This window comes from Streptomyces monticola (assembly GCF_042665355.1).
Lineage (GTDB): Bacteria > Actinomycetota > Actinomycetes > Streptomycetales > Streptomycetaceae > Streptomyces > Streptomyces monticola.
In genome coordinates, this window is record NZ_JBHTCF010000007.1 from 183753 (window position 1) to 298851 (window position 115099).

101 protein-coding genes (2 of these 101 only partly in view) are annotated in these 115099 nt (G+C 70.8%); 48 read left to right on the forward strand and 53 right to left on the reverse strand.

All coding sequences use genetic code 11. The features are described from left to right. The 3 genes in view from ACFQVC_RS18865 to ACFQVC_RS18875 are tightly spaced (each overlapping or abutting the next) and all read right to left on the reverse strand, a layout consistent with a single transcriptional unit that may run on beyond the window. Positions 1-209 carry the 5' end (the start) of a GNAT family N-acetyltransferase gene (locus ACFQVC_RS18865; RefSeq protein WP_381831625.1) on the reverse strand. The gene continues 691 nt to the left of window position 1, outside the view, so 209 of the gene's 900 nt are visible here — the first part of the coding sequence; its start codon is at positions 207-209; its stop codon lies off the left edge, out of view. Then, a complete protein-coding gene (locus ACFQVC_RS18870; RefSeq protein WP_381831626.1) occupies positions 206-793 on the reverse strand; it encodes a GNAT family N-acetyltransferase in 588 nt (195 codons plus the stop codon). The genes ACFQVC_RS18865 and ACFQVC_RS18870 overlap by 4 nt, the downstream gene beginning before the upstream one ends. Further along, positions 790-1260, reverse strand: coding sequence for a Zn-ribbon domain-containing OB-fold protein (locus tag ACFQVC_RS18875; protein WP_381831627.1), 471 nt, complete (start codon positions 1258-1260; stop codon positions 790-792). Before ACFQVC_RS18875 ends, ACFQVC_RS18870 begins: the two co-directional genes overlap by 4 nt. Positions 1261-1449: 189 nt before the next feature. Here ACFQVC_RS18875 and ACFQVC_RS18880 point away from each other — a divergent pair, with 189 nt between their 5' ends. The 4 genes from ACFQVC_RS18880 (at position 1450) to ACFQVC_RS18895 (ending at position 6749) form a co-directional block, all read left to right on the forward strand. Next, positions 1450-2622 carry a flavin-containing monooxygenase gene (locus tag ACFQVC_RS18880; protein WP_381831628.1) on the forward strand — a complete coding sequence of 391 codons (1173 nt, stop codon included), beginning with the start codon at positions 1450-1452 and terminating at the stop codon, positions 2620-2622. A gap of 267 nt (positions 2623-2889) precedes the next feature. Then, positions 2890-5127, forward strand: a complete 2238-nt coding sequence (locus tag ACFQVC_RS18885; protein ID WP_381831629.1) for an acetate--CoA ligase family protein — start codon at positions 2890-2892, stop codon at positions 5125-5127. A gap of 43 nt (positions 5128-5170) precedes the next feature. Then, complete coding sequence (locus ACFQVC_RS18890) at positions 5171-5965, forward strand: enoyl-CoA hydratase/isomerase family protein (protein WP_381831630.1); 795 nt, start codon at positions 5171-5173, stop codon at positions 5963-5965. A gap of 193 nt (positions 5966-6158) precedes the next feature. Continuing rightward, positions 6159-6749 (forward strand): flavin reductase family protein, encoded by a 591-nt coding sequence (locus ACFQVC_RS18895; RefSeq protein WP_381831782.1) that lies wholly within the window; start codon positions 6159-6161, stop codon positions 6747-6749. Between the two features lie 85 nt (positions 6750-6834). Here ACFQVC_RS18895 and ACFQVC_RS18900 read toward each other — a convergent pair whose 3' ends face one another. The 5 genes from ACFQVC_RS18900 to ACFQVC_RS18920 form a co-directional block, all read right to left on the reverse strand. Beyond that, positions 6835-7170 carry a hypothetical protein gene (locus ACFQVC_RS18900; RefSeq protein ID WP_381831631.1) on the reverse strand — a complete coding sequence of 112 codons (336 nt, stop codon included), beginning with the start codon at positions 7168-7170 and terminating at the stop codon, positions 6835-6837. Next, positions 7167-7307, reverse strand: a complete 141-nt coding sequence (locus ACFQVC_RS18905; RefSeq protein WP_381831632.1) for a hypothetical protein — start codon at positions 7305-7307, stop codon at positions 7167-7169. Before ACFQVC_RS18905 ends, ACFQVC_RS18900 begins: the two co-directional genes overlap by 4 nt. 354 nt (positions 7308-7661) lie before the next feature. Beyond that, positions 7662-8432 (reverse strand): GntR family transcriptional regulator, encoded by a 771-nt coding sequence (locus ACFQVC_RS18910; RefSeq protein WP_381831633.1) that lies wholly within the window; start codon positions 8430-8432, stop codon positions 7662-7664. Positions 8433-8486: 54 nt separating this feature from the next. Beyond that, entirely contained in the window at positions 8487-8906 is a 420-nt protein-coding gene (locus ACFQVC_RS18915) for a TIGR03668 family PPOX class F420-dependent oxidoreductase (protein WP_381831634.1), read from the reverse strand. A 56-nt stretch (positions 8907-8962) separates the two neighbouring features. Then, complete coding sequence (locus ACFQVC_RS18920) at positions 8963-10279, reverse strand: MFS transporter (RefSeq protein ID WP_381831635.1); 1317 nt, start codon at positions 10277-10279, stop codon at positions 8963-8965. A gap of 71 nt (positions 10280-10350) precedes the next feature. Here ACFQVC_RS18920 and ACFQVC_RS18925 point away from each other — a divergent pair, with 71 nt between their 5' ends. Continuing rightward, on the forward strand, positions 10351-11349 hold the full coding sequence (locus ACFQVC_RS18925) for a GlxA family transcriptional regulator (RefSeq protein ID WP_381831636.1): 999 nt from the start codon (positions 10351-10353) through the stop codon (positions 11347-11349). A 231-nt stretch (positions 11350-11580) separates the two neighbouring features. Here the strand turns inward: ACFQVC_RS18925 and ACFQVC_RS18930 are convergent, their stop codons facing one another. The 3 genes from ACFQVC_RS18930 to ACFQVC_RS18940 are packed head-to-tail and all read right to left on the reverse strand — an operon-like array spanning position 11581 to position 14879. After that, positions 11581-12648 carry a Zn-dependent alcohol dehydrogenase gene (locus ACFQVC_RS18930; protein ID WP_381831637.1) on the reverse strand — a complete coding sequence of 356 codons (1068 nt, stop codon included), beginning with the start codon at positions 12646-12648 and terminating at the stop codon, positions 11581-11583. A 42-nt stretch (positions 12649-12690) separates the two neighbouring features. Next, the gene (locus ACFQVC_RS18935; RefSeq protein ID WP_381831638.1) at positions 12691-13908 is read right to left on the reverse strand and encodes an acyl-CoA dehydrogenase family protein; all 1218 of its coding nucleotides are present in this window, start codon (positions 13906-13908) and stop codon (positions 12691-12693) included. 59 nt (positions 13909-13967) lie between these two features. Beyond that, positions 13968-14879, reverse strand: coding sequence for an SDR family NAD(P)-dependent oxidoreductase (locus tag ACFQVC_RS18940; protein ID WP_381831639.1), 912 nt, complete (start codon positions 14877-14879; stop codon positions 13968-13970). An 86-nt stretch (positions 14880-14965) separates the two neighbouring features. Between ACFQVC_RS18940 and ACFQVC_RS18945 the strand changes: the two genes are divergently transcribed. Next, positions 14966-15904: a cyclase family protein gene (locus tag ACFQVC_RS18945; protein WP_381831640.1), complete on the forward strand. Its 939-nt coding sequence runs from the start codon at positions 14966-14968 to the stop codon at positions 15902-15904. Positions 15905-16252: 348 nt separating this feature from the next. Here ACFQVC_RS18945 and ACFQVC_RS18950 read toward each other — a convergent pair whose 3' ends face one another. The 4 genes from ACFQVC_RS18950 to ACFQVC_RS18965 form a co-directional block, all read right to left on the reverse strand. Continuing rightward, a complete protein-coding gene (locus tag ACFQVC_RS18950) occupies positions 16253-16777 on the reverse strand; it encodes an ATP-binding protein (protein ID WP_381831641.1) in 525 nt (174 codons plus the stop codon). A gap of 456 nt (positions 16778-17233) precedes the next feature. Then, positions 17234-18094: an acyl-CoA dehydrogenase family protein gene (locus tag ACFQVC_RS18955; protein ID WP_381831642.1), complete on the reverse strand. Its 861-nt coding sequence runs from the start codon at positions 18092-18094 to the stop codon at positions 17234-17236. A gap of 8 nt (positions 18095-18102) precedes the next feature. Then, a complete protein-coding gene (locus tag ACFQVC_RS18960) occupies positions 18103-19266 on the reverse strand; it encodes an acyl-CoA dehydrogenase family protein (protein WP_381831643.1) in 1164 nt (387 codons plus the stop codon). 13 nt (positions 19267-19279) lie between these two features. Beyond that, positions 19280-20470, reverse strand: a complete 1191-nt coding sequence (locus ACFQVC_RS18965) for an amidohydrolase family protein (RefSeq protein ID WP_381831644.1) — start codon at positions 20468-20470, stop codon at positions 19280-19282. 192 nt (positions 20471-20662) lie between these two features. Here ACFQVC_RS18965 and ACFQVC_RS18970 point away from each other — a divergent pair, with 192 nt between their 5' ends. Further along, on the forward strand, positions 20663-22210 hold the full coding sequence (locus ACFQVC_RS18970; RefSeq protein ID WP_381831645.1) for a class I adenylate-forming enzyme family protein: 1548 nt from the start codon (positions 20663-20665) through the stop codon (positions 22208-22210). Between the two features lie 169 nt (positions 22211-22379). Here the strand turns inward: ACFQVC_RS18970 and ACFQVC_RS18975 are convergent, their stop codons facing one another. Continuing rightward, entirely contained in the window at positions 22380-22898 is a 519-nt protein-coding gene (locus ACFQVC_RS18975; protein WP_381831646.1) for an EF-hand domain-containing protein, read from the reverse strand. Between the two features lie 368 nt (positions 22899-23266). Between ACFQVC_RS18975 and ACFQVC_RS18980 the strand changes: the two genes are divergently transcribed. From ACFQVC_RS18980 to ACFQVC_RS19000, 5 genes are read left to right on the forward strand one after another with little or no spacing between them, the layout of a single operon-like run. After that, positions 23267-23707 carry an SseB family protein gene (locus ACFQVC_RS18980; protein WP_381831647.1) on the forward strand — a complete coding sequence of 147 codons (441 nt, stop codon included), beginning with the start codon at positions 23267-23269 and terminating at the stop codon, positions 23705-23707. Continuing rightward, a complete protein-coding gene (locus ACFQVC_RS18985; protein ID WP_381831648.1) occupies positions 23704-24336 on the forward strand; it encodes a hypothetical protein in 633 nt (210 codons plus the stop codon). Before ACFQVC_RS18980 ends, ACFQVC_RS18985 begins: the two co-directional genes overlap by 4 nt. Next, positions 24336-29114 carry a putative T7SS-secreted protein gene (locus ACFQVC_RS18990; protein WP_381831649.1) on the forward strand — a complete coding sequence of 1593 codons (4779 nt, stop codon included), beginning with the start codon at positions 24336-24338 and terminating at the stop codon, positions 29112-29114. Before ACFQVC_RS18985 ends, ACFQVC_RS18990 begins: the two co-directional genes overlap by 1 nt. Before the next feature lie 33 nt (positions 29115-29147). Then, entirely contained in the window at positions 29148-29582 is a 435-nt protein-coding gene (locus tag ACFQVC_RS18995; protein WP_381831650.1) for a hypothetical protein, read from the forward strand. Positions 29583-29618: 36 nt separating this feature from the next. Continuing rightward, positions 29619-30137 carry a hypothetical protein gene (locus ACFQVC_RS19000; RefSeq protein WP_381831651.1) on the forward strand — a complete coding sequence of 173 codons (519 nt, stop codon included), beginning with the start codon at positions 29619-29621 and terminating at the stop codon, positions 30135-30137. A 51-nt stretch (positions 30138-30188) separates the two neighbouring features. On the opposite strand, the gene ACFQVC_RS19005 is transcribed toward ACFQVC_RS19000, so the two are convergent. After that, a complete protein-coding gene (locus ACFQVC_RS19005) occupies positions 30189-30980 on the reverse strand; it encodes a helix-turn-helix domain-containing protein (RefSeq protein ID WP_381831652.1) in 792 nt (263 codons plus the stop codon). A 331-nt stretch (positions 30981-31311) separates the two neighbouring features. Continuing rightward, positions 31312-31458 carry a hypothetical protein gene (locus ACFQVC_RS19010; protein ID WP_381831653.1) on the reverse strand — a complete coding sequence of 49 codons (147 nt, stop codon included), beginning with the start codon at positions 31456-31458 and terminating at the stop codon, positions 31312-31314. A 20-nt stretch (positions 31459-31478) separates the two neighbouring features. Here ACFQVC_RS19010 and ACFQVC_RS19015 point away from each other — a divergent pair, with 20 nt between their 5' ends. From ACFQVC_RS19015 to ACFQVC_RS19025, 3 genes are all read left to right on the forward strand, one after another. After that, complete coding sequence (locus ACFQVC_RS19015) at positions 31479-31838, forward strand: hypothetical protein (RefSeq protein ID WP_381831654.1); 360 nt, start codon at positions 31479-31481, stop codon at positions 31836-31838. A 523-nt stretch (positions 31839-32361) separates the two neighbouring features. After that, the gene (locus ACFQVC_RS19020; RefSeq protein WP_381831655.1) at positions 32362-33024 is read left to right on the forward strand and encodes a hypothetical protein; all 663 of its coding nucleotides are present in this window, start codon (positions 32362-32364) and stop codon (positions 33022-33024) included. 57 nt (positions 33025-33081) lie between these two features. Next, positions 33082-33549: a hypothetical protein gene (locus ACFQVC_RS19025; RefSeq protein ID WP_381831656.1), complete on the forward strand. Its 468-nt coding sequence runs from the start codon at positions 33082-33084 to the stop codon at positions 33547-33549. Positions 33550-33618: 69 nt separating this feature from the next. On the opposite strand, the gene ACFQVC_RS19030 is transcribed toward ACFQVC_RS19025, so the two are convergent. Further along, positions 33619-34935 (reverse strand): DUF1266 domain-containing protein, encoded by a 1317-nt coding sequence (locus ACFQVC_RS19030; protein WP_381831657.1) that lies wholly within the window; start codon positions 34933-34935, stop codon positions 33619-33621. 92 nt (positions 34936-35027) lie between these two features. Between ACFQVC_RS19030 and ACFQVC_RS19035 the strand changes: the two genes are divergently transcribed. Next, positions 35028-35402: a type II toxin-antitoxin system RelE/ParE family toxin gene (locus ACFQVC_RS19035; RefSeq protein ID WP_381831658.1), complete on the forward strand. Its 375-nt coding sequence runs from the start codon at positions 35028-35030 to the stop codon at positions 35400-35402. Next, on the forward strand, positions 35399-35788 hold the full coding sequence (locus tag ACFQVC_RS19040; protein ID WP_381831659.1) for a helix-turn-helix domain-containing protein: 390 nt from the start codon (positions 35399-35401) through the stop codon (positions 35786-35788). The genes ACFQVC_RS19035 and ACFQVC_RS19040 overlap by 4 nt, the downstream gene beginning before the upstream one ends. Before the next feature lie 28 nt (positions 35789-35816). On the opposite strand, the gene ACFQVC_RS19045 is transcribed toward ACFQVC_RS19040, so the two are convergent. After that, entirely contained in the window at positions 35817-36191 is a 375-nt protein-coding gene (locus ACFQVC_RS19045) for an STAS domain-containing protein (protein ID WP_381831660.1), read from the reverse strand. Between the two features lie 487 nt (positions 36192-36678). On the opposite strand from ACFQVC_RS19045, the gene ACFQVC_RS19050 reads away from it, so the two are divergent. From ACFQVC_RS19050 to ACFQVC_RS19070, 5 genes are all read left to right on the forward strand, one after another. Beyond that, positions 36679-37260, forward strand: a complete 582-nt coding sequence (locus ACFQVC_RS19050) for a sigma-70 family RNA polymerase sigma factor (protein ID WP_381831661.1) — start codon at positions 36679-36681, stop codon at positions 37258-37260. Next, complete coding sequence (locus ACFQVC_RS19055) at positions 37257-38534, forward strand: zf-HC2 domain-containing protein (protein ID WP_381831662.1); 1278 nt, start codon at positions 37257-37259, stop codon at positions 38532-38534. Before ACFQVC_RS19050 ends, ACFQVC_RS19055 begins: the two co-directional genes overlap by 4 nt. Positions 38535-38762: 228 nt before the next feature. After that, positions 38763-42734 carry a tetratricopeptide repeat protein gene (locus ACFQVC_RS19060; RefSeq protein ID WP_381831663.1) on the forward strand — a complete coding sequence of 1324 codons (3972 nt, stop codon included), beginning with the start codon at positions 38763-38765 and terminating at the stop codon, positions 42732-42734. Continuing rightward, entirely contained in the window at positions 42731-43852 is a 1122-nt protein-coding gene (locus ACFQVC_RS19065) for a hypothetical protein (RefSeq protein ID WP_381831664.1), read from the forward strand. The genes ACFQVC_RS19060 and ACFQVC_RS19065 overlap by 4 nt, the downstream gene beginning before the upstream one ends. After that, positions 43849-45222 carry an extracellular solute-binding protein gene (locus ACFQVC_RS19070; protein WP_381831665.1) on the forward strand — a complete coding sequence of 458 codons (1374 nt, stop codon included), beginning with the start codon at positions 43849-43851 and terminating at the stop codon, positions 45220-45222. The genes ACFQVC_RS19065 and ACFQVC_RS19070 overlap by 4 nt, the downstream gene beginning before the upstream one ends. 38 nt (positions 45223-45260) lie before the next feature. On the opposite strand, the gene purU is transcribed toward ACFQVC_RS19070, so the two are convergent. Together purU and ACFQVC_RS19080 are read right to left on the reverse strand one after the other, a co-directional pair. Then, complete coding sequence (gene purU / locus ACFQVC_RS19075; protein WP_381831666.1) at positions 45261-46133, reverse strand: formyltetrahydrofolate deformylase; 873 nt, start codon at positions 46131-46133, stop codon at positions 45261-45263. A 24-nt stretch (positions 46134-46157) separates the two neighbouring features. Beyond that, on the reverse strand, positions 46158-46604 hold the full coding sequence (locus ACFQVC_RS19080; RefSeq protein ID WP_381831783.1) for an SCO4402 family protein: 447 nt from the start codon (positions 46602-46604) through the stop codon (positions 46158-46160). Between the two features lie 171 nt (positions 46605-46775). Between ACFQVC_RS19080 and ACFQVC_RS19085 the strand changes: the two genes are divergently transcribed. Next, positions 46776-48098, forward strand: coding sequence for an ABC transporter substrate-binding protein (locus tag ACFQVC_RS19085; protein WP_381831667.1), 1323 nt, complete (start codon positions 46776-46778; stop codon positions 48096-48098). Between the two features lie 88 nt (positions 48099-48186). Here ACFQVC_RS19085 and ACFQVC_RS19090 read toward each other — a convergent pair whose 3' ends face one another. Then, a complete protein-coding gene (locus ACFQVC_RS19090; protein WP_381831668.1) occupies positions 48187-49938 on the reverse strand; it encodes a hypothetical protein in 1752 nt (583 codons plus the stop codon). A 224-nt stretch (positions 49939-50162) separates the two neighbouring features. Further along, positions 50163-51542, reverse strand: a complete 1380-nt coding sequence (locus tag ACFQVC_RS19095; protein ID WP_381831669.1) for a transcriptional regulator — start codon at positions 51540-51542, stop codon at positions 50163-50165. A 331-nt stretch (positions 51543-51873) separates the two neighbouring features. Between ACFQVC_RS19095 and ACFQVC_RS19100 the strand changes: the two genes are divergently transcribed. From ACFQVC_RS19100 to ACFQVC_RS19110, 3 genes are read left to right on the forward strand one after another with little or no spacing between them, the layout of a single operon-like run. Further along, positions 51874-52533, forward strand: coding sequence for a bifunctional DNA primase/polymerase (locus tag ACFQVC_RS19100; protein ID WP_381831670.1), 660 nt, complete (start codon positions 51874-51876; stop codon positions 52531-52533). Between the two features lie 22 nt (positions 52534-52555). Next, positions 52556-53437, forward strand: coding sequence for an ABC transporter ATP-binding protein (locus tag ACFQVC_RS19105; RefSeq protein WP_381831671.1), 882 nt, complete (start codon positions 52556-52558; stop codon positions 53435-53437). Continuing rightward, on the forward strand, positions 53434-55053 hold the full coding sequence (locus ACFQVC_RS19110) for a transporter (protein WP_381831672.1): 1620 nt from the start codon (positions 53434-53436) through the stop codon (positions 55051-55053). Before ACFQVC_RS19105 ends, ACFQVC_RS19110 begins: the two co-directional genes overlap by 4 nt. Before the next feature lie 397 nt (positions 55054-55450). Here ACFQVC_RS19110 and ACFQVC_RS19115 read toward each other — a convergent pair whose 3' ends face one another. After that, positions 55451-56311 carry an alpha/beta fold hydrolase gene (locus tag ACFQVC_RS19115; protein WP_381831673.1) on the reverse strand — a complete coding sequence of 287 codons (861 nt, stop codon included), beginning with the start codon at positions 56309-56311 and terminating at the stop codon, positions 55451-55453. A gap of 554 nt (positions 56312-56865) precedes the next feature. Beyond that, positions 56866-57558: a metal-dependent transcriptional regulator gene (locus ACFQVC_RS19120; RefSeq protein ID WP_381831674.1), complete on the reverse strand. Its 693-nt coding sequence runs from the start codon at positions 57556-57558 to the stop codon at positions 56866-56868. 286 nt (positions 57559-57844) lie between these two features. On the opposite strand from ACFQVC_RS19120, the gene ACFQVC_RS19125 reads away from it, so the two are divergent. Beyond that, positions 57845-58642, forward strand: a complete 798-nt coding sequence (locus ACFQVC_RS19125) for an SIS domain-containing protein (RefSeq protein WP_381831675.1) — start codon at positions 57845-57847, stop codon at positions 58640-58642. Between the two features lie 105 nt (positions 58643-58747). On the opposite strand, the gene ACFQVC_RS19130 is transcribed toward ACFQVC_RS19125, so the two are convergent. After that, complete coding sequence (locus tag ACFQVC_RS19130) at positions 58748-60163, reverse strand: PAS domain-containing protein (RefSeq protein WP_381831676.1); 1416 nt, start codon at positions 60161-60163, stop codon at positions 58748-58750. A gap of 498 nt (positions 60164-60661) precedes the next feature. Then, the gene (locus ACFQVC_RS19135) at positions 60662-61771 is read right to left on the reverse strand and encodes a citrate synthase 2 (protein ID WP_381831677.1); all 1110 of its coding nucleotides are present in this window, start codon (positions 61769-61771) and stop codon (positions 60662-60664) included. Between the two features lie 290 nt (positions 61772-62061). On the opposite strand from ACFQVC_RS19135, the gene pdxH reads away from it, so the two are divergent. Further along, positions 62062-62760 carry a pyridoxamine 5'-phosphate oxidase gene (gene pdxH, locus ACFQVC_RS19140; protein WP_381831678.1) on the forward strand — a complete coding sequence of 233 codons (699 nt, stop codon included), beginning with the start codon at positions 62062-62064 and terminating at the stop codon, positions 62758-62760. A gap of 82 nt (positions 62761-62842) precedes the next feature. Here the strand turns inward: pdxH and ACFQVC_RS19145 are convergent, their stop codons facing one another. The 9 genes from ACFQVC_RS19145 to ACFQVC_RS19185 form a co-directional block, all read right to left on the reverse strand. Then, positions 62843-63502, reverse strand: coding sequence for a TetR/AcrR family transcriptional regulator (locus ACFQVC_RS19145; protein WP_381831679.1), 660 nt, complete (start codon positions 63500-63502; stop codon positions 62843-62845). Further along, positions 63490-64224 (reverse strand): enoyl-CoA hydratase family protein, encoded by a 735-nt coding sequence (locus ACFQVC_RS19150; RefSeq protein ID WP_381831680.1) that lies wholly within the window; start codon positions 64222-64224, stop codon positions 63490-63492. Before ACFQVC_RS19150 ends, ACFQVC_RS19145 begins: the two co-directional genes overlap by 13 nt. Then, positions 64221-65798, reverse strand: coding sequence for a 4-coumarate--CoA ligase family protein (locus ACFQVC_RS19155; protein ID WP_381831681.1), 1578 nt, complete (start codon positions 65796-65798; stop codon positions 64221-64223). The genes ACFQVC_RS19150 and ACFQVC_RS19155 overlap by 4 nt, the downstream gene beginning before the upstream one ends. 166 nt (positions 65799-65964) lie before the next feature. Continuing rightward, positions 65965-67131 (reverse strand): acyl-CoA dehydrogenase family protein, encoded by a 1167-nt coding sequence (locus ACFQVC_RS19160; RefSeq protein ID WP_381831682.1) that lies wholly within the window; start codon positions 67129-67131, stop codon positions 65965-65967. After that, the gene (locus ACFQVC_RS19165) at positions 67128-69017 is read right to left on the reverse strand and encodes an acetyl/propionyl/methylcrotonyl-CoA carboxylase subunit alpha (protein WP_381831683.1); all 1890 of its coding nucleotides are present in this window, start codon (positions 69015-69017) and stop codon (positions 67128-67130) included. Before ACFQVC_RS19165 ends, ACFQVC_RS19160 begins: the two co-directional genes overlap by 4 nt. 10 nt (positions 69018-69027) lie before the next feature. Further along, entirely contained in the window at positions 69028-70632 is a 1605-nt protein-coding gene (locus tag ACFQVC_RS19170) for an acyl-CoA carboxylase subunit beta (RefSeq protein WP_381831684.1), read from the reverse strand. 31 nt (positions 70633-70663) lie between these two features. Next, positions 70664-72412, reverse strand: a complete 1749-nt coding sequence (locus ACFQVC_RS19175) for an acyclic terpene utilization AtuA family protein (RefSeq protein ID WP_381831685.1) — start codon at positions 72410-72412, stop codon at positions 70664-70666. Further along, on the reverse strand, positions 72409-73218 hold the full coding sequence (locus ACFQVC_RS19180; RefSeq protein ID WP_381831686.1) for a TIGR03084 family metal-binding protein: 810 nt from the start codon (positions 73216-73218) through the stop codon (positions 72409-72411). Before ACFQVC_RS19180 ends, ACFQVC_RS19175 begins: the two co-directional genes overlap by 4 nt. A 262-nt stretch (positions 73219-73480) precedes the next feature. Beyond that, entirely contained in the window at positions 73481-73891 is a 411-nt protein-coding gene (locus tag ACFQVC_RS19185) for an ATP-binding protein (RefSeq protein WP_381831687.1), read from the reverse strand. 194 nt (positions 73892-74085) lie between these two features. Between ACFQVC_RS19185 and ACFQVC_RS19190 the strand changes: the two genes are divergently transcribed. Both ACFQVC_RS19190 and ACFQVC_RS19195 read left to right on the forward strand, forming a co-directional pair. Next, positions 74086-74625 (forward strand): GntR family transcriptional regulator, encoded by a 540-nt coding sequence (locus tag ACFQVC_RS19190; RefSeq protein ID WP_381831688.1) that lies wholly within the window; start codon positions 74086-74088, stop codon positions 74623-74625. Further along, on the forward strand, positions 74622-75401 hold the full coding sequence (locus tag ACFQVC_RS19195) for a GntR family transcriptional regulator (RefSeq protein ID WP_381831689.1): 780 nt from the start codon (positions 74622-74624) through the stop codon (positions 75399-75401). The genes ACFQVC_RS19190 and ACFQVC_RS19195 overlap by 4 nt, the downstream gene beginning before the upstream one ends. A gap of 289 nt (positions 75402-75690) precedes the next feature. Here ACFQVC_RS19195 and ACFQVC_RS19200 read toward each other — a convergent pair whose 3' ends face one another. The 3 genes from ACFQVC_RS19200 to ACFQVC_RS19210 all read right to left on the reverse strand — a co-directional run bounded on the left by ACFQVC_RS19200 (position 75691) and on the right by ACFQVC_RS19210 (position 82052). Further along, the gene (locus ACFQVC_RS19200; protein WP_381831690.1) at positions 75691-78882 is read right to left on the reverse strand and encodes a sacsin N-terminal ATP-binding-like domain-containing protein; all 3192 of its coding nucleotides are present in this window, start codon (positions 78880-78882) and stop codon (positions 75691-75693) included. Between the two features lie 210 nt (positions 78883-79092). Continuing rightward, entirely contained in the window at positions 79093-81591 is a 2499-nt protein-coding gene (locus tag ACFQVC_RS19205; RefSeq protein WP_381831691.1) for an HAD-IC family P-type ATPase, read from the reverse strand. 122 nt (positions 81592-81713) lie between these two features. Then, entirely contained in the window at positions 81714-82052 is a 339-nt protein-coding gene (locus tag ACFQVC_RS19210) for a DUF2530 domain-containing protein (protein WP_381831692.1), read from the reverse strand. Between the two features lie 218 nt (positions 82053-82270). On the opposite strand from ACFQVC_RS19210, the gene ACFQVC_RS19215 reads away from it, so the two are divergent. Further along, positions 82271-83722, forward strand: coding sequence for an NCS2 family permease (locus tag ACFQVC_RS19215; protein WP_381831693.1), 1452 nt, complete (start codon positions 82271-82273; stop codon positions 83720-83722). A gap of 117 nt (positions 83723-83839) precedes the next feature. On the opposite strand, the gene ACFQVC_RS19220 is transcribed toward ACFQVC_RS19215, so the two are convergent. Then, a complete protein-coding gene (locus ACFQVC_RS19220) occupies positions 83840-84022 on the reverse strand; it encodes a ribbon-helix-helix protein, CopG family (RefSeq protein ID WP_381831694.1) in 183 nt (60 codons plus the stop codon). 158 nt (positions 84023-84180) lie between these two features. Between ACFQVC_RS19220 and ACFQVC_RS19225 the strand changes: the two genes are divergently transcribed. The 3 genes from ACFQVC_RS19225 to thpR are packed head-to-tail and all read left to right on the forward strand — an operon-like array spanning position 84181 to position 86636. Beyond that, the gene (locus ACFQVC_RS19225) at positions 84181-84618 is read left to right on the forward strand and encodes a MarR family winged helix-turn-helix transcriptional regulator (RefSeq protein ID WP_381831695.1); all 438 of its coding nucleotides are present in this window, start codon (positions 84181-84183) and stop codon (positions 84616-84618) included. A 48-nt stretch (positions 84619-84666) separates the two neighbouring features. Beyond that, a complete protein-coding gene (locus tag ACFQVC_RS19230; protein ID WP_381831696.1) occupies positions 84667-86016 on the forward strand; it encodes an MFS transporter in 1350 nt (449 codons plus the stop codon). A gap of 47 nt (positions 86017-86063) precedes the next feature. Next, positions 86064-86636 (forward strand): RNA 2',3'-cyclic phosphodiesterase, encoded by a 573-nt coding sequence (gene thpR, locus ACFQVC_RS19235; protein ID WP_381831697.1) that lies wholly within the window; start codon positions 86064-86066, stop codon positions 86634-86636. A 175-nt stretch (positions 86637-86811) separates the two neighbouring features. Here thpR and ACFQVC_RS19240 read toward each other — a convergent pair whose 3' ends face one another. Both ACFQVC_RS19240 and ACFQVC_RS19245 read right to left on the reverse strand, forming a co-directional pair. Next, positions 86812-87801 (reverse strand): aldo/keto reductase, encoded by a 990-nt coding sequence (locus ACFQVC_RS19240; RefSeq protein ID WP_381831698.1) that lies wholly within the window; start codon positions 87799-87801, stop codon positions 86812-86814. Between the two features lie 60 nt (positions 87802-87861). Beyond that, positions 87862-88551, reverse strand: coding sequence for a GDSL-type esterase/lipase family protein (locus ACFQVC_RS19245; RefSeq protein WP_381831699.1), 690 nt, complete (start codon positions 88549-88551; stop codon positions 87862-87864). A gap of 85 nt (positions 88552-88636) precedes the next feature. Here ACFQVC_RS19245 and ACFQVC_RS19250 point away from each other — a divergent pair, with 85 nt between their 5' ends. Beyond that, complete coding sequence (locus tag ACFQVC_RS19250) at positions 88637-89617, forward strand: WD40 repeat domain-containing protein (RefSeq protein WP_381831700.1); 981 nt, start codon at positions 88637-88639, stop codon at positions 89615-89617. 33 nt (positions 89618-89650) lie between these two features. Here the strand turns inward: ACFQVC_RS19250 and ACFQVC_RS19255 are convergent, their stop codons facing one another. Continuing rightward, entirely contained in the window at positions 89651-90403 is a 753-nt protein-coding gene (locus tag ACFQVC_RS19255) for a TetR/AcrR family transcriptional regulator (protein WP_381831701.1), read from the reverse strand. A 97-nt stretch (positions 90404-90500) separates the two neighbouring features. Between ACFQVC_RS19255 and ACFQVC_RS19260 the strand changes: the two genes are divergently transcribed. Both ACFQVC_RS19260 and ACFQVC_RS19265 read left to right on the forward strand, forming a co-directional pair. Beyond that, positions 90501-91508 (forward strand): ATP-binding cassette domain-containing protein, encoded by a 1008-nt coding sequence (locus ACFQVC_RS19260; RefSeq protein ID WP_381831702.1) that lies wholly within the window; start codon positions 90501-90503, stop codon positions 91506-91508. Further along, a complete protein-coding gene (locus tag ACFQVC_RS19265) occupies positions 91505-92383 on the forward strand; it encodes an ABC transporter permease (protein WP_381831703.1) in 879 nt (292 codons plus the stop codon). The genes ACFQVC_RS19260 and ACFQVC_RS19265 overlap by 4 nt, the downstream gene beginning before the upstream one ends. Before the next feature lie 22 nt (positions 92384-92405). On the opposite strand, the gene ACFQVC_RS19270 is transcribed toward ACFQVC_RS19265, so the two are convergent. The 6 genes from ACFQVC_RS19270 to ACFQVC_RS19295 all read right to left on the reverse strand — a co-directional run bounded on the left by ACFQVC_RS19270 (position 92406) and on the right by ACFQVC_RS19295 (position 100671). Beyond that, complete coding sequence (locus ACFQVC_RS19270) at positions 92406-93029, reverse strand: class F sortase (protein ID WP_381831704.1); 624 nt, start codon at positions 93027-93029, stop codon at positions 92406-92408. After that, positions 93022-94158 (reverse strand): hypothetical protein, encoded by a 1137-nt coding sequence (locus ACFQVC_RS19275; RefSeq protein WP_381831705.1) that lies wholly within the window; start codon positions 94156-94158, stop codon positions 93022-93024. Before ACFQVC_RS19275 ends, ACFQVC_RS19270 begins: the two co-directional genes overlap by 8 nt. A 305-nt stretch (positions 94159-94463) precedes the next feature. Next, on the reverse strand, positions 94464-95582 hold the full coding sequence (gene serC, locus ACFQVC_RS19280) for a phosphoserine transaminase (RefSeq protein ID WP_381831706.1): 1119 nt from the start codon (positions 95580-95582) through the stop codon (positions 94464-94466). A gap of 93 nt (positions 95583-95675) precedes the next feature. Next, the gene (locus ACFQVC_RS19285) at positions 95676-96626 is read right to left on the reverse strand and encodes an EamA family transporter (protein WP_381831707.1); all 951 of its coding nucleotides are present in this window, start codon (positions 96624-96626) and stop codon (positions 95676-95678) included. 84 nt (positions 96627-96710) lie between these two features. Beyond that, entirely contained in the window at positions 96711-99560 is a 2850-nt protein-coding gene (locus tag ACFQVC_RS19290) for an FAD-binding and (Fe-S)-binding domain-containing protein (protein ID WP_381831708.1), read from the reverse strand. A gap of 184 nt (positions 99561-99744) precedes the next feature. After that, a complete protein-coding gene (locus tag ACFQVC_RS19295) occupies positions 99745-100671 on the reverse strand; it encodes a DUF3027 domain-containing protein (RefSeq protein WP_381831709.1) in 927 nt (308 codons plus the stop codon). A 291-nt stretch (positions 100672-100962) separates the two neighbouring features. Between ACFQVC_RS19295 and ACFQVC_RS19300 the strand changes: the two genes are divergently transcribed. The 4 genes from ACFQVC_RS19300 (at position 100963) to ACFQVC_RS19315 (ending at position 104441) form a co-directional block, all read left to right on the forward strand. After that, on the forward strand, positions 100963-102336 hold the full coding sequence (locus tag ACFQVC_RS19300) for an MFS transporter (RefSeq protein ID WP_381831710.1): 1374 nt from the start codon (positions 100963-100965) through the stop codon (positions 102334-102336). A 102-nt stretch (positions 102337-102438) separates the two neighbouring features. Beyond that, positions 102439-102930, forward strand: coding sequence for a DUF2771 domain-containing protein (locus ACFQVC_RS19305; RefSeq protein ID WP_381831711.1), 492 nt, complete (start codon positions 102439-102441; stop codon positions 102928-102930). A gap of 21 nt (positions 102931-102951) precedes the next feature. Beyond that, positions 102952-103605: a futalosine hydrolase gene (locus ACFQVC_RS19310; protein WP_381831784.1), complete on the forward strand. Its 654-nt coding sequence runs from the start codon at positions 102952-102954 to the stop codon at positions 103603-103605. After that, positions 103602-104441 (forward strand): 1,4-dihydroxy-6-naphthoate synthase, encoded by an 840-nt coding sequence (locus ACFQVC_RS19315; RefSeq protein WP_381831712.1) that lies wholly within the window; start codon positions 103602-103604, stop codon positions 104439-104441. The genes ACFQVC_RS19310 and ACFQVC_RS19315 overlap by 4 nt, the downstream gene beginning before the upstream one ends. 15 nt (positions 104442-104456) lie before the next feature. On the opposite strand, the gene ACFQVC_RS19320 is transcribed toward ACFQVC_RS19315, so the two are convergent. After that, positions 104457-104840 (reverse strand): cold-shock protein, encoded by a 384-nt coding sequence (locus ACFQVC_RS19320; RefSeq protein WP_381831713.1) that lies wholly within the window; start codon positions 104838-104840, stop codon positions 104457-104459. Positions 104841-105035: 195 nt separating this feature from the next. On the opposite strand from ACFQVC_RS19320, the gene ACFQVC_RS19325 reads away from it, so the two are divergent. Further along, on the forward strand, positions 105036-105272 hold the full coding sequence (locus ACFQVC_RS19325; RefSeq protein ID WP_381831714.1) for a hypothetical protein: 237 nt from the start codon (positions 105036-105038) through the stop codon (positions 105270-105272). A 28-nt stretch (positions 105273-105300) separates the two neighbouring features. Here ACFQVC_RS19325 and ACFQVC_RS19330 read toward each other — a convergent pair whose 3' ends face one another. Then, complete coding sequence (locus ACFQVC_RS19330) at positions 105301-105951, reverse strand: HAD family hydrolase (RefSeq protein ID WP_381831715.1); 651 nt, start codon at positions 105949-105951, stop codon at positions 105301-105303. A gap of 119 nt (positions 105952-106070) precedes the next feature. On the opposite strand from ACFQVC_RS19330, the gene ACFQVC_RS19335 reads away from it, so the two are divergent. From ACFQVC_RS19335 to ACFQVC_RS19350, 4 genes are all read left to right on the forward strand, one after another. After that, the gene (locus ACFQVC_RS19335; RefSeq protein ID WP_381831716.1) at positions 106071-107099 is read left to right on the forward strand and encodes a FecCD family ABC transporter permease; all 1029 of its coding nucleotides are present in this window, start codon (positions 106071-106073) and stop codon (positions 107097-107099) included. After that, positions 107096-108178, forward strand: coding sequence for a FecCD family ABC transporter permease (locus ACFQVC_RS19340; RefSeq protein WP_381831717.1), 1083 nt, complete (start codon positions 107096-107098; stop codon positions 108176-108178). The genes ACFQVC_RS19335 and ACFQVC_RS19340 overlap by 4 nt, the downstream gene beginning before the upstream one ends. Next, positions 108175-108966, forward strand: coding sequence for an ABC transporter ATP-binding protein (locus ACFQVC_RS19345; RefSeq protein ID WP_381831718.1), 792 nt, complete (start codon positions 108175-108177; stop codon positions 108964-108966). The genes ACFQVC_RS19340 and ACFQVC_RS19345 overlap by 4 nt, the downstream gene beginning before the upstream one ends. Positions 108967-109185: 219 nt before the next feature. Then, on the forward strand, positions 109186-110145 hold the full coding sequence (locus ACFQVC_RS19350) for an ABC transporter substrate-binding protein (protein WP_381831719.1): 960 nt from the start codon (positions 109186-109188) through the stop codon (positions 110143-110145). 33 nt (positions 110146-110178) lie between these two features. Here ACFQVC_RS19350 and ACFQVC_RS19355 read toward each other — a convergent pair whose 3' ends face one another. Beyond that, positions 110179-111363 (reverse strand): hypothetical protein, encoded by a 1185-nt coding sequence (locus ACFQVC_RS19355; protein WP_381831720.1) that lies wholly within the window; start codon positions 111361-111363, stop codon positions 110179-110181. A 122-nt stretch (positions 111364-111485) separates the two neighbouring features. Between ACFQVC_RS19355 and ACFQVC_RS19360 the strand changes: the two genes are divergently transcribed. Then, positions 111486-114041: a helicase-associated domain-containing protein gene (locus ACFQVC_RS19360; RefSeq protein ID WP_381831721.1), complete on the forward strand. Its 2556-nt coding sequence runs from the start codon at positions 111486-111488 to the stop codon at positions 114039-114041. A gap of 284 nt (positions 114042-114325) precedes the next feature. Further along, positions 114326-115099, forward strand: partial view of a DNA repair helicase XPB gene (locus ACFQVC_RS19365; protein ID WP_381831722.1) — the 5' end (the start) only. It continues 867 nt past the right edge of the window; 774 of the gene's 1641 nt are visible here — the first part of the coding sequence; its start codon is at positions 114326-114328; the stop codon falls past the right edge of the window.

The window sequence follows — 115099 nt, forward strand, 5'->3', positions numbered from 1 at the left end:
GCCCCGATGACCGTGCCGCCCGAGTCCGTGAAGTCACCGAACAGCGGCGCCCTGTCGCCGTACACGTGGAGCCCGCGGGTGCGCAGGGTGTCCGTGACGGTGAGGAGCGCGGTGTGCGTGACCGGATCGGAGTCCAGGAAGCCGGCGGCACGCCCGGTGAAGACCTCGGGGTCGCCGGTGAAGTGCCAGCCGGGGGCGGGGTTGTTCATGATCCTGGAGGGTACGTCAACGCCGGTCCGTCGGTGGCGAGTCGGGCGTGAAGATGGCCATCGCCCGAGGTCCCGTCGTTGTTGTAGTGCGCGCCGCGCAGCGTTCCCTCGTATACGAAGCCGCACCGCTCGGCGACCCGGCAGGAAGCCGCGTTCCCGACGGCGTGATCGAGGGCGAGGCGGTGCAGGCCGATGCCGAAGCTCCAGTCGGCGACCAGGGCCAGGCCGCGGCTCGCGACATGGCGGCCACGGGCCTCGGGCAGCACCCAGTAGCCCACTGTGGCCGAACGGTTGGGCCAGTAGGGCGAGTTGAGGGTCACATTGCCGAGCACCGCGCCCGTCGTGGCGTCGGTGACGCAGTACGCGGCGGAGTCGCCCTCGTACCAGAGGTGGGCGCGGTCGCGCAGCGCCTCCTGGGCCGCGGCGAGGTCGTCGAGCTGACGGAGCGGGTTGTTCCAGGCCCGGAACTCCGGGTCGGACACCCCCCGCAGAAAAGCCTGGGCATCGGTGACCGAGCCCTCGTCCCAGGGGCGCAGGAGCAGCCCGCCCCCGCGCAGTTCCGCTCTCGGCAGCCGGTTCGTCACCCGGCCATTGAACCCTGCGGCCGGAAGACCGGCACGTCGATTTCGCCCTCGTCGCCGCTCCCCTGCCCGCTCCCGTGCCCGCCTTCCCGCCGGAACGTGACGGTGAGCTCCATGCCGATCCGCAGCTCGTCCTCGGGGCACTCCACCACCTCGGTCATCATCCGGGGCCCCTCGGCGAGGTCGACGACGGCGGCGACATAGGGCGTCCGCGTCCCGAAGGGCGGCAGGTCGTTGCGGTGCACGACGGACCAGGTGTAGAGGCGCGCACGCCCCTCGGCCCGCTCCCAGGCCACGTCCTCGCTCCAGCAGTACGGGCAGAACTCTCGCGGGTAGTGGTGCGCGCGGGCACAGTCCCGGCAGCGGCGGATCAGCAGCAGGCCCTCGGCGGCGGCGTCCCAGTAGGGCCGGGTGAAGACGTCGACGTCGGGGAGGTCGAACCGTACGGAGGAGGAAGGGGTGGCCGGCACAGGAGGAGTCCCATCGCGTTGTCGGGCGACCAAATATCTGACGGTACGTCAGTTCAGCGGATGGGGTGGCCGTGCGCAAGGGGCGGGACTCGACCCACGGGCCCCCACGGAACGCTCTGTGATCGATTCGTAACCGGTTTCAGTCTTGACCGCGACCAATCAAGAACGGGGTTCATTACGCTCCCGACCATGGTTTCCGAGACGTCCCCCCACCCGCACCACCCCCAGGCGGACCGCCCCGTGTACGTCATCGGCGGCGGGCCCGGCGGACTCGCCGCCGCGGCCGCGCTGCGCGCACGGGGCGTACGGGCCGTCGTGCTGGAGAAGGCGGAGTCCGTCGGGGCGTCCTGGCACCACCACTACGACCGGCTGCGCCTGCACACCACCCGGCGGCTCTCCGCGCTGCCGGGCCTTGCGATGCCACGCTCCTTCGGGCGCTGGGTGTCACGTGACAACGTCGTGCGCTATCTGGAGAAGTACGCCGACCACCACGAGCTCGAGATCGTGACCGGGGTCGAGGTCACCCGGGTCGACCGCGCCCCCGACGGCCACGGCTGGCTCCTGCACGCCAGCGGCGGCCGCGAGCTGACCGGCTCGGCGGTGGTGATCGCCACCGGCTACAACCACACCCCGCACCTGCCCGACTGGCCGGGACGCGGGCGCTTTTCGGGCAAGTTGCTGCACGCGTCCGAGTATCGCGACGCGGCCCCCTTCGCCGGGCGTGACGTCCTCGTCGTGGGCGTCGGCAACACCGGGGCGGAGATCGCCGTCGACCTCGTCGAGGGCGGGGCGTCCCAGGTGCGGATCGCGGTGCGCACACCCCCGCACCTGGTGCGCCGCTCGACCGCGGGCTGGCCCGCCCAGCTCTCCGGCATCCTGTGCCGGCGCCTGCCCGTGGCGCTCGTCGACCGGCTCTCCCGGCCACTGGCCCGGATCAGCGTCCCCGACCTGTCGGAACACGGTCTGCCGCGCCCCGAGACCGGTCTCTACTCACGGGTCAAGGAAGGGGCGATCCCGGTGCAGGACGTGGGCCTGATCGACGCGGTCCAGAAGGGGCGGGTGACACCCGTGGCGGCGGTGGAGTCCTTCGAGGGCGACAAGGTGACCCTCGCCGACGGCACCCTGATCTCGCCCGAGGTGGTCATCGCGGCGACGGGATACGCACGAGGGCTCGAAGGTCTGCTCGGCCACCTGGACGTCCTCGACGACCGGGGCCACCCGTCCGCACGGGGCGCCCGCACCCCGGCGAACGCGCCCGGCCTCTTCTTCACCGGTTTCACGAATCCGATCAGCGGAATGCTGCGAGAGATGCGGATCGACGCGGAGCGGATAGCGAGGGTGCTGGCGAAGTCGCTCACGTAGCGGCGTATGAGTCGCTTGCGTGCGGTGCACGAGTCGCGTACGTGGCGGTGCACGAGTCGCGTACGTGGCGGTGCACGAGTCGCTGCTCGCAGCGGCGTATGAGTCACCGGCGCGACGGCGTACAAGTCGCCCAAGTGGTCCGGCGTTCCGGGTTTCCCGCCCTTTTCCTGCGCACAACGGTTCCTGACGCAGCGTCAGTTCAGTAATCTGACTATGCGTCAGTTCCGTTGACCGTTACACAGGCACTTCAGGAGGCGGGCGTCAGCGATGCTTGGATCCACCCACGGCACCCTCACCACCGACTCCCGCCCCGCCCGCGTGGTGGCCTGCGGCGAGCGCCCCGCACCGGCCGTGCACAGCAGCACGGCCGGGCCCGACAGCACGAGCGCCGACCTCGATGTGAGCGGCCGGCCGCTGCACGCCGACGTACCCGACCTGGACCGGTTCTTCCGTCCCGAGTCCGTGGCCGTCGTCGGCGCGTCCGACGCCGAAGGGCGTCCCAACACCGGTATCACCCGGCAGCTGATGGCCTGGGCCGAGCGGGTCGGCGCCCGGATCCACCCGGTGCACCCCACCCGCGAGTCCGTCTTCGGCCTGCCCTGCGTGCCGTCCGTCACGGACCTGCCCGAGCAGGTCGATCTGGCCGTGCTTCTCGTCGGCGATCCGCTGCCCGTGATCGAGGAACTCGCCGAGGCCAAGGTGAAGTTCGCGGTCGCCTTCGCCTCCGGGTTCGCCGAGACCGGGCAGGAGGGCGCCGCCGCGCAGGCCCGGCTCGCCGCCGCCGTGGAACGCTCCGGCATCCGGCTGCTCGGGCCCAATACCAACCTCAACGCCTTCGAGAAGTTCCGCGAGGACCTCGAAGGACCGGCGATCGCCCTGATCACCCAGTCGGGACACCAGGGCCGCCCCGTCTTCACGCTGCAGGAACTCGGCATCCGGCTCTCCCACTGGGCGCCGACCGGCAACGAGGCCGACCTGGAGACCGCCGACTTCCTCTCCTACTTCGCCGACCAGCCGGAGGTCGGCGCCATCGCCTGCTACGTGGAAGGGCTCAAGGACGGCCGTTCCTTCCTGCTCGCCGCCGACCACGCCGCCCGGCGCGGGGTGCCCGTCGTCGCCGTCAAGGTGGGCCGCACCGAGACCGGCGCCCGTATGGCCGCCTCGCACACCGGCAAGCTGACCGGCGCCGACGGCGTCGTGGACGCGGCGATGCGGCAGTTCGGGGTGATCCGGGTGGACGGCCTGGACGAACTCCAGGACACCGCCGCCCTGTTGGCACGGGCCCGCACCCCGCAGGCCGAAGGTGTCGTCGTCTACTCGATCTCCGGCGGCACGGGTGCGCACTTCTCGGACCTTGCCACCGAGGCGGGCCTGAGCCTGCCCACGCTCTCCGAGGCCAAGCAGGCCGAACTGCACCAGTGGATACCCGAGTACCTGAACGTCGCGAACCCCGTCGACAACGGCGGGCACCCGGTGGGCGACTGGCGCGGCCGGAAGATCATCGACGCGATCCTGGACGACCCGGACGTGGGCGTCCTCATCTGCCCCATCACCGGCCCGTTCCCGCCCATGAGCGACAAGCTGGCGCAGGACCTGGTGGACGCGGCGGAGCGCACGGACAAGCTGGTGTGCGTGGTGTGGGGCTCACCGGTGGGCACGGAGGACGCGTACCGCAGCACGCTCCTCGGCTCCTCGCGCGTCGCCACCTTCCGTACTTTCGCCAACTGCATCACCGCCGTCCGCGCCCACCTGGACCACCACCGCTTCACCTCCGGCTACCACTCCCCCTTCGCCGACGCGCCCCGCTCGCCCTCGCCGTCCTTCCGCAAGGCACAGGCCCTGATGCGGCCGGGGCAGCAGCTGAGCGAGCACGCGGCGAAGCAGCTCCTGCGCGCGTACGGCATCAGGGTGCCCAGGGAACAGCTGGTCACCAGCGCCGCGGCGGCCGTGCGGGCGGCGGGCCTGGTCGGCTATCCCGTGGTGATGAAGGCCTCCGGCGCACAGCTCGGCCACAAGACCGAACTCGGCCTGGTCAAGGTCGGGTTGACCTCGGCGAGCCAGGTACGTGACGCCTACCGCGAGCTGACCGACATCGCCCGCTACGAGGGCATCGACCTCGACGGCGTACTGGTCTGCCAGATGATCGAGCCCGGCGTCGAGATGGTCGTCGGCGTCACCCATGACTCCCTCTTCGGCCCGACGGTGACGGTCGGCCTCGGCGGGGTCCTGGTGGAAGTCCTCCAGGACGCGGCCGTACGCGTACCGCCCTTCGGCGAGGACCAGGCACGCGCGATGCTCACGGAACTGCGCGGCCGGGCACTCCTCGACGGCGTACGGGGGCGGCCGCCGGCGGATGTGGACGCGCTGGTGGAGGTGGTGCTCAGGATCCAGCGGATGGCACTCGAACTCGGCGACGACCTGGCGGAGTTGGACATCAACCCGCTGATGGTGCTGCCGAGGGGGCAGGGGGCGGTGGCACTGGACGCGCTGGCGGTGTGCCGCTGAGGCGTCGACCACTCTTCCCGTCCTCTCTCCCCCTGGAGCTCAAGTGGCTGTCACGGACGAAGTACTCCACACCCTCACCCACCAGGTCAGCTGGATCACCCTCAACCGTCCGGAGGCGATGAACGCCCTCACCTGGGACCAGCGGGAGCACATCATCTCGCTGCTCGCCGAGGCCTCCGCGGACCCGGACGTCCGCGCCGTCGTCATCACGGCGACCGGCAAGGGCTTCTGCGCGGGCGCGGACCTACGGGGCGGGCCGGCCGCGCGGGAACGAGTGCCCGGCGATGTGGCCCGCACCATCAGGCAGGGGGCGCAGCGTTTAGTCGCGGCGATCCTCGACTGCGAGAAGCCCGTGATCGCCGCGGTGAACGGCACGGCGGCCGGCATCGGCGCGCATCTGGCCTTCGCCTGCGACCTCGTACTCGCGGCCGAGGAGGCGAAGTTCATCGAGGTGTTCGTACGCCGTGGGCTCGTACCGGACGGAGGCGGCGCGTATCTGCTGCCGCGGCTCATCGGGCCGCAGCGCGCCAAGGAGCTGATGTTCTTCGGGGACGCGGTGCGGGCGGACGACGCGGAGCGCCTGGGTCTGGTCAACAGGGTCGTACCGGCGGGCGAGTTGGAGAAGACGGCACGGGAGTGGGCGGAGCGCCTGGCCCAGGGCCCGACGCGCGCCCTGGCCATGACCAAGCAGCTCGTCAACGCCTCTCTGGACGCGGACCGGGCGACGGCGTTCGCGGCGGAGGCGACGGCGCAGGAGATCAACATGACGACGGCGGACGCGAACGAGGGGGTGGCGAGCTTCGTGGAGCGCCGCACGCCGTCGTACAAGGGAAGGTGAAGGCCGTCGTACAAGGGAAGGTGAAGGCCGTCGTACAAGGGAAGGTGAAGGCCGTCGTACAAGGGAAGGTGAAGGCCGTCGTACAAGGGAAGGTGAAGGCCGTCGTACAAGGGAAGGGAAAGGCGAGCCCTCACGGCCCTTCCAATCTGACGGAGCGTCAGCTTCAATGAGTGGCGTGATGGGACACGCAGGGATGGCCGCGACAGCCGTCCGATACCTCAGGTCCGTCGGCGCCGCCACGGTCGCCGAACCCGCGCCCGCGCACCCCAGGCCGGATCTGCGCGCGGTCGGCGACGACGAGCGCGCACCGCTCGACCCGGGTGAATTCCGCCGCGTACTGGGCCACTTCGCCTCCGGCGTCACGGTCATCACGGCCGCGGACGAGGACGGCCCTGCCGGTTTCGCCTGCCAGTCCTTCGCCTCGCTCTCGCTCGACCCGCCTCTGATCGCTTTCATGGTCGCGCGTACGTCGACGACCTGGCCGCGGATCGCCCGCGCGGGCGCGTTCTGCGTGAACATCCTGGGCGCGGCCCAGGGCGAGCTGTGCCGTGGCTTCGCGGTCAGCGGCGCGGACAAGTTCGCGGGCGTCACCCACGAGCCCTCCCCCGTCTCCGGCGCCCCCCGTCTCACCGGCGTCCCCGCCTGGCTCGACTGCACGATCCACGCGGTCCACACCGGCGGCGACCACCTGATCGTGGTGGGCCGGGTGAACGCGCTTGACGCCACGGCGGAGGGGGAACCGCTGCTGTTCCATCAGGGACGGTTCGGCCGGTTCACGGGCTGAGCGCTCGCCCGGTCCACGGCAGCGCCCGCCCCCTCGGGCCGCAACGGGCAGGGAACGCCCCTCTCGCCCCTGCGGACGATGCCGCTCACAACACCGCCCCACCCCCGCCGTCCGGTTCATCCTCGTCAAGGTCGCTGTCGGGCACGGGTAGCCTCGCCCCTCTGCTCTCCGCGACACGGTGTACGTCGCGCAGTGCCTCGTTCGCGCGGGCCAGAGCAAAGCGCAGCTGTTCCGCAGTGGGATTCCGGTCGGTGAGCAAGTCGGCGATGTGGGCCATCAGTTCACCTGCCATACCGAGCTGAACGGCCTCGACGTTGTCCGCGAGCCGGGACAGATACCCCCTCCCGTCCCCGGACAGGAAACACGGCTTGCCCGCCGCGCTCGTCCACGGCAGAAGCCGCGCGCTGTCCGAAGGGCTCACGACGCCGCCACCTCCACCCCGTGGATGCGGCGCGGCCCGAGGTAGACCCCGTGCACCGCGAACCACAGGGCTCGCCGCCGCGCCCGCTGCCGCCGCGCTTCCTCGCGCCGCTCGTGTGCCGCCAGGTACGGACGCACGAGGGGGCTGTCCTCGCCACGCAGCGGGGCCTCCCAGGACAAGGGAACGCGCAGCCGTTCCGTGGCCGGTTCTGCACAACGCGGGCCGACCGCCCGGTGACGGCCTCTGGGGGGCAAGCACTTGCGGAGCAGCACTCCGAGGAACTGGGCGATACCGTGGTTCATGTCGTCAACCTCCTGGGGTTGCCGGCCACGCCCCCGGACCGTCGCCACGGTCGCGGGGGTCTCTTTCTGATCACAGCAACTTGCCTATGCAAGTTGGCTCCACGATACGGAGATAGACTTGTATATGCAAGTGACCGAAGCCAAAAAGAAGGGCCAACCCGGCGGGCCGGCCCTTGACGTGACAGGTCGTCAGGGAATGTCGATCGCATACTGGAAGACGTGCCGGTCGCACGGAATCCGCGAGTCGAGGACTTCAACGACCGTGCCACTGGACGTATAAGCCGTGCGCAGCACCCTGGCCACGGGGACGCCCGGCGGAATCGCCAGTGCCTCGGTCTCGTAGGGCACGGGCATCCGGATGTCGAGATCCTCCACGAACCGAGTGATCCGCTCACCGATCGGCCCACGGGGGTCCTCGATCAGCGCACTGACCCCGCCGCGGATGCGATGGACGCGCTCAAGGGCCGTGCCCGCGAAGACACTTGCCTCGTAGTAGCCGTCGACGAGTTGCATCGGTTCCTCGTCGACGCAGAAGACCCGGCGGCGAACGAGTACCGGGACACCCTCCTCCAGCCCCAGTCGGTCGGCCACCTCAGGAGGAGCGGGCACCGTCTCGACGGACAAGATCTTCTGTTGGGGCTTGAGGTCCTGCGCCGCCGCTTCGGCGTTGAAGTTGCTGACCCCACTGTCGCGACGTGCGCGGAAGTTGGCACCAGTCGTGAGCATACGGACGTTGGGGCGCGGCCGGACGATCGAGGGCTTGCCCTGCGAACTCAGCACCAGGCCCTCGGCCTTGAGGAGAGCGATGCCCTTGTTCACCGTCGCGCGGGTGGTCCCGTAACGGTCCTTGAGACTGTTCTCGGAGGGGAGCTTCGCTCCGGGCCGCAGTTCTCCCGCCAGAATCCCCTCGCGCAGATCGTCGGCGATCCGCTGATAGAGAGGGCGAGCGTCGTCCGTCATGAGGCCACCTCTACTTGTCTATGCAAGCAAGCATAGAGTGTGCCATCGACCGCATCATCCAGTGAACGACCACCCTGTCCACTGAACAACCTTGACCGCGACCACCGGGCCCTGGGGGGCCTGCTCGCGGTACTGGTGGTACTTGCGGCAGAGCGACTCGACAGGATCTTCGCGGCGAGCCGCGTCCTGCCAGATCTCAGCGTGGCCGTCCGCCCGGGCCCACCAGAGCTGTTCCCAGTCGTCGTCGTAGTGGTCGACCAGGAGAGCGACCCGCTCATTGTCCCGAATGTTTCGGAGCCTCCGCAGGTTCCAGGTGTTCTTGGGCTTGTGGTCGATGGCGAAGTAGAGCTCATCCGCACGGACCGCGAACGTGACGGGAACCAAATGAGGTGTCCCCTCAGCGCTCACCGTGGCCAATCGAGCAACCGACGCCCCCGCGAAGAGTTCACGAGCTTTCTCGGGGCCCATCTTCATTCCCCAGACGGTACCCACCCGTGGGCCCCTGCTGCAGGTCCCTTGCCTCGACCCGCCTACACCGCCCCAGCCCCCCGTTCCCGTACCCGCCGAATGACCAGCGCCATCAGCGCCGCCGCGGCGCACAGCGCGCCCGAGGCGTACCAGACCACGTCGTACGAGCCGAAGACATCGCGGGCGAGGCCGCCGAGGAAGGCGACCAGTGCCGCGCCCACCTGGTGCGAGGCGAGGACCCAGCCGAAGACGATGGCCGAGTCGTCGCCGTAGTGCTCACGGCACAGGGCGAGGGTGGGTGGGACCGTGGCGACCCAGTCGAGGCCGTAGAAGACGATGAAGAACAGCATCGGCGGGCGGACGTCGGGCGCGAGCAGCATCGGCAGGAAGAGGAGCGAGACACCGCGCAGGGCGTAGTACACGGCGAGCAGCCTGCGGGCGTCGAAGCGGTCGGTGAGCCAGCCGGAGAAGATCGTGCCGATGACGTCGAAGACACCGATGACGGCGAGCAGCGACGCGGCGGCCGTGATCGGCATGCCGTGGTCGTGCGCCGCGGGCACGAAGTGGGTCTGGATCAGGCCGTTCGTCGACGCTCCGCAGATCGCGAAGGTGCCCGCCAGGAGCCAGAAGGGCCCCGTCTTCGCGGCCGAGAAGAGGACCTTCACCGTGCGCCGGGCGGCACCCTGCACCGGCGGCGGCTTCGGGATGAACTCCGCCGCACCGTACGGCGCGAGACCCACATCCGCCGGGTGGTCACGGAGCAGCAGCCAGACGAACGGGACGACGGCGAGCGCGGTGAGGGCCACCGTGATCGCGGCCGGGCGCCAGCCATGGCCCTCGACCATCCAGGAGAGCAGCGGCAGGAAGATCAGCTGCCCCGACGCGCTCGCGGCGGTCAGGATGCCGGTGACCAGGCCGCGGCGCGCGGTGAACCAGCGGTTGGTGACCGTCGCGGCGAACGCGAGCGCCATCGAGCCCGAGCCGAGGCCGACCAGGAAGCCCCAGTAGAGGATCAGCTGCCAGGCGGCCGTCATGGTCACGGCGAGCCCGGAGCCGAGCGCGATCACCGTGAGGGCGACGGCCACGACCCGACGGATGCCGAAGCGGTCCATCAGCGCGGCGGCGAACGGCGCCGTCAGGCCGTACAGCGCGAGATTCACCGACACCGCGAAGCCGATCGTGCCGCGCGACCACTCGAACTCCTCGTGCAGCGGGTCGATCAGCAGACCCGGCAGGGAGCGGAAGGCGGCGGCGCCGATGATCGTCACAAAGGCGACGGCGGCGACGTACCAGGCACGGTGGATCCTTCGCCGTGAAGGGGCGGGGCGCGGGCCGGACGGGGATTCCGGGGAGGCGGCGGGCTGCGTTGTCTGCGTCACGCACCACAGCCTGCAGGCCGCGATCATGACAAACGAGTGGCCCGAAAGACAGTATTCGCTACGATCGGGCCATGGCCCGATCCAGCACACCGCCCCGCCGCCACCGCGTGCTCGTCCTCGCCCTCGACGGCCTGCTCCCCTTCGAACTCGGCATCCCGCACCGGATCTTCGACCGCGCCAAGGATTCCGAGGGATTCAAGCTGTACGAGACGGCCACCTGCTCGATCCGGCCACCGGGCCCGGTGCGCACCGACGCCGACTTCTCGATCCTCGTCGAGCACGGCCCCGAGGCCCTGGCCACGGCGGACACGGTGGTCGTGCCTGCCTCGTACGAACTCGGCCCGGTCTACGAAGAGGGCCGCCTCACCGACGAACTGGCCGCCGCCCTGGCCCATATCCGCCCCGGCACCCGGCTGGTCTCCATCTGCACGGGCGGCTACGTCCTGGCGGCGGCCGGGTACCTGGACGGGCGCCCCGCGACCACGCACTGGTCGTCGGCCGAGCACTTCCAGCGCCTCTTCCCCACCGTCAAGGTCGACGCGGACGTCCTCTTCATCGACGACGGCGACGTCCTGACCTCCGCCGGGGTCGCCGCAGGCATCGACCTGTGCGTGCACATCGTGCGCCGCGACCACGGCACGGCCGTCGCCAACGAGGTGGCCCGCCGCACCGTCGTCCCGCCGCACCGTGACGGAGGCCAGGCCCAGTTCATCCAACGCCCCGTCCCCGAGCCCCAGTTGGCCACCACGACGGCCGCGCGTGCCTGGGCGCTCGGCCGGCTGCACGAACCGCTGCAGCTGCGCGACATGGCCGAGCAGGAGGCGATGTCGGTACGCACCTTCACGCGCCGCTTCCGCGAGGAGGTCGGTGTCAGCCCCGGCCAGTGGCTCACCCAGCAGCGCATCGAGCGGGCCCGGCACCTCCTGGAGTCCACGGAACTGTCCATGGACCAGGTGGCGCGGGACGCCGGCTTCGGCACGGCGCAGTCCATGCGCCAGCATCTGCAGTCAGCTCTGGGTGTCACTCCGACCGCTTACCGGCGCACTTTCCGCGCGGGTGCGGAGGCTTGAAACGGACATAGCCCAACGCCCCTTCGGGGCCCAACGGACCCGCTCAGCACCGGCTAAGCGCTCCGCGGGAAGTCCGGTGCATCATCTGCGGGTGCGTCGTGGCCGGTCGCTCCCCCAAGCTCTCGGCTCCGCTCGAGCAGGGGGGACCCCCATCGCGGCGGAGCCGCATATCGACACAGCCCCGCGCCCCTTCGGGGCGCGACGGACCACACCGGACTTTCCCGAAGCCGGCTAGAACGTCAGCACCCCCCGCGCCACCTTCCCGCCCTCCAGATCCCGTACCGCCGAGGCGAACTCCTCCACCGGGTACGTCGCCGAGACCAGTTCGTCCAGCATCAGACGGCCGCCGAGATAGAGCTCGGCGTAGAGCGCCATGTCGCGCTGGGGACGGGTCGAGCCGTAGCGGCAGCCGAGGATCGACTTGTCCAGGAACATCGCGGCGGGCAGGAACGACGCCTCCGTCTTCGGTGAGGCCATGCCAAGCAGCACCGCCTGGCCGTGCCGGTCGAGGAGGTCCACCGCCTGCCGGATCAGCTCGGCGCGGCCCACGCACTCGAAGGCGTGGTCGACGCCGGTCGGCAGCAACTCCCGTACGGCGGACGGCACATCGTCCACCGCCGACGCGTCGATGAAGTGCGTGGCGCCGAACTGCCGCGCCGCCGCCTCCTTCACCGGGTTCGCGTCCACGGCCACGATCGTCGTGGCGCCCGCGAGCCGCGCCCCCTGCAGGACGTTGAGCCCGATGCCACCCGCGCCGATGACGAGCACGCTGTCGCCGCGCTCGACCCGGGCTCGGTTCAGGACGGCACCGACCCCGGTCACGACGCCGCACCCGATGAGCGCCGCCGACGTCAGCGGCACATCCTTGGGGATCTTCACGGCCTGAACGGCCTTCACGAGGGTCCGCTCGGCGAACGCGGAGTTGGAGGCGAACTGGAACACCGGCTCACCGCCCCGCGTGAACGGCTGCCCCGGCATCCCGATCGCCTTGCGGCACATCGTCGGACGGCCCCGGTCGCAGTCCGCGCAGGCCCCGCAACTGGCGAGCGTGGAAAGGGCCACATGGTCACCGGGCCCGACATGGGTGACCCCGGCGCCGACCGCCTCCACCACCCCCGCGCCCTCGTGCCCGAGCACCACGGGCACCGGGAACGGAATGGTCCCGTCGACCACCGACAGGTCGCTGTGGCAGAGCCCCGCGGCGGCGATGGCGACCTGGACCTCCCCAGGACCCGGCTCCCGTATCTCCAGATCGTCGACGACCAGCGGCTGCTTGCCGTCGAACAGGACACCCCTCATTGGACACCCACACCCCTCATAGGACCCGCCATAGGACATCTCTCACGACCGGGCGCCACCCTTGGGCTCCCTGGGGAGACCGAGCACCCGCTCGGCGATGATGTTGCGCTGCACTTCGTCGGAGCCGCCGTAGATGGTGTCGGCCCGGGTGAAGAGGAAAAGCCTCTGCATCGCGTCGAGTTCATACGCCCGCTCCTCGCTCCAGTCGTACGGCCCCACGGACGCCGGCACACCGCGCACCTGCACCGCCAGCTCCCCGAGCCGCCGGTGCCAGCCGCCCCACAGCAGCTTGGCCACACTCGGCGCACCCTCCGCCGGGCCCGAACTCCCCAGCGTGCGCAGGGCGTTCCAGCGCATGGTGCGCAGCTCGGCCCACTGGCGTACGAGGCGTTCGCGTACGACGGGATCGGTGACCGTGCCGCTGTCCACGGCCGTGCGCACCACGGACGCCAACTCCTCGGCGAAACCGATCTGCTGGACCAGAGTGGACACGCCACGCTCGAAGCCGAGCAGCCCCATGGCCACCCGCCAGCCGTCCCCCTCGGCGCCCACCCGGTGCTCGGTCCGGGCCACGGCCCCGTCGAAGAACACCTCGTTGAACTCGCTGGTCCCGGTGAGCTGCCGGATGGGCCGTACCTCGATCCGGCCCGGCTGGTCCATCGGCACCAGGAGAAAGGACAGCCCGTCGTGGCGGCGCGCGCCCGGGTCCGGGTCGGTGCGGGCGAGCACGAAGCACCAGTCGGCGTCCTGCGCGAGGGAGGTCCAGATCTTCTGGCCGGTGACGCGGTACGTACCGTCCCCCGCGTCCACCGCGACGGTCCGCAGCCCCGCGAGGTCCGAGCCCGCTTCGGGCTCGCTGTACCCCTGACACCACAGTTCCTCACCGCGTGCGATGGGCGGCAGGAACCGCTGCTTCTGCTCCTCGCTGCCGTACGCGAGCAGGGTCGGGGCGAGCAGGTTCTCACCGATGTGTCCGTAGCGGCCGGGGGCCTTGGCGCGCGCGTACTCCTCAGCCCAGACGACCTGCTGGGTGAGGGTGGCGGTGCGGTTTCCGTACCCTTCGGCGCCCCAGCCGAGCCCGATCCAGCCGCCGTGGCCGAGCTCCCGCTCCCAGGCCCTGCGCGCCTGCCCTCCTTCGTGCTCGCTGCCCGGACCGCCCTGCCCCCGCGCCCCGGCGAACGCGCCGCCGAGATGCTCGCCGAGCCATTGCCGGGCCTCGCGCCGGAAGCCCTCGTCCGCCTCCGCGAAACTGAAGTCCACGTCGCCTCCCTCGCCTTTCCCCAGGGAAGAACACCCCCTTCCCCAGGGAAGAGAACCCCCTAAGCGTTCGGCCGGTCCTTCTTCGCCGCCGCCTCCGCCATCGCCTTCAACTGCTCCAGGAGCGGCATCGGATCGACCCCCACCGTCCCCGGCAGGAAGTCCGCGATCCTCTCCGGTGTCCACGCTCCGTCCGCGTATCCCGCCCGCAGCTCCCGCGGCTGCGCCCACACCGCGATCTTCGGCCCGGCGATGGTGTACACCTGCCCGGTGATCTGCTCTTCCCTGGCCCGTTCGCTGAGCAGATAGACGACCAGGGCCGCCACGTCCTCCGGCTCCCCGATCTCCTTGAGCTCCATCGGCACATTGGCGGACATCCGGGTGCGCGCGACGGGGGCGACGGCGTTGGCGGTCACTCCGTACTTGTTCAGACCGAGCGCGGCACTGCGTACGAGCGAGATGATGCCGCCCTTCGCCGCCGAGTAGTTGGCCTGGGCGACCGAGCCCTGGTGGTTGCCCGAGGTGAAGCCGATCAGCGTGCCGCCGCCCTGCTTCCGCATCACCGCCGACGCGGCCCGGAAGACCGTGAAGGTGCCCTTCAGGTGGGTGGCGACGACGGGGTCCCACTCCTCCTCGGACATGTTGAACAGCATGCGCTCACGCAGAATTCCGGCGACGCACACGACTCCGTCGATCCGGCCGTACTCGGCGAGCGCGGTGTCGACTATCCGCTGGCCCCCGGCCATCGTCGAGATGTCGTCGGCCACGGCGACGGCCTCGCCGCCCGCTGCCACGATCTCCTTCACCACCGACTCGGCGACCTCGCTCGCGGGTTCACCTCCCTCGATGGAGACGCCGTAGTCGTTGACGACGACCTTCGCGCCCTCGGCGGCGGCCGCGAGGGCCACCGCCCGGCCGATGCCACGCCCGGCTCCGGTGACGGCGACGACCTTGCCTGCCAAGAAGTTCCCCACGTCCGGCCCCTTCCCGCGGTTTCTGACGGACCGTTAGATTCTACGGGTAGTCAGATGTGGGAACACAAGCCCTCAGGAGGCCCCGGATGCCATCACCGTCGTCACTGCCCCCGGAGTTCCATGACATCGCCAAGCGCGTGAACAACTGGGGCCGTTGGGGCGCCGACGACGAGATCGGCACCCTGAACCTGATCACGGACGAGGTGGTACGGGAGGCCGCGGCCGAGATCCGCACCGGCCACCGCATACCGCTCGCGCTGCCCCTCAAGGAGGACGGCGTGCAGTCCGGGATGATCCCGGGCCGGGTCAATCCGCTGCACACGATGGTGCAGATCAACCAGGAGATCTTCGGACCCGGCACGGTCGCGTGCAGCGACGACGCCGTGACGATGGGCCTGCAGGCGGCCACGCACTGGGACGCGCTCACCCATGTCTCGCACTCCGGCAAGGTCTACAACGGCCGCCTCGCGGACTCCATCACCGCCCACGGCGGCGCCGAGTTCAGCGGCATCGACAAGCCGCGGCACATCATCTCGCGCGGCGTCCTGCTCGACGTGGCCCGCGCCAAGGGCCTCGACCGACTGCCCGGCGATCACGCGGTGACACCCGAAGACCTGGACGAGGCCGAGGAGTTGGCGGGTACGAAGGTCGGGTCCGGCGACATCGTGCTCGTCCGCACGGGACAGATCCAGGTCTATCTCGCCGGTGACAAACACGGCTACGGCTATCCGTCACCGGGCCTCTCGGTGCGCACCCCGGAGTGGTTCCACGCCCGCGACGTGGCCGCGGTCGCCAATGACACCCTGACCTTCGAGATCTTCCCGCCGGAGATCGAGAACCTGTGGCTGCCGGTACACGCCCTGGACCTGGTCGAGATGGGGATGCTGCAGGGCCAGAACTGGTACCTCGAAGAGTTGTCCACAGTCTGTGCACAAGAAGGGCGCTACGCCTTCTTGCTGTCGGCGATGCCCGAGCCCTTCGTCGGCGCCACGGGCACTCCGGTGGCGCCGGTCGCTGTGCTCTAGCCCAGACTTGGCCCGCGTACGAACAAACCACCGGTGCGGGTGTTGACGTGCTCTGTCCGTTTGATCACGCTTGTGGTGAGCGATCCGCCGCGAGGGGACGCCGAGGCAGCAGTGACGGGGTCGAAGCCTTGGCGAGTGCGTTTCGTGTTCCGTTGGCGGCGCGCGATGTCGTGCTCGGGGTGGCATGAGCGCGCCGCCACACAGGCCCCGAGAGGCCGAGGGCCGACAACTACCGCAGCCAGAACCGCAGTTGAGGCCGTACACACCCGGCTGTACGGGACCGGCGACGGGCCCGGCTATACGGGACCGGCGACGGGCCCGGCTATACGGGACCGGCGACGGGCCCGGCTATACGGGATAGGCGACAGCCCCGCCGCCCCCGGCCACTCCCGCTGTCTCCACGCGCAGCACACCCGCGGACTCCACATGCCGGCCGCCCACGGTCTCCGCCGCCGGCTCGGTGACCGCCTCGCAGCGGTCCACCTCGCACCAGATGCGCTTGCCCGCGCCTTCCGACTGCCAGCCCCAGCGGTCGGCGAGGCCGTCGACGAGCGCGAGTCCGCGGCCGTCGGTGTCATCGCCCTCGGCCTGCCGGGGCCTCGGCGGCCGCGCACTGGTGTCGGCCACTTCGACGCGCACGGTGCCGGGACAGGACTCGGGGGCCCGGGGCAGCAGCATGCGCAGAACGGCGGGACAGCCGGTGTGCACGACGGCATTGGTGACCAGCTCGGAGATCAACAGCACCAACGTCTCGGCCAACGGCTCGTCCGCCCCTATACCCGATCCGGCCAGGCGCGACCGCGCCCACCTCCGGGCACGCCCCACCTCTGCGGGGTCGGGCCTGACCTCCGTCTGAACTTGAAGCACCTGCACCGCTCACACCATCCGAACCGGCGGACACATCGCCTCGTGTCTCCTCGGGGTCACGGAACGTGATTCCCGTACGAGACAGCATGGTTGACGTACAGTCACCCCAACAAGCGCTTCGGGCATATTCCAGCGCGAAGGAGTACGCGTGCGGCATACTGTGCGACGCGCGCTGCGGGGAGTCGAACAAGGAGGCGTTTGTCGCCCCCAAGCCCTGCGAGCGGCAGGCATCGCCGGTTGCGGAGGCACCGCAGGGGCCCCACCGGCAAGGTTCGGCTTCCGTACCACTCGCATCCCACGGAGCGTACCCGAGCGATGGCCCGACTCCATGACGTGACGAGTCACGCCTAGGACACAACCCGATATCGACGTTCCGTAGTCACTCTGTGCAGCGCTTCAGGGCAAACCCTGTGCCCATACGGACACTGGTTGTCCGTATAGGCACAGGCCGCGGGAACGCGACTACAACGCCGCGGCGAGCGCTTCCTCGCTCTCCCCCGCCGACGGCCCCAGCTCGGCGCGCAGCCAGGCGCGTTTGAGGTGCAGATGGACATCCGCCTCCCAGGTGAAGCCCATCCCGCCGTGCACCTGGAGACAGTCACGCGCATTGCGCACGGCGGCCTCGTCGGCGAGGAGCTTCGCCCCGGCGATCTCCAGGGAGTCGGCGGTGACGGCCGCCGCGTACACGGCGGCACGCGCCACTTCCGCCCGTACCAACATCTGCGCGCACAGCTGCTTCACGGCCTGGAAGGCGCCGATGGGCTGCCCGAACTGCGTCCGCTCGCGGGCGTGTTGAACCGCCATCTCGGTGGTGCGTGCGGCGCTGCCCAGCTGCTCGGCGGCGGCGAGCAGCACGCCGTGCGGCGATGGCGGCGGTCCCTGGGGGACGCGGTGGAGGGGTGTGAGCGGGTCGGTGGAAGTGATCGGTTCGGCCTCCCGCACATCGCCGCGTACGACGTCCGACGCGTCGAGCCAGGGCACAAGGGTCCCGGTCACGGCCGTGACGACGGCCTCGCCTGTGGCCGCTCCCGGCACGTCGCCCGCCGCCAGATGGGTCGCGACGAGCGGTCCGGGCAGCAGGACGCGCCCCGCCTCCTCGAACGCCAACACGGCTTCCGCAAGCCCGAGTCCGACACCGCCGTGCGACTCGGGCAGCCGCAGCGAGAAGAACCCGGCCTCGCCGAGCTCCCGCCACAGGTCCCGGTCGAGGTGTCCGGGCGAGTCCACGGCCGCACGCAGCGCGTCCCGCCCGAACCGCCCTTCGAGCAGCTCGCGCACCCCGGACCGCAACGCCCGCTGATCGTCGGTGAGTTGGAAGTCCACGGGAAACCTCACCGCCCCTTCGGCAGGCCGAGGATGCGCTCGGCCACGATGTTCTGCTGGATCTGCGAGGTGCCGGCGGCGATGGTGTACGAGAGCGAGGAGAGCCGGTCGAGGTTCCACTCGCGGCCGAGGTCGAGGCTGTCGGGCCCGAGCACCTCGGCGGCCGTGTCGTACAGCTCCTGGCGTGCGTGCGAGTAGCGGAGCTTGAAGACCGAGCCGCCGACGCCGGGGACGCCTCCGGTGCGCTGCGCCTCGCCGACATTCCACTGGGTGAGCCGCCACAGGGCGCTGAACTCGGCGTTCAGACGGCCGAGCCTGCGCCTGAGTACCGGATCGTCCCAGCGGCCGTTCTTGCGTGCCTCGGCGGCGAGTTGGCCGAGGGTGCGGCGGCAGGCGACGACCTCCCCCACGAAGGCCGTGCCGCGTTCGAAGGACAGGGTGACCATGGTGACGCGCCAGCCGTCGTTCTCGTCGCCCACCCGGTTGCCCACCGGCACCCGCACCTCGTCGAGGAACATCTCCGCGAACTCGGTGGAGCCCGCGAGGGTGCGCAGCGGCCGGATGGTGACCCCGGGCGCGTCCATGGGCAGCGCGAGCCAGGTGATGCCGCGGTGCTTGGGCACGGTCTCGCTCACCGGCGTGGTGCGGACGAGCAGTTCGCACCAGTCGGCGACCTCGGCGTGCGAGGTCCAGATCTTCGAGCCGCTGATGACGTAGTCGTCGCCGTCGCGCACGGCCCGCGTGCGCAGCGAGGCCAGATCGGAGCCCGCGTCGGGCTCGCTGAAGCCCTGGCACCACACCTCGTCGCCGCGCAGCACGGGCGGCAGCCAGCGGGCCCGCTGTGCGGCGGTGCCCTCGGCGGCGATCGTGGGCCCGGCGTGCAGCAGGCCCACGAAGTTGGCGCCGACGTACGGTGCGCCCGCACGCTCGGTCTCCTCCAGATAGATCAGGTGCTGGGTGGGGGTGGCCCCCTGCCCGCCCGCGTCGACGGGCCAGTGCAGGCCCGCGTACCCGGCGTCGTACAACCGCCGCTGCCAGCCCAGGTCATAGGCCCTGCGCCCTGGCCAGTCGGCCGGGTCCGGCCTGGGCGGCAGCTGCGGCAGGGTGGCGGCGAGCCACTCGCGCAGCCGCGCCCGGAACGCTTCCTCTTCCTCGCTGTAGGTGAGGTCCATGCCCGTGGCCCGGCTACTTGTCGAAGTCCAGGTCCAGCATGCGGATGGCGTTGCCCCGCATGAGCTTGTACACGGTCTCGTCGTCGAGCCCCTTCACATGGTCGAGGGCGACCTCCTTGGTGTGCGGGAAGGTCGAGTCGACATGCGGGTAGTCGGTCTCGAACGTGGCGTTGTCGACCCCCACGGTCTCGATCGACTCGACGCCGTGCTTGTCGCGGAAGAAGCAGCAGAAGATCTGCCGGTAGTAGTACGAGGACGGCGGCTCGGGGATGAGATCCTTGACGCCGCCCCAGGCCCGGTGCTCCTCCCACACGTCGTCGGCGCGCTCCAGGGCGTACGGAATCCAGCCCATCTGCCCCTCGCTGTAGGCGAGTTTGAGCCGCGGGAACTTCACCAGCACCCCACTGAACAGGAAGTCCATCATCGAGGCCATGGCGTTGTTGAAGCTGAGCGAGGCCTGCACGGCCGGAGGCGCGTCCGGTGACGCGGCCGGCATCTGACTGCTGCTGCCGATGTGCATATTGACGACGGTCCCCGTCTCCTCGCACGCCGCGAAGAACGGATCCCAGTAGCCGGAGTGGATGGACGGCAGTCCGAGATGGGTCGGGATCTCGGAGAAGGTGACGGCCCTGACGCCGCGCGCCGCGTTCCGCTTGATCTCCGCGACGGCCAGGTCGATATCCCACAGCGGGATCAGGCAGAGCGGGATGAGCCGGCCCCCGCTGTCCCCGCACCACTCCTCCACCATCCAGTCGTTGTACGCCCGCACGCAGGCGAGCCCGACCTCCTTGTCCTTGGCCTCGGCGAAGGTCTGGCCGCAGAACCGCGGGAAGGTCGGAAAGCAGAGCGAGGCCTCGACATGGTTGATGTCCATGTCCGCCAGGCGCGCCTTCGGGTCCCAGCACCCCCGCCGCATCTGGTCACGTGTGATCCCCTCAAGGGTCATCTCGTCACGGGAGAAGCCGACGGCGGCGATATTCCGCTTGTACGGGGACTTGAGGTCTTCGTAGATCCACCAGTCGGTGGGCGGACCGTCCGGGTCCATGGTGATGACGTACTTGCCGCCGATGTACTCCAGCTCCCCGATCCCGGCGGTGAGGTGCTTGGGCCCACGGTCCTGGTACTTCTTCGGCAGCCAGGTCTCGAAGAGGTGCGCGGGTTCGATCACATGGTCGTCGACACTGATGATCCGAGGCAGTTCCATGGGGGTCCCCTCACCTGAGCCTGAAGCGGTCGTCCTGTCCTAGTAGGAGTGACCGCCCGGCACCCGTTTCTGATGGGTCGTCAGATAGAGGCTAGCCCTCGCACCTCTGGACCGACAAGCCATGGAGCCCTACGCTCTGCGACAATCTGACAGCCCGTCAGACATCGAGGCAGGACCGCGGAGGGCTGGGGAATGGGCGGGACAGCACACGAGTTGAGCGACTCGACCACCTTCTGGAACCTGATACGCCGCCGGGCCGAACTGACCCCCGACCGCCCGGTCCTGATCCAGGCGGAGGCGGACGCGGCCGATGACCGCACCCTCACCTTCGCCGGGCTGCGCGACCGGGCCGAGCGGGTGGCGGCGGGCCTGTACGAACGGGGCGTACGCCCCGGCACGGTAGTGGCCTGGCAGCTCCCCACCCGCCTGGAAACCATCCTGCTCTCCGCCGCCCTGGCCCGCCTGGGCGCAGTCCAGACCCCCGTCATCCCCTTCTACCGGGACAAGGAGGTCGGCTTCGCACTGCGCGAGTCCAAGGCCGAGTTCTTCGCGACGCCGGGCGTATGGCGGGGCTTCGACTACCCGGAGATGGCGCGCAGGCTCGATGCCCGCGGCACCTTCGACGCGTACGCCACACTCCCCGAGGCCGACCCCTCCGCGCTGCCGGCCCCGCCCGCCGACGGCACGGACGTCCGCTGGATCTACTGGACGTCGGGCACCACATCGGACCCCAAGGGCGTCCTGCACACGGACCGCTCACTGATCGCCGGCGGCTCCTGCCTGGCCCACGCCCTGCACCTGTCGTCCTCGGACGTCGGCTCGATAGCCTTCCCGTTCGCACACATCGGGGGCCCGGACTATCTCGTCATGCTGCTCCTGTACGGCTTCCCGGCGGTGCTCTTCGAGAAGTTCGCGCTGCCGGACGCCCTGGACGGCTACCGGCGCCACGGAGTGACGACGGCGGGCGGTTCGACGGCCTTCTACTCGATGTTCCTGACGGAGCAACGCAAGGCGCCGGAAGGGAAGTTGATCCCTTCCCTCCGGCTCCTGGCCGGCGGCGGCGCCCCGAAGCCGCCGGAGGTCTACCACGCGGTCGTACGCGAAATGGGCTGCCAGCTCACCCATGGCTACGGCATGACCGAGGTCCCCATGATCACGATGGGCGCCCCCGACGACACCCCGGAGAACCTGGCCGCGACGGAGGGCCGCCCGCCCGCCGGGATGGAGATCCGCATCACGGACCCCGAGGGCAAGCCGCTGCCGCCGGACACGGACGGGGAGGTACGGCTGCGCGGAGAGGCGGTCTGCAAGGGCTACCTCAACCCGGCCCAGACGGCGGAGGCCTTCGACTCGGACGGCTTCCTGATCACGGGCGACCTGGGCCATGTGAAGGCTTCCGGCCATCTGGTCCTCACCGGCCGCTCCAAGGACGTCATCATCCGCAAGGGCGAGAACATCTCGGCGAAGGAGATAGAGGACCTGCTGCACCGGCACCCGGCGGTGGGCGACGCGGCGGTGATCGGACTGCCGGACGCGGAGCGCGGGGAACGGGTCTGTGCGGTGATCGAACAGCCCACGGGGGCGCAGGAGTTGACTCTCTCCTCGATCACGGCCTATCTCCGCGGGGAGGGCCTCTCGACCCACAAGCTGCCGGAGCAGCTGGAGGTGGTGGAGGCCCTGCCGCGCAATGAGACGTTGCGGAAGGTGCTCAAGTACAAGCTGCGGGAGCGGTACGCGTAGGGGTGCTTGGTACTTGGCGCAGGTCGGCCGTGACTTACGCGCCGGGCGTGAGGGTGGTGACCTACGCGTCGGGCGTGAGGGTGGTGACCTACGCGTCGGGCGTGAGGGTGGTGACCTACGCGCCGGGCGTGAGGGTGGTGACCTAGGCGTCGGGCGTGAGGGTGGTGACCTACGCGTCGGGCGCGGGAGTGGTGAAGTACGCGGCGAAGGCGGTGAGGATCTCGTCCTCGGAGATCCGCCCGTCACCGTCGGTGTCGAGGGCGGCGGCAGCGGCCGCGGCGATCTCGGCGTCGGCGCCGAGCACCTTGAGCACCCGCTCGGCGGCCTGCGGGGTCGCTCCCCTGCCGTCCTGGTCGGCGACTGCGACGACGGCCTTCAGGAACGGCCGGGCGATCTCGGCGAACCGCTGCGGGCTGTCACGCAGCCGCTTCACCGCGCCCGTGACGAACTCCTCACGGGTCACGCGCTGGTCCCCGTCGACATCGGCGATCCCCGCCATGCCCTGCCAGAACGCCTCAGCCCCGATGTAGAGCGCCTGCCCCTTGTCACAACGGGCCGTCGTACCGAACTCGGCAAGCACGGCCTTCGCCGCGGAGCTGAAGTCCTCGCGGTCGATATAGCCGTTGCCGTCCTGGTCGAAGCTCGCGAAGCGGGCGGCAATCTTGCGCTCGTACTGTGCGCTGTCCATCTCTCGGCCTCACTGATCAGGTGGGTTGCAGTGCGTTCAGGACGGAGCGTACGTCGCGGGGCGAGTCCAGGGCCCTGAAAGTCACGGGTTCGTCCCGGGTTGTATCAAGACCGCAGAGAAACCGCGACAGTCCCCTCGACAGTCCGCTTCCGGCCAGCGTCCCTCCCCGCCGATCTCCGCCCGAAACGCGAAGCCCCTCACGGGAGAGGGGGGTCACAAGGGCCGGGTGAGCCATTTCACGCCACGCAGGCCGACCCCCCACGGGCACCCCTGTCCGGTTCTCGGACCCTTCGGTTACGGTGCTTGGTCGCGTCTGCAATGAGTCTTTGCGTACGCACTGAACGGATGAGCTACGGGGGTGGCCGGGGGTGGCCGGTGTGCGGGCTGAGGTGTTGGCACGTCAGCTGACGGACCTTGCAAGAAGCGGGGAGGGGGATCTCCGTTCCCTGGTCGGCGAGTTCCGGCGCAGCGAGGTGCTGGTGCCGGTGGCGGACGGGGCCGTGCTGTCCGTCGCGATCGGTCCTGTGCGCTGGCTGTTCGCCTTCACGGGGATGGAGACGCTCGACCGCTTCGCCGCGCAGCGTCCCGAGAAGGTCGACGAGTGGCTGCCGGTGTTCGGCGCGCGCCTCCTGGACCAGGTGATTCCCGCCATCGACGGCCCGGTCGGTATCGCGGTGGACGCGGGCAGCGAAGCACCGATGGTGCTGCCGCCGGTGCAGGGGATCGTCCCGGACGCGGTGGCGGTGGATACGCCGGCAGCGGATACGACGGCAGTGGATACGGCTACGGCCGACGGGGGTGCGGCGTGAGCTCGGGTGACGGCTTCCGGGCCGATACGGACGCGATGGCCCAGATCACCAAGGGCATCAATCTGGCGATGGACGAGCTGAAGGAGCTCGGCTTCGACGTCGAGGCGAATCTGGGCCGCGGCTTCGACGAACTGGAGCTCGCGGGCCTGGAGGTGGGCGACAAGGGCCTGCAGGAGACGTTCGGGGACTTCTGCGAGCGATGGGGCTGGGGCATACGGACCCTGATGCAGAACGCCAACAAGTTCGCCGTGGGCCTCGACCTCTCGGCAGGCATGTACCACGAGCAGGAGCAGTACCTGGGAAACACGTTCAAGGGCGTTCTGAACCAGGTCGGCGGCAATCCGTACGCGACGGAGGAGGAGATCCGGGACCAGTCCTATACGGACGCGATCGTGGGGGCCACGCCGTACGGCCACATCAAGGACGCGGACTACAGCGCGGAGTCGATCGTCGAAGGTCAGCGGCAGGCTGACGAGGCCTGGTCGCAGGTCGGCCAGGACTTCCAATCCTCCCCGTGGACGCCCTGGCAGGACAACACGGAGTGGCAGTGGGACGGCCCGCCCGGAGCGGAAGCGGCCCCCGAAGGGACGCCCGAAGAGGACGCCACCCTGATTGAAGGTGAGCGCTGATGGGCTTCGGTGACGCGCTCAACAGCATCGGTGACGCAGCCGATGGCGCCATCGACACGGTCAAGGAGAAGACCGGAGAGGCGGTCGGCTGGGCCGCCGACAAGACCGCGGACGGCCTCGGCGCGGTGGGCGCGGACTCGGCCGCGGAGGGCGTACGCGACGTCGGTGAGGGCGTCAACAACCGCCTCGGCGGCGATGTGGCGGAACGCGGCCTCGGCGAGAGCGAGGACCCGAAGGAGCTCATCCACGGCAGTGCCCCGGCGATCGAGAAGCGGGCGGGGCAGCTGAAGGACTTCGCCGCGGCGTTCGAGAAGGTCGGCCGCGGACTGGCCGCCCTCGACTCCGGTGCCTGGCAGGGCAAGGCGGGTGACGCCTTCCGCGAAGCGTGGGACATGCAGCCCATGGAGTGGCTGAAGGCCGCCGACGCCTGCGAGGACGCGTCCAGCGCCCTGCGCAGGTACGCCGAGACGGTGGAGTGGTCGCAGGCGCAGGCGGTCGCGGCGATCGAGACGTTCAAGAGCGCGCAGAAGACGACCCAGTCGGCGGCGCAGGCGCACGACGCGCGAGTGGCCGAGTACGAGACGGCGGCGACCGACTACACCCGGCTGGCGATGACGGGTGCCGACCCGGGCCCCGAGCCGACCGCGCCCGGCGACTTCAAGGACCCGGGTGCGGCGGGCCGCAAGGAGGCCCAGGAGATCCTCGACGAGGCGCGCCGTCAGCGCACCGAGGCGGCCGGCGACGCACGCCGCCGCGTCCAGAGGGCCCTCGAAGCGGCTCCGCCGAAGCCGGAGTTCATCGACCGCGTGGGCGCCAACTTCACGGACGGCGTCCAGTCCCACGCCATGAACCTCGCCCACTTCGGGGCCGGCGCGCTCAAGGGTCTGGGCGAGACGGTGGCCCTGGCCCGCACGGTCAACCCCATCGACCCGTACAACCTGACGCACCCCGGCCAGTGGATGAGCCAGATGCAGCTCCTGGGCGCCGGACTCGCCGGGACGGTGGCGCATCCGGAGCGGCTGCCGAAGGCGTTCATCGGGGCGGGCTGGACCAGCGATCCCGGAGAGGCGCTCGGCAAGTTCGCGGCGAACCTGATCGGCGGCAAGGGCGCGGGCGGCCTGGCCAAGACCGCGGGCAAGAGCGCCGTTTCGGGGGCGGCCCGGAGCACGGTCCGGGAGTCACTCGCACAGGCGGCGAAAAGGCTGAAGTGCCGCATCTTCGGTGACCCGATCGACATCGCCACGGGCCGCATGCTGCTCCCACAGACGGATGTGTCGCTCCCGGGCCGCCTTCCGCTGCTCTTCACCCGCCGCTTCGAATCCGCGTACAGATCGGGCCGCTGGTTCGGCCCGTCGTGGTCCTCAACGGCCGACGAGCGCCTGGAAATCGATGCCGAGGGCGTCATCTTCGTCCGCGAGGGCGGCTCGCTGCTGGCCTATCCGCACCCTGCGCCGGGCGTCCCGGTCCTCCCCTTCGAGGGCGACCGCTACCCCCTGGTCGTGGACCCGTACGGCGACTACTCGGTCATCGACGAGGAGCACGGCCGCGCCTGGCACTTCGCGGGCCCTGGCGGCGACGGCAACGGCATCGCCCTGCTCGCCCAGATCACGGACCGCTCGGGCCAGTACCTGACCTTCGACTACGACGCGGAGGGCGCCCCCACGGGGATCACGCATTCGGCGGGCCACCGGCTCCTAATCACCACCGAGGGCGCCCGTATCACGGCCCTGCACTTGGCGGGCGGGGCTCCGGACGGCGGCGACCAGGAACTGGTCCGCTTCGGCTACGACACGGACGGCCATCTCGCGTCGGTGACCAACTCCTCCGGCCTGCCGACACGTTTCGCGAACGACGCCCTGGGCCGCATCACCTCCTGGACGGACACGAACGACTCGACGTACAGCTACGTCTACGACGAAAGGCACCGCTGCACCTCTCAGTCCGGCCAGGAAGGCCACCTGGCGAGCACGTACACGTACGACACGACGGACCCGGAAACGGGCCACCAGGTCGTCACGGCAACGGACTCGCTCGGCCATACGACGCGCTTCCTGGTCAACAGCCAGTACCACGTGGTCGCGGAGACCGGCCCGGACGGCGCCACGACGTACAAGACATACGACGAGCAGGACCACGAACTCACGGCGACCGACGCGCTCGGCCGCACGGTGAGTCAGGCGTACGACGCCGCGGGCCGCCCGACGATGGTGGTCCGCCCTGACGGCTCGTACACGAGCGTCGCGTACGACGACTTCGGCCTGCCGACGGTGATCGCACAGTCGGACGGGCGCTGCACGTACCAGGAGTTCGACGAGTACGGGAACCACCTCTCGGTCACGGATGCCGCTTCGGGCACAAGGACACGCTTCACGTACGACGCCCACGGCAACCTGTCGGGCATCACGGACGCCCTGGGCGCGACGACGGCTGTCCGCTGCGATCCCGCGGGCCTGCCCCTGGAGATAACGGACCCGATGGGCGCTGTCACGCGCTATGAGAGGGATGCCTTCGGCCGTCCGGTGACGATCACGGACTCGCTGGGCGCGGTGACGCACCTGGAGTGGACGGTCGAGGGTCGGCTCTCCCGCCGCACGGGCCCCGACGGCTCGACGGAGTCCTGGACGTACGACGGCGAGGGCAACTGCCTGACCCACACGGACGCGATGGGCGCGGTATCGCGTTTCGAATACACCCACTTCGACCTGCTGTCGGCCCGGACGGGCCCGGACGGCGTGCGCTACGCATTCGAGCACGACACCCAGCTACAGCTCCGCAAGGTCACCAACCCGCAGGGTCTGACGTGGACTTACGACTACGACCCGGCCGGCCGCCTGATCGCGGAGACGGATTTCGACGACCGCACGCTGACGTACGCGCACGACGCGGCGGGCCGGCTGACTTCACGTACGACGGCGATGGGCGACGTGATCCGCTTCGAACGAGACATCCTGGGCCGCACGGTCCGCAAGGACGCCGCGGGCGCGATCACGACGTACGACTACGACACGACGGGCGCCCTCGCGCGGGCCGTGAACCAGGACGCGGTCCTGGAACTGGAACGTGACGCGGCGGGCCGGGTGCTGTCGGAGACGGTCAACGGCCGGACGCTGACGTACACGTACGACGAGCTGGGCCGCCGGGTGGACCGCAGGACCCCGGCGGGCGCGGTGAGTTCATGGACATACGACGCGGGTGGGCGCCGGACCTCCCTGCACACTTCCGGCCGCACGATCTCGTTCACGCACGACGCGGCGGGCCGGGAACTGTCCCGCACGCTGGGCGAGTCCCTGACCCTCACGAACGCATACGACCCGGCGGGCCGCCTGACAAAACAGGACCTGTTCGGCCCCTCCAACGACCCTGTGCAGAGCCGCAGTTACACCTACCGAGCGGACGGCAACCTCACCGCCATCGACGACGCGCTGAACGGCTCCCGCAGCTTCGACCTGGACGCGGCGGGCCGGGTGACGGCGGTGCGCGCGGAGGGCTGGACGGAGACGTACGCCTACGACGAGGCCGGCAACCAGACGGAGGCGTCATGGCCATCACGGATGCCGAGCCAGGAGGCGACGGGCCCGCGTTCCTATGTGGGAACCCGCATCCGCACGGCAGGCGGAGTCCGCTACGAGCACGACGCGGCGGGCCGAACCATCCTGCGCCAGAAGCCCCGCCTGTCGCGGAAGCCGGACACGTGGCACTTCTCGTGGGACGCGGAGGACCGGCTTACGTCGGTGGTGACGCCGGATGGGGTTCGGTGGCGGTATCTGTATGACGCGCTGGGGCGGCGAATAGCTAAGCAACGGCTCGCTGATTCCGAAGTGGTCGCGGAACAGGTCGACTTCACTTGGGACGGGACGACGCTTTGCGAGCAGACGAGCCGCGCTTCCGGTGCCCCGGAGTCGGTATCGCTTACGTGGGACCACGACGGGCTCCGCCCGCTGACGCAGAGCGAACGCAAGATAACCACGCATCACGCTGATGCTCAGCAGTCAGAAATCGACGAACGTTTCTACGCCATCGTCACGGACCTCGTCGGGGCGCCCACGGAACTCCTGGGCGAGCAGGGTGAGGTCACTTGGCGCGCCCGCACGACCCTCTGGGGCGCAACGGTATGGAATCGGCGGGCAACCTCCTACACGCCCCTCCGGTTTCCAGGTCAATATTTTGATCAGGAAACCGGGCTGCACTACAACTACTTTCGTAGCTACGATCCCGAATGCGCCCGCTATCTCACCCAAGACCCGCTTGGACTCGACGCGGCGCCCAATCCTGTTACATACGTCAGCAACCCCCACGCCTGGATCGACCCACTCGGACTTAGCCCGTGCCCTCCCAGGGGAGAAGCATCAAACCCCTTCCAGTACAGGCAAGACGCAGAACGGGCAGTCTTCGAAGCCGCGGGCGTCCCGCACGGATCAACTCCCGACGCAGAGTGGACAGTTACTGGAAATAGGGACCTCAAGCATGCACCGGGCTACACATATTCAAGCAACCCCACACACTGGGGCCACTTCAGACAGTTCGAAACACCCTCGGGGTCTCGAGTCGTAGTGGAGCACACCTTCGACAAAGCGGGCCCGCACTTCCATGCCGGATCTCCCAAGGGGATGACCCTGGAAGAGCAAATGAGGTCCTTTGTTAATTTTGGATGGGATAACGCCAGGACGATTCGGCCGGACGGCACGGTAGGATACCCCGAGAACATGGAGAGGTACGCAAAGATTAACAAACAAGGAGGGGACCACCACTTCTTTTACCAGGAAGGTTGGGGATCTTAGACTCCTCGACATAAATAGCTTCCAGGAGCAACTGTGACTCAGGCAGAACAGGCCCTCAAGGAAAAGATCCGATCGGGAAACCTTGAAGTGGTGGAGATTTACCGGAACCAAACCGGACCAACAATCGAACAGGCCTGGATGAAGATGGCCAACATTGATGTGGAGCCCGTTGACACCGTCCCGCTGAGTAGCTCCGATCTTGCTCAAATCACTCAGCTCTGGCTGAACCGCGCTCAGGCCGGCGGAATCATCGAAGATGACGGCACCTTCCTGCTCACCGCCGTCACTACCGGCAGCTCTGGTGTGGGATGGGTCCGAGTGCGTCTCACTCCCGACACCGACATGTCTCGCCTCACCGATGACCGAGGCAACATCGAGTTCATCGCTCGCTCAAGTGATGGCAAGAGCATTTGCGGAGTCACATCCGAGGAGTACGACTACTGGGTTGTCCTCATCTCGAACCCATAAGCACCTCAACAGAACCCCTGATGGACTATTTCCAGAATGCTGCACGAGATCGAAGACATAGAGCATGAACGTTTGCGGCTCCACCGCAAGCCGACAGTGCAGGATGCGCCGCCAGTGCTCTGCGCGTTTGACGTGCGAACCAACGATCCGGTCGAGGAATTCAGTGGCCGCTTGCGGTCTGTACTTGACATCGCCCTGCAGTTGGCAGTGTCACAGCCCTTCGATGGCGAGGACCTGCCCATCGACTCCATTCCCGAGTGGTTCAGATCCGCCAGCCGCGGTGCAGACACAGCGATTCCAGGCTTTGCCGAGCAGGGAATGCGCGGTTACGCCTCGACCGTGTCCGAGCAGCGATGGGACTTGCAGGAGTGGCTGTACCAGTTCGACCCGGAGTCCGAGTTCCGCGGCTGGTCGTGGTGGGATCTCACGGTCTCTGGTGACCGGGAGGCGCGCATTTGGGTGGACAGTTGGGGTGAGTCGTTCTTTGCCTGCAATGAGCTCGGTGGGCTGCGTTCGTCTCGGGTGCCGAGGAGGTCACCGGGCCCAGCATTGTGAGGGCTGATGAGTGGGTTTCTGCCACTGGCCGATGAGAGGCGCGAACCGCCCCTAATCCGGAACCCGACTGAACCGCTCCAACGCCGCCTTACTCGTAGACGTCTCCACGAGCAGCAACTCCCAAGGCCCCGAGTTCACGTCGAAGTCCTTGCCGAAGCCGATCCACTTGCCCGCCATGCGGCGGCCTGTCGGTTCGATCAGCATCTGGATCGCTCCGTGGTAGCGGGCGCCCTGGTAGTAGCCCTCGCGGGCCGTTTGTTCGGTCCAGGTGCCCGTGACCACGTTGCGGTCCAGGGTCAGGTCGAGGGACAGCGGGCTGTCGGGGTTGGCGGAAGCGCCGGGCAGGCTCTGGCCGGTCAGCCGGGAGCCGTGCTGGAGCACCACGACGTAGTGCTTGCCCTCGTACGTCTCGTCACGGCCTGAGCTGTAGTACTCGTAGCGCGACAGCCAGATACCGGAGTAGTTCTCCGTGGCCGCAACTGCGGCCGCCTGCACGGCAGTTTGCGAGGTGCCGCCCGCTGCGGCGACGCCCTCCGGATCGGCATCCACGTCATGACCTCCCTTTCCATCCGCGTGCACCCGCGCCACGGGTACCGGCAGTGTGAAGCCGAGGGACTCCACCGGGCGTCCCGTGACGCGTTCAAGTGCTCGGGCGTAGACGGGTCGCGGCGCCCGGCTGACGCCCGCCTCCCAACGCTGCACGAGCCGCTTGCTTGCGTCATTGGGCTCCCCCAGCTCATCACCGGCCCGACGCAGGGCCTTGGCCAGGTCGTCCTGGCTCAGGCGCAGGCCGATTCGGACAGCCCGCAGTACGTCGTTCGGCGCGTGCACCTCAGTCGTCATGCCATCGACCGTAGCGCCGGACGGCCCCCAATGACACCGGTTTGACGCCTTCGAGTGACGCCCGAATGACGCCTTCCGTGCCGTCGCAGCGGTCACCACGGCTCCGGACCATGGTTCACACATCCCAGGGCCCATCCGACGGAAGCAGGCACACATGCGCGGCACCCTCGCCCAGCTCACCAACCGGGTCTTCCGGCTTCTCGCCCCTCACCAGGGCCGCCATCGGAGCGGTCAGGTCGGGGCGGCATGCGTCCTACGCGGGCCGACGCTCTACGAGCCCGCCGGAACCCAACTTCCGCTATCACCCGACGTGTTGGAACTCAACCGTCCTCTACGTGGAGAGGACACTCGGCCCGTACGTCCATACGTCATCGAGTACGAGGCGAGGCAGGAAGCTCAGCGTCAGCGTGCCCAGAGGAGAGAGCTGTGGCTCGCCGTACACGGCATCAGCACCGACATCGGGGCCCGGCTGATTCATGGAATTGAGGTGCCTGTCCGATGAACCCGCCGGACACCATGCGGCTCCTGCCCTGGTCCACACCGGACGGCAAAGCGTGCTTTCTGCTGGGTGATGGGTATGGCTACCTGTCCCGTATTGCCGACAGTACCGAAGCCATTCAACTCGCCATAGGCCACGATCTGTTGGACCACGTCGCCAGCTTGCTCGACTGTCCCACGGCGTCCCCGGGTGAACTGCGCTTTGCGGTCCGTCGCTTGACCGAGGCGTTGGGTGACGTTCTGCGGGTGGCGGAGAGCCGGGGTGCGCGTCTGCCCTATTCGGATGCGGAATCAGTGTCGGAGTCTGAGGCGGATTCGGAGTCTGATGACTTCAGTCGCGTCGACTCGGCGGATGACTGAATGCCGTGCCCGGCCGACCGGCCGGCCGCAGGTCCTTCGGCATACGGACCCATGAGCCGTCGCGTATCCACGCGACGTCTGGCAACAGACCGATCTGATACAGCCATTCAGCAGGCTCTGGAGCAAAGGTGCGATGACATCTCGTGGGGTGACGCGGAGTATCAGGCCTGGAAAGGGCGAAGTGGGCGTAGCCGTATGAGGAAAGCCTGCACCTGCCTTTCGGCCATAACTCGCCCCCGCCACCCTCACTTTCGTGGCCTGTCATACGGTGATGCGACTCGGCAGCACGCAGTACTCATGACTCACGGGGGAGTAAATCCGCATGTCAGTGCCTCCACCGCCGCAAGGCGGGCATCAGCCATACGGAATGCAGGGCCCTGCGCCGTATGGCCAGCCGCCTCAGGCGGGATACCCGGGGCAGGCCATGCCTCCGGGCCAGCCCGGGTATTACGGTCAGCCGCCGTATCCGGGGCAACCGGGCCAGCCCGGTGGGTGGGGTGGTCCTCCCCCCATGGGGGCGCCCATGGGGCCGCCGCCAAAGAAGTCCCGCACCGGGCTGATCGTGACGTTGAGCATCGTCGGCTTCCTCATACTCGGCGCCATCGGGACGATCGCGGTCACCGCCGCCTCCCGCGGGGAAGGCCCCTCCGACTCCTACCCCGAGGCGAAGTACCGCCTCACGCTCCCGCAGGGTCTCCTCGGCGGGGATTACACCCTGGCCAAGGACCTGTCCGGCTCCGCCCGCGGGGACGACGGCACCTTCGACCGGAGCGACGCCAAGAACTGGAAGGGCGTCGCCGCCATGTACAGCGCGAAGGGCGGCGCGCAGGCAGGAGGCCTCACCGTCTCCGGCATGTACGGGCAGATCCGGAATCCCGAAGGGATGCGGAACGGGATGATGCGAGGCGGCGGGCAGGGCCAGAACGCCACCGTCGCCGTCCCTGCCGAGGAGATCACACCGGCCGGGTCGGACGGCCTGACGGTGAGCTGCCAGGTCCTGACCATGGATCAGGGCGGGAACACGACCACCGTCCCCATGTGCGCCTGGGCCGACGAGAACACGGCCGCTGTCGTCTCCGAGATGACCTCCGCCACCGTGACCAAGGCCCCCGAGGACATCGACCTCGAGCAGGCCGCCGCCCGGGCCCTGGAAGTACGCGAGCAACTGCGCCGCCCGATCGGCTGACCGCAGCTCCCGCACAACCCCGCGCCCCGCCCGCCCCGTCCATGGTCCACTGCTCCCATGGAGGCCATAGCCAGCGTCATTGCGGTCCTCGGCACCCTCCTCGGTGTCGCCATCACGCAGAGGTTCCAGCGGCGCGCACTTCAGCGCACCGAGGAGTTCGCGCGGCGGGAGAAGATGCGGCAGGAGCGGCTCGATGCGTACAGCGCGTATGCGGGATCTCTCGTCAACTACCGGCGGAGCCTCGTGCATCGGTGGTTCTTCGAGCATGAGCAGCGGACCGACGAGGAAGAGGTGGACGTCCGGAGACGGGCGTACGACTTCAGGTCGCAGGCGCAAGACGCCTTGTTCCGGGTCGAGATGCTCACCGACGACGAGGGACTGATCGCGCAGGCGCGGGGCGCGTTCGAGCGGATCAGCCTCGTACACAAGGCCCAGGGGCGGGACGAGATGGACGCACGACGGGACGAGACCCGTCGGGAGATCGACGACTTCGTGAAGGCCGCCAAGGCATACGTCGCCGGGTAATCAGCGGGCGTGGAGTGCTGCGTACTGAGTGCTGCGTGCTGCGTGCTGCGTGCTGCTCGTGTGCCAGGCCTACTTCCACGGGATCGTCAGCCACGGACTCTCCGGTGACTCCATCAGCAGCCGGTACGCCGTCAGCATGTCCGTGTACCAGTCGCCGAACTGTTCCTCGTCGAAGTGCAGGCAGCGGCCCAGGACGTAGCCCGCGGCGAAGTCCTGCCAGGAGTTGTAGTCCGTCTTGGCCACGCGGGAGGCGCGGCGGACTGCTGCTTCCGCTTCCGGGAGGTCGCAGTAGCGGGAGGCGAGGGCCCAGCGGGCCATGTTGGCGGCGCGGCCGTAGTCCCAGGCCAGGACCGAGCGGACCTGGCCCCTCTCCGTGAGGATGCCATCCGCGCGGAAGCGGGCCTCGTAGCGGGTGATGCGGCCGATGAGTTGCTTCACGCCGGCGATCTGGGGCTCGGGGGCGTCCTCTCCACGTTCCGCCGCGTTGCCCCGCATCACGCGCTCAGCCGTCTCCCGCCACAGCGTCGGATCGACCCAGCCGCCGTACTGGCGGGACAGCGCTCTGCGTATTTCGAGTACGAACTCCCAGACCCGGCTGGCCATTTCGCCGGAGAGCAGGTCGTTCTGGTACTCGTGCCACTTTTCACGGCTCGTGACGCCCCACCACTCCTTCAGGGTGCGGCGCTCCCGGAAGAAGCCGTGGCCGTGCCAGGCCATCGCGTTCCACAGGTAGCCGTTGTTGACCGAGAGCAGCGCGCCGCAGGCCAGGCCGTGGGCCACTTCTCCCTGGAGTGGGGAACCGACCTTCAGGGTGCGCAGGGATGTTGTGCAGCAGGGGACGTCGCGGGCGCGGTCGGCGTGGAACGTCCACAGGGGCGGGTTGGGCGGGAAATAGGCCTCGCACGGGGTGCCCGGGTTGACGGCCACCCAGCGGGAGTCCGTGCCCCACTGGTCCGCGATGGTGCCCAGGTCCGTGGTGAAGAAGACCGGGTCCGGTACGGGGGCGGGCAGGACTCCCTCGGTCACGAAGGCGAAGCAGTGGCGGCCGACGGCCGGGCTCCAGAAGGGGGTCCAGGTGACTCCGTCGCCGTTGCCCCTGGCTTCGGCCAGGCCGCGCGGCATCGCGTGGTAGAGGTGCGACTCGGCCAGTACGTCGAAGTACGCCACCCAGTCGCCGCGCGTCTTCGCCTCGAACAGCCGCTGCTCGACCGGCGTCGGCGCCTGCCAGGCCGGTGCCGGCGGCGTCATCGGCAGCGGCGGCCCGAACTCCCCCGCCGGGCCCCGCCCGCCCTGCGCCTGCTGTCCGCCCTGCACCTGCGGTACCTGCGGTACCTGCGATATCGGCCCCGGCGTCGCCCCCGGAGTCGCCCCGTTCCCCAGCTCCATGCCGTGCAGCCTACAAACGCGCCGTCACCGGCCCCTGCCCGGCTTCCCGCTCTCCAGAGAACGGCTATACAGATTTCTGTATACTCCGCTGGGTGGATGTGCCTTGGAGCATCGAGATCGAGCCCGAGGTCCGACAGTGGCTGGCACTGCTGACGGATGCTCACTACGACAAGGTGGAGCGCGCGGCCGACATGCTGGCAGAGCGGCCCATGACCCTGGGCGAGCCCTACTCCCGCCACCTCGGCGGAAAAGTACGCGAGTTGAGGTTCACCATGGCGGGAAGCACCGTACGCATCACCTACTGGCTCGCCCCTCAGCAACGGATCGTGCTGCTGACGGTGTTCCGGAAGACCCGCATGCGGGAGGACGCGGAGGTGCACCGCGCTCAGCAGGCCCAGGAGGTGTGCGAGGCGCTGCACACGAAGGCCGAGCACACCTACGACCGGAACAAGGAGGAACGCTCATGAACCACTCCCAGTGGAAGACCCGGCGCACCAAGAAGCTCCTTGGCGAGCGGGTCGAGGAGACGCAGGCCTACTTGGACGCCGGGTACGCCTTCGCGCTCGGCCAAGCCGTTCATGACCGCCGGGCCGCCCTCGGCTTGTCCCAGAGCGAGTTGGCGCGGCGGGCCTCGATGACTCAGCCGCAGATCTCCAACATCGAGGGCGGGGACTCCGTGCCGACCTTGCCCCTGCTCACTCGACTCGCCGCGGCGCTGGATGCGGGGCTCACCATCGATCTGGACGGCGATGTCTCGTCGTTCGTCTTCAGGCCGCACAACGACGAATACGAGGGCAACGAGGACAGCGAGGGCAACGAGGGCCTCGGTCCCGGGAACGTCGCGAGCGCCTGAGCCTCGGCCCGCCCACGCAACCCTGTCCCTACGCCGACAGTGGCCGGGCCGAGTCCACCACCGCGGCTCCCGCGTCCGGGTACACCTCGAAGAGGCGGCGGACGCCAAGCGCCGCGAGGACGCGGTTCACGTGCGAGCCGTCCTCCGCGCCCTGGGCCGGGAGGATCAGGCGCAGGCGGCCCTGGCAGGAGCGGATGAGGCGGCGGGTGGCGATCAGCACTCCTACGCCCGAGGAGTCGCAGAAGAGGACTTCGGAGAGATCGAGGACCAGGCTGCGGCGGCCGTCGGCCACGGCGTCGTGGACACGCTGGCGCAGGATCGGGGAGGTCACCAGGTCCATCTCACCGCTGACCTGGATGACGGCCCAGCCGCCCTGCTCGCCCTCGGTCACTTGGAGCGCCATCCGCCACGCCGCCTCTCGTTCGCCTCGTACGCCGCGTACGGTTCGGGTCGTTCAGCCTTCGGAAGGGCCGGCGCCGTCGCCGTACGAACCGCATCCGGAAGCCTGCCTTACGCTTCCTTCCCTCGCGGCTGCCCCCACTGCCGCGAGGTAAAACACCCCGCCCACCATCGCCCCTGCCTATCACGCCTATCACATATGGACTGATTCGATCTAGGTCGGTCGGGTTTCGGTCGGGTCCCGCGCCCTGAGGCGGGACCGGGGGCAGCCCTGAGACGGCCCTGAAGGGCCCATTTCGTCCGTCGTACGTGAGCAGCGTCACTACCATCCACAGCCGCTCCCGCGACGCACATTGCCGTAATGCGGGAAAGACAAGGTGCGTTGTCGGTGGCTCGCACTACATTCGATGGAGGGTTCACGGGTACGTTCCGAGCGGGTGCGTACGCGGGCAAGTACGCACGTACGCGGTCGCGCGGCAGGAGGGGGCCACATGGCGAAGGACGCACCGCCTCGCTGGGACCGCAGAATGCAGCAGCGTCTGGCGCGGGGCGAGGCCGCCGCCCTGGGTGAGCTGTACGACCGTTTCGCTTCCCTCGTGCACAGCCTCGCCCACCGCGTGCTCGGAGATGACGACGCCGCCGACCGCGTCACCCGCGATGTCTTCGCACAGGTCTGGGAGAACCCCGAGGCGTACGACCCCAAGCAGGGCTCCCTGCGCTCCTGGGTCGCCGGGCTCACCCACCGGCAGGCCGTGCAGCGGCTGCGGCAGGCCGAGACCGCCGCGCTCGCCGAAGGCGGGGACGGCACCACCGAGGACATGGAGCAGAAGGTGCGCCGCGCCTCCGTCGCCGCCCGCGCCGACTACATCGTGACGTCCATGCCCGCCCCGCTCCGCGCCGCACTCGAGCTCGCCTACTTCCAGCGGCGTGACTACCGCCAGACCGCCGCCGACCTCGGTGTGACCGAGGACGAGGCGCGGCGCCGGCTGCGGCTCGGGCTTCAGCTGCTCTCCACAGCCAATGAACAGCGGCCCGCCGCGGCACCGCCGCCCGGCTACGGGAGGGCGCTGTGAACGCCGACCCGTTCGAGCCGCACGACGGGCACGAGGAGGAGGGCGGACCACAGGCCAACAGCCCCCGCATACCGCCTCCCCGCGCCTCGATAGAGGACACCGGACACCCGCTGCCCGAGCTGCCCGCACAGCCCATGAACCAGGCGCCATCGCCGCCCGTCCTCGAGCACAAGGTCCTCAAGTCCCTGCTCGGGGCCTGGGCGCTGTCCGCCTGCTCGGCCGACGAGGCCGCGGCCGTCGAGCTGCACCTCGGCACCTGCGGCACCTGCGCCGAGGAAGCCCTGCGGCTGCGGGACGCGGTCGGCCTCCTTCACCCCGAGGAGAGCCTCGACCTCGACCCCGGTCTGCGCTCGCGCGTGCTCGCGGGCTGCCTCGACCGGCGGCCGCCGCGTATACCCGTACCCGACTGGGCCTCTCCGTACGACGCCGAGACCGCGCGGCTCGACGCGCTCCTGCAGGACTTCGGCGAGGGCGAGTGGCACGCTCCGGTGCGGCTCAAGTGGTACGAGGACGAGCGCGCCGTCAACCGCCGCACCACCGTCGCCGGGGTCATCGCGCACCTCCTGACCGTCGACGGCCTGGTGGCGGTGGCACTCGGCCTCGACGATCCGCTGCCGGCCGCCGCCCGAGCTGTCATGACCGGCGCGGAGACACCCACCTCGCGCACCGAGGCGTACTGGACCGCGTCCCGGTTCCCGCCCACCCGGGGCGTCCGCATGCCCTGGCGGGAGCAGAGCCACACCATCATCAGGACCGTGTCCTTCGCGGGCGGCGGCGCCGCCGAACTCGCCGTGCCCTACGGCGAGTTCAGCCTGCCCCTGCGGGACTCGCTGCTCGACCGCGCCTTCGAGTGCTGGGTGCACGCGGGCGATATCGCGGAGGCCGTGGACTATCCGTACGAGCCGCCCGCGCCCAGACATCTGAACCGGATGATCGACCTCGCCGCCCGTATGCTGCCGTCCGCGATCGCCGAGCGGCGCCGCTCCGGGCTCGCCAACCCGGCCAAGCGCCTGGTCGCCGCCGGTGCTCCGGGGCGCAGCCTGCGGCTCGAAGTCGAAGGGCACGGCGGGGGCGAGTGGCTGATCTCGCTCGACTCGCCGGGTGCTGTCGGCTCCTCCGAGCACGAAGTGGCCCATGTCGCCCTGGACGGCGTGGAGTTCTGCAAGCTCGCCGCCGGACACGTACCCCCCGAAGAGGCGGCCGCAGGGCAGGACGGCGACCGTGAGGCGATCCGGGACGTGCTGTCGGCCGCGGCCTCCCTCAGCCGGATGTAGGGGACGCAAGGACGAAGGGCGTAGGGACACACGGGTCCACGGGTCCACGGGTCCACGGGTCCACGGGCCCACGGGCCCACGGGCCCACGGGCCCACGGGCACACGGGCACACGGGCACACGGGCACACGGGCACACGGGTACATAGGCCACCCCTCTCGCCCACGGGACCCTCGTCAGCCCTGCACGCAAGGGTCACCTGTCCCCTTTCGTGGCTATCGTGAGAAACCATGGACGGAGCCGTGGACGGAGCCATGGAGGGAGCCGTGGAGGAGCCCCGCCGTTCCGCCGACGACGCCAACCACCCGAGGGCCGACGAGAGTTGGCGGGTACGTCTGTTCGCGAAGCCCGCTCCCGACGAACCCCCGCTCGGCGCCGGAGTGCTGCTCACCGACGAGCTGATCCTCACCTGCGCCCATGTCGTGACCGAGCCCGGGACCCAAGAGCCGCTTGCCGCCGTGTACGCCAACTTCCCGCTCGCCGGGGAGAAGCGCGGCCTCTTCCATCTCGCCAAGGTCGTGCCCCAGTACTGGCAGCGCACCGCCGGTGGCTCCGGCTCGCCGCAGGACGAGGTGGAGATCAACGGCGATGTGGCGCTGCTCAGGCTCGACCAGCCGGTCCCCGGCGCCCAGGCCAGGCCGACCGCGCTGCACCGTGGCAACCACTCCCGGCCGCTCGCCTCCGACCTCGTGGTCTTCACCGGCTACACCCCGACCGAACCCGGCGGCAAGATCGCCCGCACCCATCTGCTCGGCTACGGCGGCCATCACTTCGACGCCGACTGGGTGCAGCTCGACCGGCATCTCGAATCCCGGGTGTGGCACGGCTGCAGCGGCGCCGGCGTCGTCCGCGTCAGGAACGGGCAGGTGCTCGGCGTCATCACGGCCGGGGACCCACGGGCGCGGTCCGGCAGCGGGTACAGGCGCTGCTGGATGATTCCGACGGAGACCGTCCTGGAGCGGCTGCCGGGCCTGCCGGACCGGGGTGTCACGGTCACCGGGATTCCCGCCGTGCCCACGGACATGGCGCCCCGGCCGCCCAGGCCCGAGCCGCCCGACGCGCCGGGCCTGCGCAGCCTGGTCACCGGCTGGCTCAAGGGCCGCCCCGACACGGCACCGGTCGAGGTCGTCTTCGTACGCGACGAGACCCTGCCCGTGCTGCGGGACACCCTGGGGCGGGCCGGGCGGGCGCTCGGCTTCGCCGTCGGCGCCACCCGCCTGACCGCACAGGACCTGGCGACCCGGATGGCCGGACGGGCCGAACTCCTCGATCCGCTCGGGCCCGAGGAAGCGCTCGCCCACGACCGGCTGCTCGCCGAGATAGCCGCAGGACCCGGGCTCGCCTCCGCGCTGCTGCTCCTGGACGAGGCCGCGTCACCGCCCGAGGAGATCGTGCCCCTGCTGCGCCGGATGCAGCAGCCCGCCGACGCACGGCTGTTGCTCGCTTTCCGGGACCCGGAGTCGGCGATGTACCGGTACGTGGCCGAGCACTTCCTCGGGCCCGAGTGGACGGCGGGACTCGCGGACCGCATCGGGCAGCGCATCGACGAACTCGCCGCCCTCGAAACCCGCCTGGCCCGGCACGGTTCCGCACGCCACGGCTCCACCCGGCACGGTTCCGCCGAGCACGACTCCGCCCGGCACGGTTCCGCCCGTCGCGCGCAGGCCACCGCACAGAGCGCGAGCGGCTCCACCCTCAGCGGCTCACCACCCGAACCTCACGCCGGTCAACTCCGCACCCGGCTCGCGGAGTTACGCGGAGAGGGAGGGCCGGAAGGGCCGGACGGACCGCGCCCGGACCCCCGCGCCCTGTTCCAGTTCTCCGTCGACACCGAAGGATTCCTCCGCACCGCCGAGACCCTGGGCAAGCGCCTCGACAATCCCTTCACGCTCGCCGTCACCCCGCCCGCCGAGCGCGGCACCGAGCTGCCCGCCATCATGGTCAGCAACGCGGACTCGCTGGTCGCCCTCGCCACCCGCACCTCGGAGCAGGGGCCGCGTCCCGGCGAGATCCTGCACGAGCAGTACCAGATCATCGGGCCCCTCGGCAGCGGCCGGCACGGACGGGTCTATCTCGCCCGTGACCTGGAGCTGGGCAACCTGGTGGCGCTCAAGCTGCACAACCCGGAGGACCCGGCGGCGGTGTGGCAGGCGGACGTGGAGCGCCGGCGCCTGGTCAACCTCAAGCACCCGGCGATCGTACGTGTCATCAACTACGCGACGTACCAGCCGAATTCATCCAAGTTCCTGGTCCTTGAATTCGCCGAAGGGGCGCAGCTGGAGTGGGTCAAGGGGCGGTTCGAGGCCGGTGACCCGCGCTTCCCGGCCGACCGTATCCATGAGTTCGTCGCACGCTACGGCCTGCTCGTGCTCGATCCGCTGCGCTATCTGCATACGCAGGAGAAGCTGGTCTACGGCGATCTCTCACTGGCGAACATCCTGCACTGCAGGGACGGCATCAAGCTGATCGACGTCGCGAGCGTCAGGGAGTTCGGGGCCCGTGGCCCGGTGAGCTACCGCCGCCCCGAGCTGCCACCGGACGAGAAGGACGACGGCCGGATGGGGCCGTCGGGCGATCTGTACTGCCTGGGCCGGGTCCTGAAGGATCTCCTGCCCACGGCACTCTCGACGCCCTCGACGGCCTCTACGCACGTGGGCGCCGAGTCCCTGCAGCGCGTCCTGGACCGTGCCACCGCCCCCGAACCCGAGGCCCGGTTCGCCGACGCGCAGGAAATGGCCGACCAACTCCACGGCGTACTGAGGGAGTTGAGGTCCCTGCGGCTTCGCGAGGAGACCTTCGAGCCGTCCCGCCACTTCGACCAGGCGTCCTCCGCGCTCGACGGGGGCCTCGGTGACGCGCCGCCGCTGCACCAGTGGGCGCACGGCGACGAACGCAAACGCCCCCTCAAAGCCAGGCCGCCCGAGCCGCGCGAGGCAGCCGCCGCGCTGCCCGCGCCCAAAGCGGCCCGTGACGACGCCAACTGGAAGCATCTGCAGCGCACTTCGTACCGCGACCCGGAGTCCCTGCTGCAGCTCAGCGAGAAGTGGGCCGCCTCGCCCGAGCGGTCCCTGCTGCGCTGCCGGCTGTACATACAGCTCGCCCACGAGTTCACGCCCGACCCGGCGCCCGGAAAGCAGCGCCGCCCGAAGGACACCGCCTGGCGCACCCCGGAGGCCTCCCTGGAGCAGGCCAGGGCCCAACTCGCCGCCGCCCGGCGGGAGATCGATGTGCACGGCAACTCCGCGCACGACTGGCGCGTGCCCTGGCACGAGGCGCTGATCGAGCTCTCCTGCGGCCGGGTGGCGGCCGCGCTCGCCCGTTTCACGAAGGTGTACGAGGACATCCCCGGCGAGTACGCCCCCAAGCTGGCCCTCGGCTACTGCCACGAGAAGCTCGGCCACCACCGGCAGGCCGCGAAGTACTACCACGCGGTGTGGTGCCGTAACCACGCACAGGGCGGCGCGGCCTTCGGTCTCGCCCGCATCCTGCTCGCGTACGGGATACGCCGGCTCGCCCTGGAGTCCCTGGAAGCCGTGCCCGCCGACTCCGGGCACCGCACGGCCGCCCGGATCGCGATGGTGCGCATCCAGGCCGGGCGGCCGCCCGAACCCGGCGCCACCGAGGGAGAGTTCACCCAGGCCGTGGCGGACTTCGCCCGTGCCTGGCAGTCCCTGCACTGGCTCGCCAAGCACGAGGGGCTCACCGACGCCCGCGCCCGTGAACGTATCCGCACCGACCTGCTCGAACTGCTCCTCGCCCTGGCCGAGCACGAGCCGGGCCGGGAACGGCGGGCGGGGCGAAGGGCCGGGCGACGGGCCCGGCGGCGTGGGCGCACCGGCCCGTCCGACAGCCTGCTGTGGGCCGGACTCGACCAGCGCGTACGGCACACCCCCGACGCCGCCACTGACTCCCCCACCGGCATCGCACCCGGCATCACCACCGGCCTCGCCCCCGACATGGCCTTCGACAGGGCCTTCGAGCAGCCGTCCGCCGGGGACCTCGCGGTGCCGCGCGACGAGGACGAGCTGCGCCGGCTGCTCTCCGACACCTACCGCACACTCGCCGAGCAGGCCCCGCACGCCACCCGCACCCCGGCCGAGGCCGCGGCGCTCGCCGAGTCCCTCCTCGACAACGCCAACCGGGTCAGGCCTCCGGGCTGGTTCCACCACTTCGGGCGCACCGTCGACCGGGGGACGGCATGAAGGGCCCCGGAACGGCGCGAGCGTGGTCGTATCACCGGCTGCACCGGTTGCGTCAACTGCACCAGCTGCACCGGCTGCACCCGAAGTGGTTTCTGCCCGCCTTCTGGCGCTGGTGCGACGGCCGGACGACGACGGCCACGACGGGGCGGAAGACCACGCCCGCCTTCCTGCGCGGCCGCAGGCTGCTGCTGCCCGCGCTCGCCCTGGCGACCCTCGCTCTGGCCGCCGCGGCCTACTTCGACGTGCACGCCCGTACCGAGCACATCCGTGACCGCCTCTCCCCCGCGCTCACCCAACTCGCTTCCACGCGTGAGTCGTTGGTGAGCGCGCAGCGTGAGGCCGTGCGGCGGTTCGGGAAGGCGGCCGGGAACACCCCGGTGGCCAGCGGTGACAAGTTCCAGGGGCGGATCGGCGACGCCAAGCGGGGCCTGGAACGGACGGCGCAGAGCGGTGCGCTCGACGCGGGCGAACGGCAGGAGCTGCAGGTCGTCTCCGGCCTCCTGCGCTCGTACGAGGAGAAGATCGGCCTCGCCGAGCGGCACAGCGCGTCCCGGCCGCTGCGTCTGGCGAGGCTCGACTACGCGGCCCGCATCCTGTGTTCCGGGGTCGACGAGGGCAGCCTGCGCTGCCGGGGCAGGGCGGCCAAGGACGTGCCCGTGACCCTCCTTGAGCGGGTGGAGAAGCTGGAGTCCGATCTGCGCGCGCGGACGCACGAGCAGGCACAGGGCAGCACTCCGGCCGCCCTGGGAGGCGCGGCCTACGCCCTCGCCGTGCTCCTAGCCGCCGTGCTGCTCGGCACCCACTTCTTCCTGCGCGGGCAACTGCGCCTGCGCAGCCTGCCGTTGCTGCTCCTGGCGCCGGCGCTCGTGCTCACGCTCGCCGTCCTGACGGCGCGCGCCGTCACTGAGCACACCGCACAGCGCGCCGTGGACCGCGCCGTCGCGGAGCGCCGGGACGATCCGGGCCACGCCCTCGACTCGCTGGCCGACGCCTGGACCCAGGTGGCCCGGGTCACCGTCGGCCTCGGCGCCGCGGCGGCCGTGGGCTGCGGGCTCGCGCTGCACGGCTACGTACGCGACTATCCGAGCCGCTCCCCGAGGAGGCGCACCGCCCCATGAGCCCCGCGCGCCGCTCCCGTACCCCGCTCCGGCTGACGCTCGCCGCCTGCCTGCTCGCCACCGCGGCGCTGAGCACGGGCGGCTGCGCCGACGACGCCCGGCGCACGCTCGTGGTGCTCGGCCCCTGGACGGACGCGGAGGAGGTGCCCTTCGAGGCGGCGCTCGCGCAGGTCAGCGAGGAGACCGGCGTGACGTACACGTACAAGGGGACGCGCTCGCTGCGCGAGACGCTCGTCTCGCAGATACAGGCGGACGCCCCGCCGGACGTGGCGATTCTCAACAGCATCGGCGAACTCACCGAGTACGCCTACGAAGGCGCCGCCGAGCCGCTGCCCCCGCAGCGCCGGGCCCTGCACCGCGCGGATGTGCTGCCCTGGGCCCCGCAGGTCAGGCAGGAGACGTACTGGATCCCCGTCAGGATCGACCTGAAGTCCCTGGTGTGGACCCGGCCGACCCGGCCCGGTGCCGCCCGCGGCGCCGCGTCGACGTCCTCCGCACCGCCGCGGGAGCCCGCGCGCCCCACCTGGTGCCTGGGCATGAGCTCGGGCGCCACCTCCGGCTGGCCGGGCACCGACTGGATCGAGGATCTGCTGCTCCAGCGGCGGGGCGCCGCACGGTACGAGGCGTGGGCGACGGGTACGACCCCGTGGACCCACCCGGATGTCCGCCGCGCCTGGGAGGACTTCGGCGCCGTGCTCGGCGGACTCGGCAGGGACCGTACGCGCGCCTCGCTCACCACGCCGTACAACGCGGGCGGTCTCCTCAACCCCGCGGAGGGACGCGCCGAGTGCACGCACGAGCACCAGGGCTCGTTCATCGGCCTGCACTACGCGGGCGACCCGGAGATCAGGCCCGTACCCTCGTCCGGCTATCTGCCGGAGCCCGCCGAGCGGCCCGACGAGGCACGGCCCGGTGAGTTCGAGGTGTCCGGGGACATGGCCGCGGTGTTCAAGGAGAGCGACGCGGCCTGGGACCTCCTGGAGCACCTCACCACCGAGAAGGTACGGGCGGCATGGGTGGCCAAGGCGGAGGAGAGGAAGCAGCAGCGGCCGTTCTTCCCGGGCAACGCGCCACGGGGCAAGGGCGCCGGGACGGCCGCCGACGTGGTGCGGCAGCTGCTGCACGGGGCCCGGCAGATCTGCTACGACGCCTCGGACGCCATGCCGCCGACTCTGCGTACGGCCTTCTACAACGCCGTGCTCGACTTCATCGAGGGCCCACGGGACAAGCCCCATCTGGACCGGCTGCTCAAGGGCCTGGAGCGGGAGCGACGGCTGCAGGACGAGGACCGGCGGGCGGGCGAGCCGGTGTTCGTGGCGAGCCATCTGTGCGAGAACCCGCCCAACGCGGCGGCGGAACCCGGCAGTTGAGGTCCGGGCCACCCAGGTCCGGGCCGCCCCTCAGCGGCTCAGGTGAAGACGACCGTACGCCGCCCGTTGAGCAGCACCCGGTGCTCGCTGTGCCACTTCACGGCCCGCGCGAGCGCCTGGCACTCCACGTCACGGCCGATGGCGACCAGCTGCTGCGGGGTGACCTCGTGGCCGACCCGCTCGACCTCCTGCTCGATGATCGGGCCCTCGTCGAGGTCGGCCGTCACATAGTGCGCGGTGGCACCGATCAGCTTCACACCGCGGGCGTGCGCCTGGTGGTAGGGCTTGGCGCCCTTGAAGCTCGGCAGGAAGGAGTGGTGGATGTTGATGATCCGGCCGCTGAGTTCCTTGCACAGGTCGTCCGAGAGCACCTGCATATAGCGGGCGAGCACGACGAGCTCGACGTTCTCGTCCCGCACAAGGCGCAGCACCTGCGCCTCGGCCTCGGCCTTGTTCTCCTTCGTCACCGGAATGTGATGGAAGGGGATGTCGTACGAGGAGACGAGCTCGGCGAAATCGGTGTGGTTCGAGACCACCGCGGCGATCTCCACGGGCAGCGCGCCGGTCCTGGCCCGGAACAGCAGGTCGTTCAGGCAGTGCCCGAACTTGCTGACCATCAGGATGATCCGCATCTTCTCTTCGGGCCGGTGAATCTGCCAGTCCATGTGGAAGGAGTCGCCGACGGCGGCGAAGCTGGCGCGCAGCTTCTCGACGGTGACCGGCTCGTCGGCGGAGAAGTGCACCCGCATGAAGAACAGCCCGGTGTCGTGGTCGCCGAACTGCTGGCTGTCCTCGATGTTGCACCCGGTCATGAAGAGATAGCTCGACACGGCGTGCACGATGCCCTGCTTGTCGGGGCAGGACAGCGTGAGGACGTACTGATCGGGGGCGGGGGCGGGCTGCGCGGTCATGCCCTGCAGGCTACCTGCCCGCGCTCATGCGGACCGCGTCAGGATCCGCAGCACCTCGAGCGTGCGGGGCGGGGCGTCGGGGTCCTCGCCGTCACTGGTGGCGAGGTGCACATGCGCGTCGCGGGCCGCGCGCACGGCTTCGGGCCAGGCGTGGTGGTCGAGATAGGCGGAGACGGGGGCATCGGGCCCGACCTGGTGCATGATCCGCAGCACCCGCAGTACGGCGACGTCCACGAGGGAGGCCTCCTGCGCGTCACGGAAGATCGTGCCCACGTACTTCTCGGCGGACCAGTTGTCGAGCCAGGTGTCCTCGACGAGGCGGTACACGGCATCGGTGACGTCCCCGTACCCGTCGACGCCGGCCAGCCAGCAGCTTTGCTGGAACTCCGGGTCGGAGAGCATGTGCAGCGCCGAGCGCACATTGCTGCGCCAGCGCCACCACGGCATGTCGTTCAGAGGCATGCCGTCCATGGTGGAGGAGCGGCGGCCGCGACGGGAAGACTTCTCCGAGCTTTGCACGGTTGCCGATCGTACGTTCCCGTCGCGGCCCGTCGCACCGGCCCCCGTAATTCACCTTCGCGTCACCGTCCGTTGAGGCGAGATCACTCAAAGGTTAGGGACCAACCGGAATGGTGCATGTTCATGACCGTCCGGCGACGTCCTCTGCTTCCCCGCCCCCTCAAGACCGCCGCACTCACAGTGACCGCCCTGGCGGTGGTCGCGTCGTCCGCGGTCGGCTGCGGTGCGCTCCCTGGGACCACGGGGGGATCCAGGGAGCCCGTGACCGTCATGACCTGGGCCCCCGACGGGACCGAAGCGACGAACGTGCCCGGAATGCCCGCCATGGCCCAGGCGTACGCACGCTGGGTCAACGCCAGCGGCGGCCTGAACGGCCACAAGCTCAGGGTCCTCACCTGCAACGACCACAACGACTCGGTGGACGCGGCGGACTGCGCACGGCGCGCGGTCAAGGAGAACGTGGCCGCCGTCGTCGGCTCCTACAGCCAGCACGGCCAGGCCTTCCTGTCCCCGCTGGAAGCCGCGGGCATCCCGTACATCGGCGGCTACGGCCTCACCGAGGAGGAGTTCGTCAGCCCGCTGTCGTACCCCGTCAACGGCGGCCAGGTGGCGCTGCTCGCGGGCAATGGCCGGCAGCTGGCCCGTGACTGCGCCCGGGTGTCCCTGGTGCGCCCGGACACGCGCGCGGGCGACGCTCTGCTGCCGCTGCTCAACTCCGGCCTCGCGCAAGGCGGTCGGCGGCCCGCGACGGACATCCTGGCGGCCGAGGACGGGGGCGACTACACGGTCCAGGCGCAACAGGCCCTGGCGAAGGCGGGCGCCCACCACTCGGTCGCGACGGCGCTCGGCCGCGCGGGCGCCGCCGAGCAGGCCCGGCAGGGCTGTGTCACGGCCGCGCTCGGCGACCGCACGGACAGCTTCTTCGACTCGTTCCGGCGGACGCAGGAGGACTACCAGAAGGTACGGATCTCCTCGGTGCTCGGCAGCGTCGACCAGACGTCGGTGGACCGCACAGGGGGCGCATCGGGCCCTTACGAGGGCGCATACGTCACCGGCTGGTACCCGGCGGCGGGCGACGCGCGCTGGGACCCGATGCGCAAGGTGATCCGCGAACACGCCTTCGGCGACAACCGGATCGACCCCGCGAACGCCGGGGTGCAGACCACCTGGATCGCGTACACCGTGCTCAAGCAGGTCGTGGAGTCCCTCGGCGACGGCGAGGTGGACGCCCTCAAGGTGACCCGCGCCCTCAACGACGGCGTCCGTATCGACACCGGCGGCCTCACGCCCACGCTCAGCTGGCGCTTCGAGGACACCATCGCGGCCCGCGACTTCCCGCGCCTGGTCAACGCGGACGTCACCTACCAGGTCGTCCGCGACGGCCGTCTGGTGGCGGCCCGCAAGGGCGCGGTGGACGTGTCGCGCACCCTTGAGCAGTCGCCGTAACTGCACGTGGCCCAGGGGCAGTTGAACACCCGGGGCCGTTGAACATCTGCCCCTGGACGGCTCGTACGGCTCGTACGTCCCTCGCGGCTCAGAGCTCGATCGGCTTACGGGTCGTCAGGCCGTACTTCTGGGCGATCCCGTTCCACAGGTTCGCCGCCTGCTCCTTGGCCTGGGTGGCCTGGCCGCTCGCGTCGACCGCGGCGGCGTGCTGCGGGAACTTGCGGGCCTTCTTCTTCGGGCAGGCGTTCTTCGTGGCGACGATCTTGTCGGCCCAGGCGGCGAAGTGGTTGTCGGCCGCGGCGGACGACTTCCAGGCCTTGTTGAGGGCGCTCGTCAGCTGCGCGTTGCTCGGCAGCTGGTCGACCTCCAGCTGCCCGAGCCTGGTCACCAGGTCGTTGCGCTGCTTCGCGGCTTCCCGCAGGTCCTTGGCGGCGGTGCCGAGGGCGTGGCACCGCTCGATGTTGGCGACGGAACGGATCACCGCGGCCCGGCTGTCATTGCTCTCGGCGAGCAACTTGTCGAGGGCGACGGCCTGTTCCTTCGCCGGGTCGGTGCTCGGTGACGGCTTCTCCACGGGCGCCGAGTCCGAGACGTTCTTCGGCTCGTCCTGCTTCTCGTCCCCGCCACCGCTGCTGAGCAGATAGCCCGCACCGAGACCGAGTACGACGATGCCGACGCCGAGCGCGGCCAGGACGGGCGTCTTGGACCTGCCGGAGCCGCCGCGACGGCCGCCGTCGTCGGCACCGCCGCCGTATCCGCCGTGGCCATGACCGTACGGCTGCGGCCCCGGGCCACCGGGACCGCCGGGGCCCTGCGCGGGCGGCTGGTCGAACCGCGGCATCTGCTGGGTGGAGTCGGCACCGCCGGCCGGCTCGCTGCGGAAGAGACTGTCGAACTCGGCGGGCGGCTGCCGGTCGCCGGGCGCACCCGGCCGGATGCCGTAGGGGGCGTTGCCGGGCGCGGGCGGCACCGGCGCGATGTACTGCGTCGCCTCCGCGTCGGGGTTGCCGCCGGGGGCCGGGGCCTGCGGCTGCTGCTGCGGGAGCGGCATCTGCTGCCGCCCGAGGAACTGCGTGGCATCGGCCGCGGGCGCCTCCGGCGGAAGCGCACCCGGGAGCGGAGAGCTCTGCGAACCATGTCCCGTTTGCGGTATCTGCTCCGGCGGCAGCTGTGCACCCTGCGGCTGCTGCGGCTGCTGCGGCGCCTGCTCGGGCGGCAGTTCGGCGCCCGCACCCGGCACCGGCGCGATGTACTGCGTCGCCTCCGCGTCCGGCCCGGCGGGCGGCAGCGCGCCCCCCGGCCCCTGCTGAGGCGGCAACGCGGGAGCACCCTGCGGCGGCTGCGGCTGCTGCTGCGGCTGCGCGTGGGGCGGCTGAGGCTGCTGAGGAGCCTCCGGGTACGACTGCTGCGGCTGCTGCGGCTGCTGCGGCTGCCCCGCGCCGTACGACTGCTGCTGCGGCGCCGGCGCCGACGCGTAAGGCTGCTCGGGCTGCGCGGGCTGCTGCTGCGCGTAAGGGTCCTGCTGGTACCGGCCCTGCTGATGCGGGTCCTGCTCGTACCGGCCCTGCTGATGCGGGTCCTGCTGGTACTGGCCCTGCTGATGCGGGTCCTGTGCCCAGGCCTGTCCCGACGCGTACGTCTCCCCCTGCGGGGGCGTGCCCGGAGCCGCGGATTCCGGGCCCCACGGCTGTCCCCACGGCGAGCCGCCCGCGGGCACCGTCCGGTCGCCGTAGGTGCCCGGCATCAGGGGCTCGCCGCCGTCGGCGGGCAGCACGACACCTTCGTGCGCGGGCCGCGCCGCGGGAAGCTGCGGCTCCTCGCCCTGTCCGCTCTGCGTCACCGGGACTCCTACATATGGGGGACCTACGGAATCGTCGGTTCACGCTACCGGGTCCCCCAGTAGGGGTGCTACGCAGCCAGGTTCCCTTGTCCGTTCAGTGATCCGGCCCGTCACACGAGGTGACCCGGACCTCACTTCTCGCAGCGTCCGCGGGGGTTCTCACGGCCTCCGCGACGCATCTCACACCGCCCGCACCACGGCTTCACACCGCCCGCGCGGAGCCCTCACGCGGCCTGCATCTCGAGCCGGGCGCCGAACTCCCGCACCACCGGCTCGTCCCGGTACGGCTCAAGGCGGTCCCTGAAGTCCTCCAGATACTCGGCGCCGCGGTTGGAGCGCAGGCTGCTGAGCAGCTCCACCGCCTTCGTGCCGGTGTGGCAGGCCTGCTCCACATCGCGCTGCTGCACCTGCGCCGTGGCGAGCAGCACCAGGCCGATGGCGCGGCGCCGGGCGCGCGTCGTGGGGTGGCCGTCGAGGGACTCCTGCGCGGTGCGTGCCGCCGCTGCCGCCTGCCCCAGGTCACGGTGGCAGTGCGCCAACTCGTCGGCCAGATAGGCCTGGTCGAAGTGGGCGATCCACACCGGGTCCTCGGTCGCGGAGTCCGCGCGGTCCATCGCCGTCTGCGCGCGGCCCGCCACGACCTGCGCCGCCCGCGAGTCGCCCATCAGGGCGTGGCCGCGCGCCTCCGCGGCGTAGAACATCGCCTCGGCCCGCGGTGTGACCCGTCCGCGTGCGCCCTCCTGCGCGGCCCGCGCCAGCTGGGCGATCTCCCGCGGGTTGCCGAGCTGCGCGGCCAGATGACTCATGGACGCGGCCAGGACGTACCCGCCGTAGCCCCGGTCCCCCGCGGCCTGCGCGAGGCGGAGCGCCTGGATGTAGTAGCGCTGGGCGAGTCCGGGCTGGCCGGTGTCGACGGCCATATAGCCGGCGAGTTCCGTCAACCGCGCGACGGCGGCGAACAGTTCACGCCCCACGGCCTCGCGGTACGACCCGGCGAGCAGCCCGGAGACCACGCTGTTCAGGTAGTGCACGACCACCGGCCGCACATGCCCGCTGCCGAACTGATGGTCGAGCTGCACGAGCGCCTCGGTCATCGCGCGCACCGCCGCCGCGTCCGCACGGCCGACCCGCGGCCCCGCGGACCTGGCCACCTGGTTGTCCATGGCGGTGATCAGCCAGTCGCGGCTCGGCTCGACGAGCGCGGACGCGGCGACGGTGGAGCCGGACAGGAAGTCACGGCGTCCCACGTCGCTGCGCCACAGCTCACAGACCTGCTCGATGGCGCCGAGCACGGTCGGCGAGAACTGCAGGCCCACACCCGAGGCGAGGTTCTTGCCGTTGGCCATGCCGATTTCGTCGATGGTGACCGTGCGCCCCAGCTTCCTGCCCAGGGCCTCGGCGATGATGGCCGGCGCCCGGCCGCGCGGCTGCTGACCACGCAGCCAGCGGGCCACGGATGTCTTGTCGTAGCGGAGATCGAGACCGTGCTCGGCCCCGCACATGTTCACGCGGCGTGCCAGTCCGGCGTTGGAACAGCCGGCTTCCTGGATGAGCGCCTGCAGCCGTTCGTTCGGCTGCCGTGCGACGAGCGGCCTGGCGGCCATGGCGTACCCCCTGTGTGCGCCGGAAAAAGTCCCCGATGATCAATGCCCATCGGGCAAAGCGAAAATGCAGGACATAGCGTGATGTAACAGGAATTCCATCAGTTCCCATGAATTGTCATGGAACCCATGAATTCCACGGAGGGACGGTCTAGGTCACGGCCGCTGCCCCGGCCGGCCGTCGAATCCCCGAAAGCTGGCTACCCAGCGCCCGCTGCCGATCCGCATGCGCGCCCCCACCCATGCACCCATGCGCCCCACATGCAGGATCGATGCGCCGGACCGGCGCGCGGAACAGCCGTAACCCAAGGTGACGGCGGGAGTTGAGTTCTTCGTGGAAGAGACCATCGGAGTCACCGGAGCCGCGCAGATCCCCAAGCAGCGCGGAGAGCAGCTGCTGGACACCGCGGTGCGTTACGCGGAAGAACGTCATTGGGATGTGTTCCCCGGCACCTGGCTGGAGGCGGCGGACGGCGTCGAGCTCTGCTCCTGCAACGACCGCTCCTGTGTCCTGCCCGGCGCGCACCCGGCGCGCGAGGACTGGGCGACCCAGTCGACCGGCAGCGCCACGGCGGCCCGCCGACTGTGGTCCAAGCAGCCGAAGGCGTCCATCCTGCTGCCGACGGGCCGCACCTTCGACGCCATCGACGTCCCCGAGACCGCCGGCTTCCTGGCCCTGGCCCGTCTGGAGCGGATGGAGCTGACGCTCGGCCCGGTGACCCTCACCCCGAACCGCCGGATGCAGTTCTTCGTCCTTCCCGGCGCCACGGTCAAGGTCCCGGACCTCGTCCGCAAGCTGGGCTGGCCGCCCGCCACGCTCGATCTGCGCTCCCTCGGCGAGGGCGACTGGGTGGCGGCGCCGCCCACCCGCTTCGGCGGCCACGGCGCGGTCCAGTGGGCCCGCCGCCCCACCCCCGCGAACCGCTGGCTGCCGGACGCGGAGGAGCTGATCAGCTCTCTGGCGTACGCCTGCGGCAGGGAACGGCGTCGGTAGTTCAAGGCCGCCCTCAAGGGCGATGCGTCGCTGGTTCAAGGCCGCCTGCAAGGGCGATCGACGGCGCCCGGCAACCACCGCTACGTATCGTTGGCCCGACACACGCAGTGACGGGGAAGGCGGGCCATCGGTGGCAGCGGACGCGGTGCGCGTACAAGGACTCTGGAAAAGGTTCGGCGAGCAAGTGGCGGTCGCCGGCATCGACCTGACCTTGCCTGCAGGCAAGTTCATCGGCCTGGTCGGCCCGAACGGCGCGGGCAAGACCACCACCCTCTCGATGGTCACCGGTCTGCTCCGCCCCGACCAGGGCAGCGTCGAGGTGGTCGGGCACGACGTGTGGCGCGACCCGGTCGAGGTCAAGGCCAGGATCGGGGTGCTCCCCGAGGGACTGCGGCTCTTCGAGCGGCTCTCGGGGCGCGAACTCCTGTCGTACACCGGACGGTTGCGCGGCCTGCCTCCCACGGAGGTGGAGAAGCGGGCGGGCCAGCTCCTCGACGTACTCGACCTGAGCGGTGCGCAGCACAAGCTGGTGGTGGACTACTCGACCGGTATGCGCAAGAAGATCGGGCTCGCCGCCGCGCTGCTCCACAATCCCGAAGTGCTCTTCCTCGACGAGCCGTTCGAGGGCGTCGACCCGGTCTCCGCGCAGACCATCCGCGGGGTCCTGGAGCGCTACACCGCCTCCGGCGCGACCGTGGTGTTCTCCTCCCACGTCATGGAACTCGTGGAGTCCCTGTGCGACTGGGTCGCGGTGATGGCCGCGGGGCGCATCAGGGCGCACGGCCCGCTCGACTCGGTACGCGGGGACGCGCCGTCGCTGCAGAGCGCGTTCCTCGAACTGGTCGGCGCCAACGGCCGGGACGCGGGAGAGACCCTGGACTGGCTGGGCGGCGGTCCCCGATGAGCACCGCCACCGCCGCCGTCACGGCGTCCCCGCGAGCGCTCACCTCCACCTTCGTACGGCTGAAGCTGTCGCTGCTGCGCAACGGACTGCGCCAGTCCGCGGGCCGCAGGGCCGCCTATATCGCCTCGGTCGTCGTGACGCTGCTCGTCGCGGCGCTGCAGCTGCTCGCCCTGATCGCGCTGCGCGGCAGTACGCATGCTCCGAGCGTCACGGTCATCGCGATTGCCGTCCTGGCGCTCGGCTGGGCGGTGATGCCGCTGTTCTTCCCCAGCGGTGACGAAACCCTCGACCCGACGCGCCTCGTGATGCTGCCGCTGCGACCGCGGCCCCTGGTGCGGGCGCTGCTCGCGGCCTCGCTCGTCGGTATCGGCCCGCTGTTCACGCTCTGCCTGGTGGCCGGTTCGGTGATCGCGGTGGCGCGGGGCGGGGCGGCCTGGGTCACCGGGCTTGTCGCGATCCCGCTGACGCTGCTGCTCTGTGTCGCCTTCGCACGGGCCATGGCGGCCGCGAACATCCGCCTCCTCAGCAGCCGCAAGGGCCGTGACCTGGCGGTCCTGAGCGGTCTGCTGATCGCGGTGGGCGCGCAGCTGGTCAACTTCGGGGCGCAGCGGCTCGGTACGCCCGGCGGGCTCTCGAAGCTCGATCCCGTGGCGGATGTCCTCCGCTGGATCCCGCCGTCGGCGTCGCTCGGCGCGGTCGACTCCATGGGCAGCGGCGCCTACGGCACGGGACTGGCCCAACTCGCCCTGTCCGTCGTGGCGTTGCTGCTCGTCCTGGCGTTCTGGCGGCGCAGTCTGACCCGCCTCATGACCACCCCGGACGGTTCGACGCTGCAGGCGGCGGAGCCGTCACGGGACAAGGCGCGCGGCGGCGGTCTCGCCCGCTTTCTGCCGCCGGGGCGCACCGGCACGGTGATGGAGCGCAGTCTGCGCTACATCTGGCGCGACCCGAAGACCAAGGCGGCCTGGGTCACTTCGCTCGCGATCGGTCTGATCGTGCCGTTGTTCAACGCGCTCCAGGGCACGGGCTCGGTCTATTTCGCCTGCTTCGCCTCGGGCATGCTCGGCGTCCTCATGTACAACCAGTTCGGCCAGGACACCTCGGCGTTCTGGATGGTGGCCCTGACGATCTCCTCGCGCCGGGACGCGTATACGGAACTGCGGGCCCGCGCTCTGGCGCTCGCCGTGGTCACCCTGCCGTACGCGACGTTCGTGGCGGTCCTGACGACGGCCGTGCTCGGCGACTGGGACCGGCTCCTGGAGGTGCTCGGCCTGTCACTCGCGCTGCTCGGCGCGATGATCGCCACGGGCGCCTGGTCCTCGGCCCGCTTCCCGTACTCGATCCCGCAGGAGGGCTACAAGAACGTGGCGCCCGGCCAGGCGGGCCTTGCGTGGATCTCCATCTTCGGCGGGATGGTCGCGGCGGCCCTCCTCTGCGCACCGTTCCTCGCGCTCACGATCTGGCTCCATGTCTCCGGCCAGGAGGGCGCCCTCTGGCTGCTCTTCCCGGCCGGCGCCCTCTACGGCTACGCAATCACGCTGGCGGGCCTGAAACTGGCGGCCCCCAGCGTCGCGACCCGCCTCCCGGAGATCCTCACCGCGGTGAGCAAGGGGTAGACGACGAGGGGGGCGCCCGGCGAGCAGGGGGCCCCGGCGAGCAGGGGGCCCCGGCGAGCAGGGCTCGGGCGGCGAACGAGGGCTCGGCGGCACGCAGGAGTTGGGCGGGCGAGCAGGGCTCGGCGGCACGCAGGAGCTGGACGGCACGCACAGGCGGGGCGGCGAGCAGGGGCTCGGCGGCACGCAGGGGTCGGGCGGGCGAGCAGGGGCTCGGCGGCGAGCAGGGCTCGGCGGCATGCACAGGCGGGGCAGCGAGCGGGGCTCGGCGGTGCGCAGGGGCAGGGCGACGAGCGAGGCTCGGCGGCACGCAGGAGCTGGACGACACGCAGGGGCGGGGCGGCGAGCAGGGCTCGGCGGTGCGCAGGGGCGGGGGGATCGGGTCCGGTCGGGCCCGGTCTCAGCCGATCAGAACACCGTCCAGAAATGGCTCGATTGCTTCGCGCCAGGCTTCCGGCTGGTCGTAGTGGACGAGGTGGCCGGCGTCGGGGACTTCGGCGTACGCACCTCTCGGGAGGACGCGGACCATCTCCTGGGCCTCCGCCCGGCCGAGTTCGCCGTCCAGGCCGCGGACCACGAGGGCGGGGCACTGGACTTGGGCGAGCTCTTCCCAGTGCGCGTCATAGACCCAGGTCGCGCGGGAGGTCAGCATCTGGTCGCGGTCGAAGACGGGGCGCCAGCCGTCCTCCGACTCGGTCATCACCTCGGCGTAGAACTCGCCGCGGGCGGGGTTGGGGCGCTCGACCCAGGGGTCGTCCTCACCGAACCACTTGCGTACGTCGGCGAGGGTCGCGAAGGGGACGGGCCAGGCCTTGAACCAGTCGGCCCACTCGCGCTGGGACGCGGCGCCGAGCGCGGAGGCCCGCATATCGCAGATCACCAGGCCACGGACGAGGTCGGGGCGGCGCGCGGCCAGCTGCCAGGCCGTGAGGGCGCCCATCGAGTGGCCGATCAACACCGCGGGGGCGAGGCCGAGTTGGACGAGGGCGGCCTCCGCGTCGTCCACATAGGCCTCGCGGGTGTACGGGCCTTCCGCTGGTTTCTCGCTCTGGCCGTGGCCGCGCTGGTCGAGTGCGACCGCGCGATGGCGCTCGGCGAGCCAGCGGGCCGTGCCGGCCCAGTGCGAGGCACGGCCCATTAAGCCATGCAGCAACAGCACCCCGGGCGCCCCGTCCACCTCCTTCGTCTTCGGAGGGTCCGCGAACTCCCAGGCGGCGAGGCGTGCGCCTCCCGCCCCGGTCACGTCGATGCGCCGCACCATTTGTCTGGCACCCCCCTTACTACGGGCCACGTCCCTGCATCACGCCGTACGTCTAACGTACGGGCACGCTATCGAACCCCCATTCGAAAGCGGCGTTTCTGGCGAGAACACCCCTCATTCGAGTGACCACACTCAAGGATTGACCGGCGCGGCCGAGGGGAGATCTTCAACGGGAGGCGGACCGCTCGGGGAAAACGGTCCGAGGGGATTGACCCTGGGAGCTCGGGGCTCCGGGTCAGCACAGGGGAGGACAGGCCTCGGCGCCGCAGGGCGCCGGGGCCCTCCCCATTTTCACGGCACATCCGCACCCACCCCCCATCCGACCCGGCGGGTCATATGCCTCACGCGACAGCCTTGCACGCAAACCGCTCGGCTGCTGCGATTCCGCACAGTGAATCTTGGAATCGTACTCCCAAGTGCCGTTGCACGTGGGGCAGTTGAGCCGAAGCGGCAAAGACCCTGGTGACCGGCCCGAGGTCAGGCCGAGGCCGGCCCGGAGTCAGGCCAAGGCCGGCCCGGAGTCAGGCCGAGGCCGAGCCGAGATCGGCCCGAAGTCAGCGCTTGGCCACGAAGACATGCGAGGCGATGTCCGCCTCCAGCTCCGCCGCCTCACCGCTGCTGCCGACCAGGACCCCGCCCGCGGACTGCGTCACGCTCACCACCGCACCCGGCTGCACACCGGCACGCCGCAGCGTGTACATCAGCTGGGCGTCGGTCTGGATCGGCTCGCCGATCCGGCGCACCACGACCGTCTTGCCGTCACCGCCCGCGTCCAGGTCGGCCAGGCTGACCATGCCCTCGTCGAGGAACGGGTCGGCCTCGGCCTTCTCGCCGAGCTCTTCGAGCCCGGGGATCGGGTTGCCGTACGGCGACTCGGTGGGGTGGCGGAGCAGCTCGAGGACGCGGCGCTCCACGGCCTCGCTCATCACGTGCTCCCAGCGGCAGGCCTCCGCGTGCACCTGCTCCCACTCCAGGCCGATCACGTCGACGAGCAGGCACTCGGCGAGCCGGTGCTTGCGCATCACGCGGGTGGCCAGACGGCGGCCCTCCTCGGTGAGCTCCAGATGACGGTCGCTGGCGACGGACACCAGTCCGTCCCGCTCCATGCGCGCCACCGTCTGGCTGACCGTCGGGCCGCTCTGGTCGAGCCGCTCGGCGATCCGGGCACGCATGGGGACCACACCTTCCTCTTCGAGTTCGAGGATGGTGCGGAGATACATCTCCGTCGTATCGATCAGTCCGGACATACGTGCCCCTCATGCTGTGACAGATAGATCTAGATCGTCCTGCGCTGGCCCTGACTCAATTCTGACGCATACCGCCGACAACCGTGCCGCGCCAGGGAAGACGGCCTCGGCAGCACTTCGGCCGGAGCCTCCGTGCCCGCCCGGGCCGCCCTCGTGAGCCGTATTGACAGGGCACTGGTCCAGACCGCAACGTGATCCGCGGCACGCACGCCCTGCCTCTGTGCGCACGCCTCACGCACCTCAACACATGTCTCCGTACGTACCTTCCCGGGAAAGGCCCTCGGCGATGAGCCCCAAGAGCGGCACCAGCGAGAGCGGCAGCAGCGAGAGCGGCGAGAGCAAGCTGGCCGGACAGTACTTCGACGCCGCGATCGGCCTGCTCGAGCGGGTGCGTGACGAGGAAGCGGGGGCCGTCACCGCAGCGGCCCGTGCCATCGCCGACACCGTCGAGTCCGGCGGCCGGCTCTTCGCCTTCGGCGCCGGGCACTCCTCGCTGTCCGCGCAGGACATCGTCTACCGCGCGGGCGGTCTCGCCCTGATGAACCTGCTCGCCGTGCCCGGGGTCGTCGGCGTGGACGTCATGCCCGCCACGCTCGGCTCCGCCCTTGAGCGGGTCGACGGCCTCGCGGGCGCCGTGCTCGACACCAGCCCCGCCAAGCCGGGCGACGTCCTCGTGATCATCTCCCTGTCGGGGCGTAACGCCCTGCCCGTCGAGATGGCCATGAACGCCCGCGCGCTCGGCCTGAAGGTGATCGGTGTGACGTCGGTGGCGTACGCGTCCGAGACCAAGTCACGCCATGTGTCCGGGACCTACCTCAAGGACCACTGCGACATCGTGCTCGACAGCAAGATCGCGGTCGGGGACGCGGAGCTCACCGCGGAGGGCGTGGCCGCGCCGTTCGGGCCCGCGTCGAGTGTCGTCACCAATGCCCTGCTGCAGGCCATGATGGCCGCCGCCGCGGGTGAGCTGGCCTCCCGCGGGATCGATCCGCCGATGCTGCGCTCGGGCAATGTCGACGGCGGGCACGAGTGGAACGGGCGGGTGTTCACGGAGTTCGGGGACCGGATCTTCTACCGGCGGTAGCGCTCTGCGGGGTTTTCGGTACACCACCTGCGGGTGCGTCGTGGCTGGTCGCGCAGTTCCCCGCGCCCCTTCGGGGCACGAACAAGTCACACCGAACTTCCTTGATCAGCCGCCCGTCACCGCCTGTGCCAGATCCAGAGCCGCCGCCACGCGCGTGGCCACGCTTTCCGCGTACACCGCGTCCGTGCGCTCGAAGGCCGTTCTGCTCGCGCCCCGCAGGAACGTCACCACCCCGAGCGTCACGCCCCGGCTGCGCAGCACCACACACAGGGCGTGGTTCGCGTCCCGTGGCCACCGCCTCGTCGTGGCCCACTCCTCGGCCGCCGTCGCGGAGGCCACGCCCGCGCTGGCCCGCACCGAGCCGGTCCTGGCCGCGCACTGGAGCGCCGGGTGGCCTTCCGCGTACCGCACCGGGAGGCCCGCCTTGTCCATCTGGACCACGGGGCCCGGCGCCTCGGCGGGACTGGCCGCGACGCGCACCAGGCGCGGTGTCTCGGGCGCCGCCGCCGGGTCGAGGACATCGATCAGGGCGTGGTCGGCGAACCCGGCGAGCGCGAAGTCCAGGTGGACCGTGGCCGCCTCCATCGGGGACTCGCACTCGGCGGCGGCGCGCGCCGCACGGTGCAGCTGATTGCCGCGGAAGCGCAGCTGTGCCGCCTCCTGCTCGGCGAGCTTGGCCTCGGTGATGTCCTGGAACAGCCAGCCCACTCCGAGCGGCACCGGCTCCTCGGCGAGCGGCGAGGCGAGCCGCAGGAAGCCGCTGCGCCAGCACCGCCGCTGGTCGGCGGACGGGCTCTCGTCCCCGCGCACCGACACCCACAGCTCGGCGGGCGCGGGCGGCGCGCCTTCCGCCAGTACGTGGGCGAAGGCGCTCTCCAGCTCCTCGACGCCGTGCCCGAGCAGTTCCCCGAGCGGACGGCCGAGCAGGGTCGTACGCCCGGTGCCCAACAGGCGGGCCGCGTGCGCGTTGACGACGGCGGGCCGCAGGTCGGCGTCGACCAGGACCACGCCCCAGGAGGCGTCCTCGAAGAGGGCCTCGCTCAGGGCGATGGACCGTTCCAGGTCGATCTGTGTGTGGACCTCGCTGAACGCGCAGTAGACCCCCGCGGGTTTGCCGTCGGGGCCGCGCACCGCCGCGGACTGGGTGCGCACGAGGACCCGGCCGCCGTCCTTGGTGAGCAGCGCGAACTCGTGCACCTGGCGCCCCGGCGCGGTCATCGCGGAGAGCAGCCGCTCCTCGACCCCGGCGGCGTCGGCGGTTCTGACCGCCCAGCCGGCGAAGCCCTGCCGCCCCACGGCCTCGGCCGCGGTCCAGCCGAGGATCCGCTCGGCCTCGCGGTTCCAGTGTGTGACGACCCCGTCGGCGTCGAACGCGCACAGGGCGGCGTCCATGCCGTCGAGAAGCGCGGCGAGAAGGTCGTCGGAGGCAGGGCCGTCGCGCCCCGTGCCGTCGTCGGGTCCGGGGTCGTGGTCGCCCGGTCCCATGGAGTCGGTCGTTCCCTTGTGCCGGGAAGCACTCACCTGGCCACCCCCTGCAGGACGAGTACGCCTGTCGGCATGTACTGCACGGGATCATTGAACTCGAACGTGACGCAGCCCACACCGAGTTCGCGGAAAAAGTTGCTTCCCGAAAATTCGGTTGTGGGGCTCCGCGGTGGTTCCTAGGGTGGGATCACTTCGGAAAGGAGGTGGTTCGGCAGATGTATGCAAACCGGACAGGAGAGGTGACTGCGGGCTAGCGGCCCTCCCCCTAGCTCTCGACTTCGCTCGAGCAGGGGGAACCCCCATCGCACTCACCTGCGGTGCCGGACCAGCGCGCGAGCGAAGCGCGCAGCCGGCCAATCCAACGCAGTCACCCGATCCGCGGGCCGCCGGTAAGTCCGGCCGGCTTCCCGCCGCTTCACGCGGCGGGAACCATGGCCCGCGGATCGTCTGCGTTCCGGGGGTCTCGGTGTGCCGGCGTACGTGACGTGCCGCCTTGTCGCAGTGACGTCAGTGCTCGATGGCGCCGAAGCGACTTCAGTGCTCGATGGCGCCGATGTCCTCGTACCCCTCGATCGCCCGCGGGTTGCGGAAGCCGGGCCCCACATAGCGGGCGGACGGCCGCACGAGCCGGCTCGTGCGCTTCTGCTCCAGGATGTGCGCGCTCCAGCCCGCGGTGCGGGCGCAGGTGAACATCGAGGTGAACATGTGCGCGGGCACCTCGGCGAAGTCCAGGACGATCGCGGCCCAGAACTCCACGTTCGTGGCGAGGACCCGGTCGGGGCGGCGGGCGTGCAGCTCTTCCAGAGCGGCGGTCTCCAGGGCCTCGGCGACCTCGAAGCGCGGCGCGGCGAGCTCCTTGGCGGTACGGCGCAGAACGCGGGCACGCGGGTCCTCGGCGCGGTAGACACGGTGCCCGAAGCCCATCAGGCGCTCGCCCTTGTCGAGGGCCTGCTTGACGTACGCCTTGGCGTCGCCGGTGCGCTCGATCTCCTCGATCATGCCGAGGACACGGGACGGGGCGCCGCCGTGCAGCGGACCCGACATCGCGCCGACCGCCCCGGAGAGCGCCGCCGCGACGTCCGCGCCGGTCGAGGCGATGACCCGGGCGGTGAACGTGGAGGCGTTCATGCCGTGCTCGGCGGCCGAGGTCCAGTAGGCGTCAACTGCCTTGACGTGCTTGGGGTCCGGCTCGCCGCGCCAGCGGATCATAAAGCGCTCGACGACGGACGAGGCCTTGTCGATCTCACGCTGCGGCACCATCGGCAGACCCTGGCCGCGCGCCGACTGGGCGACGAAGGACAGGGCCATGACGGCGGCACGGGCCAGGTCGTCGCGGGCGGTCGCCTCGTCGATGTCGAGCAGCGGCTTCAGACCCCACACCGGGGCGAGCATGGAGAGCGCTGACTGCACATCGACACGGATGTCGCCGGAGTGCACGGGGATCGGGAACGGCTCCGCGGGCGGCAGACCGGGGTTGAACGCGCCGTCGACGAGCAGGCCCCACACATTGCCGAAGGAGACATGTCCGACCAGGTCTTCGATGTCCACTCCGCGGTAGCGGAGCGCGCCTCCTTCCTTGTCGGGTTCGGCGATCTCCGTCTCGAACGCGACGACTCCTTCGAGTCCGGGTACGAAGTCGGACATCAGGCGGCTCCTCTTGATGTGTACAGATACGTACAGATACGTGCAGGTGCGGCAGACAGTCACGGTCAGATGTGGTCGGGCCTAGCCGGTTCCGCGGTCCGTCTCGAAGACTCGCGGTCCGGGTCGGTCATCGCGGTGATTCCCCGTACGCCTTGTGGTCACCCGGCCTTGTGGTCACCAACCGGCTCAGGGGGTGTCAGGGGACGATATCTCTTAGTGCCACCTTTGGGGAGTCCCGACGGCACTCAGTGCCACGGGAGGGGCATGAACCCTCCGCCGAGTGCGGCAAGATGAGCCCTGTGAACGATCGCGACCTTGACGCTCTCGACGGACTCGACCCGGCGGCCATGCGCCGTCAGTACCGCGCCGACGGCATCGATGTGACGGCCATCGCCGCCGACCCGATGGAGCAGTTCGCGCGCTGGTTCAAGGAGGCCGCGTACGCGGAGCGCCAGGGTGCGCTCTACGAGCCGAACGCCATGGTCGTGTCCACCGCGGACGCCGAAGGCCGGCCCAGCTCACGCACGGTGCTCCTGAAGGGGTACGACGAGCGGGGCTTTGTCTTCTTCACCAACTACGGCTCCCGCAAGGCACAGGACATCGCCGCGAACGCCCATGTCTCGCTGCTCTTCCCCTGGCATCCGATGGCCCGTCAGGTCATCGTGGGCGGTGCCGCGTTGCGCACCGGGCGGGACGAGACGGCGGCGTACTTCCGCACCCGGCCGCATGGCTCACAGCTCGGCGCGTGGGCAAGCTCACAGTCGTCGCCGATCTCCGCACGCGATGAACTCGAGCGTTCCTACGCCGAGTTGGAAGCGCGCTACCCGGAGGGCGAGCAGGTGCCGGTGCCGCCGCACTGGGGCGGTTTCCGGGTGGTGCCGCAGAGCGTGGAGTTCTGGCAGGGGCGGGAGAACCGGCTGCACGACCGGCTGCGGTACGTGCGGGCGACCGGGTCGGACGAGTGGCGTGTGGAACGTCTGGCTCCGTAACGGCCGCCGTCGGCCCGGCCGAGCGGAGTGCCTCGTCAGCCCAACAGCGTGCCCCGTCGACTCAGCCGAGCGCCTCGTCGAGTCAGCCGAGCGCCTCGTCGAGCAGCTCGGCCCACTGCGCCACCACCCGCTCGCGCCGCCCCCGGTCGTCCGTCAGCAGATTGGCGAGGCCCAGGCCGCGGGCCATGTCGAGGAGGCCCTGCACGCTCTCGCGCACCCCGGGCCGTGACTCGTCGGCGCCGAGAAGCTCGACGGCCATCCGGTGTGTCTCGCGCCCCACGCGGGCCTCGAGCTCCGTCACGCGCGCGTGCAGCTGCTCCTCGTTGGACGCGGCGACCCACAGGTGCAGGGCGGCCCGGAACAGCGGCCCGGTGTAGAGATCCACGAGCGCGGCCACGACGGCCCGGCGGCCCTGGGCGGCGAGTCCCCGCAGCGCGGTCGAGCGCTCCTCGGCGACGTACTCGACCGCGGCCGTGAACAGGTCCTCACGGGTCGGGAAGTGATGCTGCGCGGCGCCGCGCGAGACGCCCGCGCGCTCGGCGACGACGGTGACGGTGGAACCGGTCCAGCCGTGCTCGGCGAGACAGGCGACGGCAGCTTCGAGCAGCCGCTGCCGGGTGGCACGGCTGCGGTCCTGCTTGGGGTAGCGCTCGCCCTGAGCGGACTGGCCGCCCTGAGCGGACTGAGCGGACTGAGCGGACTGGCCGCCCTGAGCGGACTGAGCCTGGGTCACAGCACCCATGCGGGGTCCCGTCGTTCGAAGAATGCGGTCATGCCTTCGCGCGCTTCCTTGGTGGCGAACAGGGAGGCCGAACGCTGCACCAGATCCTCCGCGTCACGGTCGAAGGTCTCCAGGACTGTAGCCGTGACCAGGCGCTTCGCCTCGGCCAGGCCCTGTGGAGAGGCCTTGCGCAGCGCACCGGTCACCTCGTCCACCGCCTGGTCGAGATCATCCACGGCCTCCGTGAGCAGCCCGCAGGCCGCCGCACGCTCGGCGTCGAACCGCTCCCCTGTCAGGTAGTAGCGGGCGGCCGCACGCGGCTCCATGCGGGGCAGCAGCGGCAGCGAGATCACGGCGGGGGCGACCCCGATCCGTACCTCCGTGAAGGCGAAGTCCGACTCCCTGGTGGCGAGCGCGATATCGCAGGCGCCGAGCAGGCCGAGCCCGCCGGCCCGCACATGCCCGGCCACCCGCGCCACCACCGGCTTGGGCAGCTCGACGAGCTGCCGCATCAGGGCCACGAACGAGTACGGGCTCGGCGGCTCCTTCAGGTCGGCGCCCGCACTGAACGTCGAGCCGCTGTGGGCGAGGACGACCCCCCGTACGTCCGGGTCCTTGCCGCAGTCCGCGAGAGCCCCGGCGAGTGCGGTGACGAGCGCGGCCGAGAGCGCGTTGCGGTTCTCCGGGGCGTCCAGGGTGAGGGTGGTGATGCCGTGGTCGTGCGTCACCCGCAGGTGCGTCATACATGTTTCCCTTCGCGGTCGCGCAGTTCCCTGCGCAGGATCTTTCCGCTCAGTGCCCGCGGCACGGCGTCGGTGAACTCGACCCGGCGGACCTTCTTGTACGGGGCGACGCGCTCGGCGACATAGGCCATCACCTCGTCCCCGGTGAGCCCGGCGCCCGGCTGCGCGACCACATACGCCTTGGGCACCTCGGTGCCGTCCTCGTCGTACACCCCGATGACCGCGGCGTCCGCGATGCCCTCGTGGGTGAGCAGCAGGGCCTCCAGCTCGGCCGGGGCGACCTGGAAGCCCTTGTACTTGATGAGCTCCTTGACCCGGTCGACGACGAACAGCCAGCCCTCGTCGTCGACTTGGCCGATATCGCCGGTGTACAGCCAGCCGTCCGTGTCGATCATGTCGGCGGTGGCCTCGGGCAGCCCCAGATAGCCCTTCATGACCTGTGGCCCGCGGATGGCGATCTCACCGCGCTCGCCCGGGCCCGCGTCCTTGGCCGGGTCGTCGAGCGACACGAGCCGCATCTCGGTGCCGGGGATCAGCTTGCCGACGGTGCCGGGCGGAGGATTGTCCACGTCGAGCGGGACGAGGTGGGTGCACGGCGACAGCTCCGTCATGCCGTACCCCTGGATCACCGCGGGCAGGCCGAGACGCCGGGCGCAGGCGTCCGCGAGGTCCGCGTCGAGCGGGGCGGCGGCGCTGAGCACGAACCGCACCGACGACAGGTCGTACCCGTCGACCGCCGGATGCTTGGCCAGGGCCAGGACGATCGGCGGGGCGACATACAGGCCGGTGATGCGGTGCTTCTCGATGGCGCCCAGGAACGTGTCGAGTTCGAAGCGGGGCAGGACGACGACGGTGGCGCCGTTCCGCAGTGGGGCGTTGACCAGCGCGGTGAGGCCGTAGATATGGAAGAACGGCAGCACCGCGAGGACCCGTTCACCGGGCCCGAGCGGCATCACCGGGTGCAGCTGCGCCAGGTTGGTGGCGATGGAGCGATGCGTCAGCATCACGCCTTTGGGGATGCCGGTGGTGCCCGAGGAGTACGGCAGCGCGGCGAGGTCCTCACCGGGGTCGATGGCGATCTGCGGCTCGGGGGCGGTGGAGGTGGTCAGATCGAGGACGGACCGGTGCCCTTCGGCCTGGTCGCAGACGAATATCTCCCTTATCCCGCCGACCAGTTCGGCCGCCTGCCGTGCGGTGTCCAGGAGCGGTGACACGGTGACGATCCAGCTCGCCCCCGAGTCGCGCAGCTGCTTGGCGAGCTCCTCGGGGGTGGCCAGCGGGTGCACGGTCGTCACGGCGGCGCCGGCGCGGGTCGCGGCGTAGAACACCGCGGGGAACACGATGGTGTTGGGGCTGTGCAGGGCGAGGACGTCGCCCTTGCGCAGACCGGCCTCCGCGAGGGCGGCGGCGATGCGGCGGTGGCCGGTGTCGAGTTGGGCGTACGTGAGGGTGGTGCCGGTGACTCCGTCGATGAGGGCGGGGGTGTCGCCGTAGTTCCCGGCGTGCCCCAGGACCACGTCGTGGATGGCCTCGTTCAAGGGCTGTACGTCGGCGTACTCGCTGCGCAAGACCATGGGTCTGCCCTCCTGGGAAGGTGTACTCCGGCTGCCGCTGGGTGGATGGATTCTTCCCCTACCCCGCCCCTTCCCGGAAGTCCTGAGCGGACGGCTGTCCTCAATCGCCGGACGGGCTCAATTTTGAGCCCGTCCGGCGATTGAGGACACGGGGCCTGGCGGCGCATCAGTAGGACTTCGGCAGCCCGAGCGTCTGGTGGGACACATAGTTCAGGATCATGTCGCGGCTCACCGGAGCGATCCGGGCCACCCTCGACGCCGTGATCAGCGAAGCCAGGCCGTACTCGCGCGTCAGCCCGTTGCCCCCAAGGGTGTGGACCGACTGGTCCACGGCCTTCACGCACGCGTCGCCCGCCGCGAACTTCGCCATGTTCGCCGCTTCCCCGGCCGCCACGTCATCCCCCGCGTCGTACAGGTAGGCCGCCTTCTGCATCATCAACCGGGCCAGTTCCAGGTCGATATGGGCCTGCGCGAGCGGGTGGGCGATGGCCTGGTGGGCGCCGATGGGGGCCTTCCAGACGCTGCGCTCCTTCGCGTACGACACCGCGCGGCCGAGCGCGTAGCGCCCCATGCCGACCGCGAACGCCGCCGTCATGATGCGCTCGGGGTTGAGCCCGGCGAACAGCTGGAGCAGACCCGCGTCCTCGTCCCCGACGAGCGCGTCCGCGGGCAGCCGTACGTCGTCGAGGACCAGCTCGAACTGCTTCTCCGGGGCCTGGAGTTCCATGTCGATACGGTTCCGCTGGAAGCCCTCCGCGTCGCGCGGGACGATGAAGAGGCAGGGCTTGAGGCGGCCGGACTTCGCGTCCTCGGTGCGGCCGACGATCAGGGTGGCGTCGGCGATGTCGACGCCGGAGATGAACACCTTGCGGCCGGTCAGGAACCAGCCGCCGGTCTCGGGGTCGCGGCGGGCCGTCGTCGTGATGCGGTGCGAGTTGGAGCCCGCGTCGGGTTCCGTGATGCCGAACGCCATGGTGAGGCTGCCGTCGGCGAGGCCTGGCAGCCACTGCCGCTTCTGCTCCTCGGTGCCGAAGCGCGCGATGACGGTGCCGCAGATGGCGGGCGATACGACCATCATGAGGAGCGGACAGCCCGCGGCACCCAACTCCTCCAGGACGATGGCGAGTTCGGCTATGCCGCCGCCTCCGCCGCCGTACTCCTCCGGCAGGTTCACGCCCAGGTAGCCGAGCTTGGCGGCCTCCGCCCACAGTTCGTCGGGGTGGGCGTCACCGCGTACGACCTTGGTCATGTAGTCGCGTCCGTAACGGTTGCCGAGGGCCGCGACGGCGGCGCGCAGGGCCTGGTGCTCTTCGGTCTCGATGACAGGGCTCACGGGGTGTCCTCCTGGGTCTCCTGTACGACGGCGAGCAGCGCGCCGACCTCGACCTGGCGGCCGGGGGCGGCGTGGAGTGCGGTGAGGGTGCCGGAGACCGGAGCGGTGACGCGGTGCTCCATCTTCATGGCCTCCAGCCAGAGCAGCGGGGTTCCGGCGCGTACGGCGACGCCTTCGGCGATCCCCTCGGCGACCCGGACGACCGTGCCGGGCATGGGTGCGAGCAGGGAGCCCGGCTCCCGGTGTGCGGTGGGGTCGGGGAAGCGGGGCAGGGCGGTGAGCGCGGTGCCGCCGACGTACACGCGATGGCCTTCGCGGTCCCCTGCTCCGTACGCACGAACGGTGAACTCCCGCTGTACGCCGCCCACTTCGAGTACGACGGCATCGGCCGCGACCCGTACGACCCGGACGCCCTCGGCGCTGTATCCGGTGCGGGTGTGCCGGTAGCGCACCTCGTGCTCGGTGCCGTCCGGCTCGGTGCGGTACCGCTTGACCTGCGGCTGCGAGGGCAGATTGCGGAAGCCGCCGAACCGGGAGCGGCCGTGGGCGTCGGCGAGCGCGGCGGCGAGGGGCGCGTACGGGTCGGGCGCGGGTTCGGTGAGGTCCGCCAGATGCCGTTCGTAGAAGCCGGTGTCCATCCGGGCGGAGGTGAACTCCGGGTGCCGCAGTGAGCGTACGAGCAGCTCACGGTTGGTGACCGGTCCGTGCACCTCGGCCCGCTCCAGGGCTCCGGCGAGCTTGCGCACCGCTTCGGCGCGTGTGGGTGCGTACGCGACGGCCTTGGCCAGCATCGCGTCGTAGTGCACGCCGATGGTGTCGCCGTCGGTGTACCCGGTGTCGAGCCGGACGCCCGGCACGGCAAGGCGGTGCAGGGCGCCGGTCTGCGGGGCCCAGCCGGCGGCCGGGTCCTCGGCGTAGAGGCGGGCCTCCACCGCGTGCCCGCGCGGCGTCGGCGGCCCGTCTTCGAGGGCGGCGCCCTCCGCCACCTGGATCTGCAGCGCCACCAGGTCGACCCCGAACACGGCTTCCGTCACGGGGTGTTCCACTTGGAGGCGGGTGTTCATCTCCAGGAACAGGGGCTCCTGCGCACCGTCCGCGACGAGGAACTCGACGGTGCCCGCGCCGACGTACCCGGTCGCGCGTGCGGCCCGTACCGCCAACTCATGCAGTGAAGAGGTCAGTTCGGGGCCGAGGCCGGGCGCCGGTGCCTCCTCGATGACTTTCTGGTGGCGGCGCTGGAGGGAGCAGTCGCGGGTGCCGAGCGGCCATACGGTGCCGTGCGCGTCGGCGAGTATCTGCACCTCGACATGGCGTCCGCCCTCGACATACGGCTCGACGAAGACCTCACCGTCCCCGAAGGCACTGGCCGCCTCGGCACGGGCGGCCTCCAACGCCCCTCGCAACAGGCTGAGTTCACGTACGACACGCATACCGCGGCCGCCGCCGCCCGACGCCGCCTTCACGAGCACCGGCAGATCGTCCTCGGTGACCCGGTCCGCGGCCAGGGGCGCGATGCCCATCAGCTCCTTGGCGCGGGTCTTGGACGCCATCGCCTCGATCGCCTCGGGCGGCGGGCCGATCCAGCGCAGGCCCGCGTCGGTGACGGCGCGCGCGAAGTCGGCGTTCTCGGAGAGGAAGCCGTAGCCGGGGTGCACGGCGTCGGCGCCGGCCGCCTGCGCGGCCTTCACCACGAGGTCCCCGCGCAGATAGGTCTCGCCGGGCGCCGCCCCCGGCAGACGTACGGCGGCATCGGCCTCGCGTACGTGCAGCGCGTCCGCGTCGGCGTCCGAGTACACGGCGACGGTACGGATGCCCAGATCGCGGCAGGTACGGAAGATCCGGCAGGCGATTTCGCCACGGTTGGCCACCAACAGGCAAGTGATCACGGTGAGTTCCTCACATCCGGAAGACGCCGAACCCACCGCGCGCGCCCTCCACGGGCGCCGTGTGGATCGCGGACAGGCACAGGCCGAGCACGGTCCGGGTGTCGCGCGGGTCGATCACCCCGTCGTCGTAGAGCCGCCCGGACAGGAACATCGGCAGGGACTCGGACTCGATCTGCTGCTCCACCATGGCGCGCAGCGCGGCGTCGGCCTCGTCGTCGTAGGGCTTGCCCTTCGCGGCGGCGGACTGCCGGGCGACGATGGAGAGGACCCCGGCGAGCTGCTGCGGCCCCATCACCGCCGACTTGGCGCTGGGCCAGGCGAACAGGAAGCGCGGGTCGTAGGCGCGCCCGCACATGCCGTAGTGCCCGGCGCCGTACGACGCCCCCATGAGGACGGAGAGGTGCGGCACCTTGCTGTTGCTGACCGCGTTGATCATCATCGCGCCGTGCTTGATGATGCCGCCCTGCTCGTACTCCTTGCCGACCATGTATCCGGTCGTGTTGTGGAGGAAGAGCAGGGGGATGTCGCGCTGGTTGGCAAGCTGGATGAACTGTGCGGCCTTCTGCGACTCCTCGCTGAACAGCACCCCCTGGGCGTTGGCGAGGATGCCGACCGGATAGCCGTGCAGCGCCGCCCACCCGGTGGCGAGGCTGCTCCCGTACAGCGGCTTGAACTCGTCGAAGTCGGAGCCGTCGACGATCCGGGCGATGACCTCGCGCGGATCGAAGGGGACCTTCAGGTCGCCCGGCACGATGCCGAGCAGTTCGTCCGGGTCGTACTTGGGCGGCTGGACGGAGACGGGGTCCGGATCGGTGTGCGTCTTGCGCCAGTTGAGGCGGGCGACGACACGGCGGGCCTGGTGCAGGGCGTCGGGTTCGTCGGCGGCGAGGTAGTCGGCGAGGCCCGAGGTGCGGGCGTGCATCTCGGCGCCGCCGAGCGACTCGTCGTCGCTCTCCTCGCCGGTGGCCATCTTCACCAGCGGCGGCCCGCCGAGAAAGACCTTCGCCCGCTCCTTCACCATGATCACGTGGTCGCACATACCGGGGACGTACGCGCCTCCGGCCGTGGAGTTGCCGAAGACCACGGCGACCGTGGGTATCCCGGCCGCCGACGACTGGGTGAGGTGCTTGAACAGCGCACCCCCGGGGATGAAGATCTCCTTCTGCGACGGCAGATCGGCGCCGCCCGACTCCACGAGATGAATCGAGGGCAGCCGGTTGGCATGCCCGATCTCATGCGCCCTGAAGGCCTTCTTCAGCGTCCACGGGTTGCTCGCTCCGCCGCGTACGGTCGGGTCGTTGGCCGTGATCAGACACTCCACGCCGGACACGGTGCCGATACCGCAGACCATGGCGGCGCCCACGTGATAGTCGCTGCCCCAGGCGGCGAGCGGCGACAGTTCGAGGAAGGGGGTGTCCGGGTCGATGAGCAGCTCGATCCGCTCCCGGGCCAGCAACTTGCCCCGCTTCTTGTGCCGTTCGACATACTTCTCACCGCCCCCGGCGAGCGCCTTGCCGTGCTCGGTCTCCAGCTCGGTGAGCTTGTCGAGCATGGCGGCGCGGTGGGTGGCGTAGTCGGGATCCGCGGGATCGAGCGAGGACGGCAGGACCGTCACAGCAGTACCTCCGATACATGGCCAGCGGCCGTCACAGCAGTACCTCCGGAATGTTCAGGTGGCGGGAGCGCAGCCACTCCCCCAGGCCCTTGGCCTGCGGATCGAACCGTGCCTGCGCGGCCACGCCGTCGCCGAGCAGCCCTTCGACGACGAAGTTCAGGGCACGCAGATTCGGCAGTACGTGCCGACTGACCGTCAATTCCCTCGCCTCAGGCAGGAGTTCACGGAAGCGCTCGACAGTCAGCTCATGGCACAGCCACCGCCAGGCGTCGTCGGACCGCACCCATACGCCGACGTTGGCGTCCCCGCCCTTGTCGCCGCTGCGGGCCCCGGCGACCCTGCCGAGGGGCGCGAGCCGTGCGGGCCCCGGCGGCAGCGGCTCGGGCGCCTGCGGCTCCGGCACGTCCGCGAGCGTTCGCGTCGTCGCGGGCGGCGCAACGCTCTCCCTCGCCCCGTCCGGCAGCACGGCCACATGCGGTACGTCGCCCTGCGCGGTGTACTCGGCCCGGAAGACGCCGTAGGGCGCGCCCTTGCCGGGCGGCGCGGTGACGTGGAAGCCCGGGTAGCTGCCGAGGGCCAGCTCGATGGCGGCGCCGCTGACCACCCGCCCGACGGCGTCGGCGTCGGGGTCCCTGACGACGAGCCGCAGCAGTGCGCTCGCGGTCTCCTCGGTGGCGGCGTCGGGCTTGTCGGTGCGGGCGAGTTCCCAAGTCATCTCTTGGGGCCGGGACTTGGAACGCCCGAAGGCCTCCTCGACCTGGCTCTTCACAAGAGCCGCTTTCTCCTCGACATCGAGGCCGGTGAGCACGAAGACGACTTCGTTACGGAAGCCGCCGAGTCGGTTGAGTCCCACTTTGAGCGTGGGCGGCGGGGCCTCCCCGCGCGCCCCTTCGATCCGCACCCGGTCGGGTCCGTCCTGCCGCAGGCTCACGGTGTCGAGCCGGGCGGTGACGTCGGGTCCCGCGTAGCGGGCGGGCCCGGTCTCGTAGAGGAGCTGGGCGGTGACGGTGCCGGTGTCGACGGCCCCGCCGGTCCCTTCGTGCTTGGTGATGACACAGGTGCCGTCGGCGGATATCTCGGCGAGCGGGAAGCCGGGGCGGCGCATGTCATGCCCTGCACGTCCCGCACCTCCTGCATGTCCCGTGAAGCCCCTGAGGTCCATGAAGTCCGTGAAGAACGAGTAATTGCCGCCGGTGGCCTGCGTACCGCACTCCAGGACATGCCCGGCGACGACGGCTCCCGCGAGGGCGTCGTACTCCTCGGGCCCCCAGTCGAACCACCAGGCGGCGGGCCCGGTGACGAGTGCGGCGTCGGTCACGCGCCCGGTGACGACGATGTCGGCCCCGGCCCGCAGGCAGGCGGCGATGCCTCCGCCGCCGAGGTAGGCGTTGGCGGTGAGCACACCCTCGCCCCAGTCCCCCCGCCCCAGCAGGTCGTCCCCTTCGACGTGCGCGACGCGGACGGACACGCCGACACGCTCACTCAACTCCCTTACGGCGGCGGCAAGTCCGGCCGGATTGAGCCCCCCGGCGTTGACGACGATCCGCACGCCACGCTCCTTGGCGAGCCCGAGGCCCTCCTCCAGCTGCCGCAGAAAGGTCTTGGCGTAGCCGAGCTTCGGGTCGCGCAGCCGGTCACGGCCCAGGATGAGCATGGTCAGCTCGGCGAGATAGTCACCGGTGAGGACATCGAGTTCGCCGCCCGTGAGCATCTCGCGCAGCGCGTCGAAGCGGTCGCCGTAGAACCCGGAGGCGTTGCCTATCCGCAGCGCGCGCGTCACTCCCGGCCGCCCTTCCTGGTCCCCTTCATGGGCTGCCGGCCCGGCCCAGGCGGCCCCGCGAAGGCCTGGGCGATATCGAGCCAGCGGTCGGCGTCGGCGCCTTCGGCACGCAGGTCGAGATCGTCACGGTGGCCGCGCTGGGTGACGAGCACACAGAAGTCGTACGCGGACCCCATGACGCGTTGCGCGGCACCCTCGGGCCCGTACACCCACAAGTCGCCTTCCGGTGCCCGGAGTTCGATCCTGAAGGCCTCACTCGGCGGCTCCAGGGACCACACCCCGAAGGAGAAGTCCCTGGTCCGCACGCCGAGATGTACGACGTGCCGGATGCGGTCGGTGGGCGCCCGGGTCACCCCGAGGGCGTCGGCGACGTCCTGCCCGTGAGCCCAGGTCTCCATCAGCCGGGCGGTCGCCATCGAGGTGACGCTCATCGGCGGCCCGTACCAGGGCAGCCGCGTCCCGTCCGGCAGAGCCCGCAGCGCCTTCTGCAACTCCTCGCGCCCGCCCCGCCATTGGGCGAGCAGCTCGGCGGGCGCAAGCCCAGCCCCCTCCTCGGCCCCGTCGTCGACAAAGGACTCCGGCGCGGCGAGCGCCTTCTCGACCTCGCGCGCGAATCCCTCCGGATCGGTGGCCGCGAGCAGGGCGGCGGCATCGGTCCAGGCGAGATGAGCGATCTGATGGGCAACGCTCCACCCCGGCGCGGGCGTACTCACCGCCCACTGTTCGTCGCTCAACTCCCTGACGAGCAGGTCGAGTTCCTCGCCCTCGTCACGCAAGTCATCGAGCACGGGCACGGGATCGGACACGGCGCGCTCCCCTCACGGGATGTCATGTGAGGGGAGCATGGCAGCGGCGCCAGAAACAAGCAAGCGTGCTTGGATATTTCGGCTGGGGTGACGGGGTGCAGCTTGCGCATCCCGGTTCACGCAATGGCAGCGAAGCGCCACGCCGCGCCTCCCGCCGCCCCCTTCGCCTGACCGACTGCTGCCTGCGGCATCGAGCCCCTGACCGTGTGCAGCCGGAGCCCGCAGAGTGAGCCCGAGCCGCACCGAGACTTCACCCGGGCCATCAGCCACCCCGTTCGGCGTCCTCCGACTCGGCCAGGTGCACCCAGACCGTCTTGCCCGCGTCGCGAGGCCGTACGCCCCACGCCTGCGCCAGTGCGTCCACGATCAGCAGCCCACGGCCGGAGAGATCGTCCGGGCCGGGCTTGCCCAGCTCCGGCATCCGCCATCGGCAGGAGTCGGACACCTCCACGACGAGTACGCCATCGCGACAACTGAGGGTGAGCTCGAAGAACTCCGCGACGCCCGTCGCGTGGACGACCGCATCTGTGGCCAGCTCACTGACGACCAGGGCGGCAGGCTCGGCAAGTCCACCCAACCCCCACCCGTCGAGGGTGGTTTCGACATGCCTCCGGGACGCGGACACCGAGGTCCTGCGCATACGGAAGCGACGACTGCAGGCACGTCCCGACATGGACCCTCCAGAGGGGGACAGCAGAGGCCACGATCGCGGATCGTAAATCATTGGGCACCCTGCGTGACTCCCGCCGCACAGTACCGCTATTCACATAAAGCAGCAAGGTTAGAAAGGGGTCCGAACGACAGCACGTCACCTACTGTGTAAAGCGGCAAGGTCGCCAGGGCACTTCGGCCGCGCGGGAGGACATCATGAGTACCGGCAGGTGGGTCAGCACCTCCATGCCCTATCTGACACCGCATCAGGGGCAGGGTGATGTCTGGCAGGCCGAGGCGGCGTCCAAGGGCCGCAAGGGCAGCCAGCGAATCGTCCACGCCGGGGAGGTGCCCGCACCCACCGAAGTGGCCGGACTCTTCGGGCTCGCCGAAGGCGAACCGGTCGTCGTACGCCGCCGCCTGATCCTGCTCGACGAAGAACCGGTCGAACTGACGGACACCTACTACCCGTTGAGCATTGCTGGCGGAACCCGGCTCTCCGGCACAGCAAAGATCCCGGGAGGTGCCATCACGTACCTCGCCCAGCTCGGGCACACAGGCACACTCGTACAAGAGGACGTACGAGCCGCGATGCCCACCCTTGAGGAGCGGGAGACCTTGCGGATCGCCCCGGACGAACCCGTCCTGTACCTGACTCGCCTCACCCTCGACAAGGACGCCCGCCCCATCCAGGCCGACCGTATGACCATGCCCGCCGGGCGGCAGCAACTGCGCTACGAGATCAGGATCGGATGACCGTGCCCAAGGCCGAACCGGACTCCGCCGACCGTCGCTCGCTTCATGAGCGCATCGCCGCCGACCTGCGCGACGACATCATGAACGGCAACCTCGCACCGGGTGCGAAGCTCCCCTCGACCGTTGAGTTGAAGGAACGCTTCGACGCCTCCAATGCGACGGTGCAGAGGGCCCTGCAACTCCTCAAGGACGAAGGCCTGGTGATCGGCCGAGCGGGTGCGGCGGTGACGGTACGCGAGCATCGACAGCGCACCATGCGTCCGGCTTCCTACATGGCGCCCGCTCCGGCAGGAGCCCCCCACCGTTGGCTCACCGAAGCGGTCAAATTCGGTACGCACGCCCGCAGCGAGCTGCTTGACGTGGCGCAAGCTCACCCTCCGGCCGACGTACGCAAGGCACTCGGCCTCCCTGACGGCGGCATGGCGCTTCTGCGCCGGCAGATCCTCACCATCGACGAGGAACCGGTCGAACTGGTCGAGTCCTACTACCCGTTGGAGATCGCGCGGGGCACAGCGATTTCGCACCGCCGCAAGATCAAGGGCGGTACGCCGGTACTCCTCGCCGATCTCGGTCACCCGCCCCGGCTGAGCGTGGACCGCGTCTCGGCGAGGATTCCCACCCAAGAGCAGTACCGCGCCCTGCGTCTGCCCGGAAACGTTCCGGTCCTGCGCACGCTCCGCGTCGTCTACAGCACCGACGACCGGCCCATCGAGGCCACGGTCATGGCCAAGGCGGGCCACCTCTACGAGCTGCAGTACGAGTTCACGCCCGAGTGAGGGTGGGGCGGGTAGCCGAAGCATCGAGCGGTGCGCCGCCAAGCGCGGTGCCCACCTCGTGGGTGGGGGCGGGTGGGCGGGGAAGTGCGGGCACGCAACCCTACGCCGTACGCCGAACTCCGTACTCCGAGGCGTTTGCCCTCGGTCTGCGAGGGCGGGTGCCGCAACCGCCCGCCCTCGCGTGAAGACGCAGGGCCACCACGGCACCCCCAGGCGCAGGGCGCCCAGGACCGCCCACCGTGCCCATCCTGCAAGGTGACGGGACGGGACGGCCGCCGGTAAGGGCTGGTCAGTCGAACCAGCGGTCCCGCGCCAACTCCCCCGTCCGCGAAGGGTCCTCCAGGAGGGCCGCCACCTCGAACCGGCGGGGCCACTGGCCCGCTGCCCAGGCGAGGCCGGCGGCGACGCCCTCCAGGGTCGCCGCGTGGACCATGCCGTCCGGCGTGCGACGCCAGTCGAGTTCCGTGCCGTCGACGAGGAGCGCCTCGTGTTCGCGGTACGTGGCCGGCGTGGCGGCGCCCAGGAGTGCGCGTACCGAGGACGGCACCGGGTGCTCGACACCCGGCTCCGTCACCTCCGCCCGCACCGTCTCGCTGAGGCGCCGTACTTGGAAGAGCTCCGCGAGATCCGCGGCCCGCTTCGGAGCGACCGGGAGCAGGGGGCGGCCCGCCGCCAGGGGCAGCAGATCCGGGGCGTCCGCGATCAGCGCGACACCCGCGTCCACCACCGTGACCTCACCGTCGGCCACGGCCCGCAGCTCATCGGGCAGTGTCACCGCCTCGGGGTCCAGGTCCGCCAACGCGCCGTACAGGGCGTGGAGTTGAGGGGCCGACACCGGGCGGTCGGGGTCCGCGAGGCGGGACAGGAGCTCCGCCGCACCACCGGGCTCGTCGAGCAGCGCGGCCACCGTGGTGCGCACCCCGAGCGCCCGCAGCACCTGCTCGTCCTCGAACCCGCTCGCGTCCGCCTCCTCGTAAAGCCCGGACAGCAGCGGGTCGCCACCGGCCGCGCGCAGCCCCGCGGGGCGGCGGCCGTCGAGTACCGGATGGCCGCGCAGCCACCAGGCCGTGTAGGGGCGTACGGACTCCGTCGTGCCGTCGGGCAGCAGGACCCGTACGGGCTGGGTCAGGGCGTCCCGCAGCGGGGGTTCGGCGAGGAGGGCGAGGGCCTGGGGCCAGCGGTCGTCATCGACCAGGTCGAGGTCGCGCACGGCGACGATCTCCGTGGCGACGGGCGGCAGCGGAGTGTCCGGCAGCCGGTCGAGTACGTCCTCGCACCACACGTCGACGACATCGAGCAGACCCGCGTCGTCGGGTTCGGCGAAGTCCCCCTCGCGGGGCTCGAGTTCGTCCGGGTCGAGGACCACATCCGTGGCGCGCACCAGCGCGAAGTTGGCGAGGACCCCGCAGGCGGTCAGGGGCTGCTCACCCCAGCTGGCCGCCAAGTCCGCGTCCACATGGGCGAGTTCACCTTCCCGCATGACCGAGGCGAAGGGGCTGCCGGGCAGGACGAGCTCGCCCGCAGGGGCCGGTTCACCCTCCTCGTCGGGCAGCGCGAGCGCGCCGAGCCACGGTTCGTCGCCCGGCTGAAGCTCCGCGTCCCGCACCAGGGCGAGCACGATGTCCGCCAACTCCTCGGCGTCCAGGGCTTCTTCGTCCCAGATGTCGTCGTCGAGCGATGCGGCGACGGCGGCCCGCACCTGCGGGGTGGTGAGGACCGCGCGCGGCGTGGCGGGCAGCGCGCCGAGCTTCTCCAACAGCGGGTGCGTGGCGTCGGGGTGCGCGACCTTCAGGCCGAGACGGGCAAGACCCTCGGGGGTGTCGGACCCGGGCAGGAGGATATGGCGGGGCCCGATCGTCGTACGGCCGTCGGCCAGCGGAACGGGGAGCCCGGAGAGCCGGTCCGGGTCGACCCCGGCCAGCGAGTCGTAGAGCCGCCGCCACCAGCCGGGCGCGCGCTCCAGACCCGCGAGCCGGTCGACGGCGTCCTGCAGCGGGACCCGGGCCACACCGAGCGTACGCAGCTCCGCACGGCGTTCGAGCCCGGCGGGCAGCAGGGTCGGCAGGACCTCGGCGAGCACCCGGACCGTGTCCGCGCCCGCGCCTTCGACGACCTCGGCCTCGAAGGGCCGAAGCGCCACGGGCCGCCCCTCGTCGTCAGCACGGGCCCCCTCGTCCGCGTACTCAGAAGTGTCCTCGTCGGCAGCACTTCCGTCGGCGTACCCGGAAGCTCCCTCGGAGGATGCCGCCCCCGCCGCCACCGCGGGCGCCAGGAACGCCGTGCGCGGCAGCCGCTCCAGGACCGCCGCGCGCAGCGCCCCGTCGAGCGCGGCCGTGCCGAGCGGGCCGGGCACCAGGTCGATCGTGCCGGTCGACACCGGGCGCCATTCGGCGAGGAGTTCGGTGTACGCCTCGGCCGCGCGCCGCACCAGGAAGTCGGTGAGCGGCCCGGGGGCGGTATGCCGGCGGGTCGCGTCCAGCGGGAACGAGGCGATCAGCAGCGCCGGTACGCCGAGGGGTTCGTCGCTGGGAGTCGGCGCGTGCACGACGGGAGCGGTGCGGGGGCGCTGCGGGGCGCCGTCGGCGTCGACGGGCACGGCCCAGGTGACCGACCAGTGCGGGCGCAGCCGCTCTTCCACGGGGCGGCCGTCGAGGAGGTCGCGCTCCAGGCGGCCGTTGCGCTCGATCGTGCGCCAGCGGGTGGTGCCGTGCGCGGTGTCCTCGATCCGGGCGTACGGGCCGTCGTGGTCGCGGGTCAGGGTCCGCGTCCCCTCGGCGGTCTCGACGACGACTTCCGTGAGACCGGGCAGCGCGAGCAGGAGCGCGTCGTCGACGCCGTCGAGGAGCCGCTCGGCGAGGGCCTCTGCGGCCGGGTCGCGCAGCGGCAGGACGACGACGGTGTCGTAGGTGTCGGGTGCGCTGCCCTCGGCGGCGAACGGCAGCCGAAGCAGCGGTACGTGACCGTCGCGGCGGCGCAGTTCGTCACCGAGCTCCGGGCTATGCGCGGCGGCGGTCTCCTGGGCGAGCTCCCTGGCCTCGGCGAGTGACCAGCGCACACCGCCGCCGCGGCCGATCACGGCGGGTTCGTCGGTGACGGCGAGCACGGCCGCGAAGCCCACGCCGAACCGTCCGACGGTGGACTCGTCGGCGTCCCGCTTGGCGGAGGCGCGCAGGGTGCTGAGGGATTCGACGCCGGCCGTGTCGAGGGCGGCGCCGGTGTTGGCGGCGGCCAGGACACCGTCGCGCAGGGTGAGCCGGAGCCGGCCGGGGACCCGGGCGCGGGCCGCGGCGTCGGCGGCGTTCTGGGCCAGCTCGACGACGAGGCGGTCGCGGTAGCCGCCGAGCGCGAGGTCCTCTTCGGAGTTGGCGTCCTCACGGAAGCGGGCGGGTGCGGCGCCCCACGCGTCGAGCACGGACCGTCGCAGGCCCCCGGTGCCGAAGGGGTCGGCTCCTTCAGGCGCGGGCCGGACGAATCTGCTCACGGTGGTCCTCCTCGTCGGGGTGGGCTGCCGCCCGAAGGTACCCGGTGTGGGGCCGGGCCTTCCGCGTACCCCACCTGGAGGGAGGCCCACCGTGACCCGCTGTGCGTGTGTGCGACTTGCGCGGACGACGACGGCGTGGCCCCTGTGACGGGGCCACGCCGGGTCCTGCGCCGGGTTCCACGCGGGCTGTACGCAGGCTGCACGCGGGTTCTACGCCGGGAACTTCCGGTCCACCCACCGGAACACGAACTCGATCAGCGCCGCCGCTGCCACCGCGATGGCCACCGCCGACCACGGCATGGTGGTGCCGACCAGCTTCAGCTTGAAGAAGTCCTGCAGCCACGGCACGACCATGACCAGCAGGAAGCCCGCGCCCATCGCGCCGATCAGACAGATCCGCCACCACGTGTAGGGGCGGGCGATGATCGCCAGGACCCACATGGCGATGAGGAACAGGGTGAGCGTCGCCGCGCTGGTCTCGGCCTCGCGCGCCCCCGCGCCCGAGTAGTGGGCACGGGCGAGCAGATAGGTGGAGAAGGTCGCCACGGCCGCGACCGCGCCGCCCGGGATGGCGTAGCGCATGACGCGTCGTACGAAGTGCGGTTTGGCGCGTTCCTTGTTGGGGGCGAGGGCCAGGAAGAAGGCCGGTACGCCGATCGTCAGGGTCGACAGGAGCGTCAAGTGCCGGGGCAGGAACAGGTATTCCACCTGTGTGCAGACGACGAGCAGCGCGATCAGCACCGAGTAGACGGTCTTGACCAGGAAGAGCGTCGCGACCCGGGTGATGTTGCCGATGACACGACGGCCCTCGGCGACCACGGACGGCAGGGTGGCGAAGCTGTTGTTGAGCAGCACGATCTGGGCGACCGCGCGGGTGGCCTCCGAGCCCGAACCCATGGAGACGCCGATGTCGGCGTCCTTCAGGGCGAGGACGTCGTTGACGCCGTCTCCGGTCATCGCGACGGTGTGGCCCTTGGACTGCATGGCGCCGACCATGTCGCGCTTCTGCTGCGGGGTGACCCGGCCGAACACCGCGTTCTCGTCGAGGACCTTGGCCATCTCGGCCTGGTCCTCGGGCAGGGTGCGGGCGTCCACGGTGCGGTCCGCGCCCGGCAGGTTCAGCTTGCCGGCGACGGCGCCGACGGAGACCGCGTTGTCCCCGGAGATGACCTTGGCCTTGACGTCCTGTTCTTCGAAGTAGCGCAGGGTGTCGGCGGCGTCGGGGCGAAGCCGCTGCTCCAGGACGACCAGGGCCTGGGCGGCCGCGCCGTCCGCCACCGCCGCGTCGTCCAGCTCCTTGTCGGCGCGGGCCAGGAGCAGCACCCGCAGGCCCTGCTGGTTGAGCGCCTCGATGTCGTCGAGCGCGGGGTCGCTGTCGGGAAGCAGCACATCGGGCGCGCCGAGCAGCCAGGTCGAGCTCTCGCCGTTGCCCTCGCTGAAGCTGGCGCCGCTGTACTTACGGGCCGAGGAGAACGGCAGGGACTCGGTGCAGCGCCACTCCTCGCTGTCCGGGTAGGCGTCGATGATGGCCTGCAGCGAGGCGTTCGGCCGCGGGTCGGACTCACCGAGCGCGCCGAGGACCTTGCGTACGTAGGTCTCGTCCGAGCCGTTGAGCATCCGCAGCTCGGTGACGTCCATGCCGCCCTCGGTGAGGGTGCCGGTCTTGTCGAGGCAGACGGTGTCGACCCGGGCCAGGCCCTCGATGGCGGGCAGCTCCTGCACGAGGCACTGTTTCCGGCCGAGCCGGATCACGCCGATGGCGAAGGCCACGGAGGTGAGCAGCACCAGGCCTTCGGGGATCATCGGGACGATGCCGCCGACGGTGTAGGCGATGGACTCCTTGAAGTTGTCGTCCTTGACGACGAGTTGGGAGATCACCAGGCCGATGGAGGTGGGGATCATCAGCCACGTCACGTACTTGAGGATCGTGGAGATGCCGGAGCGCAGCTCGGAGTGGACGAGCGTGAAGCGGGACGCCTCTTCGGCGAGCTGCGCCGCGTAGGCCTCGCGGCCCACCTTGGTGGCGGTGAACGCGCCGCCGCCGGCGACGACGAAGCTGCCGGACATCACGATGTCGCCCGGCTTCTTCAGGACCGGGTCGGCCTCGCCGGTGAGCAGCGACTCGTCGATCTCCAGGCTCTCGGCCTCCGCACAGGTGCCGTCGACCACGATCTTGTCGCCGGGCCCGATCTCGATCAGATCCCCGAGCACGATCTCGGAGGTGGAGATCTCCGCCGCCCGGCCGTCACGGCGGACGGTGGGCTTGGCCTCACCGATGACCGCGAGGTTGTCGAGGGTCTTCTTGGCGCGCAGTTCCTGGATGATGCCGATGCCGGTGTTGGCGAGGATCACGTAGCCGAACGCGGTGTCCTGGAACGGCGCGACGAACATCATGATCACCCAGAGGACACCGATGATCAGGTTGAACCGGGTGAAGACATTGGCGCGGACGATATCGGCGGCGGACCGACTGCTGCGTACCGGAACGTCGTTGACCTCGCCGCGGGCGACCCGCTCGGCCACCTCCGCGGTGGTCAGGCCCGCCCGTCGCCCGCCACCACCCTTATCCGAGGCTTCGCCACACCCTTTATCCGCTTTGCCGGGAGGCGGAGCCGGATGTACGGGGTCCAGTTCGGCTCCGGCATCAATGGGAGCCCCGGTGCTGTCCGGCTCGGGACCCCCGGTGTCGATATGTGCCCGCTGCGTCATGGTCTCGACGGTACGGGGCGGGGGCGCCGTTCACTCGCCGACCTCCCCGGAATCAGGGGTGTGGCACCGGAAGATCCGACCTGGGTACTACACGAAGGGGACCTCGGCAGGACAACCGGACGCTACTTCTCCGCGTCGGCCGCCGCGCCTTCAGCAGCGCCTTCCGTCACACCTTCAGTCGCGCCTTTCGCCGCACGCTCCTGCGCCGCCGCCTGCTCCGCCGCGTGCCGCTTGAGCGCGGCGTCGCGCCCACGGACGTACCAGATGCCGATGAGCCCGAGCCCGGCGCCGGCCAGCGGGGTCCACACCCACCAGGTGTGACCGTTCTCGTCGAACCAGCTGTAGAAGGGCAGCTGCACGAGGAAGAGGACGAACCAGAGGATCGTGCCGCCGGTGATGGTGGCGACCACGGGGCCCTCAAGGGCCTCCGGCGCCTCGTGCTTGGGGGTCCACTTCGCCATGTGCACAGCTTACGAGGGGGCCGACGGTCCCCGTACACCCCAGGCGCCCCAGGTGTCTACGCGCGGAGATAGCGATTTTGGCCTTATGTATTCATACTGAAACGGCTTGAGTCTGACCACTTTCATTCGTAAGAAGCCACAAGGTAGGCGTGACTCGGCCACTTCCCGAAGTTCTTGGAAACCCGGCGAGTACCCGCCCCGTACCTCTGAGGTCGCGCATGCCCCCCTCGGCCCCGTCCACGGTCGACGACCCCAAGCTCCCGCCGTCGCAGCCGCCCACCAGCGGCATCGACCGCTACTTCAAGATCTCCGAGCGGGGCTCCACGCCGGCCCGTGAGATCCGCGGCGGCTTCGCGACCTTCTTCGCGATGGCGTACATCATCGTGCTGAACCCGATCATCCTCGGCAGCGCGAAGGACATGTACGGCCACCAGCTGGACAACGGCCAGCTGGTCACCGCCACCGCGCTGACCGCCGCGTTCACCACGCTCCTCATGGGTGTCATCGGCAACGTGCCGATCGCGCTCGCCGCGGGCCTCGGCGTGAACACCGTCGTCGCCCTGCAGCTGGCCCCCCGGATGAGCTGGCCGGACGCTATGGGCATGGTCGTCCTGGCCGGCTTCGTGGTGATGCTGCTCGTCGCCACCGGGCTGCGGGAGCGGGTGATGAGCGCCGTGCCGCTCGGCCTGCGCAAGGGCATCGCCATCGGTATCGGCCTGTTCATCATGCTGATCGGCCTCGTCGACTCGGGCTTCATCTCGCGGATGCCGGACGCCGCGCACACCACGGTGCCGCTGCAGCTGGGCGCCGACGGTCACCTCAACGGCTGGCCCGTCCTGGTCTTCATCCTGGGCGCGCTGCTCACGCTCTGCCTGATCGTGCGCAAGGTGCCGGGCGCGATCCTGATCTCCATCGTCGTGATGACCGTTGTGGCGATGATCATCAACGCCGTGGCGACGGTGCCGTCCTGGGGTCTGACCACCCCGAAGTGGCCCGGCAACCCGGTCGCCACCCCGGACTTCGGGCTCATCGGCGAGGTCAGCCTCTTCGGCGGCTTCGGCAAGGTGGGTCTCCTCACCGGCGTCCTGTTCGTCTTCACCGTGCTGCTGTCGTGCTTCTTCGACGCCATGGGCACGATCATGGGCGTCAGCGAGGAGGCCAAGCTGACGGACGCCGACGGCAATATGCCGGGCATCAACAAGGTGCTGTTCGTCGACGGCATCGCGGTCGCCGCCGGCGGCGCCAGCTCCTCCTCGGCCACCACCTGTTTCGTGGAGTCCACGGCCGGTGTCGGCGAGGGTGCCCGCACCGGCCTCGCGAACATCGTCACCGGCGGTCTGTTCACGGTCGCGCTGTTCCTCACACCGCTCGTCACGATGGTGCCGTCCCAGGCGGCGACCCCCGCGCTGCTCGCGGTGGGCTTCCTGATCCTGTCCGGGTCGATCGGCGCGATCGACTGGAAGGACTACACGATCGCGATCCCGGCGTTCCTGACGATGCTGATGATGCCCTTCACGTACTCGATCACGAATGGCATCGGCATCGGCTTCATCACCTTCACGGTGCTGCGGCTCGCCTCCGGCCGTGGCCGCGAGGTGCCGGTCGCGATGTACGTGGTGTCCGCGGTGTTCGCCTTCTACTACCTGATGCCGGCGTTGCAGTTGACTTAGGGCGGGAGTTGGCTGCCGTCAGAACTGGTTGCCGTCACGCCGCCCTGCGGGCTTGTCCTCAAGCGCCGGACAGGCTTGATTTTCGTCCCCTGCACCTGAAGAGCTCGCCTCTTCCGGCTACGGAACGCCGTAGAACTTCTCCGTCTCCTCCACGGCCGTTTTGAACCGCTCGTCGAAGTCGTCACGAATGAGCGTCCGGACCACATAGTCCTGGACGCTCATTCCTCTTTTCGCCGCATGGTCCCGGAGCCGGTCGAGCAGCTCACGGTCTATGCGCAGGCTGAGCACGTTGGTCCCCATGCGCCTCAGGGTCGCCGCAGCGCGAGGGCCGGTGTGTCACTTTCCGCAGCCGCCTCACTCATATGGGTGATGTTGAAGCGGGGCACCCCTCGCGTCGGGCCGTAACTGCCGGGAAAACCCGGTTTCCTTAGTCAGGGTAATGAGTTATGCTAACGAACATGCCGGACCTCTCCCATGGCGACGACGCTGCCGCCGTGAACGCCCTGCGCTCCGCGATCATGCGACTCGGACGCCGCCTCAAACACCAGCGGGTCGACGAGTCGCTGAGTCCGACCGAGATGTCGGTGCTCGGCACGCTCGCCCGCTGTGGCTCAGCCACCCCGGGTGAGCTCGCCCGCAAGGAGCATGTACAGCCGCCGTCGATGACCCGCATCGTGGCGCTGCTCGAAGCCAAGGGACTGGTCAGGCTCGAGCCGCACCCCGAGGACCGCCGCCAGAAGGTGGTCAGCCAGACCGAGACCGCAGAGGCGATGCTCGAACAGAGCCGCCGCAAGCGGAACGCCTGGCTGGCCCAGCTGGCCGAGGACCTGGACGAGGACGAGTGGGCGAAGCTTCGCGCCGCCGCCCCCGTCCTGGAGAAGCTCGCCCACCTGTAAGCGACAAGCACCGAAAAGTATCGACAAGTACCAAGGAGGCGAGCTCTTTTGAGTACGGGACCCGGAGCAGACTCCGCCCCCGCACCAGCCGCCAACGACCCCGCCGTCCGCACCGACTCCCGTAAGCCGAGCATGTTCAGCTCGCTGAAGATCCGTAACTACCGGCTCTTCTTCACCGGGCAAGTCGTCTCCAACACCGGCACCTGGATGCAGCGCATCGCCCAGGACTGGCTGGTGCTCAGCCTGACCGGATCCGCGTCCGCCGTCGGCATCACCATCGCGCTGCAGTTCCTGCCCATGCTGCTCTTCGGCCTGTACGGCGGCGTTCTCGTCGACCGGCTGCCCAAGCGCACGCTGCTCTTCTTCACCCAGTTCGCGATGGGCCTGACCGGCGCCGCGCTCGGTGTGCTCACGCTCACCGGCCATGTCGAGGTCTGGCACGTCTATCTGACCGCGTTCCTGCTCGGCCTCGTCACCGTCGTCGACAACCCCGCGCGTCAGTCCTTCGTCTCGGAGATGGTCGGCCCCGGGCAGCTGGCCAACGCCGTCAGCCTGAACTCCGCGAACTTCCAGTCCGCGCGGCTCGTCGGCCCGGCCGTCGCGGGTGTGCTGATCACCGCCGTGGGCAGCGGCTGGGCCTTTCTGCTCAACGGCGTCTCCTTCCTCGCGCCGCTCGTCGGTCTCGCCCTGATGCGGACCTCCGAGCTGCACAAGGTGGAGCGGGCGCCGCGCGGCAAGGGCCAGTTGAAGGAAGGGCTTCGCTATGTCGCCGGGCGGCCCGAGCTGATCTGGCCGATCGTCCTGGTCGGCTTCATCGGCACCTTCGGATTCAACTTCCCGATCTGGCTGAGCGCCTTCGTCGACGACGTGTTCGGCGGCGACGCCGGTACGTACGGCATGCTCAACACCCTGATGGCGGCCGGTTCGCTCGCGGGCGCGCTGCTCGCCGCACGGCGCGGGGCCTCACGGCTTCGGCTGCTCGTCGCCGCCGCGCTCGGCTTCGGCGCCCTGGAGGTCGTGGCCTCGGTCGCGCCCACGTTCTGGCTGTTCGCGGCGCTGCTCGTGCCGATCGGCATGCTGGGCCTGACGGTCAACGTGACCGCCAACTCCAGCGTCCAGATGGCCGTCGACCCGGTGATGCGGGGCCGTGTGATGGCCCTGTTCATGATGGTCTTCACCGGCGGTACGCCCCTGGGGGCACCGCTCGTCGGCTGGATCACCGACACCTACGGCGCCCGGGTCGGCTTCGCCGCGGGCGGTCTGGTCTCGGCGCTCGCCGCCGCGTCGGTGGGCCTGGTCCTGGCCCGCGTCGGCGGCCTCCGCCTGCGGGTGCGGATGCACCACGGGCACCCGCAGGTGCGGTTCGTACCGCGGGAGCGACTGGCCACGGCGGCCTGAGCCGGCCTTCGGCGCGGGGGCGGACGGCACCGGGAGAGACTCGGCCCATGAGACTCTTCGCCGCCGTACTGCCCCCGGCCGCCGCAGTCGATGAACTGGCCCTCGCCGCCCGGAAGTTGAGGGATATGCCCGGCGCGGGCGGGCTGCGCTGGACCGAACGCGCCGGCTGGCACTTCACCCTCGCTTTCATGGGTGAGGTGCCGGACGAGCGCGTACCGGACCTCACGGAGCGGCTCGCGCGCGCCGCACACCGCACCGAGGCCTTCCGGCTCGCCCTGCACGGCGGCGGGCGCTTCGGTGACCGGGCGCTCTGGGCCGGGGCCGCCGGGGATCTGGCGGTCATGCGCCGGCTCGCCGAGCGGGCGGACGCGGCCGCGCGCAAGGCCGGGCTCGACATGGACCAGCACCGTGGCTACACCCCGCACCTGACCCTCGCCCGCAGCCGTGCCGCCACCCTTGACCTGCGGCCTTTCGTGACGGCCCTGGACGCATTCGAGGGCACCCCCTGGACCGTCGGCGACCTCGCTCTCGTACGCAGCAATCTCCCGAGGAGCGGCGTTCCGGGTGAGCAGCCGCGCTACGAGGAGGTCGAGCGGTGGCCGCTGCGGGCCGCCGGTTAGTCTCGGAGCGTGGACCCGAAGACCCGTAACCGGATCATGGCCGGTGTTCTTGTGCTGATGTTCGTCGTCGTGGCGCTGGCGTCGGCCCTCAAGTGACGGCCTGAAGTGGCGGCCTCAAGTGACGGCCTGAAGTGACAGCCTCAAGTGACGGCCGACGCCGTGTGCACGTCCGGCGCTACCAGGCGAAGGCCTCCGGCGAAGGGCCCGGGCCCGGGAAGATCTCGTCCAGGGAGGCCAGGACCTCGTCACCGAGCTCCAGCTGGACCGCCCGCAGCGCGGAGGCGAGCTGGTCGGCGGTGCGCGGGCCGACGATGGGTCCGGTCACTCCGGGACGGGTGAGCAGCCAGGCCAGGGCCGCCTCGCCGGGTTCGAGGCCGTGCTTGTCGAGCAGGTCCTCGTACGCCTGGACCTTCTCCCGCATCTGCGAGTTGGCGAGCGCGTCGGCGGAGCGGCCGGAAGCGCGGCGCCCGCCCTCGGCCTCCTTCTTGATGACGCCGCCGAGCAGCCCGCCGTGCAGCGGGGACCAGGGGATGACACCGAGGCCGTACTCCTGGGCGGCCGGGATGACCTCCATCTCGGCGCGTCGCTCGGCCAGGTTGTACAGGCACTGCTCGCTGACCAGGCCGTAGGAGCCGAGGCGGCGGGCCGTCTCGTTGGTCTGGGCGATCTTCCAGCCGGGGAAGTTCGACGAACCCGCGTAGAGGATCTTGCCCTGCTGGATCAGGACGTCGATGGCCTGCCAGATCTCCTCGACCGGGGTGAGGCGGTCGATGTGGTGGAACTGGTACAGATCGATGTGGTCGGTCTGCAGCCGCTTCAGCGAAGCATCCACGGCACGGCGGATGTTGAGGGCGGAGAGCTTGTGGTGGTTGGGCCACACATCGCCGTCACCGCCCATGTTGCCGTACACCTTGGTGGCGAGCACGACCTTGTCGCGGCGGCCGCCGCCCTGGGCGAACCAGGTGCCGATGATCTCTTCCGTGCGGCCCTTGTTCTCACCCCAGCCGTACACGTTGGCGGTGTCGAAGAAGTTGATGCCGGCGCCGATGGCGGCATCCATGATCGCGTGGCTGTCGGCCTCGTTCGTCTGCGGGCCGAAGTTCATGGTGCCGAGGACGAGTCGGCTGACCTGGAGTCCGGTGCGTCCTAGCTGCGTGTACTTCATGGTTCTACAGCGAACTTGCTGGAGTGCGCTCTAGGCAAGGGGGCGCGGGCCCCTGTGCGGTCAGCCCGCCTCGTCGTACGGCGCTCCCAGGTCCCATGCCTGGTACAGGGCGTCCGCGAAGGCCGCCGCCAGTTTGTGCTCGCCGCTCGCGCTCGGGTGCGTGCCGTCGTAGGTGTCGTGGTGGAGGGCGTACGACGGCGGAAGCGAGGCGAGCAGCAGCGGGGAGCGGTCCGTGTCCAGGTCCGCGACCGCCTTCGCGAGCAGTTCGTTGAAGAGGGCGACTTCCGCGGCGAAGGAAGGGTCGGTGTCGGCGCGGGTGTTGGGGATCACCGGGAGCATCGCCATCGCGATCCGCGGGTTGGCCGCGCGGGCCTCGTCGACGAAGCGGCGGACCTGGGCCGCCGTCTGCTCGGCGTTGGTGTAGAAGCCCAGGTCGATCAGGCCGAGGGAGACCAGGAGCAGATCCGCGCGGTGCTCGCGGACCGTCGCGTGGATCAGCGGCGCCATGTGCCGCCAGCCCTCGCCCCAGCCGGCCAGGTGGTGGCGCGGGAAGGCGGGGTCGACGTCCGGTGCGTACTCGTACGAGAGGGGGGCGTCGGCCGCCTTGTCGTGGAGCGTCTCGCGCGGTCCGACGATCCGGAAGGGACCGTCGTACGAAGCGCGCAGATGCTGCCACATGCGGTAGCGCCAGGTGTGTTCGCCGGCGCTGCCGATGGTCATCGAGTCGCCGACGAAAAGGAGCCTGAGCATCCGCTCATCATCGTCGATCGGGCCACCGGGCCGCGATGTGAGGCTGCACACGTGCGCCGGGGACGGCACGTGGCAGCCTTGGCCCATGCGTTCACTTGTGGGTGTGACCGGGGCCGCCGCGCTCGTGCTGCTCTGCGCGGCGGGCCCCGCGGCCGCCGACGACAACGAGGCCTTCACGATCGAGGACCCGCGGATCACCGAGTCCAGCGGCCTCGCCGCGAGCCGCGCGCACCCCGGGATCTACTGGACGCACAACGACAGCGACGACGGTGCCTTCCTGTACGCCGTGGACGCGAAGTCCGGGAAGACCGTCGCGACGGTGACCCTGACCGGCGTCGGCTCCCCGCGCGATGTGGAGGCCGTGTCGCTCGGCCCGGACGGCGATCTCTACGTCGGTGACATCGGGGACAACCTCGGCGGCAAGTGGGAGCACGTCTGGATCTACCGCTTCCCCGAGCCGAAACAGCTGCGCGACACCACGGTGAAGGCCACGCAGTACGTCGTGAAGTACGCCGACGGGCCCCGGGACGCGGAGGCCCTGATGGTGCACCCCAAGACCGGCCGGGTCTATATCGCCGACAAGAAGCGGGGCAGCGGGGGCGGGCTCTACGAAGGCCCGGCCGAGCTCTCGGCGTCCGGCACGAATGTCTTCAAGCGCCTTGCGGACGTGGACCTCTGGACCACGGACGGCGCCTTCTCGCCGGACGGCAAGCAGCTGCTCCTGCGCAGCTACTTCGACGCGACGCTGTACGACTGGAACGACGGCAGGCCCGCGCGCGCCGAGCGGTCCGATGTGCCGTGGCAGCGGCAGGGCGAGTCGGTGACGTACTCCCCCGACGGCAAGGCGCTGATGTACGGCTCCGAGGGCGAGCGCAGCCAGGTGGAGCCGATCGAGGTGCCGGGGGCCTCCGGTGACGGCTCCAAGTCGCCCTCGGACGGCGGCAGTTCGGCGACGACCGGGGGCGACGAGCCCGGCGGGGACAAGAACCTCACCGTGGGCGCGGCCGCTCTCCTCGTGGCGGCGGTGGGGGTGTTCGCGCTGCGGCGGATGTTCCGGAGGAACTGACCGCCCCTCAACTCGCCTGACTCGCCAGGGGTTTCACTTTCCGGCCCGTCCCGCCACCAGCACCTCGAAGCCCTCGACGAGCCGGCGAAGGCCGAACTCGAAGTGGTCGAAGTCGGCGGTGAAGGTGTCCTCCGTGAGCCCGGCGAGCATCGGGAACTGTCCGCTCTCCATGGCCTTGATGAGATAGGGCTCCTGGCGCCCCCAGAACTCGGAGTCGGTCAGGCCCGTCTCCCTGGCGGCCTCCGTGGCCTCCAGTTCCAACCGCGCGATCCCGGTCACCCAGCTCTGCACGGTGATGATCACCGAGATCAGCTCCGGGTCGCTCAGGCCCATGCCCTTGAGCGGGCCGAGGGTCGCTTCGAGGCCGCGAAGGACGCTCGGACCGAGCACCGTACGCGCCTGGTTGACCTTGAGCAGCCAGGGATGGCGCCGGTGGAGGTCGAGATGGCCGCGGGCCAGGGTCTCGACGGCGTCCTGCCAGCGCACGGACCCTTCGGACGGCTGTGCCGGCTCGGTCTCGGACTGCACCCGGTCCAGCATCAGGTCGAGCAGCTCGGCCTTGCCCGGGACGTACCGGTACAAGGACATGGTGCCGGTGCCGAGTTCGGTGGAGAGCCGGCGCATCGAGACGGCGTCGAGCCCCTCGGCGTCGGCGAGGCCGACCGCGGCGGCGACGATCCGCTCCAGGGTCAGACCGGGCTTGGGGCCTCGGCTGGGGCGGGCTCCGGTGCCCCAGAGGAGTTCCAGGCTGCGCGCGAGATCGCGGCTTCCGCTTGTGCTGCTCATAGGGGCAGCCTAGCCGTTCGAAGCATCTTTGCGTACGCTGTACTCGCTATCGGGTACGCTGTACTCAGTTTGCTGGCCGACCGGCTCGAGGAGACCCATGACCACGCCATACGCCGTGCACGCCGAGGGACTGCGGAAGCGTTACGGGGAGACGCACGCCCTCGACGGCTTCGACCTCACCGTCCGGAAAGGCACCGTGCACGGACTGCTCGGACCCAACGGCGCGGGCAAGACCACCGCCGTCCGCGTCCTGGCCACCCTGCTCAGGCTCGACGGCGGCCGCGCCACGGTGGCCGGTGCCGACGTGGCCCGCGACCCGCGCGCCGTACGCCGCCGCATCGGGCTCACCGGGCAGTACGCCGCCGTCGACGAGATCCTCAGCGGCCGCCAGAACCTGGAGATGTTCGGCCGCCTCTTCCACCTCGGCGGCCGCCGCGCCCGCCTGCGCGCGGCCGAACTCCTGGAGCGCTTCGACCTGGTGGCCGCCGCCGACCTGTCCGCCGGCGGCTACAGCGGCGGCATGCGGCGCCGCCTCGACCTCGCCGCGTCCATGATCCTCGCCCCCGATGTGCTCTTCCTCGACGAGCCCACCACCGGACTCGACCCGCGCGGCCGGGGCGAAGTCTGGGAAGCCGTACGGGCGTTGGTGGCGGACGGCACGACCGTGCTGCTCACCACCCAGTACCTCGACGAAGCCGACAAGCTCGCCTCCCGCATCACCGTCATCGACCGAGGGCGCGCCATCGCCGACGACACCCCCGACGGCCTGAAGTCCACCGTCGGCGGCGACCGCCTCGAAGTCGTGGCCGCTTCCGCCGCCGATCTGCCCGCCGTGACCGCCGCCGTGGCCCGGGTCGCCGACGCCGCACCCGAGCACGACACGGCCGAGCGCAGGGTGCACGCCCCCGTGAGCGACCGCGTCTCCGCCCTCACCGACGTGGCACGGGCCCTGCAGGACCAGGGTGTGGCGGTGGAGGACATCGGTCTGCGCAGGCCGAGCCTCGACGATGTGTTCCTGCGCCTGACGGGGCACCGCAGCGCGCCCGCCGCCGGGACCACCGAAACCCCCGCCACCGCCGCCGAGAAGGCAGAGGTCCCCGCATGAGCACCGTCGGCACGAACACCGCCGGCACCGGCACAGGTACCGGCACCGTCGACCTGACCGTGGAGTCGCCGCGCGGGCGCCTGTACTGGACCGTCGCCGACTGCCTCAACGTCGTACGCCGTGAACTCACCCACTACCGCCGCCAGCCCTCGTACATCGCCTGGCAGTTGGGCTTTCCGATCATTTCGGTGCTGCTCTACGGCTATGTCTTCGGCGGCGCGATGAAGCCGCCCGGCGGCGAGAACGGCGGCAACTACCGGGACTTCCTGATGCCCGGCATGTTCGTGATGACGATGGCCTTCGGCTTGATGAACACCGCCACCACCGTCGTCAACGACGCCACCAAGGGAGTCATCGACCGCTTCCGCTCCATGCCGATGGCCCCGTCGGCCGTCGTCGCGGGCCGCGGGGTCACCGATCTCGTCGTCGCCTGCGCGGAGTTGACCATCCTGGCGGCCACGGCGGTCGTCATGGGCTGGCGCTCCGACGCCGGGATCGCGGCGGCACTCGGCGCCTTCGGACTGCTCGTACTCCTGCGCTTCAGCCTGATCTGGATCGGGGTCTTCCTCGGTCTGCTCATCCCGAACCCCGAGGCGGCCGGCGGGCTCTACGCCGTGGTCTTCCCGTTCACGATGATCTCCAGCATCTTCGTGCCGACCGCCTCGATGCCCGGCTGGCTCGGCGCCGTCGCCGCCTGGAACCCGATCTCGTCCACCGGCACGGCGGCGCGCGAGCTGTTCGGCTACGAGATGCCGGGCGGCGGCAGCGGCTGGATCGAGCAGCACGCCGTCCTGATGGCGGTGGTGTGGCCACTGGCGCTCACGGCCGTGTTCCTGCCTCTCGCGGTCCGCCGTTTCCAGCGCCTGAGCCGCTGAACCCCCTTCCTGGAAACGGTGGTTACCAGGCCTTTCCGGTCAGGTGGGCGAAGACCACGACGTTGGAGTCCCAGTGCCGTGACGCGGTGAGCTCGCCGCCGCAGGTGATCAGCCGGAGTTCGGCCTTGTCGGTCTTCCCGTAGACCTTGTCCGTCGGGAACTTGTCCTTCTTGAAGGTGTCGACCTCGTCGACCGCGAACACCGCCGTACTGCCGTCCTCGCGGTGGACCTTGACCTGCTCGTTCTTCTTCAGGTCCTTGAGGTCGTAGAAGACCGCCTTCGGGACGTCGGGGGTGTCCATATGGCCCGCGATGGCCGCCGGGCCCTTCTCGCCGGGCGTCGGGCCCTCCTTGTACCAGTCGGCCCGCATCGGCTGGTCCATCGGCGGGGTCTGCATCACGCCCTGGGCGTCGAGTCCCACCGTGCCGAGCTCGGCGTCGACACCGATGTCGGGGATGGAGAGACGGTCGGGCACGGACGCGGGCATGACGGTCGCCGCGGTGGCCGCGACCCGTGCCGCGCCGTGGTCCTTCGTGCCGGACGCGCACCCCGTGGCGAGGGCGGCGGCCAGTGCGGCGGCCCCCGCCAGGGCGGCCGCGCGGTGAGCGCGGCCGCCCCGGCGGCGGGCGAGAGGTGCCTCAGCCATGGTTACGGCGGCGGCGCAGCAGGCCCGCACCCGCGACGGCCGACGCTCCCAGGCCCCCGAGGCCGATGGCCAGGGCGGCGTTGGTGTTCTCCTGGGCATCGCCGACCGGGGCCATACCGGTGTTGACCGAGCCCTTCGGGATCTTGTGGTCACCCGGCTTCACCGGCGTCACGCCATGGTGGTCCGAGTCGTGGCCGCCACCGCCGAGAACCTTGAACGAGGTCTCGGCGCCGGTTCCGCTGCGCACCTTGTACGTGTTCGGCCTGACGTTGCCGACGCGGGCGGTGCCCTTCCACACGCCGTCCTTGCCGAGCGTCAGCCGCGCCTGGCCGGTGAACGCCTTGGAGTCGACGGTGACGGTGCCGGTCGGGTTGGCGGAGGGCGCCTTCACGGCGAGCTTCACCAGGTCGCCGGCGTGGCCCTCGCCCGGGGACACGGAGATGCTCGACCGGCCCACGACCGGGGTCGTACCGCCCTCGGTGACGGTGAACTTCACCGTGTCGACCTTGGTGGAGCCGACATAGCCGGTCACGCCGTAGTAGCCGAGCTTGGTGTCCTTGGAGACCGTGGCCTGACCGTGCCAGGTGCCGTCGGCCCGGTCCTGCTTCAGGGCCACCTTGCCGCCGAACGCGTCGGACGTGACATAGGCGTCGCCCTTGAGGTCGCCGGCCTTGATGGTGATGCCGACCTTGTCGCCCGGCTTGCCCGAGTCGGCGGACAGGGAGAGGGACGCCTGCGGGGCGGGGCTCGGGGTGTCGCCCTTGACGGTCAGCTGGGCGCCCGCCTGGAAGTCACGGCCCTGCAGAGTCACGTGGTACGTACCGGGCTTGGCGTTCTTGTCGACGGTGAACGTGTGCGAGAACTCGCCCTTGCCGGCGATCGTGCCGCCGCCGAATACCGGCGACGACACCGTGAAGGGCTTGCCCTGCGGGCCGCTCGCGGTGACCGTCACGGACTCGCCCGGCCGCACGGTGGACGAAGAGAGCGAAATGCTCGCGTTCTGCTCCGGGGCCGCCGACTGCGAGGCGGTCGGAGACGGGGTGGCATCGGCCGCGAAGGCGCCCGCCGGAGCGGCGAGTGCCAGCCCTCCGGCTACGGCGATCGCCGCGACGGTGTATGCCTTGCGCATGAGAGAACCTCCTTGCAGGACCGGGGACTTGTCCCCCGGTGCACTGATCAGGAGGTTGATCCTGCTCTGCCGGTTTCATCCGTGAAAGCCGGTGCGTGCCGCCCGGGTACAAGGTCCGGGACTCCGTACACCGGCGCCTTGCAGGGGGCTTTCCGAAGTCATGACGGAACGCTTTGCCCGGACATTAGGGCCGTAAGTCCCCTGGTTCGGCGCGTCGTTCCGGCAAAGGGCACGCAAAGGGGCCCGGCACCTGTTCCGGTGCCGGGCCCCTGTACGCGCGGGAAATGCAGCTGTACGCGCAGGAACTACAGCTTCTCGATCACGTAGTCGATGCAGGCCGTCAGGGCCTCGACGTCGGCCGGGTCGATCGCCGGGAACATCGCGACGCGCAGTTGGTTGCGGCCGAGCTTGCGGTAGGGCTCGGTGTCCACGATGCCGTTGGCGCGCAGCACCTTGGCGACGGCGGCCGCGTCCACGTCGTCCAGGAAGTCGATCGTGCCGATGACCTGCGAGCGCTGCGCGGGGTCCGCCACGAACGGGGTGGCGTACTTGGAGTCCTCGGCCCAGCCGTACAGGGCGCGCGCGGAGGTGGCCGTGCGGCGCACCGCCCAGTCGAGTCCGCCCTGGCCGTTGATCCAGTCCAGCTGCTCGGCGAGCAGGAAGAGGGTGGCGAGCGCCGGGGTGTTGTACGTCTGGTTCTTGCGCGAGTTGTCGATCGCGGTGGGCAGGCTGAAGAACTCCGGGATGTGCCGGCCGCTCGCGTGGATGCGCTCGGCGCGCTCCAGGGCCGCCGGCGAGAACAGCCCGAGCCACAGACCGCCGTCGGCGGCGAAGGACTTCTGCGGCGCGAAGTAGTACACGTCGGTCTCGGCCACGTCCACGGGCAGGCCGCCCGCGCCGGAGGTGGCGTCCACCAGGACGAGGGACCCCGCGTCGGCGCCCTCGACCCGCTTGATGGGGGCGGCGACACCGGTGGAGGTCTCGTTGTGCGTGTACGCGTACACGTCCACGCCCGCCTCGGCGCCCGGGGTGGGGTGCGTGCCGGGGGCGCTCTGGATGACGGTCGGCTCGGCCAGCCAGGGCGCGAGCTTGGCCGCCTTGGCGAACTTCGAGGAGAACTCGCCGAAGGACAGGTGCTGCGACTTGTTGTCGATCAGACCGTGGGTCGCGATGTCCCAGAAGGCGGTGGAGCCGCCGTTGCCGAGCACCACCTCGTATCCCTCGGGGAGCTGGAACAGGCTCTGGATGCCCTCGCGCACGCGACCGACCAGGTTCTTGACCGGGGCCTGGCGATGGGACGTTCCGAGCAGCGAGGTACCGGTGTCGGCCAGCGCGCCGAGCGCTTCCGTACGCACCTTGGAGGGGCCCGCGCCGAACCGGCCGTCCGCGGGCTTGATGTCAGCAGGAATCTGGATCTCAGCCACGATCGGAGCGTAGCCGCTCGTTTCGTACGGCGTTCACCGGGTCCACCCCCCGAGACGGGCCGTCCACGCCTCGGGGCGGCACCGCGGGTGCGCTCAGCCGCCGTCGACGGGCAGTTTGACGCGTCCGCGCCCGACCTGGGTGCGCACCGCTCCCATGCTCGCGGCGATGACCAGGGCGATGGCGACGGCGTCCGTGAGGGACAGGCCCTGGTGCAGGACCAGGAAGCCCGCGGCGGCGGCGATGGCCGGCTCCAGGCTCATCAGGACCGCGAACGTGGCGGCGGGAAGCCTGCGCAGGGCGAGGAGTTCGAGGGTGTAGGGCAGCACGGAGGAGAGCACGGCGACGGCCGCGCCGAGGGCGATGGTGGACGGCACGAGCAGTTTCGTACCGGATTCGAGCACTCCGAGCGGCAGCATGAGCAGGGCCGCGACGGCCATCGCCAGGGCCAGGCCGTCCGCCTGCGGGAAGCGCCGTCCCGTACGGGCGCTGAAGACGATGTACGCCGCCCACATCGCGCCCGCGCCGAGCGCGAAGGCCGCACCCACCGGGTCGAGGCCGCCGAAGCCGCCCGCGCCGCCGAGCAGGAACACTCCCGCGAGGGCGAGCGCCGCCCACAGGGCGTTGACGGCGCGTCGCGAGGCCAGCACCGAGAGGGCGAGCGGACCGAGCACTTCCAGGGTCACGGCCGGGCCCAGCGGGATGCGGGCCACCGCCTGGTAGAAGAGGCCGTTCATCGCCGCCATCGTGACGCCGAAGACGAGGACCGTGCCCCAGTCGGCGCGCGAGTGCCCGCGCAGGCGCGGGCGGCAGATGAGCAGCAGCACCACGGCCGCGGCGATCAGTCGCAGGGAGACCACGCCGACGGCTCCGGTGCGCGGCAGCAGGGTCACCGCGAGGGCGGCGCCGAACTGCACCGACACTCCGCCCGCGAAGACCAGGGCGACCGGGCCGAGCACGCCGCGGTCGCGTCGGCCCGGCGCCGGTGTCCCTGCGGGGGCGGCGGTGGCCGGGGTGGCCGGGGTGGCCTGCGAGCTTGCGTTCACGGGAGTGCTGCCTCTCGGCTTCAGTTCAAGATCATGCACTTGCCCGTCTAATGTAATGGACTCGGTCAGGATTGTTAAACCCTTTTACTGCTGGCCCCTCTGGTCGCCCTCATCCGCCTCATCCGCCCCATCCGTTTCTTCCGTCAAGGCGTCCGCGAGCACCTCGGCCAGATGCCGGCCGCGCCGCCCGCCCAGCTGCTCCAGCTGGGTCCGGCACGAGAAGCCGTCCGCCAGGACCACCGCGTCCGGGTCCGCGCCCCGCACCGAGGGCAGCAGCTGCTCGTCGGCGCAGGCCACCGAGACGTCGTAATGCCCGGGTTCGAAGCCGAAGTTGCCCGCGAGGCCGCAGCACCCGGAGCTCAACTCGCCCTCCAGGCCCGCCTTCTCGCGCAGCCGCCGCTCGGCCGCGTCGCCGAGTACCGCGTGCTGGTGGCAGTGGGTCTGGCCGACCACGGGACGCTCGACGCGCGGCGGCTGCCAGTGCGGTGCCCGCTCCTCCAGGACCTGGGCGAAGGTCCGTACGGAATCGGCAAGCCGGCGGGCCCTCGGATCGTCGCCGAGCAGCTCCGGCAGATCCGTCTTGAGGGCGGCGGCACAGCTCGGCTCCAGGACGACCAGGGGCCGGTCGAGGGGGCCGCCCTCAAGGGCGTCCAGGGTCCGGCGCAGCACCGCGCGGGCGTGGTCCAGCTGCCCGGTGGAGACATAGGTCAGCCCGCAGCACACCCCCTTGGACGGCAGTACGACATCGAGGCCCGCCGCTTCCAGGACCCGCACGGCGGCCTGCCCGGCCGCGGGCGAGAGATGGTTCGTGAACGTGTCGGGCCAGAGCACGACGGTGGTCCGGCCCGCCGCGGACCCGGGCCGCCGCCCGCCGGGCCTTCCGCTCCGCTCGAACCACTTGCGGAACGTCCTCGGCGCGAGGCGCGGAATGTCCCGCTCGGGTGCGATACCGCCAAGTCGCTTGCCGAGGGCGGCCAGTGGGCGCACGCCCGCGAACACGTTCACCACGCGCGCGAAGGGTGCCGCGAGCCGCAGCCACCGCGGAAGGCGGCCCATCGAGTAGTGCGCCATCGGCCGCCTGCGGCCCTCGTAGTGGTGGTGCAGGAACTCCGCCTTGTACGTGGCCATGTCGACGCCCACGGGACAGTCGGAGCGGCAGCCCTTGCAGGACAGGCACAGGTCGAGCGCGTCCCGCACCTCCGTGGAGCGCCAGCCGTCGGTGACGATCTCCCCGGCGAGCATCTCGTGCAGCAGCCTGGCCCGCCCCCGCGTGGAGTGCTCCTCGTCCCCGGTGGCCCGGAACGACGGGCACATCACTCCCGAACCCGCCGACGTGTTGCGGCACTTGGCGACGCCCACGCACCGGCGTACCGCCGCGGAGAAGTCCCCGCCGTCGTGCGGATAGCCGAAGGCGACGTCGACGGGCTCGCGCGGCAGCGGCGCGAAGCGCAGGTTGGCGTCCAGCGGCTCCGGGCGGACCAGCATCCCGGGGTTGAGCAGGTCGGACGGATCCCAGATCCCCTTGACCCGCTCGAAGAGCCGGACAAGGTCGGGCCCGTACATCTTCGGCAGCAGCTCGGCCCGCGCCTGCCCGTCCCCGTGCTCGCCCGAGAGCGATCCGCCGTGCGCGACGACGAGTTCGGCCAGCTCCTCGGAGAACCGCCGGAACCGCGCGATACCCGGCTGGGTCAGCAGGTCGAAGTCGATCCGTACGTGAATGCAGCCGTCCCCGAAATGGCCGTACGGCGTGCCGCGCAGACCGTGCTCCGCCAACAGGCCGCGGAATTCCCGCAGATACGGGCCGAGCCGCGCGGGCGGTACCGCGCAGTCCTCCCAGCCGGGCCAGGCCTCGCTGCCGTCCGGCATCCGGGTCGCGGTCCCGGAGGCGTCCTCGCGGATCCGCCACAGGGTGCGCTGCCCGGCCGGGTCGGTGACGACGAGGGCGTCCAGGACGTCGGCGGCCCGCACGATCGCGTCGGCACGCGCGCGTGCCTCATCGGCGCTCTCGCCCCCGGTCTCCACGAACAGCCAGGCCCCGCCCTTGGGCAGCCCTTTGGTGCCGCGTACGAGATCGGATGCCATGCCCTCCACGGTGAGCGGCCCGTACGGAAGGAGCCCGGCGGCCGCCTCCGCCGCGGCGCTCTCGTCGGTGTAGCCGAGCACGGCGAGGGCACGCGCGCGTGGCGCCTCGACCAGGCGCACGGTCGCCTCGGTCAGCACGGCGAGGGTGCCTTCGCTGCCGCAGTAGGCACGGGCCAGGTCGGTGCCGTTCTCGGGCAGCAGCGCGTCCAGGGCGTACCCGGAGATACGCCGGGGCAGTTCGGGAAAGCCGGTGCGCAGGAGCCCCAACTCGCCTTCCACCAGCGCCTGCAGGCCGTCCGGCACGCCGGGCCCCCAGCCCTGCCCGAGCACCCGCCGCGCTCCGTCGGGGCCGACGACCTCGAGGCGGTGGACGTTGTCGGCGGTCGTCCCCCAGGCCACGGAGTGCGAACCGCACGAGTTGTTGCCGATCATGCCGCCGAGGGTGCAGCGGCTGTGCGTGGACGGGTCGGGGCCGAAGGTGAGGCCGTGCGGGGCGGCGGCGGCGCGCAGATCGTCGAGGATCACACCCGGCTGGACGACGGCTGTCGCGGTGTCCGGATCGAGCTCCACGATCCGGTTCATGTGCCGCGTGAAGTCGAGCACGAGCCCGGTGCCGGTCGCCTGCCCCGCGATGGAGGTCCCCGTACCTCTCGCCACCACCGGGACCCCGTGCTCCCGGCACACCTCAAGAGCGGCGGTCACATCGCCGGTGTCCCTGGGCGCGAGGATGCCGTCCGGCACCCGGCGGTAGTTGGACGCGTCCATGGTGTGCAGGGCGCGGGCGGTCGGGGTGAAGTCCACGTCGCCGTGGGTGCGATCGCGGAGTGCGCGTTCCAGGGTAACCTTGTCCATGCACCCCAGGGTGCCCGTCAATCAACGGTTTGCACCGTCGCCCACCGCACCACACCGCGCTGGGCGCTCCGCAGGAAGCCCGTATGACACCTGCCGCTTCGTCGTGGCTGGTCGCGCAGTTCCCCGCGCCCCTATCGGGGCACGGCCACTGCCCGGTTGCGCCCGCGCGGCGAAGCCAAACCGCCTAGGAGTGCCCGAGGTCGTCCGAGGCGTCCTCGGAGTCCACGCTCACCGATCCCGAATCCGCCGCCGGACGCAACGGCATCGGATCCACGTTCACCGAGTCGAGGACATGAGGAGCCGCCCGCGGAGGCTTGGGCATGACCGCCGCCTCGGAGTGCCCCCCGCAGCCGTACGCGAGGGACACCACGCGGCCGTCGGCCGGGCTGAACTCGTTGGCGCAGACGCCGAAGGCCTGGCGCAGGGAGCCGGCGATGGGGACCAGGAAGCCGCAGGAGACACAGGCCGCGGGGGCCGACTGGGCCATCGGGGTCTTCGCGCCGTAGTTCTCCTCCCAGCGGTCGGCCGCCACATGCAGGCCGTACCGGGAGAGCACACGGGCGCGCCGCATGCCGAGTTCCTCGGCGACCGACGCGAGGGAGCCGCGCGTGGGGGCGAGCGGAAGGTCGGCGGGCGGGCCGTCGGTGACATCCGCGTCCTCGGCGTCGACGAGGGCGGCCATCTCCTCGGACACCGGCGAGTTCGGCGCCGGCTCGTCCTCGCCGGAGAACCCGGGCTCCAGGCGCAGATCCTCCGCCTCGGTGGGCAGCAGATCGCCGGGCCCGAGGTCACCGGGGCGCAGCCGCTCGCTCCACGGCACCCATTCGGGCGCGAGGAGGGCGTCCGGTCCCGGCAGGAGCACCGATTCGTCGAGGGTGACGACCTTCGCCCGGGAGGCGCGGGCCACGGTGACGGCCCAGCGCCAGCCGCGGTAGCCGGGCTCCTTGCACTCGAAGAAGTGCGTGACGACACGGTCCCCCTCGGAGACCGCCTGTACGTGCTCGCCGACGACGCCGGGCGCCGCGGCCTCCTCGGCCGCGGTCCTGGCGAGGTCTACCGCCTCGGCGCACAGGCGGTCGGGGGTGCGGCTTCGCGTTGTCGCTGCGCTCACAGGTATCGCTTCTCTCCTACGCCGTCTCACGGGTGCGCCGTCAATCGGTACGGGGCACGGACGGAGCGGACCAGTGGGCCGCGTCGACGTCCGCGCCCGGTGGCTCTCGGGCGCGCCTACGTCATCCATTCTGCGGGATGCCGAAGAGGCGCGCGGCCAAGAACAACCGCCGCAGGCGCGCTACGCACGCTACCCCCTCAGCGCTCCCGAGCCCACACGGCATCCGCCCAAGCCGCTTCCGAGCAGCCGTCCACAGCTATCAGGGTGCCCAGGTTGGGGCACTATGACGGGGTGGCCATCCCTTCAGGAACACGGCCGTCGGAGAGAGCGAGCCCGCTGCGCAGGGCGGGCCGCGCGGTGGCCCGTGCCCTGCACCTGCCGTTCACCGGCACCGCGAAGGGCATCAGAAAAGCCACCCATGCGCACGGCGCGGGCGAGTCGGGGCTCGGCAAACTGATCGAGCTGCATGCCGTGAACGGCGCGGGCGACGTCATGATCACTGTGGCGTTGGCCTCGACGGTCTTCTTCTCCGTGCCGACCGATGAGGCACGCGGGCGCGTCGCGCTGTACCTGGCGATCACGATGGCGCCGTTCACTCTGCTCGCCCCGGTGATCGGCCCGCTGCTCGACCGGATCCCGCACGGCCGCAGGGCCGCGATGGCCGGGGCGATGCTGGCGCGGGCGCTGCTCGCGCTCACTCTGTCGGGCGCGGTGGCCACCGGTTCCATCGAGCTCTATCCGGCCGCGCTCGGCGTACTCGTCTCGTCCAAGGCGTACGGCGTGGTCCGCAGCGCCGTCGTGCCACGGCTGCTTCCACCCAGCTTCTCCCTGGTCAAGGCGAATTCGAGAGTGACGCTCGGCGGTCTGCTCGCCACCGGGATCGCCGCGCCGATCGGGGCGGGTCTCCATCAGATCGGGCCGCCGTGGCCGCTGTACGGAGCCTGCGCGATCTTCACGCTCGGTGTGGTGCTCTCCTTTCGGCTGCCGCACAAGGTCGACTCGGCGCGCGGGGAGCGGCGGGCGCTGCTCGCCGCGGACGAGGAGCATCTGCATCTGCCGCACGGCAAGAAACCGGGGCTGCGGACCGTGGGCCCGGCGGTCACCCACGCGCTCGCGGCCAATGCCTCGCTGCGCTGTCTCTCCGGGTTCCTGATCTTCTTCCTGGCGTTTCTGCTGCGGGAGGACCCGCTCGCCGGGCAGAGCGCCGCGGTGTCGCTTGCCATAGTGGGGGTCGCCGCGGGCGTCGGGAACGCGCTCGGCACGGCGGTCGGCGCGGCCCTGCGCAACCGGGCCCCCGAGATCATCATCGTGACGGTCGTGGCCTGCGTCCTCGGCGTCGCGATCACCGCGGCCGTCTTCTACGGCGCTCCCGTCATCGCCTGTCTGGGTGCCGTGGCGGGACTCGCGCAGGCCCTCGCGAAGCTGTCGCTCGACGCGTTGATCCAGCGGGATGTGCCGGAGCTGGTGCGCACCTCGGCGTTCGCCCGCTCCGAGACGCTGCTGCAGATGTCCTGGGTGATCGGCGGCGGCATCGGTATCGCCCTGCCGCTCGACGGCGGCTTCGGCCTCGGCGTGGGCGCCGCGATCGTGGCCGCCGGCTGGCTGACGACGGTGCGCGGCCTGCTGGCGGCGGCCCGCCGCGGTGGCCAGTCACGCGTGGTGTGAGCAGGGCCCGTCCGGCGTCAAGCCCCCGCATGCCCGCGCGGCGACCGGCGCGCCGGACCCCGCGTAGCGGTACGGGCAGGGGGTCCCGATAGCCTTTCGCGCATGACCTCCCTGCGTATGACGGCCAAGGGCCGCCGCACCGCTGCCGCCCTCGGCGCCGTGTCCGCCGGACTCCTCATCCTCTCGGCCTGCGACAAGCCCACACCGCTCGCGACGGTGACGGTCGGTTCCACGTCGGTGAACACCGAGGCCTCCTGCTACAACGACGGCAAGAAGATCAGCGAGAGCGAGATCAAGGACTGCCTGCAGAAGGACGCCGAGAAGTCCATCACCGTCGGTATGGACGACAAGGTCCGCTTCGGTGTGGACCCCGAGATCGCCGAGCACGGCTGGACCCTGTTCATCAACGGCCAGCAGGCCGAGCAGGAGCCGTACAAGAAGACGTACCGCACCATCCCGGGCAATGCGTTCTTCTCGGCGGGCCAGGGGCAGCAGGGGGGCGCGTCCCTGAAGAAGGCCCAGGTGTCGATCGTGGAGACGAACGGCAGCCAGCTGATGGGGATCTGGCACTTCCAGCTCAAGAAGGGTGACTGAGCAGTCGCCGCTGTACGCGTTCTGATCGCCACCGCGGTCCCGGCCGAACGGGACGCGGTGGCGCGGGCGTTGGCGGACGCGCCGGGCTTCGACTGCCTCGCCGTGGGGGTCGGGCCCGCGGCCGCCGCCGCGGGCACCGCCACCGCGCTCACCACGGCCGCACTCCGCGGTGAGCCCTATGACCTCGTGGTGTCCGCCGGCATCGGCGGGGGTTTCCCGCCCGACGCGCCCCTCGGGTCCCTGGTCGTCGCCGACGCCGTCGTCGCCGCGGATCTGGGGGCCGAGACCGCCGAAGGGTTCGTGCCGGTCACCGAGCTCGGCTTCGGCACAGTCGTGCACACCCCGCCGCCCGCTCTCGTACGTGCGGCCGCCGCGGCCACCGGTGCCCGCACCGGCACCGTGCTCACCGTGTCCACCGTGACCGGGACGGCCGCGCGCTGCGCCGAGCTGAAGGCCCGCCACCCGCGGGCCGTCGCCGAGGCGATGGAGGGGTTCGGGGTGGCGGAGGCCGCCGCCGCGCACGGTGTGCCCGTCCTCGAAGTGCGGGCCGTGTCCAACGCGGTGGGCCCGCGCGACCGGGCCGCCTGGCGGATCGGGGAGGCGCTGTCCGCGCTCACCGAGGGCTTCGGCAAGCTGGCCCCCGTACTGGTTCCGGATTTCCAGGAGTCGCCGTGACGCTGCGTATCGCCTACTCGCCCTGCCCCAACGACACCTTCGTCTTTCATGCCTGGGCGCACGGCGAGGTGCCGGGCGCACCGGAACTCGACGTCACGTTCGCCGATATCGACATCACCAACGGGATGGCGGAGCGCGGCGAGTTCGACGTCCTCAAGGTGTCCTATGCCGTGCTTCCGTACGTCCTGGACGAGTACGCGCTGCTGCCCTGCGGCGGTGCGCTCGGCCGTGGCTGCGGGCCGCTGGTCCTGACCCGGGAGCCGGGCGTGGATCTGACCGGAAAAACGGTGGCGGTGCCGAGCGAGAAGTCCACGGCGTATCTGCTGTTCCGGCTCTGGGCCGCCGATACCCTGCCCAAGGGCGTCGGTGACATCGTCGTGCTGCCGTTCCACGAGATCATGCCCGCCGTGCGGGACGGCCGGGTCGACGCCGGTCTCGTCATCCACGAGGCGCGCTTCACGTACCAGGAGTACGGACTGCACTGCCTCGCCGACATGGGCGAGCACTGGGAGGCCACGACGGGCCTGCCGATCCCGCTCGGCGCGATCATCGCCAAGCGGTCCCTGGGCGAGGAGACCCTGAAGTCCCTTGCCGACGCCGCCCGTTCGTCGGTGCGCAGGGCCTGGGACGACCCGGAGGCATCACGGGCATACGTCCTTGAGCACGCCCAGGAGATGGACCCGGCGGTCGCGGACCAGCACATCGGCCTGTATGTCAACGAGTTCACGGCCGACCTCGGCGACGACGGCTACGCCGCGGTGCGCGGGCTGCTCACGCGTGCGGCGGCCGAGGGGCTCGTACCGCCCCTCGGCCGTGATGCGCTGCGCTTTCCCTAGGCTGCGCGCCGCTGCTCAGACGTCGAGCTGGTCCGCCACCGCCCTGAGCATTCCGGCGATCTTCGCGCCGTGCGTCTTGTCGGGGTAACGGCCGCGCTCCAGCTGCTGCGAGACGCTCTCCAGGAGCGTCGTGAGGTCCTGCACGATCGAGGCCAGCTCGTCCGGCTTGCGGCGCTGGGCGGCGGCGACCGAGGGCGCCGGGTCGAGCAGCGTCACGGACAGCGCCTGGTCACCCCGCTGACCGGCGACGACACCGAACTCGACGCGCTGGCCTGGCTTGAGCGAGTCGATCCCGGCGGGGAGCACTGACGAGTGAACGAAGACGTCACCGCCGTCATCGCGGGAGAGAAAGCCGAAGCCCTTCTCACTGTTGAACCACTTGACCTTGCCGGTAGGCACGTCTGTCCGTCCTCGTCTGTTTCGTACTCGTTGGTCGAGTTGCCGGCTCCGCCTCTGGTGCCGATGGAGGCGTAAAACGGCTCTGGATAGCAGTACAGCGGGCCGTCCGACCCGCCAGCACCAAGGCTAATGGTCCCGGCGCGGGTGACAAGACTGCTTTCTCGGTCTCTACGCGCAGGGAACTACCCTGGTCGGGTGAGCAACACACCTACTGGCGCGGGTGACCGGCTTGTCCGGCTCGGCGCGATCATCTTCTTCGTGGGGGCCGTGGCCACCTTGGTCACCGTCGCCCCGCTGTTCCTCGGCACCGAGCCGTTCCCGTCCGTCGCGTACGCGGTGTGCATGCTGATGGGCGTGGGCTTCGCGGTCGCCGCCGCGGGGGTGCTCAAGTCGATCGCGGCGCAGCGCCGCGAGGCGCGGTCCGCGCAGTAGACCGCGCGGCACCTCCTACGCCAGGACGTCAGGGCCGCTCGGCGGCGCGGTAGCCGGCCAGCCAGCGCGGGAACTCCGTCAGGTCCGCGAGCACCACGTCGGCGCCGGCCCTGCGCAGTTCGTCCGCCGCGCAGGGTCCGGTCGGCACCGCCACGGACAGCGCATGGGCGGTACGCGCGCCGCGTACGTCACCGATGTGGTCGCCTACGTACACCGCGGCCCCGTGCTCGCGCAGCGCCTGCGCCTTGGCCTCCGCCCACAGCCAGCCGATCACCGCGTCGGCCTCGATGCCGAGGTGCTCCAGATGCAGCTTGGCGTTGGGCTCGTGCTTGGCGGTGACGACGATCGCCCGTCCGCCCGCCTCTTGCACCGCCGTGACGGCCTCGCGGGCGCCGGGCATCGCGAGGGTCGGGGTGATCGCGTATGTGGGGTAGATCTCACGGTAACGATCGCCCATCGCCGGGATCTGCTCCTTCGGGAACCAGTACGCGAGTTCCTCCTCAAGCGGCGGGCCGAGCCGCGTGATCGCCAGATCGGCGTCGATATACGTGCCGGTCTCGGCGGAAAGCGCCTGGTAGGCGGCCTTGATGCCGGGACGCGAGTCGATCAGCGTCATATCGAGGTCGAAGCCGACGGTGAACGGGGCCGCGGCGGGCCCGGGGTGCTGTCGCGATGCCATGTCGACCATTGTGCCGAGGTACGGGGAACAGCCCGCCCCTTACACTTAGCCAAGCCTAATCTCACGCATATACGGCATGTTTCTCGACGTATCGCCTGCATCGCCATGAAAAGGGTCAGATGACCGCCGCCTCCTCCGCCACCGGACGCCGTTCCCCGGCGGCCCGACGTATCGCCCTGACGGCGGCGGCAGTTGTGGCACTCGCGTTCGCGGTGCTGCTCTCGCTCGCCGTCGGCGCCCGCGCCATCGCGCCCTCCGCCGTCCTCGACGCCCTGCTGCACGGCGGGCACAGCGAGGCCGCCGAAGTGGTGCGCGAACTGCGGGTGCCGCGCACCCTCATCGGGCTCATGGTCGGCGCGGCCCTCGCCCTCGCCGGCACCGCCCTGCAGGGCATCACCCGCAATCCGATCGCCGACCCCGGCATCCTCGGCATCAGCCAGGGCGCATCGGTGGGCGTCGTCCTCGCCATCGCCTTCGCCGGGGTGCACACCCTCACCGGGTACATCTGGTTCGCCTTCGCGGGCGCCGCCCTCGCCTCCGTGGCCGTCTACGCCATCGCCGCCAGCGGGCGCGGCGGCGCGACCCCGGTGAAGCTGGCGCTCGGCGGCGCCGCGATCAACGCGCTCCTGGTGTCCGTGACGATGGGCGTCCTGACGACGAAGGCCGCCGCCCTCGACGAGTTCCGCTTCTGGCAGGTCGGCTCGGTCGCCGGGCGCGACGCCGAAGTGGCGGCCCAGACCTGGCCGTTCCTGCTCATCGGCGTCGTACTCGTGGTGTCCGTGGCACGCGGCCTCGACGCGCTCGCACTCGGCGAGGACGTGGCGAAGGGCCTCGGCCAGAACGTCGCGACGGTACGGGTCGTGGCGGGACTCGGCGCCACGGTCCTGACCGGTGTGGGGGTCGCGGCCGCCGGGCCCATCGCCTTCGTCGGCCTCGCGGTCCCGCATATCGCCCGCGCGGTCGTCGGCAGCGACCACCGCTGGGTCCTGCCCATGGCCGCGCTGCTCGGCCCGGTGATGCTGCTCGTATCGGATGTCGCCGGCCGGGTGATCTTCCCGCCGAGCGAGGTTCCGGCCGGGGTGATGACGGCGCTCATCGGGGTGCCGTTCCTGGTCACACTGGTCCGCAGAAAGGCGGTGGCGGCATGACCACCGCGTCAACTGCCCCGGACAGTCCGGCACGTCCCGTGCGTCCCGCCGGGTACTCCGTCGTACGGGCCGGCCGCGCCGCGTTCCTCGTGAACCGGCGGGCCGCCTGGGTCGCCGGTGCCCTCGCCGTGCTCCTGGCCGCGGCCTGCCTCGCGTACCTCTGCGTCGGCGAAAGCTTCGTGGCACCGGCCGAGGCCCTGAAGGTCGTCATCGGGCAGCCGTCGCCGGACGAGCTGGTCGTCGGCACCCTGCGGCTTCCCCGCATGGTCGTCGGGCTGCTCGTGGGCGCCGCCTTCGGAGTCGCGGGCGGCCTCATCCAGACCGTCGCCCGCAACCCGCTCGCCAGCCCCGACATCATCGGCATCAGCCAGGGCGCGAGCGCCCTCACCGTCGGCGCGATGACCTTCGGCGTCACGTCGTACGCCGCCCTGCCCTACGTCTCCGTAGCGGGCGGACTGCTCGCCGCCGCCCTCGTCTACGTCTTCGCCTGGCGCGGCGGTCTGCACGCCACCCGCTTCGTGCTCATCGGCATCGGCTTCGCCATCGCGCTGCGCTCGGTCACCACCCTCTTCATGACGAAGGGCGACTACCTCGTCGCCCAGCAGGCCCAGATCTGGATGACCGGGTCCCTCAACGGCCGCGCCTGGCCCGAGGCGCAGCTCCTCGGCTCCACCCTGCTGATCCTGCTGCCCGCCATCGCCTGGGCCGCCCGCGCACAGCGCACCGTCACCATGGACGACGACACGGCGACCGCACTCGGCGTACGTCTCGGCCGGGTGCGCCTGGGCCTTGTCCTGCTCGGCGTCGTCCTCGCCTCCGTGGCCACCGGCACCGCGGGCCCCGTCGACTTCGTGGCGCTGCTCGCCCCGCAGATCGCCCGCCGTATGACGCGTACGGCACAGATTCCGCTGGTGAGCAGCGCGTTGACGGGCGCGGTGATCGTGGTCGTCGCGGATCTGCTCGCGCGCCGCCTTTTCGCGCCGACCGAACTGCCGGTGGGCGTGCTCACGGCCGCCGTCGGCGCCCCGTACCTGATCTGGTTGATCATCCGTAGCCGTACCGTCGGAGGAAAGTCGTGACCCGGCTCCAAGCCCGCGAGTTGACCCTCGCCTACGAGGACCGCACCGTCGTGCACGGCCTCGACCTGGCGGTCCCCGACGGCGAGGTGACCGTCATCGTCGGCCCCAACGCCTGCGGCAAATCGACCACTCTGCGCGCCCTCGGCCGGCTCCTCAAGCCCCGCGGCGGCGCCGTTCTCCTCGACGGCACCGCCCTCGCGAAGCTGCCCACGAAGAAGATCGCCCAGCAGATCGGGCTGCTCCCGCAGTCCCCCGTCGCGCCCGAGGCGATCACCGTCGCCGACCTGGTGGCCCGCGGCCGGCAGCCGCACCAGCACTGGTGGCAGCAGTGGTCCGACGAGGACGAGCGGGCCGTCACCGAGGCGATGGACCGCACCGACGTCACCGACCTCGCCGAGCGGTCCGTGGACGAGCTGTCCGGCGGGCAGCGGCAGCGGGTGTGGATCGCGATGGCCCTCGCGCAGGAGACCTCGCTGCTGCTCCTCGACGAGCCGACGACCTTCCTCGACATCGCGCACCAGGTCGAGGTCCTGGACCTCGTACGCCAGTTGAACCACGACAAGGGCCGGACGGTGGTGGTCGTCCTGCACGACCTGAACCAGGCGGCGCGGTACGCGGACCACTTGGTGGCGATGAAGGCGGGGAAGGTGGTGGCTTCCGGGCCCCCCTCGAAGGTGGTCACGGCTGAGCTGGTGCGCGAGGTCTTCGGCCTCGGCTGCGTCGTGGTGCCGGATCCGGTGACGGGGTCGCCGCTTGTTGTGCCGGGGGCGCCGTGGGGGTCGGACTGATTCCCCAGCCCCGCCCCTTCCCGTAACTGGGTGCTCCGCCCCCAGACCCCCGCTCCTCAATCGCCGGAGGGGCTAGATATTTAGCCCCTCCGGCGATTGAGGAGAAGCCGTCCGCAGGACTTTCGGGAAGGGGCGGGGAGGGGATGAAGCCCGCCGCAGGCGCCTCCCACCCGCACCCCCCGCACCGACCCGCCCCCCTCCCCGACGAAAGGCACCCCCGTGAAGATCCGCACCCTCACCACACTCACCCTCGCCACCGCCCTCGCCCTCACCGCCACCGCCTGCGGCTCGGGGGACGCGAAGGACTCCACGGAGGCCGGGAGCGGCAAGACCCACACCCTCAAGACCGCCATGGGCGACGTGAAGGTCCCCGACGCCCCCAAGCGCGTCGTCGTCCTCGACACCGCCGAACTGGACTCCGCCATCACCCTCGGCGTGAAGCCGGTCGGCGCCACGCACGCCGACGTCGAGTCGGGCTTCCTGAACTACCTGCCGAAGGACAAGGTGCAGGGCATCAAGGACGTCGGCGCGATGATGACGCCGAACGTCGAGGCCATCGCCGAGCTCAAGCCGGATCTGATCCTCACCAGCAAGATCCGGCACGAGAAGCTGTATCCGCAGCTGAGCAAGGTCGCGCCCACCGTCATGACGGAGAACACCGGCTACCCCTGGAAGGAGAACTTCCAGGTGCACGCCGACGCGCTCGGCAAGAAGGCCGAGGCGAAGAAGGTCGTCGAGGCGTACGACAAGCATGCCACCGAGGTCACCGAGGCACTCGGCGGCACGGACAAGGCGGCCGCCACCAAGGTCAACGTCGTCCGCTTCGTCGAGGGCGCGGACATCCGCATCTACGGCAAGCAGAACTACATCGCCACGATCCTCAAGGACGTCGGCCTCGGCCGCCCCGCGATCACGGACAAGGCCAAGGACGGCTTCTCCTACGACGTGAGCCCCGAGAAGATCGACGCCGCCGACGCGGATGTCATCTTCCACTCGACGTACGGCGACCCGGAGAAGGCCAAGGAGGAGCAGACCACGGGCGGCGCCCTGTGGAAGGGCCTCAAGGCCGTCAAGGACGGCAAGGTCTTCCAGGTCGACGACCAGCTGTGGATCCAGGGCATCGGCTACACGGCGGCCAACAAGATCCTCGACGAGCTGCAGACGGACCTCACGAAGTAGGCGTTCCCACAAGGACATTCACTGCAGGGACACTCACTGCGGTCGTTGCCTCTGTGATCTCCACACCAGGAACAGAGCGGAGGTGACGGCCGCGGCCCGTACCACCCACGGCCAGGTGTCGGAGAGCGCGGCTTCCATCCCGTTCTTCGGCACGGCCTCGCCCCAGCGGCCCTCGACCCGGCCCCACAGCCACACCACACCGGCGGCCGCCACCGTGCCCGGGATGCCGAGGACGGCGAACTTGCGCTCGGTCAGGGAGAGCCGGCGCGAGGTGTAGGCGACGGCCCAGCCGAGGCCGAGGGCGATCCAGTTACCGAGGACGGCACCGGCGACGAGGAGTGCGGCGGCGAGCAGGAGCAGCGGGTTGACCAGGTTCGGGCCACCGTCGGCGGCGGCGCGGGCGCGGCGAAGGCGGGGCAGCCGGCGGGTCCTGGGCGGCAGTGCCTCGACGCCCGCGGCCTCGGCCTCGGTCTCTTCCTCCGGCTCGTCCCCGTCTTCCCTGTCTTCCTCGTCTTCCTCGCCCCGTGCCGTCTTCCCCGGCTTCGCCTGCTTGTCCCGCCCGTCCCGCCCGTCCCGCTCCTCCGGGTCCTGCGGCGGCCGCAGTATCTCCGGGATCTCCACACCGCCGACGAACCCCGGCACCGAGTCGGCGAGGCCGAAGGGGCCGTCGTCCACCCGCCACCAGTCGGGTTCGGAGCCGCTCGGGCCCAGTTCGTCCTCGCCCGCGAGGTGCGGGGGTGTGGACCGGGCCGGCGGGGGCGGAGGCTCCTCGGCCCGCGGCTCCTTCGAAAGGCGCGGCTCCTTCGAAAGGCGTGGTCGCGGCACTATGCGGCGGCGGCCCTGCGCGGACGGTTCGTCGGCGCGCTGTTCCGGTACGAAGGGGGTCCGGGGGCCGGGTTCCGGCCGTACGGGTCCGGGGGCGCCGCCCTCGGCGGACATGCCGTCATCGGCGGGCGCGGCGGCCGCCGCCCGCTCCACGACCTCCTCCGGCGTACCGATACGCGCCAGGATGCGGCGCACCGCGGCGGGGCTGTCGGCGGCCGACCCGAGCGGGCCCGGGGCCTTCCCGATGATGCCCTTGGAGCGGCGGCGTTCGATCTCCGCGCGGACCTCGGCGACAAGCCGCATCCGGGTCTTCGAGGGCAGCTGGCGCTGCTGGGCGAGGTCTCCGACCCGGCTGAGATAGTCGAAGACGAGCTGATCGCTCTCGATCGCCACGAGGTCCCCCTGCTTCGCTGGCCGGCAATTCCCTTCCGGGGAGCGCTGGTTGTGGTTCCCGGCCATGTGACCGTATCGCGCGCGACGCCACCCTGTCGGTCGCACCTACTACCGTGTGAAGGATGAGGACCGAGAGCACGGCAGGCGCAGCTGTCCCCCGCACGCTCGCCGAGGAGCTGAGGCAGCGCGACGACACGTCGCTCGCCGCCCTGCTCCGGGCCCGCCCCGACCTGCTGTCGCCCGTTCCCGGCGACCTCACGCAGCTCGCCACCAGGGCCGGCACGAGGGCGTCGGTGGTGCGCGCCCTGGAGCGGCTCGACACCTTCGCGCTGCAGACGGCGGAGGCGCTCGCGGTGGCCCCGGACCCGGCGGCGTACGACACGCTGAGCGCCCTCCTGCAAGGCGATGACGGGGACCCGGCGGTCGCGGCCGCGCTGCCCGCCGCGCTCGCGAACCTGCGCGAACAGGCCCTGGTGTGGGGCGGCGACGACCGGCTCCGCCTGGTGCGTACGGCCCGTGAGCTGCTCGCCCCGTCCCCGCAGCACCCCTCGCCCACCGGTCTCGGCCCGACGGTCGCCGAGGCCACGTCGGGGATGTCGCCGGGCCGCCTGCAGCAGTTGCTCGCGGCGGCCGGGCTCACCACGACCCACGACCCGGTGTCGGCGGTGGCCGCTCTGACGGCGCTCTTCACGGACCGCCCGCGGATGTCGGCGCTGCTCGACGAGGCGCCCGCCGACGCGCTCGAAGTCCTGGGCCGGCTCACATGGGGGCCGCCGTACGGCCAGGTCACCCACGATCCCGCCGCTCATGTGCGGTGGCTGCTCGACCGCGGTCTGCTCCTGCCGACGGCGCCCGGCACGGTCGTGCTGCCGCGGGAGGCCGCCCTGCATCTGCGGGCGGGCCGCGCGCACCGCGGCACGCAGCCGCTGCCGCCGGAGGTCGCCGTCAAGGCGGAGCACCGGCCGCGCGTGGTGGACGCGACGGCGGCGGGGCAGGCGTACACCGCGCTTTCCACGGTCGAGGAGCTGCTCAGGGAGTGGCACGAGGGCGGTCCCGCGGTGCTGCGCGCGGGCGGTCTGAGCGTGCGTGACCTGAAGCGCACGGCGGTCGCACTGGACGTATCCGAACCAATCGCCGCGTTCTGGGTTGAACTTTCCTACGCCGCCGGGCTGTTGGCGTCGGACGGTGAAGCGGACGAGCGGTACGCGGCGACGCCCGCGTACGACGAGTGGCTGGAGCGCCCGGCCGCCGAGCGCTGGGCCCGCCTGGCCACCGCCTGGCTCTCGGCGACCCGCACGGCGGGCCTGGTCGGCGGCCGCGACAGCAAGGACCGGACGCTGTCCGCGCTCGGCCCGCATCTGGACCGCTCGGCCGCGCCCGAGGTCCGCCGCCGTGTCCTCGACCTGGTCTCCGGGCTGCCCGAGGGCGCGACGCCCGACCCCGAGGCGGTCCTGGCCCGGCTCCACTGGGAGCGGCCGCTGCGCGGCGGCGCGCAGCAGCCCGGTGACGATCTGCGCTCACGTCTGGCCCGCTGGACGCTCGACGAGGCGGAGTCCCTCGGGGTGACGGGCCGGGGCGCGCTGTCCACGCATGGCCGCGCGCTGCTGGGTGAGGCCGGCGGGAAGGACGAGGGCCCGCACTCGCACCCGCACCCGCACTCGCACTCGCACTCGCACCCGCACCCGCACCCGCACCCGCACCCGCACCCGCACCCGCACCCGGAGGATCAGACGTCCCTGGAGGAGCGGGTCGCGGCTCTGCTCGCCCCTCTCCTCCCCGAGCCCCTGGACCACGTGCTGCTGCAGGCCGATCTGACGGCGGTTGCGCCCGGCCCGCTGGAGCGGCCGCTCGCGGAGACCCTCGCGGTGCTCGCGGACGTGGAGTCGAAGGGCGGCGCGACGGTCTACCGCTTCACCCCGGGCTCGGTGCGCCGCGCCCTGGACGCGGGCCGCACGGCCACGGACCTGCAGGCGTTCCTGACGGCCCACTCCCGCACCCCGGTGCCGCAGCCGCTGTCGTATCTGATCGACGATGTCGCCCGCAGACACGGGCACTTGAGAATCGGCGCGGCCTCGGCGTATGTCCGCTGTGACGACGACGCCGTACTGAACGAGATCCTCGCCGACAAGCGGGCCCAGAACCTGCGGCTCCGCCGTCTCGCCCCCACGGTCCTGGCCGCGCAGGCCGACCCGGCGACACTCCTGGACGGGCTGCGTTCGATGGGCTTCGCGCCCGCGGCGGAGACCCCCGACGGCGATGTCCTGATCGCCCGCGCACACGCCCACCGCAGCCCGCCGCGCACGGCCCCCGAGCCCGTGCCCGAGGGCCCGCCGCTGCCCGACGACACCCTGCTCGGCGCCGCGGTCCGCGCGATCCGCGCCGGCGACCTGGCCTCCACGGCCCCGAAGAAGCCGGCCCCCTCCGGCCCCGCCCCCGGCGAGCTGCCCCGCACCACCCCCGCCGAGACCCTCGCCACCATGCAGGCGGCCGTCCTGACGGGCGAGACCCTGTGGATCGGCTATGTGAACGCGGAGGGCGCGGCCAGCCAGCGCGTCATCGCCCCGATCCGGGTGGAAGGCGGCTTCGTCACGGCCTACGACCACACGGCGGACGAGGTCCGCACCTACCCCCTGCACCGGATCACGGGCGTCGCGGAGCTGGCGGAGGACGCCACCTGACGACGGCCGGAAGGGCCGGGACGGCCGGGAGAGCCGGAAGGGCCGGAAGGGCCGGAAGGGCCGGAAGGGCCGGAAGGGCCGGAAGGGCCGGAAGGGCCGGAAGGGCCGGAAGGGCCGGAAGGGCCGGAAGGGCCGGGACGGCCGGGACGGCCGGAAGGGCCGGAAGGCACCCACCGCAGGGCGCCCGCGGCCCGCACTCGCCCCGTCCACCGCCGCTCGTGCGGCACACTGGACGTTTGGCCTCACACTTCCGGGGCCGCCGGAGTAACGGAAAGGGTGCTCGCGTGAACGGTCCCCTCATCGTCCAGTCGGACAAGACCCTCCTGCTCGAGGTCGACCACGAGCAGGCCGACGCCTGCCGCCGGGTCATCGCGCCCTTCGCCGAGCTGGAGCGGGCGCCCGAGCACATCCACACCTACCGGGTGACGCCGCTCGGCCTGTGGAACGCGCGGGCGGCGGGGCATGACGCCGAGCAGGTCGTGGACGCGCTGGTGGAGTTCTCGCGCTATCCCGTGCCGCACGCGCTGCTCGTCGACATCGCCGAGACGATGGACCGGTACGGACGGCTCACGCTGAGCAAGCACCCCACGCACGGCCTGGTGCTCACCTCCACCGACCGGCCCGTCCTCGAAGAGGTGCTGCGCTCGAAGCGGATCGCGCCGCTCGTGGGCGCCCGGATCGACGCGGACACCGTCGCCGTGCACCCCTCCGAGCGCGGCCAGATCAAGCAGACCCTGCTGAAGCTGGGCTGGCCCGCCGAGGACCTCGCGGGGTACGTCGACGGCGAGGCGCACCCCATCGAGCTCGAAGAGAACGGCTGGGCCCTGCGCCCGTACCAGAAGCAGGCCGTGGAGAACTTCTGGCACGGCGGCAGCGGCGTCGTCGTACTGCCCTGTGGTGCGGGCAAGACACTCGTCGGCGCCGGGGCCATGGCACAGGCCAAGGCGACGACGCTGATCCTCGTCACGAACACCGTCTCCGCGAGGCAGTGGAAGCACGAGCTGGTGAAGCGGACCTCGCTGACCGAGGACGAGATCGGCGAGTACAGCGGTACGCGC

Excerpts from the sequence above, each read along its gene's own strand:
- ACFQVC_RS18880 (WP_381831628.1), top strand. The coding sequence starts at position 1,450 with ATGGTTTCCGAGACGTCCCCCCACCCGCACCACCCCCAGGCGGACCGC.
- ACFQVC_RS18885 (WP_381831629.1), top strand. The coding sequence starts at position 2,890 with ATGCTTGGATCCACCCACGGCACCCTCACCACCGACTCCCGCCCCGCC.
- ACFQVC_RS18895 (WP_381831782.1), top strand. The coding sequence starts at position 6,159 with ATGGCCGCGACAGCCGTCCGATACCTCAGGTCCGTCGGCGCCGCCACG.
- ACFQVC_RS18910 (WP_381831633.1), bottom strand. The coding sequence starts at position 8,432 with ATGACGGACGACGCTCGCCCTCTCTATCAGCGGATCGCCGACGATCTG.
- ACFQVC_RS18915 (WP_381831634.1), bottom strand. The coding sequence starts at position 8,906 with ATGAAGATGGGCCCCGAGAAAGCTCGTGAACTCTTCGCGGGGGCGTCG.
- ACFQVC_RS18925 (WP_381831636.1), top strand. The coding sequence starts at position 10,351 with ATGGCCCGATCCAGCACACCGCCCCGCCGCCACCGCGTGCTCGTCCTC.
- ACFQVC_RS18930 (WP_381831637.1), bottom strand. The coding sequence starts at position 12,648 with ATGAGGGGTGTCCTGTTCGACGGCAAGCAGCCGCTGGTCGTCGACGAT.
- ACFQVC_RS18945 (WP_381831640.1), top strand. The coding sequence starts at position 14,966 with ATGCCATCACCGTCGTCACTGCCCCCGGAGTTCCATGACATCGCCAAG.
- ACFQVC_RS18960 (WP_381831643.1), bottom strand. The coding sequence starts at position 19,266 with ATGGACCTCACCTACAGCGAGGAAGAGGAAGCGTTCCGGGCGCGGCTG.
- ACFQVC_RS18965 (WP_381831644.1), bottom strand. The coding sequence starts at position 20,470 with ATGGAACTGCCTCGGATCATCAGTGTCGACGACCATGTGATCGAACCC.
- ACFQVC_RS18970 (WP_381831645.1), top strand. The coding sequence starts at position 20,663 with ATGGGCGGGACAGCACACGAGTTGAGCGACTCGACCACCTTCTGGAAC.
- ACFQVC_RS18975 (WP_381831646.1), bottom strand. The coding sequence starts at position 22,898 with ATGGACAGCGCACAGTACGAGCGCAAGATTGCCGCCCGCTTCGCGAGC.
- ACFQVC_RS18990 (WP_381831649.1), top strand. The coding sequence starts at position 24,336 with ATGGGCTTCGGTGACGCGCTCAACAGCATCGGTGACGCAGCCGATGGC.
- ACFQVC_RS19000 (WP_381831651.1), top strand. The coding sequence starts at position 29,619 with ATGCTGCACGAGATCGAAGACATAGAGCATGAACGTTTGCGGCTCCAC.
- ACFQVC_RS19005 (WP_381831652.1), bottom strand. The coding sequence starts at position 30,980 with ATGACGACTGAGGTGCACGCGCCGAACGACGTACTGCGGGCTGTCCGA.
- ACFQVC_RS19010 (WP_381831653.1), bottom strand. The coding sequence starts at position 31,458 with ATGAATCAGCCGGGCCCCGATGTCGGTGCTGATGCCGTGTACGGCGAG.
- ACFQVC_RS19015 (WP_381831654.1), top strand. The coding sequence starts at position 31,479 with ATGAACCCGCCGGACACCATGCGGCTCCTGCCCTGGTCCACACCGGAC.
- ACFQVC_RS19020 (WP_381831655.1), top strand. The coding sequence starts at position 32,362 with ATGGGGCCGCCGCCAAAGAAGTCCCGCACCGGGCTGATCGTGACGTTG.
- ACFQVC_RS19025 (WP_381831656.1), top strand. The coding sequence starts at position 33,082 with ATGGAGGCCATAGCCAGCGTCATTGCGGTCCTCGGCACCCTCCTCGGT.
- ACFQVC_RS19030 (WP_381831657.1), bottom strand. The coding sequence starts at position 34,935 with ATGGAGCTGGGGAACGGGGCGACTCCGGGGGCGACGCCGGGGCCGATA.
- ACFQVC_RS19040 (WP_381831659.1), top strand. The coding sequence starts at position 35,399 with ATGAACCACTCCCAGTGGAAGACCCGGCGCACCAAGAAGCTCCTTGGC.
- ACFQVC_RS19045 (WP_381831660.1), bottom strand. The coding sequence starts at position 36,191 with ATGGCGCTCCAAGTGACCGAGGGCGAGCAGGGCGGCTGGGCCGTCATC.
- ACFQVC_RS19050 (WP_381831661.1), top strand. The coding sequence starts at position 36,679 with ATGGCGAAGGACGCACCGCCTCGCTGGGACCGCAGAATGCAGCAGCGT.
- ACFQVC_RS19060 (WP_381831663.1), top strand. The coding sequence starts at position 38,763 with ATGGACGGAGCCGTGGACGGAGCCATGGAGGGAGCCGTGGAGGAGCCC.
- ACFQVC_RS19065 (WP_381831664.1), top strand. The coding sequence starts at position 42,731 with ATGAAGGGCCCCGGAACGGCGCGAGCGTGGTCGTATCACCGGCTGCAC.
- ACFQVC_RS19070 (WP_381831665.1), top strand. The coding sequence starts at position 43,849 with ATGAGCCCCGCGCGCCGCTCCCGTACCCCGCTCCGGCTGACGCTCGCC.
- purU (WP_381831666.1), bottom strand. The coding sequence starts at position 46,133 with ATGACCGCGCAGCCCGCCCCCGCCCCCGATCAGTACGTCCTCACGCTG.
- ACFQVC_RS19080 (WP_381831783.1), bottom strand. The coding sequence starts at position 46,604 with ATGGACGGCATGCCTCTGAACGACATGCCGTGGTGGCGCTGGCGCAGC.
- ACFQVC_RS19085 (WP_381831667.1), top strand. The coding sequence starts at position 46,776 with ATGACCGTCCGGCGACGTCCTCTGCTTCCCCGCCCCCTCAAGACCGCC.
- ACFQVC_RS19095 (WP_381831669.1), bottom strand. The coding sequence starts at position 51,542 with ATGGCCGCCAGGCCGCTCGTCGCACGGCAGCCGAACGAACGGCTGCAG.
- ACFQVC_RS19105 (WP_381831671.1), top strand. The coding sequence starts at position 52,556 with ATGCGTCGCTGGTTCAAGGCCGCCTGCAAGGGCGATCGACGGCGCCCG.
- ACFQVC_RS19110 (WP_381831672.1), top strand. The coding sequence starts at position 53,434 with ATGAGCACCGCCACCGCCGCCGTCACGGCGTCCCCGCGAGCGCTCACC.
- ACFQVC_RS19115 (WP_381831673.1), bottom strand. The coding sequence starts at position 56,311 with ATGGTGCGGCGCATCGACGTGACCGGGGCGGGAGGCGCACGCCTCGCC.
- ACFQVC_RS19120 (WP_381831674.1), bottom strand. The coding sequence starts at position 57,558 with ATGTCCGGACTGATCGATACGACGGAGATGTATCTCCGCACCATCCTC.
- ACFQVC_RS19125 (WP_381831675.1), top strand. The coding sequence starts at position 57,845 with ATGAGCCCCAAGAGCGGCACCAGCGAGAGCGGCAGCAGCGAGAGCGGC.
- ACFQVC_RS19135 (WP_381831677.1), bottom strand. The coding sequence starts at position 61,771 with ATGTCCGACTTCGTACCCGGACTCGAAGGAGTCGTCGCGTTCGAGACG.
- pdxH (WP_381831678.1), top strand. The coding sequence starts at position 62,062 with ATGAGCCCTGTGAACGATCGCGACCTTGACGCTCTCGACGGACTCGAC.
- ACFQVC_RS19145 (WP_381831679.1), bottom strand. The coding sequence starts at position 63,502 with ATGGGTGCTGTGACCCAGGCTCAGTCCGCTCAGGGCGGCCAGTCCGCT.
- ACFQVC_RS19150 (WP_381831680.1), bottom strand. The coding sequence starts at position 64,224 with ATGACGCACCTGCGGGTGACGCACGACCACGGCATCACCACCCTCACC.
- ACFQVC_RS19155 (WP_381831681.1), bottom strand. The coding sequence starts at position 65,798 with ATGGTCTTGCGCAGCGAGTACGCCGACGTACAGCCCTTGAACGAGGCC.
- ACFQVC_RS19185 (WP_381831687.1), bottom strand. The coding sequence starts at position 73,891 with ATGTCGGGACGTGCCTGCAGTCGTCGCTTCCGTATGCGCAGGACCTCG.
- ACFQVC_RS19190 (WP_381831688.1), top strand. The coding sequence starts at position 74,086 with ATGAGTACCGGCAGGTGGGTCAGCACCTCCATGCCCTATCTGACACCG.
- ACFQVC_RS19195 (WP_381831689.1), top strand. The coding sequence starts at position 74,622 with ATGACCGTGCCCAAGGCCGAACCGGACTCCGCCGACCGTCGCTCGCTT.
- ACFQVC_RS19205 (WP_381831691.1), bottom strand. The coding sequence starts at position 81,591 with ATGACGCAGCGGGCACATATCGACACCGGGGGTCCCGAGCCGGACAGC.
- ACFQVC_RS19210 (WP_381831692.1), bottom strand. The coding sequence starts at position 82,052 with ATGGCGAAGTGGACCCCCAAGCACGAGGCGCCGGAGGCCCTTGAGGGC.
- ACFQVC_RS19215 (WP_381831693.1), top strand. The coding sequence starts at position 82,271 with ATGCCCCCCTCGGCCCCGTCCACGGTCGACGACCCCAAGCTCCCGCCG.
- ACFQVC_RS19220 (WP_381831694.1), bottom strand. The coding sequence starts at position 84,022 with ATGGGGACCAACGTGCTCAGCCTGCGCATAGACCGTGAGCTGCTCGAC.
- ACFQVC_RS19225 (WP_381831695.1), top strand. The coding sequence starts at position 84,181 with ATGCCGGACCTCTCCCATGGCGACGACGCTGCCGCCGTGAACGCCCTG.
- thpR (WP_381831697.1), top strand. The coding sequence starts at position 86,064 with ATGAGACTCTTCGCCGCCGTACTGCCCCCGGCCGCCGCAGTCGATGAA.
- ACFQVC_RS19240 (WP_381831698.1), bottom strand. The coding sequence starts at position 87,801 with ATGAAGTACACGCAGCTAGGACGCACCGGACTCCAGGTCAGCCGACTC.
- ACFQVC_RS19245 (WP_381831699.1), bottom strand. The coding sequence starts at position 88,551 with ATGCTCAGGCTCCTTTTCGTCGGCGACTCGATGACCATCGGCAGCGCC.
- ACFQVC_RS19250 (WP_381831700.1), top strand. The coding sequence starts at position 88,637 with ATGCGTTCACTTGTGGGTGTGACCGGGGCCGCCGCGCTCGTGCTGCTC.
- ACFQVC_RS19255 (WP_381831701.1), bottom strand. The coding sequence starts at position 90,403 with ATGAGCAGCACAAGCGGAAGCCGCGATCTCGCGCGCAGCCTGGAACTC.
- ACFQVC_RS19260 (WP_381831702.1), top strand. The coding sequence starts at position 90,501 with ATGACCACGCCATACGCCGTGCACGCCGAGGGACTGCGGAAGCGTTAC.
- ACFQVC_RS19265 (WP_381831703.1), top strand. The coding sequence starts at position 91,505 with ATGAGCACCGTCGGCACGAACACCGCCGGCACCGGCACAGGTACCGGC.
- ACFQVC_RS19270 (WP_381831704.1), bottom strand. The coding sequence starts at position 93,029 with ATGGCTGAGGCACCTCTCGCCCGCCGCCGGGGCGGCCGCGCTCACCGC.
- ACFQVC_RS19275 (WP_381831705.1), bottom strand. The coding sequence starts at position 94,158 with ATGCGCAAGGCATACACCGTCGCGGCGATCGCCGTAGCCGGAGGGCTG.
- ACFQVC_RS19290 (WP_381831708.1), bottom strand. The coding sequence starts at position 99,560 with ATGGACAAGGTTACCCTGGAACGCGCACTCCGCGATCGCACCCACGGC.
- ACFQVC_RS19305 (WP_381831711.1), top strand. The coding sequence starts at position 102,439 with ATGACCTCCCTGCGTATGACGGCCAAGGGCCGCCGCACCGCTGCCGCC.
- ACFQVC_RS19330 (WP_381831715.1), bottom strand. The coding sequence starts at position 105,951 with ATGGCATCGCGACAGCACCCCGGGCCCGCCGCGGCCCCGTTCACCGTC.
- ACFQVC_RS19335 (WP_381831716.1), top strand. The coding sequence starts at position 106,071 with ATGACCGCCGCCTCCTCCGCCACCGGACGCCGTTCCCCGGCGGCCCGA.
- ACFQVC_RS19340 (WP_381831717.1), top strand. The coding sequence starts at position 107,096 with ATGACCACCGCGTCAACTGCCCCGGACAGTCCGGCACGTCCCGTGCGT.
- ACFQVC_RS19360 (WP_381831721.1), top strand. The coding sequence starts at position 111,486 with ATGAGGACCGAGAGCACGGCAGGCGCAGCTGTCCCCCGCACGCTCGCC.